Below are 113,527 nucleotides of genomic sequence, written 5' to 3' on the forward strand. Positions count from 1 at the left end.
TCACCGCCGCCGCGGCCCTTTTACCTGCCTCTGTCCGCGCGGTGGCCGCCCCCGCTGCCGAGACCGACTACCCGTCGGCACAGTGGGCTCCGGCGTCCGCGTCCAACTACACGGTGTCGAACCGTCCCACGGCCTACCCGCTCGACTTCGTCGTCGTCCACGTCGCCCAGCAGACGTTCTCCGAGACGGTCGGCATCTTCCAGAACCCGGCCAAGCAGGTCTCCGCCCATTATGTGGTGCGGTCGGGGGACGGATTCGTGGCCCAGTGCGTGCGCGAGAAGGACGTCGCCTGGCACGCCGGCAACTGGGACTACAACACGCGCAGCATCGGCATCGAGCACGAGGGCTGGGTGGACCAGCCGGCCTACTTCACCCACGCCATGTACGAACGGTCGGCCAGGTTGACGGCGAACATCTGCGACCGCTACGGCCTGCCCAAGGACCGCGCACACATCATCGGCCACCACCAGGTGCCGGGCAGCGACCACACCGACCCCGGTGCCAACTGGGACTGGGTGCGCTACATACGTCTCGTCAATCTTCTGTGACCTCCGAAAGCCTCCGCCCGGCACCCCGGCGGCGTCGCGGTCAGCCCCCGGGAGCGAGCCCGTCCCCTCCGTCGCGCTTCCGCGTAGGGACGCTGCCCTCGGCCTCGTCCGCCCGGCCTCCGTCCGTGGCCTCCTCGGCCACCGGTGGCACCATGGCTCCGCCGCGCAGGCGTTCCAGGTCGCCGGCCCGGACCTGGACGACGAAGAGGGCGATCAGTGCGGCGATCACGGCCATGACGGCGGCGACGACGAACGCGCTCGACACGCCCGAGGTCAGCACCTGGTCGCCCCACGGACCCGGGAGTTCGCCGGTGCGGCGGAACTCCAGTTGCTGCGCCGGGGTGGCCTGCGACAGGAAGCGTGGTACCTGGTCGGATGCCTCGTTCCGGCTGGCCGTTCCGAAGACCGTGACGAGAATGGAGAGGCCGAGCGACCCGCCCACCTGCTGGGTGGCGTTGAGGACGCCGGATGCGGCACCCGCCTCCCGTGGCACCACTCCGGAGACCGCCATCAGCGTCAGCGAGACGAACTGCATGCCCATGCCGGAGCCGAAGACCAGTGTGGGGCCGAGGATGCTCCCGAGGTAGCTGCTGTGGACATCGGTCCCGGTGAGCCACGCGAGCCCCGCTGCCGCCAGGAGCGCGCCCACGACCATGAAGGGTTTGGGGCCCCACCTGGACAGCAGTTGCGAGGTGATTCCCGCACTGACTGCGATGACCGCGCTCACCGGCAGGAACGCGAGTCCGGCTCGCAGCGGGCTGAAGTCCAGCACGTTCTGCACGAAGAGAGTCAGGAAGAAGAACATCCCGAACATCGCCGCGGCAAGACTCAGCATCATTCCGTAGGCGCCTGCACGGTTGCGGTCGCGGAACATGTGCAGCGGGGTGATGGGCTGCTTCGAGCGGCGTTCGACCGCCAGGAACAGGGCGAGGAACACCACCGCCGCCAGAAAGGCCCCGATCGTCAGGCGGTCGCTCCAGCCGTCCTCGGATGCGCGGATGAAGCCGTAGACGAGCAGCACCATGCCCAGCGTGGAGGTGAGGGCCCCGAGGAGGTCGAAGTGGCCCGGGTGGCGTTCGGACTCCTTGATGTAGCGGGGCGTCGCCAGGACGATGAGCAGGCCGATGGGGACGTTGACGAAGAAGACCCACCGCCAGTCGAGCCACTCCACCAGGATGCCGCCCGCGAGCAGCCCGATCGCGCTGCCTCCGGCCGACACGGCAGCGAACACGCCGAACGCCCGGTTCCTGTCGGGGCCTTCGCGGAAGGTCGTCGTGATGAGGGAGAGGGCTGTGGGGGACGCGATGGCACCACCGACGCCCTGGAGCGCACGGGCTGCCAGCAACTGCCAGGACTCCTGGGAAAGCCCACCGAGCAGCGAGGCCAGGACGAAAAGCAGGATGCCGAAGACGAATACCCGCCGTCGCCCGAGAATATCGCCCAGCCGCCCACCGAGCAGAAGCAGTCCGCCGAACGTCAGGGTGTAGGCGTTGATCACCCAGGACAGATTCTCCGTCGAGAATCCCAGTGACGTCTGAATGTGCGGAAGAGCGATGTTGACGATGGTGATGTCGAGAACCACCATCAGCTGGCAGGAGGCGATCACGAAAAGGGCCATGCCGTTGCCGCGGCTTCGTTCCGGAGTATCGGCAATGGGCGATGGCTTCACTGGCACAGTCCCGTCATGGCTGTCGATGCTCTGCGCACCAGGAGTGAAGAGCGGCGTTCACTCATCGACGTTAGGACGAACGCAGCCGGCCCGCCAATCGATCACTGTTCGACTGCCGGGAGTCCGCTCGACCGCCTGGGGGGCCCGCGTCGGCCACGGCCGACCGGGTCGGCGCGCAGGAGGGACGGCAGCAAGTGGGAGCGCTCCCACTTCACGTGGCTCCGTCCCCCGCACGCGGCCCGAACATGAAGGGACCGAGCGTCCCACGAGGGAGCTCGGCCCCGGACTCCCTGGTCCTCAGGCTCCAGGGCGTCACCAGTAGTGCCGACGGCCTCCTACGGCGTGGCCCACGGTACCCAGTACCCACAGGACGACCCCGATCGCCAGCAGGATGATGCCGATGGTCCACAGAATGCCGACACCGGCCACCAGGCCGATGATGAGGAGGATGGCTCCGATGATGATCATGGCTGCCTCCGGTCACTCACCCTTCTCAAAACAAGCTGGGTGCACTTATGAGCATAAGCCGTGTCTCCGCAATTTCCCACATGTGACGCATACGCTCCCACCGGAACGGTCCATCATCATTGGCGCGAGCGCTCCCCGGTCGGCATAAAGGGGAGAAGGCGGGCCGTCCGAAACCGCAGAAATACCCTCCGAAAGCGCTGGAGCATCATGTCCCCCTCTGCCGTCACCCCCCGTTACACCGTCCCCGGTCTCAGTGTTGAACAGGGCGGCAAGGTCATCGCCCTGCTCAGCATGCGTCTGCACGCTCTGAACGACCTCGCACTCACGCTCAAGCACATCCACTGGAACGTGGTCGGCCCTCATTTCATCGCCGTCCACGAAATGCTCGATCCGCAGACGTCGGCGGTGAGGGAGATGGCCGACGAGGCTGCGGAGCGCATCTCGGCCCTGGGCGGCGCGCCCCAGGGGACGCCGGGCGTACTCGTCGCCGAACGCGCCTGGGAGGACTACAGCATCGGCCGCGCCGACGCGATCGCCCACCTCGGCGCTCTCGACCTGGTCTACGCCGGCCTGATCCAGTCTCACCGCCACGCGGCCGAGGAGATCGAGGACGTCGACCCCGTCACCCAGGACCTGCTGATCACCCAGCTCCGCGACCTGGAGAAGTTCCAGTGGTTCGTACGGGCCCACCTGGAGACCGGCTCCGGCCGGCTCACCACTGCCGGCACGGAACGCGAAGTGCAGGCGGCCCGGGCCGCGAAGGAGGGCGCCACGAGCGCGGAGGCTCCGCGCAAGGCGGCGAAGAAGTCCCCGGCCAAGAAGAGCGCGGCCAAGAAGACGACCGCCAAGAGGACGACCGCCAGCCGGAACCGGACCTCCCGCTGAACGACTGCCGGCTCCGGCGCGGGAGAAGAACACGACCAGCCCCCCGACTGTGCGCCCGCCGGATGATCCGGTGGGCGCACAGTCGGGGGGCACAGGCACGTGAGCCGTCAGTCGCGGGGCAGCAGACTTCCCAGCGGGCCGAGGTCGAGATTGAGGTCCTCCGGACGCACCCCGTGCTGCTCACAGAGTTCCGCCATGCGTTCGTCGAGGAGCATGAGTGTCGTCCCGATCTCGTCCACCTGGCGGTCGGTGAGGTCCCCCTGGTCGATACGGCGGATGGCCTGGCGTTCCATCAGCTGACGGAGCAGTTCCACCACCGTCAGCACCAGCGCCACGAGGTCCCTTCCCAACCGGTCGGGGTCCACGTCCAGTCGCGAGTCCGTCACAGCGGTCCTCCGTCCGCCCACGGGGCCGGTACACGCTCGTTGACCGAGGAGAGCAGGGCGTGCAGCGACAGCCGGACGAGTGGAACGTCGGCGATCGCGATCACGAGGTCTCCGCTGATCACCACCCCCGTCGCCAGTAACCGGTCCAGCAGGTCGACGAGCGGCACGCCGATGGGTCCGGCCAAGGGCTCGGGATTGTCCCAGGGCACCACGTCGGTCGACACGGGCCTACACCTCCCCGATGAAGGAGTACGGGACCCAGGGTCCCGACAGTTCGATCTCGGCCCCTGTGCTGTCGCGCAGTTCCCGGGCGAGTCGGCCGAGCTCGTGGGATCGGTGCTCCGCCACCAGGTAGGTGGCGTTGAGGACCTGGAGCCGGCTGCTCCCGGTGAGCTCGGGACCGTGGAGCCGCAGTCCGCGGACCGCCGCGGCCACGCTTCGGAACGCCGCGTCCACCGTGTCGGCGACGCGGAGCGACTCCTCGTGCCGGCGTTCGCGCCGGGCCTGCACCCCGCGCTTGCGGTCCAGGTACGCGCGTCCCGCCCCCGGGGCCGGGCGCGACCGGCCGGCCGGCGTCCCGGGCAGGGGGCGCGGTTCCTCCGCGGACGGTGTCGCCGCGTACACCTTGACACCCCACTCCGAGTGGTCGGCGGTACGCTCCAGCGCGACCCGGAACCGTGTGGTCTCGGCGATCAGTGCCTGGCGGGCCCGCTCCTCCCCGCGGTAGAGGGTGGCCAGCGGCAGGGGAACGGTGGGGCACGTGGCGGCGGCGGCCGACACGACGTGGTGGTGGGCGCGCGCGTACCGTTCCAGCTCACTGCGGTCTGACATACGGACCTGCCACGCCTCATCGGTGAAGTCGGCTGCGGGCACGGTCTGCACGATCGCTGTCAGCCTGCCGCATCGCAGTGCTCGCAGCGGCGTGCCCACCGCGAAGCCCGGCACGTCTGCGAAGAGTGCCGGGTCCGGGGCGTCGCAGACCGCGAACACGTACAGGGCGGCGTCCGAGGAATCGGGTCCCCACTCCGTCATGTGGCTCGGTTCTCCTTGCTCATCGTTCGGTCTGCGTGTCGTCCTGCTTCGACTCGAGCGCCTCGAGACGCTCACGCAGTTCACGGTTCTCGTCCTGGAGTGCGTCGCGGGCGGCGCGCGAACTCAGCGCGGGGTCCGTCTCCCACCAGTCGATGCCTGCCTTCTTGGCCGTGTCCACGGAGGCGACGAAAAGTCGGAGCCGAATGGTGAGCAGCTCGATGTCGAGAAGGTCGATCTTGATGTCGCCCGCGATGACGATGCCTTTGTCGAGGACTCGTTCGAGGATGTCGGCGAGATTGGTGTTCTGCGGCCCGGGAACGGGATAGGCCTCCCTTGCGAAGTCGAGGTCGGTCACCGCCTCCTCCGTCCGCGCCGGTTCGCCGGGGAGACGTCTTCGTCCTCGTCTTCGTCCTCGTCCTCGTCCTCTTCTTCGTCCCCGTCTTCGTCTTCGTCCTCCCACTCACCGTCCTCGTCGGCCTCCTCCTCGTCGTCTTCCGGCTCCTCTTCCTCCCCTTCCTCTTCCTCGTCGTCCTCGTCGGGCTCTTCCTCCTCCTCGTCCTCTGCGCCGGATTCCTGGTCCTCGTACTCCGAGTCGCCCTCGTCGCCCTCGTCGCCCTCGTCGTTTTCGTTCTGCGCTTCCTCTTCCTCCACGGCGTCTTCGTGCGACACGACGACTTCCCCGTCGCGGATCTCACCGCGCCAGCCCTCGGGCTCCTCGTCGGTGAGCGTGACGAACCGCTGGAAGTGTTTGAAGTCCAGCCGCATACGCCGGCCCTGGACCCGCCACAGATTGCCGGTCTTCTCGAAGAAACCGGACGGGTAGTACTCCACCACCAGAACGATCCGGGTCAGGCTCGGCGCCAGTTCGTGGAAGCTGACAGCTCCACGGGTGGAGCCCTTGGCTCCCTCAGAGGTCCACACGATGCGGTCGTCCGGCACCTGCTCCTGCACCGTCGCCTTGAAGCTGCGTGAGGACGGACCGATCTTCACCTTCCAGTCACTCGACATCTCGTCGCTCTTCGAGACGTCGTGCACGCCCTTCGCGAAGCTGCTGAACTTGTCGTACTGCGTCCAGTGGTCGTACGCGGTACGCAGGGGCACTCCCACATCGAGGACCTCGATGATGTTCATGGATTTGCCGCCGCTGGACTTGCGCTTGCCCTTTCCCCCACCGCCGCCGAACGCGTCCTTGGCCTTGTCCACGACGTTGTCCTTGACGCTCTTGGCCTTCCCCGCCACCATCGCCTTCACGGGCGAGTCGCCCTGGAGGACGCGAGAGCCGATGTCCGGCAGTGAGCCCCCGTTCTCGGCGATGTCGGAGAGCTGTCCCGTGACTCCCGACAGTTTGTCTCCGGCCTTTTCCGCGAACTTTCCAGCCTGGGCCCCGAGATAGTTGGTGAGCTCCTCGCGGAGGCGGTCCATGCCCGATTCCTTGGCCTCGGGCCCGTCCTTGTCCGTCCTGGCCATGGCTGCCTACCTCTGCCGTGCGCCGCGCCGGGGCGCGGAGCGCTTCGATGACGTCGTCTTCTTGGCTGCCGACTTCTTGGCCGGCGCCGACTTCTTGGCCGGAGACGGCTTCTTGGCAGGCGCCTTCCGTGCCGCGGACTTCTTGCTCGGCGCCGACTTCTCAGCGGCTGCCTTCTTGGCCGGTGCCGCCTTCTTCGCAGCGGACTTCTTGGCCGGTGCGGCCTTCTTGGCCGGTGGCTTCCTGGCGGGTGCCGCCTTCTTGGCCGCAGCCTTCTTCGCGGGAGCCTTCTTCGCGGGAGCCTTCTTCGCGGGAGCCTTTCTGGCCGGAGTCTTCTTCCCAGCCGGCTTCTTCGCAGGAGCCGGCTCGGGCTCGTGCTCGTCCTCGTCGTCCTCCTCCTCTTCCGGCTCTTCCTCCTCCGGCTCCTCCTCGTCCTCCGGTTCGTCCTCGTCCTCGTCCTCGTCCTCGTCCTCCTCCTCTTCCGGCTCCTCCTCGTCCGGTTCCTCCTCGTCCGGTTCCTCCTCGTCCGGTTCCTCCTCGTCCGGTTCCTCCTCCTCGTCCTCCGGTTCGCCTTCGTCCTCGTCGTACTCCTCGTCCGGCTGGTCCTCTTCGTACTCCTCGTCGAACTGCTCGTCCTCGTCCTCGTCCTTGCCGCCGCGTTCGCCCAGTCGTGCTGTGCGGTCGCTGATGGCATCGGCGAGGGAGCTCATGCCCCGGTCCGCCGCCGCGGTGAGGGCCTTCCGGCCGGATTCGAGGACCTCGCCCTTCAGCTGGTCCTGCAGCTCCGCGAACTGCGGCATCTCACCGAGCCTGCGCATGCCTTCGGCAGCGAGCTGGCGTGGCTCCAGGCCGAAGCGCCTGCCCGCCAGATAGGTCGCGACGGACAGGGCCAAGCGACCCTTCCTCGAACGGCCGAGTACGTAGCCGCCCACCACAGCGGCTGCGAGCGTCACCTTTGTCTGGTCTTCCATGAGTGAGTCACCTTCGATGGTTCGGCGCGGTGCGGACCCGTCCGGCGTGCAGCCGGTCGAGCAGTTCCTCCTCTTCCCGTTCGAACTCCTCCAGGCTGATGTTGCCGTCCTCGAGTTCCTGGTTCAGCGCAGCCAGCTGCGCCCGGATCACATGGGGGTCGTGCAGCTCCCTGTCGGCCGCTTCGTTCACCTTCTCCGCCACCCAGATCACACCGCGTACCGGTGCGAGAGGCAGCAGGAGCAGACCGCTGAACAGACCCATGTCAGAGCCCCGCTGCCGGTTTCCGGGCGGCTCGCGAGGAGACGAAGCTGTAGCAGGGCAGCGGCCCGGCGACGCGGAGCTCCACGTGGTCGCGGTGGGCGGTGGCGAACCGCTCCGCCGCCGCCCGGAAGTCATCGCTGTCGCCGCGGTCCACGAGGAAGGACACGTTGAGCGCGCATCCGTGGACCTCGGGCCCGGTGGCCACCGCACGGGCCATGGGGGTCAGCGTGCGAAGGATCTTCTTCCCCGCGTCGGCCGCCCGGCGTGACAGGGCGGTGGCCACGGCCTCGCCGAGCCGCACGCTCGCCTCGTACCCGGGTCGTCGGCGCACTTCCTCGCGCAGTCGTCGTACCGTCTTCTCCTCGGCGACGACGACCGCGAGAGAGTCCTGAGCCGGGAGCGCCTTGAGGTTGATCTCCACCCCCCGGGACAGGTGCCGCAGGGTGGCGAGGTGGTCGTCCTTCGCCCCGGCCAGCTGCGAGCGCACCGCGTCCTCGTCCGGGGCGACCATGCCGAAGCGCATGGGCAGCACCGGGCCGCGGTCCGTGAGACGCAGCAGCAGGTCCTGGTGGGCCAACAGGTCGCGTCGCCTCGCCCGGAGCTGCGGTGGCGCGTCACTCACGACGGCGGTCACCGGGCCCTGTGCGAGCAGCCGCAGCGCCGCCGGGGGGGCGCCCACACCGGTTGCGTCCGACGGGAGCGGCTCCCCCGTCGGGATGACCGCGTAGACGTACACTCCGCCCGCTGCCACTGCTCACGCCTCCACGCGGCGGCGCTTGTTCGCGCCGTCGCGTGCCGGGGCCCGGCGTTTCCTGGGCCGCTCCTGCGGCTCCTCCTCCTGCTCGTCGTACTCGTCCTCGCCGCCCCCCACCGCCTTGCGCACGGTGTCGCCGACGGAGTCGGCGGCCCTGCGCACCTTGCGCTTGCCGATCGACTTGGCGGCGCGTCCCCCGAGAAGTTCGGGGATGGTGGTGCTACCCGAGTCCCGCTCCAGGTCGAGCCGGTTGCACGCCTCCGCGAAGCGCAGGTAGGTGTCCACACTCGCGATGACGATGCGCGCGTCTATCTTGAGGATCTCGATGCCGACCAGGGAGACCCTGACGAACACGTCGATGACCATGCCCCGGTCGAGGATGAGTTCCAGGACGTCGTAGAGGGTGCCGGCACGGGGCGGGCACGGCGCGACTTCGTCGGCGTACGTGGTCGTGGTCATGGAGCGTCCTTCCGTGTGGGGGGGAACAACGGGTCACTCGTCGGCGGCACCCCGCCGATAACGGCGGACCCTGCTGTACTCCATGAGTGCGCCCCGGTCGTCGAGCTGCACCTCGTAGGAGGCCATCAGGCTCGTGGTGTCCGGGATGCGAGGTACTTCGAGTACGTCCACGACGACGCACCATCCGTCGTCGTTCCGCCGCACGGCCGACACGCCCTCCGCCGGGTGGCAGATCAGGCGTTCGAGGCTCTCGCAGGCAGCGCGGGCGGCGTGCTCGGGGCCTCGTGCTGACGAGGTGCGGGGGGCTGCCGTCTTCGTGGACCGATCGGCATGCGCGCGACGATTCTCTGCCATGGAATCAAGTCTGATCACAATCTCCGGCGGCGCATCCGGAGCGGCCGGGCCGGCGCCGAGTGCCCCGCTCCCGGCCGGGCCGGCGCGGAGCGACCCGCTCACCCCTTCGGCGTTCCGGCAGGACGCCGGGTGCGGGACGCGTGCACAGTCGTAGTCATGAGCGGAAACGGTGGCGTGGGAGCACGCGATGACGAGCACGAGCGCCCGCCCGGGGTCACGGACACCACGGTCGAGGCACTCGGGGCGCTGTCCGAGGCGCTGGAGACGGTGGAGCGGGCCAGGGGCCAGCTGTACGGTTTCCACCAGCTGACCGGGGGCGCGGACCTGACTCTGGACAGGGCGGTGGAACTGCTCCGGACGGCCGGCCACGCGGCTCATGCCGACCTGGTGGAGCGGGAGATCCTCGGGCGGAACGTCCTCCCGGGCTGTTGGACCTTTCAGGTGATCGAGGCGTACGACGACACCTACTACCGGCCGTTCGCCGAGGTCGAGAAGCGGGTGCGGCAAGAACTCGTGGGTGGGCGCCAGCACCTGTACGAGGCGGAGATGAAGCAGGCCCGCCGCACGCACGGGCATCCCCAGCACACCGATCGGCCCTGACGTGGAGCCGGTCACCGCACTGCGGCGGATCGCCTTTCTGCTGGAGCGCTCCCAAGCGGCCACCTACCGGGTGAAGGCGTTCCGTACGGCTGCCGAGGCTGTCGCGGCCATGGACGGACAGGAGCTGACGGACCGGGTGACGCGCGGAACACTGGAAACCGTGCGCGGCATCGGCCCCAAGACGGCCCAGGTGATCCGGGAGTCACTGTCCGGGGACACTCCCCGATACCTCGAACGGCTCGAGGAAGAGGGCTCGGCGCCCCTGGCGACACAGGGTGAATCACTTCGCGCGGCGCTTCGCGGTGACTGCCATGTCCACTCGGACTGGTCCGACGGCGGCAGCGGCATCGAGGAGATGGGACGCACGGCCGCGGAGCTGGGCCACGAGTGGGCGGTACTCACCGACCACTCCCCCCGGCTCACCGTGGCCAACGGTCTGTCGCCCGAGCGGCTCAGGCGGCAACTGGACGTCGTCGCGGAGCTCAACCGGAGCTGGGCGCCCTTCCGTCTCCTCACCGGCATCGAGTGCGACATCCTGGCCGACGGCTCCCTCGACCAGGAACCCGAACTGCTCGAGCGCCTCGACCTGGTCGTCGTCTCGGTCCACTCGAAGCTGCGCATGGACGCGAAGGCGATGACGGCGCGGATGATCGCGGCCGTACGCAATCCGCACGCGGACGTCCTGGGTCACTGCACAGGACGTCTCCTCTCCGGACGCACACGGCCGCAGTCGGCGTTCGACGCCGATCAGGTGTTCGCCGCGTGCGCGGAGGCGGGGACGGCGGTGGAGATCAACTGCCGGCCGGAACGGCTCGACCCCCCGCGCGACCTGCTCAGGCAGGCGGTGGCGGCGGGGGTCCTGTTCTCGATCGACACCGACGCGCACGCTCCGGGCCAGTTGGACTGGCAGGCGTACGGCTGTGCGCGGGCCGAGGAGTGCCGGGTACCCGCCGAGCGGGTCGTCACCACCTGGACGGAGCGGCGGCTGCTGGACTGGACGGGGCGCAGGACGCACCGGTAGGCGGGGAAGCGGCGACGCTCACTCGGCCTTGGCGGTGGGAGGGCCCGCGTGCGGCGCCGCGACGCGGACCGCGATAAGGGCGACGTCGTCCGTGCCGGCTGCGGCGAGTCCGCCGAGCAGCTCGTCGCAGAACGTTTCCAGGGGTTCGCGGGCCAGGGCCGCCGCGCGGTGTCGTAGACGGTCCAGCCCACGGTCCAGGACTTCGTCACGGCGTTCGACGAGGCCGTCGGTGTACAGCAGCACGGTCGAACTCGCCGGGAGCACGTCCGTGGCGTCCGGGCGGTGTTCGTCCGGATCCACACCCAGCATCATGCTGCGGCCACCCTCCAGGAAGCGCGTTTCGCCCTCCCGGGTCACCAGCAGCGGTGGCGGGTGCCCCGCCACCGCGTAGTGCAGCTGCCACGGGTCGGTGACCGTGAGCTTCTCGACCAAGGCGTAGATGCAGGTGAGTGTCTGGTGCGGGTAGAGGATGCCGGTGGCGGCGTCCAGCCGCGCAAGGATCTTGCCGGGCGGCTCCTTCCGGTCGCAGGCGATGCCCCGCAGCATGTTGCGCATCTGGCTCATGGTGACCGCGGATCGCAGGTCGTGGCCCGCCACGTCACCGATGATGAGCGCCGTGGCTCCTTCGGCCAGCACGAACGCGTCGTACCAGTCGCCACCGACCTGGGCCGTCGCCACGGCCGACTGGTAGCGGGCCGCGATCTGGAGCGGGCCCCCGGCCGGCAGGTCGGGCAGGAGCGAGCGCTGGAGCCGCTCGGCGGTGTGCTGGGCGTCGTGGTGGAGGCGTGAGTTGTCGACGGCCAGGGCGACCCGGTGGGCGAGGTCCTCCACCAGGGCGATGACGTCCTTGTCGAGCGCGGCCTCCCGCGTGGTCCGTACGAGTGTGATGACGCCCAGGGTGTGACGCCGCGCCCGCAGTGGGGCGATGACCGCCGTGTCGGCGGCCGTCCGGCCGAAGATCTCGAGTTCCCGGGCGTGCAGGAGGTCGCCGGCGCGGTGGGGCGGGAGGAATTCCGTCAGGAGTACGGGACCGTTCCCGTGCAGGGCCCGTGCCGTCGCGGCGGCGGATCCCGCCGTCGGGGGGAGCAGCCCCTCGTGGAGCAGCCCGGCGGGCATCCGGTCGGCGTCACGGTGCTGGACGGCGACGCGGCGCAGTCGTCCGTCATGGTCCAGCAGGTCGACGGCGCACCAGTCGGCGAGCCCGGGGACGAGCGTGCGGCACAGGCGGCGGAGTCCGGCCTCCTCGTCCAGGGTGCTGCCCAGTGCCTCGGCGGCGTTGATCAGCAGGGTCAGCCGGTCCAGGGCGTGCTGGACCTCCTGATCGACCTCGTAGTCCGCCTCCGCGGGCTCGCCGTCCCGGTTGCTCCGGTCAGCGCACATCCTGGCTCCTTGCGCCGGAGTACCTCGGCGTCCGGCGGGACAGCCGTACCCGCCTGTGTCGATTGTCTGCCAGGCCCGGCTGCCCGGCACGCCCGGACGAGGCCCGCCGACGTGCACGAGCTCCGGCCCGCGCCCCGGCGTAGAGTCGATGAGGATCACCGGTGTGACTTCGCCGCATCACGGGGCAGGAGGGATCCATGTTCGATCAACGCACTGGACCTTCTCTGCCGCGGACCCGAGGTGTGCTCTCCGCGGGTGTGGTCCGATATCTGCGCGGCGAGGGCACGCTGCCGGATCCCGGCGCGGCCCTGGACGCCGATCCGTACGGTGACGATCTGCACCTGGCCCTCTACGTCTGCTACGAGCTGCACTACCAGGGGTTCGCCGGTGTCCGGCCGGAGCTCGAGTGGGACCCGGCGCTGCTCGCGCTGCGCGGGGCGCTCGAGGACCGATTCCTGACGGCCCTGCGACGGGACGCCACCGGTGAGGCCGATCTGGACGAGGCGCTGGCCGGCCTGTTGGTGGAGCCGGTCCACGGAACCGGCCTCTCCTGGTTCCTGCAGGACAGGGGGGAGCTGCGGCACCTGCGCGACTACGCCGTACAGCGTTCCCTGTACCACCTCAAGGAGGCCGACCCCCATGCCTGGGTGCTTCCGCGGCTGCGGGGGCGGGCCAAGGCGGGGATGGCCGCGATCGAGTACGACGAGTTCGGAGCGGGCCGCGCGGACCGCGTCCACGCACAGTTGTTCGCCGATCTCATGACGGACCTGGGTCTCGACACCACCTACGGCCGCTATCTGGACGAGGGCCACGCCGAGATGCTGGCCCTCGTGAACCAGATGTCGCTGTTCGGGCTGCACCGGCGCCTGCGCGGTGCGCTCGTGGGACACTTCGCCGCCGTCGAGATCACCTCGTCCCCCGCCTCACGACGCCTGGCCCACGCCATGGAGCGTACGGGCGCGGGCCGCGCCGCGGAGTTCTTCTACACGGAACACGTCGAGGCGGACGCCGTCCACGAGCAGGTGGTCCGCCGCGAGGTGATCGGCGGGCTGCTGGACGACGAGCCGCACCTGGCCGCCGACATCGCCTTCGGGATCACCGCGACCTCCTGGCTGGAGGACCGGCTCGGGGACCGTCTGCTGGCGGCATGGCAGGACTGAGCCCGGCTCGTCCCACTTGCTCGTGGTCACATCGAGTGACGCCAGAGGTGGTGGCCGGGGCCTACCCGGCGGAGTCTTTTAAACAGACGTGTGTTCGCACCCGTTCGCAAGGGAGTCGTAGATGTCCACAGAAATGACCGAGGACGCCCGTCCCGCTCGCCCTATCGTGACGCTTCCCGGCGTGTACGCGCCGCAGCACGACACACGCCTTCTCATGGCGGCCCTGGACAAGGAGCGGATCGGCCCCGGCACCGACGTCCTGGACCTCGGCACAGGCAGTGGCGCCCTCGCCCTGCACGCGGCGCAGCTGGGTGCCCGGGTGACGGCCGTGGACATCTCCTGGCGGGCGGTGCTGACCGCTCGCCTGAACGCGCTGCTGCGCCGCCGGCACATCACCGTGCAGCGGAGCGACCTGCTGTCGTCGCTCCCCGGCCGCTCCTACGACCTGGTGATCTGCAACCCGCCCTATGTGCCGTCGCCCCTCGGCCGGATTCCGGGGCACGGAGCCGCCCGGGCCTGGGACGCCGGACGTGACGGGCGCGCGATCCTCGATCGTCTGTGCGAGACGGCTCCGGCCGCGCTACGTCCGGGCGGCCGCCTTCTGATCGTGCACTCGGGCCTGTGCAACAGCGACGTGACCCTGCGCCGCCTGTCCGACGCCGGCCTGCACGCCGGCGTCGTCGACCGCGCGTTCGTGCCGCTGGGGCCCGTGCTGAGATCGCGGTTGCACTGGCTGAGGGACAGGGGCCTGCTGAAGGCGGGCGACATGCTGGAGGAACTGGTGGTCATCCGTGCCGAACACCCCTGAACGCCCCCGCAGGATCTCCGTCGAGGACCAGGGCCCCATGCTCGTCGAGGGGCCCGTGGAAGTCACGTGCGCCGACGGCAGCGTGGCCGTCTCCGACCGGTTCGTCGTCGCCGTCTGCACGTGCCGTCGCAGCCGGATGTATCCGTGGTGCGACACCAGCCACCGCCGTCGGGTCAAGCGCGAGGAGAACACGGAGGCCGAGGACGGCCCGGCCTCCTGACGCTCCCGCGCGGAGCCCTTTCAGCCCTCGGCCGCCGGCTCCGCGGTGCCCGTGGCCCCGCGGAGCCGGCGGGCCGCCGCCCGCAGCCGGGGATGGCGCTCGTGCACCTCCGCCGACCTGCGGTCGAGCTCCTCGGCCAGTCGTTCCGTGCGCTTGTCGATGTCCAGTTCGTCGAGGATCCGGTCGACCTCCGCGAGCAGGGCTCCGTGCAGCTGCCACTGCCGTGGGTGCTCCTGGACGTCCTCGAGCAGCAGGTTCGCCACGTGGTCACGCGTGGCCCTGCTGCGTTCGAGCGCGTCGGCGAGCCGCTCCTCGGCCTCCTCCCCGCTGGCTGCGATCGGCGTGGTGATCATCACGGCGAAGCCCTCGATGGCATCGGACATGTGACCGAACAACTCTCTGAGGCAGACGGCCACGTCCTCAGGGAAGAGCGACTCGTCGGTGCGCGCCTTCGCCAGGTCCGTCACCGTGCGCGTCAGTACGCGCAGCACGACGGCGCAGATCTCCAGTGTGTCGAGTCCTGTCCGCAGGACGACGCGGTAAAGAAGTCCGTGTCTGACCCTCGGGTTGAGCATCAGGCTTTCCTCGGCCTGCCGCAGCGAGGCGTCGACCTCGACGATGTCGTGGTCCAGCCGCCGTGCCTCGTGCAGGCGTGCGGCGGCCTGCGGTACGGGGTGATTGCCGCCGACCTCGTCGCCCAGCGCCCTGAACATGTCGCCCATCCGCTCTCCCAGACCGCTGATGGAGACACCCGCCGACTGCACCCACACGGGCGGCGCGAACAGGAGGTTGAACAGCAGTCCGACGCCGGCACCGATCAGGGTCTCCAGCACCCGCTCCCAGGCGGTGTTGGCGACCTGTGAGACTCCGAGGACCAGCATCGCGCTGATCGCCACCTCCACCACGAACTCGTTCACCCGGACCAGTCGTCCGATGAGCAGCGAAGTGAAGATCGTCAGCCCGAGACTCCACCAGCTGAGGCCCACCAGGGAGCTGAAGCCGCTGGCGATCAGGACCCCCACGACGACGGCGTTGACCCGTCGGATGCCCGTGGTGAGCGTCGCGTAGAGGGTCACCTGGACCACCAGCAACGCCGTGAGCGGAGCGGTCAGGGGGGCGGGATGAGGGGCCGGCAGGACGAACTGGGCGACCGCGAAGGCGATGACCGCAGCCGCTGTCGACCGCAGCACCTGCGCAGCGGCCGGCTCGGTGCTGCGCCGGACGAGTTTGATGACGGGTGCGGGCGCGGATACTCCAGGCATTCTTTGACGGTGCCCCGAACAGTGCGCTCGCAACGCTTTCGACACGCAAACTCCGTACGGATGTATGGGTGCCACGATCGAGCACGTGCCGGGAGGGCCGGACGGAGGGATGGTGGAGGTATGGCTATCTCACTGACACCCCCGACCGAGACTCCCCCCGCGGAGGGGTCCACCAGCGAAGCGCACATGGAGCGCCCGGACGGTGGGATCTGGGAGCATCCCGTGTTCTGGGCGGTCCTGGTGCTGCTCGGTTCGGCGGTCGTCGCCGGATACTTCATCGCCCGGATCTTCGGCTTCGCATGAGTGACCGGGAAACGCTCGGCACGTTGCTGGAGCAGCATGGCACCACGTACGCGGAGGAGGCGGGTATCCGGCTGCGCGACACCCCGCAGCCCCTGTATCAGCTCCTGGTGCTGAGCCACCTGCTGAGCGCCCGGATCCGGGCGTCGGTGGCGGTGGCCGCGGCGAAGGCACTGTTCGCACACGGGATGCGCACTGCGCGCCGGATGGCCGACGCGACGTGGCAGCAGCGGGTGGACGCGCTGGGCGAGGGCGGGTACCGCCGCTACGACGAGCGGACGGCGACCCAGCTGGGGCAGGGCGCGGAGCTGCTGCTCGACGCGTACGGCGGCGACCTGCGCCGCCTCCGCCGGGAGGCCGACGGGGACGTGGACGCGCTCCGCGCCGGACTCCGCCGCTTTCCCGGGATGGGCCCGATGGGCGCCGACATCTTCCTGCGCGAGGTGCAGGCCGTGTGGTCCGAGGTCGCGCCCCGTCTCGACCCGAAGGCGCTGCAGGGCGCGGACCGGCTCGGCCTGCCCACCTCACCGGAGAGGCTGACGGAACTCGCGGACGGCCATGACCCTGCCGTCCTCGCCGCGGCGCTGGTGCGCGCGGCACTGCACAAGGGGTGAGCCCGGGGCCGCGGAAGGGTGCGACCTGCGGTCAGCGCTGCGGTCGTCTGCCACCCGGCTTGACGGAACGGCCCTCCACGAGCGCCCGCCGGATCCCGGCGGCCGCGGCCCTCGCGTGCTCCGTCGTCGCCGTGCGGTCCGCGACCGAGGTGACGAAGCGGTGTGTGGGGCGCAGGCAGTGGCCGCAGGGGGTGTCGGACGTGAGCAGGTAGCCGTCCTCGCACTGGGGCTGCGTGCAGGTGCCCGGTCCCACCAGTGCCTCGGCGATCTCCTGGGGTGCCCAGCGGCGCCGGCCCTCCTCGTCCTTCTCGTGGAGGGCGTGGGACCAGCGGACGTTCCATCGGCGTTCGAGGCGTTCCAGCAGCTGGTCGGGCGTACGCCGGGCGAGCTCCCGGTGGATCAGATCGTGGACCGTACGCGGCATGCGGTGGCCGAGCGCCTGGAGGAGGGGCTGGGGCAGGGCCTGCAGGACGTAGTTGACCGGGTCCCCGGCCGCTCGCTCCCGCCACCTGCGGCAGGCGCACGGCCCCTGGGCGGGCAGCGGCCCGCGGCAGCGGCCGCACACGCCACGGCAATCGGCGCACAGCCCGTCGTCGAGTCCGTCCAGGTGGGGCGCGGGGGCCCGGCCGCAGTCGCGGCAGCAGGCGGCGCAGGGCCCGCAGAGACGTTCGTCGCCCAGCTTCGTCGTCCACCGGCGTTGCTGACAGCGGCAGCAGAGCGCGTTGTTGCAGTACTCGTGGTGGGCGGCTCCCGACTGCCGGCCGGGTGGCGGGAATGACATCGCTGCGTTCTCCAGGTGCGGGGCGAGGAACGGTCGGGTCCCGGCCGTGTCGGCGAAGCGCGTGCGCGGGTCCGCGGACGACGGTATCGCCCCTCACGGGTCGCGTGCGGCGCTCCGCCACGATCGCAGCCATTGTCCCGCACCTGGAGGGTGCGTGGGTTCAGGGCCTGAGGCCGCTCACCACATCAGCGGTGGCGGTGATCCCCTCATGGATGCTCGGCGCCATGCTCGTACTCGCCAGCAGGAAGCCGAGGAGGGCGCAGACGATGGCGTGCGAGAGCTTGAGTCCGCCGTTGCGCAGGAAGATCACTGCGAGGACCAGCAGAAGCAGCACCAATGAGATCGAAATGGCCATGGCCAACCTCCTCCGCCGCGCCTGGATTGCGGCTTTCGGCCGTCAGTGTGGCGCAGTGGAGGAGCCGTTCGGCGGACCGGCGGGTCCGCCGAACGGGTGTTGACGCACGGTAGTCGCAGGCGCCCGCCCGAGGAGGCGGTCAGAACGCGCCGCGGCCGTCCCGGTCGCGGCGACGGAGAAAGGCCTCCAGCCCCGCCAGGTCGTCGGTGTTCAGGTGGTCGACACCTGCGGCGAGGAGCTCGGCCCACACGGCGTCCCGCTCCGGTCCGGCCGTGTCGGGGGTGCCCCAGAAGCGGACACGCCGGCCCTCCCGGTGGGCCGCCGTCACCAGGGCGCGCAGCCGGTCCCTCTCCGCGGCGGGGAAGGGGCCCGTACCCAGCCAGCCGAAGCTCTGCGTCCAGTTGCCGCTGATGAGGGGGGCGAAGGAGGCGGGCGCGGCTGCGCCCAGGTCCTCGAGCCTGCCGTCGTAGAAGGCGTACCGCACGGGCTGGGCCTCCATCGGGACGCGGGCGGCGCGGTCACCCGAGATGACGGGGGTGACCGCCCCCGTGTGGACTCTGCCGTTGACGGAGCGGGTCAGGATGTGGCGGTACCGCAGGAGCACCCGGTCGAGCGCGAGGTAGGCGGCGGCGCCGTCGGCCTTGATGTCGATCAGCAGTTGCAGGGGCGTGCGGTACCCGGCATGGACGGGACCGTGGTTGGCCCGGGTCCGGGCCAGCAGCGGGTCGAGGTAGAGCGAGGTGAGGGTGCGGGAGGGGTCGAGACCTGCGGGCTCATGGGCCACGAGCAGTTCGCCGTCCACGAGGAAGACGTCCGCCTCGACGCTGGTGAACCCGTGCGCGAGCGCGTCGTGGAGGGGGCGCGGGTGCAGGTAGTCGTTGTGGGCGTGGGCACGTGCCAGGGGGCGCGGACCGCGTGGGCGGGCAGGCGCCGCGGTGGCGGCCTGGGCGGGGACGAAGGCACCCGCGGCGGCGGTGGCCAGGGCGGTGGTGACGACTCTGCGACGGGTCAGGTGTGCCATGGAGTCTCCCTGAAGCGGTCGGGCGGAGCGGGCGGCGGACGCGACGAGTATGGGGCCCCGCAGGAGCCGAAAGGCAGGTACCTGCCAAGAGTTGGGGTCGCCGTCGTCCACGCGTCGGCTGCGCCGCGCCTGCCGTTCTCCGGGCACGGCGGAGCGGGGGCCCACGTCCTCGTGTGCCCCCGCTCCGGTGTGTGCGCTACGGGGCCGGAAGCTCCACCAGCTCTGCGACGGCCTCGCGGTGGCGTCCCGCCGTGCCGTACGCGATCGAGTCGGCCTTGGCCCGCTTGAGGTAGAGGTGTGCGGGGTGCTCCCAGGTCATGCCGATCCCACCGTGCAGCTGGACGCACTCCTCCGCCGCGTGCACCGCGACCTTCGAGCAGTAGGCCTGCGCCACGGCCACCGCGAGCGGTGTGTCGGGGCTCCCGGACGCCAGCGCGTCGGCGGCGTTGCGGGCGGCGGCGCGCGCGGAGACGACCTCCAGCCAGAGCTGTGCCATCCGGTGCTTGAGCGCCTGGAAGGAGCCGATCGGGCGGTTGAACTGATGGCGTTCCCGGGTGTGCCTGACGGTCTCGGTCAGACACCATTCGGCGAGGCCGAGCTGCTCGGAGGCGAGCAGTCCCGCACCGGCCAGCAGCCCCTTCGACACGGCCTCGGCGGCCGGACCCGGCTCCGCCAGCAGGGTTCCGGCGGCGCCGGTCAGGGTGACGCCGGCGAGAGGGCGGGTCAGGTCGAGCGGGACCAAGGGCTGTACGGCGACGCCCTCCCCCGTGGTCTCGACCGCGAACAGGCCCTCCTCGGTCGGCACCAGCAGCACATCGGCCGCCGCCGCCTCGGCGACACCCGTGACGGTCCGCTCGAGCGTGCCCGTCATCGCGGCGGCCGCGTCGGCGGCGGACATGGCGAACGGCAGGGCGAGGACGGCGACCTTACGGCCCGCCGCCAGGTCCCCGAGGAGCTCACCGACCGGGCCGTCGTGCGCGCCGAGCGCGAGCAGGACCTCGGTGGCGACGACCGAACTCGTCAGGTACGGGGCGGGCGCGGCGCTCCGGCCGAGCTCCTCCAGGACCACCGCGGCCTCGCGGTGGGTGGCTCCCTGACCACCGAGCTTCTCGGGTACCAGCAGACCTGCCGCTCCGATCCCGGTGGCGAGCGATTCCCAGAGCCGTGGGTCGTACGGCGTGCCGGACTCGAGGCCGGCGATCACCGTCGGCGCGTCGGCCCGGTGGGCGAGCAGCGAGCGCACGGCCGACCGCAGGTCCTCCTCGGCCTCCGAGTACAGCAGGTCGGGTGTACGGCCGGGCTCGGTCCGTGCGGATTCGGTCCGTGCGGATTCGCTTCGTGCGGTCATCGGGCAAGATCCTTCCAGGCGACGTCCTTGTCGTTGCGCGGTTCGACGGGCAGGCCCAGGACGCGCTCGGCGACGATGTTGAGCAGGACCTCGCTCGTGCCGCCCTCGATGGAGTTGCCCTTGGAGCGCAGATAGCGGTACCCGGCGTCGCGTCCGGTGAAATCGACGAGCTCGGGACGGCGCATGGTCCAGTCGTCGTACAGCAGCCCTTCGTCGCCGAGGAGTTCGACCTCGAGGCCGCTGATCTCCTGGTTGAGGCGCGCGAAGGCCAGCTTCATGCCGGAGCCTTCGGGGCCCGGCTGCCCGGCGACCAGTTGCTGGCGCAGCCGCTCACCCGTGAGCCGGGCGACCTCTGCCTCGACCCACAGGGTCACCAGCCGCTGGTGGAGATCGTGGGTGCGTAGTTCGGGGCGCTCCCGCCAGGTCCTGGCGACGGTCCCGATCATGCCTCCCTCGCGGGGGATGCGGGCGCCTCCGATGGAGACGCGCTCGTTCATCAGGGTGGTCCGGGCGACCTTCCAGCCGTCGCCGACAGGACCGAGCCGCCGGCTGTCGGGGATGCGTACGCCGGTGAGGAAGACCTCGTTGAACTCGGCCTCACCGGTGATCTGGCGCAGCGGTCGCACCTCGACACCGGGGTCGGTCATGTCGCAGATGAAGTAGCTGATGCCGCGGTGCTTGGGGACGTCCGGGTCGGTGCGGGCGATCAGGATCGCCCAGCGGGCGACATGGGCACTGGAGGTCCATACCTTCTGCCCGTCGACCACCCACTCGTCGCCGTCCCGCACGGCACGCGTGCCGAGTGCGGCCAGGTCGGAGCCGGCGCCTGGCTCGCTGAAGAGCTGGCACCAGACCTCCTCGCCGACCCACAGCGGGCGCAGGAAGCGCTGCTTCTGCTCGTCGGTGCCGTAGTCGAGGATGGTGGGCGCGGCCATCCCGAGACCGATGCCGATGCGGCGCGGGTCGTTGTCGGGGGCCTGGGCTGCCGTCAGCTCGGCGTCGACGACGGCCTGCAGCGAACGTGATGCGCCGAGTCCGCCGAGCCCTGCGGGGTAGTGCACCCAGGCCAGTCCCGCGTCGAAGCGCGCCTTGAGGAAGTCGGTGCGGTCGGTTGCGGCCGGCGGGTGGGCGGCCAGCAGCTCCTGGGTGCGGCGGCGGATCCCGGCCGCGTCGATGGCGGTGCTCATCGGGTGCCTCCCGTCGGCAGGACGACGATACGGCCGGTGCTGGTGCCGTCGGCGACCCGCTGGACGGCGCGCGCGGCATCGGCCATGGGGACGCGCTCGCTCACCAGTGGCCTGACGATTCCCTGCTCGGCGAGCGCGGTGAGTTCGTCGTGGCAGGCGCGGACGGCGGCCGGGTCCTTGGTGTTGTACAGGCCCCAGTGGAGTCCGAGGATCGCGTAGTTCTTCACCAGGGCGTGGTTGAGGGCCGGGGCCGGGATGCTGCCGCTCGCGAAGCCCACGACGACGACGCGGCCCTCGAAGGCGATGCACTTCACGGACTTGGCGTACGCGTCACCGCCGACGGGGTCGTAGACGACGTCGGCGCCCCGTCCTCCCGTGGCCTCCTTGACCGCAGCGACGATGTCCTCGCTCCGCCGGTCGATGACCAGGTCACAACCCAGCTCGCGGGCGACCGCAGCCTTCTCCGGTCCGCCGGCCACCCCGATGACGGTGGCTCCCGCCGCCTTGCCGAGCTGGACGGCCGCGCTGCCGACCCCGCCCGCCGCGGCGTGGACCAGCAGTGTCTCGCCCGCCCGCAGGTGCGCGCGCCGGTGAAGCCCGAACCAGCCGGTCTGGTAGCCGATGTGCAGGGCTGCCGCCTCGGCGTCGTCCAGGGCGTCGGGGGCGGGGAGCAGGGAGGCCTCGTCGGCGACGACGTACTCGGCGAGGCCGCCGTCGGGCAGGGCGGGGGTGGCGAGCACCCGGCGCCGCCCGTCCTCCGTCTCACCGCAGATCTCCACACCGGGAGTGAAGGGCAGCGGGGGCCTCACCTGGTACTGGCCACGGCAGAGCAGGGCGTCGGGGAAGTTGATGTTCGCCGCGCGCACCTTCAGCAGCACCTGCCCGTCGCCGGGCGTCGGCCGGTCCGTCTCCTCGAGCTCCATCACCTCGCTCGGCTCACCGTTCCGGTGCACTCGCCATGCCTGCATGAAGGGCCTCCACAACACTGTCGGCATTACCACTGCTCCGCCGCATACTAAGCGGTCGCTTGCCCGTCTGGGAACACCTCGGGCGCGGCGGACCGAAGCCCTTCACGCCCGCTTCGGCTTCGCCCTCACGTGCATCCGCTCCCCCTGGGGCCCGAAAAGGCTGAGGAACTCCACCGGGTCGTCGCCCACGGGCCCGAACCAGTGCGGCAGCCGGGTGTCGAACTCCGCCGCCTCGCCGGGGGCCAGGACCAGGTCGTGCTCGGCGAGCAGGAGCCGCAGCTTCCCGGAGAGCACGTACAGCCACTCGTACCCCTCGTGGGTGCGCTGCTCAGGCACCTCGTCGCAGGGGGCCTCCTGCACGACCTTGTACGCCTGGAGCCCGCCCGGCCGGCCGGTGAGCGGCAGGGAGGTCTTCCTGCCGTGCACGATCGGCTTCGCCCTGACCCGGGGATCGCCGACGGGCGGCGCCCCGACGAGGTCGTCGAGCGGCACCTCGTGGGCCCGGGCGATGGGGAGCAGCAGCTCCAGGCTGGGCCGTCTGCCGCCCGACTCCAGCCGGGACAGGGTGGAGACGGAGATTCCGGTCGCCTCGGAGAGCGCCGAGAGGGTCACGCCCCGGTCCTTGCGCAGCCGCCGCAGCCGGGGGCCGACTCCGCTGAGCACGGCGTCGAGTTCGGGTTCGTCCTGATGTTGTTCCTTCATACGCCCATTGCAGAATCGGCAAACCTGTTTGTCAATCCGGAACGGCGGCGGATCCGCGGAACGCACGGCGGTAGGCATGCGGGCTGGTGCCCGAGGTCGTGCCCGGCGTTCTCCTCAGCGGGCGAAGACCTCGAAGGCGACGGCCGGACGGCCCCCGAACCGCTCGGCGAGGGCGCCGGTGGCGCCGGTCAGGAAGGTGCGGCAGTACGTCTCGGGGTCCTCGTCCGTCAGGACCTCGATGTAGGTGCGGTGCGCCAGCAGCGACCGGACTGACCGTTCGAGCCCCGGGGTCGCGTCGACCGCGTGGGTGGGCCGGTCGGTGCCGGCCACCGCGACCCACCGCACCCCGTCCCACGGTTCCAGTCCCTGCTCGGTCAGCTCCGGGAAGATCCAGCGGTTGCCCGCGTCGCCCGCGGCGTCCAGGGCCGCCCGGCCGACGGCACGGTGGTCGGGGGTGTTCCAGGCCACCCCGCCCCAGGTGTCGCGGTGGTTGAGGGTGACGAGGAGCTCGGGCCGGTGGCGGCGGATGGCGGCCGCGATGTCGCGGCGGAGCCCCGGGCCGTACTCGATCACACCGTCGCGGTGGTCCAGGAACTCCACCGTCCGGACGCCGACGACCGCGGCGCTCTCGCGTTGTTCACGCTCCCGCAGCGGGGCGCAGTCCTCGGGGGCGACCGTGTCGATGCCGGCTTCGCCGCGGCTCGCCAGGAGGTAGGTGACCTCGCGTCCCTCGTCCGTCCAGGCGGCGACGGCCGCGGCGCATCCGTATTCGAGGTCGTCCGGGTGGGCGACGACCGCCAGCGCCCTTCGCCAGTCGGCGGGCATGGGTTCGAGCTGCTCTGTCATAACGGCCAGGCTATCCAGGGGACAGCGCCGAATACGTGCATCCCGTAGGCGGATCGGGGCAGAGAGAGTGACGTCGGTGCAGGAACAGGGGCGGATCAGGCCCTTCGCCCCACACCGGGCCTGATACCCCCTGGGGTATTCTTGCCGGCTGGAGCAGGCACGACACGGTCCCGCTCCCGCCGCGTTCCGGCGAAGTTCCGGCGAACGAAAGGAAACCCGCTCGTGCCCAGCCCCGCTTCTCTCTCCCCCGCCCAGGCCGCAGCCCGCCTGGCGGAGTTCACCGTCATCGATGTGCGGGCCCCCGGCGAGTACGCCTCGGGACACGTGCCCGGCGCCCTGAACGTCCCGCTCGACCGGCTCGCCGAGGCCGTGCCGGCGCTGAAGGCCGCCTCGGCCCGCGGCTCGCTGTTGGTGGTGTGCGCCTCCGGCGTCCGCTCCACCCGGGCCTGCGAGATCCTCGCCGATGCCGACATCGACGCCGCCACCCTCTCCGGCGGCACCTCCGCGTGGGAGAGCGACGGGCACGGTCTGGACCGGCCGGAGGGCGGCCCGGCCGCCTGGCCGATGGAACGCCAGGTGCGGCTCGCCGCCGGTTCGCTGGTGGTCGCCGGTCTGCTGGTGGGCAGGCGCTTCCCGGCGGCCCGCTGGCTGACCGCGGGCATCGGTGCAGGTCTGGTCTACTCCGCGGTGACCAACACCTGCGGCATGGCGTCCGCCCTGTCCAGGCTCCCGTACAACGCGCCTCGCACCGGCGCCGGCCTGGACGCCACCCTGGACGCCCTCCAGCGCTGACCCACCGCCGCCTCCGGGGCCTGCCGTCAGGATCGCGCCGGGCCGCGGGCCGGGCGCGGGCGTCGCGGGCCGGGCGGGACTGCGCGCAGGCGGTCTAGCGGTCGCACTCGCCCCGGACGAGGGCGAGCAGCCGGTCCAGTACGCGGGGCCCGCCCGCTCGCAGTCCGTCGTGCTCGAACTCGCTCGTCACCCACGTGCGCAGGCCGCGGATCGAGGCGGCGGTGCGTAGCGCATGGGCGGTGTCGACGTACATGTCGTCGTGGTAGACGGCCGCCGCCACCGGTACCTCGTTGGCCGCGAGCCGCTCCGTGTCGTACAGGACGGGCCAGTCGGTGCGGGCGGCGAGGAGTTCGGCGGTCTCGCGCAGCGGGCGCAGCGCGGGGTCGACGTCGAAGTGCCACGGGTGGATGCTCTCGCCGGTGAACATCACAGGACCGTGGCCCGCCGCGACGTCGTCGAACCGTGGGAACTCGGCGCGCACGCGCTCGGCGGCCCAGGCCGTGGGCCGCGCGCCCTGCCCGTAGATCGCCTCGTGCATCAGGGCGTACAGCGGGTGGCCCGCGAAGGACGTGGCCGTGCGCATGGCCTCCTGGAAGGTGTCGGACAGTTCGGCGCCGTGCGGACCGGTGACGAACGCGCTCTCGAGCATGTGGTGCAGCTGGTGGCTGCCGTTGCCGGTGCCCAGCAGGATCCCGAGCGACTGGAAACCCTCGGGTGTCAGACGGTGCCCGGCGCTTTCGGGACGGTGCTCGGCGAGGTACGTGGCGATCGCGCGGGCGCGGGCGACGTCCTGCGGGTAACGGGCGTAGTGCGCGGCGACCTTCCGCCCGATGCGCGGGTACGCGGCCCGGTAGACCTCGTCCGCGTGTGCGTCCAGGGACGGCAGCCCACCGGTGATCAGGACCGTTTCGAGCCCTTCGGGAGCCGCCGACAGGTACCGGACCGCACAGAAACCGCCGAAGGACTGCCCGAGGACGGTCCAGGGCGCGCCGCCGGTGAGCTGCGGGCGGATCAGCTCGCAGTCACGGACGATGGCGTCGGACCGGAAGTGGGCCAGGTAATCCGCCTGCTCGCGCGGCCCGCCGCGCAGCGGCAGGGTCTGCCGGTTGGCCGGGGTGGAGAGACCGGTGCCGCGCTGGTCGAGGAGCAGCACACGGAACTCCCGCACCGCGCGCCCCAGCCAGGCCTCCGTGCCGATGAAGCGCCGGGCGCCGAAGCCGGGCCCGCCCTCCAGATAGAGGAGCCACGGCAGGTCCTCGTCCACCTTCGCGCTCGCGACAGCTTCCCGGCCGAAGATCTCGATCTTCTCCCCGTCCGGATCGGCGTGGTCGAGGGGGACCGTGAACCGACGGTCGGTGAGGACGAGGCCGGGGTGGCGAAAGGTGTTCAAGGGTGCTCCTGCTTCCGGTGTTTCCCGGACAGTTCAGCACACGGGCCGTTACCCGGTCGGTCCCGGTCCGTGTGCACCCTGCCCCGGCGGCTCCTAGCGTGCACTCATGATCCGGTTCGAAGAGGTCGGCAAGGTCTACCCGGACGGTACGACCGCGGTGGACGGGCTGTCCTTCGAGGTGGGCGAGGGCGAGCTGGTCACGCTCGTCGGGCCGTCCGGCTGCGGGAAGACGACCACGATGATGATGGTCAACCGGCTGATCGAGCCGACGTCGGGCCGGATCCTGCTGGACGGTGAGGACATCTCCGCCGTCGACCCGGTCGAGCTCCGCCGCAGGATCGGCTACGTGATCCAGCAGGTCGGCCTCTTCCCCCACCGGACCGTGCTGGACAACGCCGCGACCGTCCCCGCCCTCCTCGGCTGGAAGCGCGCCAGGGCGCGGGAGAGGGCGGCCGAGCTGCTGGACCTGGTGGGGCTCGACCCGAGGACGTACGGCTCCCGCTACCCCGCCCAGCTCTCCGGCGGCCAGCGCCAGCGCGTGGGGGTGGCCCGCGCCCTGGCGGCCGACCCGCCGGTGCTCCTGATGGACGAGCCGTTCGGGGCGGTGGACCCGGTGATGCGCGAGCGCCTGCAGGACGAGTTCCTCAAGCTGCAGGCGACGGTCAGGAAGACCGTCCTGCTGGTGACGCACGACCTCGAGGAGGCGGTGCGCATGGGCGACAGGATCGCGGTCTACGGCGAGGGGCGCATCGAGCAGTACGACACCCCGGGCGCGGTTCTCGGCACACCGGCGACGCCGTACGTGGCGCATTTCGTGGGTGCCGACCGGGGCCTCAAGCGGCTCTCGGTCACGGCGGTCGAACCCGACGACCTGGAGGAGCCGCCGATCGCGCGCATCGACGAGCCGGCGCACACGGCCGCCGCCCGGCTCGGCGCCCTGGGCGCGCGGTGGGCGGTCGTGCTGAACGGGGAGGGCGAGCTGCACGGCTGGGTGGCGGCGGACGCGTTGCGGATCGCCGGGGAGCACGGCGTCGTCGGCGAACTCGCCCGGCGCATGGACGCCTGGGTCCCCGTCGGCTCCCCGTTGAAACAGGCGTTCAGTGAGATGTTGCAGCACGACGCCGGGTGGGTGGCCGTCCTGGACGGTACGCGGTTCCTCGGCGTCCTGACCCCCGCGAAGCTGCATGAGGCACTGCGGCGGTCGGTGGACGCGGACTCGCAGGGGATCGGGCGGGACGAGGTGCGGTTCGACTCGATCGCGGACGCCTAGGAGGCGTGGCCGCGACGTCTCGCGGCGCACCGGGTCCCAAGATGCCCGCGTTTGCCATTAGCCCGCGCATGCAATTATTGTCGGCGCAGGTAAACACCGTACGCAGAGAGTGCGGCGCCGCGTCCCCGTCACTGCCCACAGGCCGAGCATCCCGGTGGCCCCGAGATGCGCCGCGAGGACGGCGGGACCGGCCACCCGTGCGGGCGGTGGCCGGCCGGAGATGTCCGCAGGGGTGTCCGCGCAACTCTTCACAGTCAGGAAAGGCACATCATGTCCACGGTTCCCACCGTCACCCTCAACAACGGCGTCACGATCCCCCAGCTCGGCTTCGGCGTCTTCCAGATCCCCGACGACGAGACGACCACGGCGGTGACCGACGCGCTCGACGCCGGCTACCGGTCCATCGACACCGCCGCCGTGTACGGCAACGAGGCCGGCGTGGGCCGCGCGCTGGCCGCCTCCGGCCTTCCGCGTGGTGACCTGTTCGTCACCACGAAGGTGTGGAACAGCGATCAGGGATACGACGCCACGCTCGGCGCCTTCGACGCGAGCCTGGCCGAGCTCGGTCTCGACCACGTGGACCTCTACCTCATCCACTGGCCCACCCCGGCCCACGACCTCTACCCCGAGACGTGGCGCGCACTGGAGAAGCTGGCGGCCGAGGGCCGGATCCGGGCGGCCGGAGTCTCCAACTTCCAGCCGGCCCACCTGCGCCGCCTGATCGACGAGAGCTCCCTCGTCCCGGCGGTCAACCAGATCGAGCTGCACCCCGGCCTCCAGCAGACCGAGCTGCGCGCCCTGCACGCCGAGCACGGCATCGTCACCGAGGCCTGGAGCCCTCTCGCCCAGGGTGCGCTGCTCGACGACGACGTACTGGTCTCGATCGCCGGGCGCCACGGGAAGTCGCCGGCCCAGGTCGTGCTGCGCTGGCACCTCCAGCTGGGCAACGTCGTGATCCCCAAGTCGGTCACGCCCGCCCGTATCCGGCAGAACATCGACGTCTTCGACTTCGATCTCTCGGACGCCGACATGGACGCGATCGCCGGCCTGGACCGGGGCATGCGCACGGGCCCGGACCCCGAAACCCTCAACTGACCCGCCCTCAGCCGATCAGGCCCGCGGGAGACCGCACACGGTGTGCCCGGGCACGCCGAGTGCGCCGGCCTCCCACGCGGCCTCCCCGACGTCCGAAGCCACCTCGGCGCGCTCCGCACGCGGTCCCCCGGCCCGGCACGATGCTCGGTCAGGAGCGTGGGCCGGCCTGCCGCCCGGTGCGGGGCGGTCATGGCTTCGAGGACGGCGAGGGCGACGCGGGGGTCGTGGCGGAGCGTGCCGGCGCGTCCGGCTCCCGGACCGGGGGCCTCTGCGCGCAGGGGTACCACTGGCGGTGGTAGGCCCGGATGCCTTCACGGAGCCGTCGGTATCGGTATGAGGCGGTGGCGCCGAACTGCTCAACCCAGGGTGCCCCTCCGGAGGGACGGCCTGCGAGGTGAGCTGTCCGCCGACCCAGTCGGTCTCCTCGTCCGAGGACGACCGTGCGACCGGCCCAGCAGGCGGCGAGGTCGGGGGCCGGCTGCCGAACGGGGCGAGCGGCGTGTCGCGCGGGCAGTCGATCCAGCTCGTCGGCCGGTGCGTGGCGGCCGGCGAAGTCGGAGCCGTCGGCGAGGCGGACCTGGTTCAGGGCGGCGGGACGGGCCGCCCCGCGCCACCCGCACTCGACCCGGTGAAGGGCACCAGGTCGTAGCCGCGCTCCGCCGCTTCTCGCCGGTGAGCACCAGCGGGACGGTTGCCTGCGAGACCCCGGCGAGCCGTGCGACCACGGCCTGGGGCGGAGGCGGAGGGCCCGTACGGCCGGCCGGCGCGGGTGAACGACCGGGCCCGACACGCGTGCCGGTCTCTTCGACCCCTGCTCCCTCAGCGCTTCGATGCGCATGACCGCATGCGCATCGACGAGGAGCGTGGGTGCCGTACGCGGGGGTCAAGGGGCTTGAGACGACTTCTTGACTAGTGGGCCGACCGCCGTACGGTATGACCATTCACCTGACCTGATGACAGAAGGCGGTTCTCATGTCCCTGTTCGATCTGCCACTGGACGAACTGCACTCCTACCGCAGCCGGTCGGTGGAGCCGGAGGATTTCGACGCCTTCTGGTCGGCCACCCTCGACGAAGCGAGGACGCACGACCTGGACGCCCGGTTCGAACTGCTCGCCGGCACCGGCCTCTCCACGGTCGACGTGTACGACGTGACGTTCGCCGGCTTCGGCGGTCACCCGGTCAAGGGCTGGCTCGTCATTCCGGCGGGCACCGACCGGCCGCTGCCGCTGGTGGTGGAGTTCCTCGGCTACGGCGGCGGTCGCGGCCTGCCGCACTCCTACCTGCTCTGGGCCTCGGCAGGGATGGCCCACTTCGTGATGGACACCCGGGGCCAGGGAAGCGGCTGGGCGCCGGGCGACACCGCCGATCCCGTGGGCAGCGGGCCGGCGTTCAACGGGTTCATGACCCGGGGCATAGAGGATCCGTACGCGTACTACTACCGCCGGCTGATCACCGACGCGGTACGCGCGGTGGAGGCGGCCCGCTCGCACCCGCTGACGGACGCGGCGCGCACCGCCGCGATCGGCGTGAGCCAGGGCGGTGGCCTCACCGTCGCCGTCGGGGGGCTGATACCCGATCTGGCGGCCATCGCCCCGGACGTGCCGTTCCTCTGCGACTTCCCCCGGGCGACGAGGCTGACCGACCGGCTCCCGTACCGGGAGATCGGCAACTACCTCAAGACGCACCGGAACCGCGCGGAGCGGGCGCAGGCGACCCTGGCCTACTTCGACGGGGTGCACTTCGCAGCCCGCGGACGGGCGCCCGCGATGTTCTCGGTGGCGCTGGAGGACCAGACCTGCCCGCCCTCCACGGTCTTCGCCGCGTACAACGCGTACGCGCACCCGGAGAAGGAGATCGAGGTCTACGAATTCAACGACCACGAGGGCGGCGGCCCCTTCCAGCAGGCGGTGCAACTGGCCAGGCTGCCGCGGCTGCTCAAGGCCTGACGGCCGGGACGCACGGCACACCCCCCTTGACCGGCCCGAGGTGCGGAGCCTAGGTTTCCCGGGAGAAAGCGCTTACTGCCCGGTGAGCCGTCCACCCCTGAGGGAGTGTTTGCCACGCCCAGCCATCCTTCGTACCGGCCCGTGCGGGTCGCCGTGGTCGGCACGGGTGCGATCGCGCGCGGCAGTCACCTGCCCGCGCTGACCGCACTCGGCGCCGAGCAGCCGCTGGAGATCGTCGCCGCGGTCGACGTCGACAGGGCGTCGGCCGAGGCGTTCTGCGCGGAAGCCGGCACCGCCCGCCCGTACACCGACCTCGACCGGATGCTCGCCGAGGAACGTCCCGACCTGGTCACCCTCGCCACCCCGCCCCGGTACCACCGCGACCAGACCGTGGCCGCGCTGCGCGCCGGGGCCTGGGTGTGGTGCGAGAAGCCGCCCTGCCCGTCACTGGAGGACTTCGACGCGATCGAGGCGGCGGAGGGCACCGGTGCCGGTGGACCGTATGCGGCGATCGTGTTCCAGCACCGCTTCGGTTCCGGTCCCCGGCACGTCGGGGAACTGCTGGCCGCCCAGGCCCTGGGCCGTCCGCTGGTGGCTCACTGCCAGACCACGTGGTACCGGGACGAGGAGTACTACGCCGTCCCGTGGCGCGGGCGTTGGAGCAGCGAGGGCGGTGGCCCCGCGATGGGGCACGGCATCCACCAGATGGACCTGCTGCTCGACCTGCTCGGCCCGTGGGCGGAGATCCGCGCGATGGCGGGGCGGCTCGTGCACGACGTCGAGACGGAGGACGTCTCCACCGCTCTCGTCCGCTTCCGGAACGGAACGATGGCGACGGTCGTGAACAGTGTGCTCAGCCCGGACCAGGTGAGCCGCATCCGGATCGACTGCGAGCGCGCCACGGTCGAGCTCACCCATCTGTACGGGCACCGCAACGCGGACTGGCGGATCACCCCGGCCCCCGGCGTCCCCGCCGAAGAGGCAGCCGGCTGGCTCGACTTCGGGCCGGACGAGCCCAGCTCCCACGAGGCGCAGCTGCGTGGCCTCCTGGAGGACCTCCGGGCCGGACGCCGGCCACGCAGCAGCGGCACCGACGGCCGCAAGAGCCTCGAACTGGTCGCGGCGCTCTACAAGGCCGCGTTCCGTGGGACCACCGTGCGGGCCGGGGAGATCGGCCCCGGCGATCCGTTCTACGGCTCCCTGCACGGCGACTCCCCCGGCTGGGCCCCCGGTCCCCTGGGCCGGGCCGTGGAGGTCACGGCGTGACGCGGGCCGTGGAACTCGTCCACCGGCACGGCGACCACCTCTCCGTAACCGTGGCGGGCAGCGGTATCGAGCTGATGCGCTACGTCTACCGGGCCGAGGACGCGTGGGAGGCCCCGAAGCCGTACATCCATCCCCTGCGCACGCTGTCCGGGCGCGTGGTGACCGGATACCGACCCCACGACCACCGCTGGCACAAGGGGCTGCAGATGACCGCCTCGCACCTGTCGGGCCAGAACCTGTGGGGCGGCAACACCTATGTGCGCGGGGAGGGATATCTCGCCCTGCCGGAGCGCGTGGGCTCCATGGCCCACATCGGCTTCGACGAGGTGTCGGTGCACGAGGGCGGGGCCCGCTTCACCGAGCGGCTCACCTGGCATCCGCACGGCGGCGGGCTCTGGGCCGACGAGACCCGCCGCATCGAGGTGCACGACGTCGACGAGACGGCCGGCAGCTGGGCGCTGACCTGGGAGTCCTCGATCACCAACCGGCGTGGCGAACCGCTGCGCTTCGGCAGCCCCACGACGGCCGGCCGCGACGACGCCGGATACACCGGCCTGTTCTGGCGGGGGCCGCGCGCCTTCCGGGACGGGCGGATCCTCGCACCACGGGGGCAGGGGCCGGAGCTGATGGGCCGGCAGGCGCAGTGGCTGGCGTACACCGGCGAGCACGACGGGGCCGACGGACACGCCACGCTCGTCTTCGTCCACGCCCCGGGCAACGACCACACGGGCGAGGGCGGCGCGCATCCCTCGCACTGGTTCGTCCGCAACTCGCCGTTCGCCGCCGTCGCTCCGTCGTTCGCCTTCCACGAGGAACTGGTCCTGGACCCGGGCGCGACGCTGACGCGCCGGTACCAGGTGCTGGTCGCCGACGGCTCCTGGGACCGCGGACGGATCGCCGGCCGGGTCGCCGCCCTGTCGTGGTAAGGGCTCAGCCCCGCGAGATGAGCTTCCTGGATTCCAGGTAGGCGCGGGCGACGTCCTCGGGAAGCCGGCGCCAGCTGTCGACCTGCTCGTTCATCCGGGCCAGGTCGGCCGTGGTCAGTACGGTGTTCAGCCGCCCCAGTGCGTCGCGCACCCCGGCGCTGCCGGCCCGGGCCCGGTTGACGACCGGGACCAGGTGGTCGGCGTTCTGCAGGTGCTCGTCGTCCGCCTAGAAACCGGCCGTGATGATCCGGCCGAGTCCGCCGCCGCCGACCAGCGCGGCCAGGGTGGCGGTGGCCACGAGCTGGACGGCGGCGACGCGTGCCCCGGTGAGGACGAGCGGGAGTGCCAGGGGCAGTTCGACCTGCCACAGCATCTGCGCCCCGGTCATGCCCATCCCCCGGGCCGCCCGGACGACGTCGGGGTCGACCTCGCGCATCCCCACGTAGGCGTTGGTGAGGAGCGGAGGGACGGAGAAGAGGACCAGCGCGATGACGGTCGGACCCTGCCCGAACCCGCCGACGGGGCTGAGCAGCAGGAGGACCAGGACGGCGAAGGTGGGAACGGCCCGGCCGATGTCGGAGATGTTGACGGCGAGGGCGCCGCCCTTGCCGAGGTGGCCGAGCACGAGGGCGACCGGCAGGGCCACGACGCAGCTGATCAGGAGGCAGGCGACGGTGAGGAACAGGTGCTCGCCGAGCCTGATCCCGATGCCGTCGGGCCCCGGCCAGTGGGCGGATGTGGTCAGCCAGGACCAGGCCTCCGCGACTGTGTTCACGTGGCCCTCCTGGTCCAGGGCGTCGCCAGGCGTTGTACCGCGAGAAGCAGCAGGTCCGCGGCGACCGCGATGATGACGCAGAGCACGGAGGCCGTGAGCACCTGGGCCTTGAAGTAGGTGTTCATGCCGGAGTGGATGAGGTTGCCCAGCCCGCCGAAACCGACGATGGCTCCGATGGTCACCAGGGAGACCGCCGATACGGTGGCGATGCGCAGCCCCGCCATCGCGGCGGGCAGGGCGAGTGGGAGCTCCACGGCCAGGAGCATGCGCAGGGGGCCGTATCCCATGCCACGCGCGGCCTGACGGGTCTCCTCGGGTACGGCACGCAGTCCCGCGAGGATGTTGCGGACCAGGAGGGTCAGCGAATAGAGGACGAGTCCGGCGATCACGAGTCCGGCCGACAGCCCGTACACCGGCAGCAGCAGCGAGAACATGGCCAGTGAGGGGATGGTGTACAGGACGGTGGTCAGACCCAGGACGGGCCCGGTGGCCCAGCGGCGGTGGCGGGCGGCGAGGGCGAGGGGCAGGGCGACCAGGAGCCCGAGCAGGACGGAGACGGCGGTCAGCTGGAGGTGCTGGAGCGTGGCGTCCCAGAGGATCTCGCGCCGGCTGGTGAGGTAGGCGCCGCAGACCCATTCGTTGCATGCGAGGCAGTCGTCGGGGGGCGCGGTCACCCGTCCATTGGAGCCGTGGGGCGGGGTGACCGCGCACCGTGTTCGACTGTTCGGACTACCGGCCCGGTGCGGGGGTGAGGACGAACACCGGGATCTCCCGGTCGGTCTTGGCCTGGTAGTCGGCGTAGTCGGGGAACGCCTCGACGGCACGGCCCCACCACACGGCCTTCTCCTCCCCGGTGACCTCACGGGCGACCATGTCCTGGCGTACGGTGCCGTCCCGCAGTTCCACGTGGGGGTCGGCCAGCACGTTGTGGTACCAGACGGGGTGCTTGGGGGCGCCGCCGAGGGAGGCGACCACGGCGTACTCGCCCTCGTGCTCGACCCGCATGAGGGGGGTCTTGCGGAGCTTGCCGCTCCTGGCACCGCGCGTGGTCAGGAGGATGACGGGCAGACCCCGCAGTGTCGTCCCCTGGGTGCCGCCGGAGCTCTCGATGAGCTCGACCTGCTCGCGGACCCATGGTGTCGGGCTCGGCTCGTACTCGCCCTCGATCGGCATGACACCTGTCCTTTCGTCGGAGTTCTCGGGTTACCTGCCGGAGTGACGAGGCTCGGCGGTGAGGATCGGTGACGCGGTTCGGTGATCGTGTCCCGCGTTCCGGGTCCCGCCCTGTCTCGCGTTCCGGGTCCTGCCTGGTCGGCGTTCGGGGTCCTGCTGTCCGGACGTCCTTCCGCCTCACCTACCCCATCATGGCCTCGTCATCGACCACACGTGCGCAGGGCGCCCGAGATGCGCTGCTCGCACCGGATCGTCTCGCAGAATGAGACACCGTCTCGTATAGCGAGAATTCCCTGTCCGCTTTCGGCGTCACTCGACCCCGGGAACCGGCCCTGTTCAGGGGCTGATGTGCATCATTTTCCGAAATGTGACCTTGCCCCGTTCCAGGTTCGCCCTGACGTAGGGCATACCGTGGGGGCTGCGGAGTAAGCCATGCCTTACTCCGCAGCACTCTGCCCGTGCTCGTCCGCCCAAAGGAACAACACTCCATGACACGCCCTGTCCGCGTCGCCATCGTCGGAGCCGGTCCCGCCGGAATCTACGCGGCGGATGCGCTGCTCAAGTCCGAGGCCGCTCAGGACCCGGGTGTCTCGATCGACCTGTTCGAGCGCATGCCCGCCCCCTTCGGTCTGATCCGCTACGGGGTGGCTCCGGACCACCCGCGGATCAAGGGCATAGTCAAGGCGCTGCACCAGGTCCTGGACAAGCCGCAACTGCGGCTGTTCGGCAACGTCGACTACCCCCGCGACATCGGCCTGGACGATCTGCGGTCGTTCTACGACGCCGTGATCTTCTCCACCGGTGCCGACGCCGACCGCGCGCTCGACATACCCGGGATCGACCTGGACGGCTCCTACGGTGCGGCCGACTTCGTCGCCTGGTACGACGGGCACCCCGAGGTGCCGCGCACCTGGCCGCTGGAGGCCGAGAAGGTCGCCGTGCTCGGCGTGGGCAACGTGGCCCTGGACGTGGCCCGCATGCTGGCCAAGACGGCGGACGAACTGCTCCCGACCGAGATCCCGGCGAACGTCTACGAAGGGCTCAAGGCGAACAAGGCGCTCGAGGTGCACGTCTTCGGACGGCGCGGCCCGGCGCAGGCCAAGTTCAGCCCGATGGAGCTGCGCGAGCTGGACCACTCGCCGAACATCGAGGTCATCGTCAACCCCGAGGACATCGACTACGACGACGGGTCGATCGCGACCCGTCGGGAGAACAAGCAGGCCAACATGGTCGCCTCCACGCTGGAGAACTGGGCGATCCGGGATGTGGGCGACCGCCCGCACAAGCTGTTCCTGCACTTCTTCGAGTCCCCGGTGGAGGTCATCGGCGAGGACGGCCGCGTCGCCGGCCTGCGCACGGAGCGGACCGAGCTGGACGGCACGGGCAACGTCAGGGGCACGGGCCGGTTCACGGACTGGGACGTGCAGAGCGTCTACCGCGCGGTCGGCTATTACTCGGAGGAGCTCCCCAAGCTTCCCTTCGACGTCGTCTCCGGCACCGTCCCGCACGCCGCGGGACGCGTCCTGTCCGGCGAGGAGCCGATGGCCTCGGTCTACGTCACCGGGTGGATCAAGCGCGGTCCGATCGGCCTGATCGGACACACCAAGGGCGATGCCAACGAGACGGTGGCCTGCCTGCTGGAGGACCACGCGGCCGGCCGGCTGCCCGCCCCCGCCGAACCCGGTCCGGACGCGGTCGTCGACTTCCTCCAGCAGCGAGGTGTCCGGTACACCACCCGCGAGGGCTGGCACCGCCTGGACGCCCACGAGCAGGCCCTCGGTGCGGAGCAGGGCCGCGAGCGGGTCAAGGTCGTCGAGCGGGCGGCCATGCTGGACGCGTCCGGAGCCTGAGTCCGAGGCGCGTGCCCCCGCGGCTCCTCCCGTCGGAGGCGCGGGGGCACGCCGCTGCCCCGGACGGGCGACGCCGCCGGCCGCCGTAGACTCGGCGGATGGCGAAGTATTTCGACGTACACCCCGAGAACCCCCAGCGGCGCACCATCAGCAACGTGGCCGACAGCATCCGGTCCGGCGCGCTCGTCGCGTATCCGACGGACTCCTGTTACGCCCTGGGCTGCCGGGTGGGCAGCCGCGACGGCATCGACCGGATCAGGTCGATCCGCGATCTCGACGATCGCCACCACTTCACCCTGATGTGCGAGAACTTCGCGCAACTGGGTCAGCTCGTGCAGATCGACAACGACGTCTTCCGTGCGATCAAGGCGGCGACGCCCGGCAGTTACACCTTCATCCTCCCGGCCACCAAAGAGGTGCCGAGGCAGTTGCTGCACCCGAAGAAGAAGACCGTCGGCGTCAGGATCCCCGACCACGCCGTGACACAGGCGCTGCTCGCCGAGCTCGGTGAACCGCTGCTCTCCAGCACGCTCCTGCTCCCTGACGAGGAGGAGCCGTTGACGCAGGGGTGGGAGATCAAGGAACGCCTCGACCACGTGGTGGACGTCGTGCTCGACTCCGGCGACTGCGGCACCCGGCCGACCACGGTCATCGACTTCTCCGGTGGCGAGCTGGAGATCGTGCGCCGGGGGGCGGGCGACACCGCCCGGTTCGAGTAGCCGTCGCCCCGGCCCGGCCACTCCGCACTCCGGGCGGGCCCGCTGATGCGCCCACCCCCAAGGGCCTGGTTCGGTGGAGGTGTCCTCTCCGCACGGCCCGAAGGAGTGATCATGAGCGACCCGGACGACGACCCCCACGGTGACGCCCAGCAGATGCGCGACAAGGCGAAGGACCTCGAGAACACGGCGGAACACACCGCCGACCCCGAGGAACGCCGGCGTCTGGAGGACCAGGCCCGTCGGCTCGAGGCGCAGAGCGAGCAGGCCAGCGGCATGGCGAGCGGTGACATCTACCCCTGGAGGTAGCCGCGCCCCTTCCCCGGAGCGGGCACGGCGGGGCAGGTGTCCCGTCGTGTGCGGTTGCCGTCCTGCGCCCGGAGTGTTATGACCGGAACTGAGGCGAATCCGTGGAGCACGCGGAGGGCGGGGTGCGGTCTCCCCTCCCCCACCCCGCCCTCCGCTCCGCTCCGCTCCGAGAAGGGGGCCCGGTGACGTACATGAGATGGCAGGCGTTTCTGGAGGCGGTCCAGGAACGGGGCGCGTATCCCTCGACCGTGGACGCGGAGCGCGCGTCCCGCGTGGTCCTGGCGCTGCTCGGGGCGCACGTGGTCGGCGAGGAGCGCAACGAACTGGCGGCCCGGCTGCCCGAGACCTTCGCCCTGATCCTCCTCAATCCGCTGCAGGCCGCGGAACCACTCACGCCCGAACGGTTCGTACGTGCGACGGCCGCCTGGATCGAGGGCGCGAGCGAGCGTACGGCGGCCTGGGACACCGGTGCCGTGCTGAGCGTGGTGGCCGAGGCCGCGGGCGAGGACCTGCTGGAGCGCCTCCTGCTGCAGCTCCCGCCGGGGTACGACCTGCTGTTCGGCCATCCGGGCGGCGACTCGGCGGGCGCTCCCCGGTGATCTGTACTCAGACGAGGTGCGCGATCCGTGCGAGCCGTTCCATGGAGTCCACCAGCGCCTCGCGGTCGTGGGTACTCGTCGTGACCAGCACCTCGTCCGCCCCGGTGTCCTCGAGGACCAGGCCCAGTCCTTCGGCGACCTCCTCCTCCGTACCGGCGAGGTGGCCGGCCAAGGCGTTGTCGAACAGCCCTCGTTCCTTCTGTGTCATCGTCAGCTCCTCGATCCGCTCGGCCGGTGCGAGCGGCGGGAAGGCGCCGTGGCTGCGCGCGTACGCCATGGACCATGCCTCGGGGAGCAGGAGCCGCCGGGCGTCCTGCGCCGTGGCGGCGACCGCGACCGTGCCCGCGACGATCACGTACGGTTCCCCGGCCCACGCGGACGGGCGGAACCCGTCGCGGTAGCGGTCGACGGCCCGCACCAGCTTCTCCCGGTCGCGCAGGTCGCCCACGACGAGCGGCAGACCGGCCTCCGCGGCGACGGCGGCCCCCTCCCCGGTCGCCAGGACGTAGGGCGGGATGGACAGCCCTTCGGCAGGCCGTGCGTGTACCTGCGGGTAGGCCCCCTGGCTGCCGTCCAGCCAGCCGAGGAGTTCCGCCAGCTGCCCGGCGAAGGCGTCGGCGTCCTCCCGGTCCCTGCCCAGCGCGCGGCGGATCCCGTCGGTGAAACCGACCGAACGCCCCACTCCCATGTCGATGCGGCCGGGGAAGAGGGAAGCGAGCACCCCGAACTGTTCGGCCACGACGAAGGGCCGGTGGTTGGGAAGCATCACCCCGCCGGTTCCCACCCGGATCGTGGAGGTCGCGGCCGCGACGGCGGCGGCCAGCACGGTCGGCGCGGACCCGGCGACTCCGGGCACGCTGTGGTGTTCGGACACCCAGAAGCGGTGGTACCCCAGTGCCTCGGCCGTGATCGCGAGCCGGACGGTGTCCCGCAGTGCCTGCGGGCCGTCGTGGCCCTCGCGCGTGCGGGAGCGGTCGAGGAAGGAGAAGCGGGTGGATGCGACGAGAGAGCTCACGCAGGATTCAACGTCTTGGGCCCGCTCCGATTCCCGGTCGTCCGGATGTCCGACGGGGGGTGCGCCCCCGGAGGCCGCGTGGGACCGGCGCCCACCAAGGCACGCCCATGGGCCGGTCGAGGAGGCCGTGCGCCGGCTGCTGTTCCCCTGACCGCCGGGCGTGTCCCTGGGCCGAGTGGACGCGGGCGGTCGCCCGTTCCGGAGACGAGCGGTCGGATGGGGGGCAGCACTGCCGTCCTGCGGAATGTGTGTATGCCGGTCGCCGGGGCGGATACCCGCCCCGGCGACCGGCAGGGCGGTCCGGCCACCCCCGACCGGGCCATCGAGAGAGGAAGCCAGCATGGGACACGGCGGAAACGTCATCAGCGAACTCACTGCGGACCACCGCGAGGTGGACTCCCTGTTCGCCCGGATCGAGGAGCAGCCGGCCGGCCACGAGCGGCGCCGCGAACTCGCGGACGAACTGACGGTGGAGCTGGTGCGGCACTCGGTCGCCGAGGAGCAGTACCTCTACCCCGCGGTCCGCCGGTACGTGGACGACGGGGACGACATGGCGGACAAGGAGCTCGAGGATCACGCCGCCGTCGAACGGCTGCTCAAGGACCTGGAAGGCCGCGACCCCGGCGACGCGACGTTCGACGCCCTGATCGAGAAACTGAAGCACGAGGTCACCGAGCACGTCCGGGACGAGGAGGACCGGCTCTTCCCCCTCCTCGCCGCGGCCTGCTCCCCCGAGGCGCTGAACGAACTGGGCGACAAGATCCGCAAGGCGAAGAAGACGGCACCGACCCGCCCCCACCCGTCCGCCCCTGACACGCCGCCCGCCGACAAGATCCTCGCCCCGGGTGCCGGCCTGGTGGACCGTGCCCGGGATCTGGTCACCGGCCGGAAGCACTGACGCGGCAGGCCCGGCTCGGGCCGCCGCGGTCGCGGCGGCCCGAGCCGGGCCACTCCCCCGACGCGAGCGGGGGCTCACCACGGCCGGTGCCACCGGCGGGGTGTCAGCCGTCCCGGCCCGGTGTGGCCGGGACGGCCTTACGTGCGGCCGGCAGCCCTTACCTGTGGCCGGGGGCCACCGGGCTCACAGAGCTTCGCGGGGAACCTTCTCGTTCCACGTGCGGGAGAACACCCGCCGGTCGCCCTCGTATCCGTCCAGGGTCGCCGACACGGTGAAATCCTCCTTGTCCGAGGTGAGGACGGTGCGGGTCTCGACGCGGACGTCCCAGCCCTCGCGCCGGAATTTCATGGTCCAGGCCGACTCACCGCTCACCGACCCGAAGTCGTCCGCCACGCAGGTGTAGCGCTCGCAGGCCCGCAGTCCGACCTCGATCCCGTTCTCCTCGTAGCGGTTGAGGCCGCGGTCCTTCACGATGTCCAGCGCCGAACGGTAGTGGATCAGGTCCCGCGAGACCTCCCAGCGCTCCTCGGATTCGGACAACCGTGTGACGGCCGGCGGCTCGCAGCCCTCGGGCTCGCCGAAGGGGCTCGGGGGCAGGTTGTCGGGTTCGTCCGCGGGACGGACCGGCAGATGGAGCGCGCAGCCCTCCTCGTACACGGTGAGCAGTACGGGCTCCGGCGCGGGCCAGGCCAGCGGCCAGTAGGAGGTGGAGAGCGACAGCCGGATGCGGTGGCCCGGCGGGAACGCCTGGGCGACGCCGTTGAGCTGGAGCGTCGCCCGGTAGCGCCGGCCCGGTTCCAGCCGCTCGGACGTCTCCTTGCCGTCCCTGCAGGTCAGGTTGAGCACCCCGTACGTCACGCGGGTGGCCCGCCCGTCCGGCGCGACGTCGGAGAGCCGGGCGGCCACCTGGGCGACCGGCCGGGAGCTCGACACCTCGAGCTCGACGCTGGGCGCACCGAGGATCTCCATCCGTTCGGTGAGCGGCGGGGTGTCGAAGACGAGCGACCCGCCGTCCTCCTCGCGCTGGTCGTAGGGCAGGTCGGGCGGCGCGTTGTAGGAGGCCCACTTGCCGGCGAACTGTCCTACGGACAAGGGGGACTGCACGGTGTGCACCCGGGCGGGCGGCATCTGTGCGGGCTCCTGTCCCGTGTGCGGGCCGGGAGGGAGGACCACCGTACGGTCGCGCAGCGGGTGGGCCACCTGCCTCACGTGAGGTGAGGGCCAGGCGGGCTCGCCGACCCAGCGGCCGGGCCGTTCCTCGTACGAGGTGGACGGCGGCACGCTCTCCTGCATCCAGGCGCTCAGCATCGGGCCGTCCATGATCCCGTTGTCCACGCCCTTGAGCCAGTGGTCCCACCACCGGACGACTTCCTGCAGATAGCCGATGGCCGGTCCCGGCTCACCGAGGTGCGGCAGCTTGTGAGACCAGGGCCCGATCAGCCCCTTGCGGGGCACGTCGACGTTGCCCAGCAGCCTGGTCACCGCGTTGGAGTACCCGTCGGCCCAGCCGCTGGAGGCGAGAACGGGGCAGCGCAGCGCCTGGTAGTCCTCGCAGAGGGAGGCGTGCTGCCAGTAGGCGTCGCGGTGCTGGTGGCGCAGCCACTCCAGGACCCACGGACGGGTGCCCTCCAGCCGCTCCTGCCACATGGGCCGCCAGCGGTCGCCGACCAGGGCCGGGTCGGGCGGGCAGGTGGCGTAGGCGAACATGGTCCCGGCCTCGGCCAGGTTGTCGGAGAGCATCGCGCCCCCCATGTAGTGCATGTCGTCGGCGTAGCGGTCGTCGGTGAAGGACGCGATGGCGATGGCCCGGAGCCCGGGCGGCTGCCGTGCCGCGACCTGCAGAGCGGCGAAAGCTCCCCATGAGATGCCCATCATCCCGGTGTTCCCGTCGCACCAGGGCTGGTCGGCGAGCCAGGCGAGGACCTCTTCCGCGTCGCGCTGTTCCTGCTCGAGGTACTCGTCCCGCAGCACGCCCTCGGACTCCCCCGTGCCCCGGATGTCGACGCGCACACACGCGTACCCGTGGCCGGCGATGTAGGGGTGGTGGATGGCGTCGCGGGCGGAGGTGAGGTCGTTCTTCCGGTACGGGATGTACTCCAGGACGGCGGGCACCGGGTCCTGGTCGGACGCGGTGGGACGCCAGATCCGGGCGGAGAGCCGGACCCCGTCGGACATGGGGATGGTGACGTGGTTCTCTTCCTTCGTCACGTACGGCAGTTGGTTCACGTAGCGCATACCGGTGTGGTGCTCCTTCCGGCCGATTGCGTTCAGGCCGACTTCCGGTCGCGTCCGCCCGGGGCGGTGTCGTCGAAGGTGAGGCCGAGGGCCGCCACGCACCGGTCGAACTTGCGGCGCAGGTCCTGTTCGTCGTCCCCGCCCGTGAAGATGTGGGCCACTTCGTAGCTGTAGCTGTCCTGGCCGGACAGGGAGGACAGCTTCTGCCCCTCCTCGGGCACGACGTCGATCCGGACCCCGGGTATCTCACGCTCGATCGCGGCGATCTCCTCCGGGCCGGGCACCTGGTGCACCGCGCCGTCGCCGAACCAGCGGTAGTACCACTTGGCCGCCATGCGGTAGTCGCCCCGGCCGCCCTTCACCCTGGGGTCCTGGCCGAGCGCGAGACTGATCATGCGGTGGTGGTTGGCGACTCCGTCGACGTACTCGAACAGTTCGGCGTGGGACTGGGAGTGCCGCGGGTTGATCTCCAGCAGCTTCACGTCCCCGGTGGACGGGTCGTAGAAGTACTCGATGCTGAAGGTCGCCTCGTCCATGCCGATCCGGCGCATGGTCCGCTTACTGGTTTCGTGGAGCCGCGCGACCACGGGCGGCGGCAGGGTACTGGGGTACTGATGGCGAAGGAAACAGGGCGAGTCGGGGTAGTTGATCGAGTCGAGGACCCCGTAGACGGTGACCTCGCCGTCGTGCACGTAGCCCTCGACGGCTACCTGGATGCCGTTCATGGCCTCTTCGGCCAGACAGACCTGCCCGCCGACGTCGGCCATCTCCGGGGGCAAGTCTAGGCGGTCGAGGATGGCGTCGAAGGGCCTGCCCACCCGTGCGATCCCGGCGCGGATCTCGTCCACCGCGGCCCGGAACTCCGTCATGTCCGATACACCGAAGGCCAGTTCGGAGGAGTAGGACAGGGCCGGCTTGAGCCACATCGGGAAGCGGACGCCCTCGGGCGGCTGCGGATCGTCGCTGTCGAGGTCCACCCGGCCGAAGCGCGGATAGTCGTCGATGACCTTCTGCTGCTCCAGCCGGCTCCAGTACTTGTGCTCACACTTGACGACCGACTCCAGGCTCGTGGTGCGTGTGCCGTACTCCTGTCCGAGGATCGGGACGAGGGTGCTGACCGGGAAGTCCCAGTAGCCGACGATCGCGTCGATGCTGCCGTCGTGGGCGTCGAGCACACTGCGCGCACGGTCCGCCAGGTCGGCGACCGACACCTCGCCCTCCTGCAGTTCCTCGATGCTCAGAAGAGGGTGGAACCGGTAGGACTCTGCTCCTGGCACGTTCTGCAGGGTCGGCAGGTTCGCCTCGTCGAGTCCGAGGACGAAAATGTTCTTCTTCTCCATGAAATGTGGGCCTTTCGGATCGGGGCCGTCATGCCCCCGCCGGGTGCCCGCGACTGCTGCTCGCGGCCACCCGGCCGTCGAGCTGTCAGGCGGTGAGCGTCACCGCACCGGGATCTGTCGTCTCTCCCGTCAGCACCCCACCCTTGAGTCCCTCGCCCGCGAGCGCCTCGTCGAGGTAGCGCTCGGCCACGGCCAGCGCGTCCTCGATGTTCCGGGTACCGGTGGAGACGCACAGCGTGTAGCTGATGTCCTCCAGTCCGCCGGCCGACTCGGAGCTCTCGCTGAGCGCCGCGTACCGTTCGACGAGTCCGCGGAGGATCGTGGGGTGAGGCATCAGCACGGTGGTTCCTTCCTTCGCATCGGGGTGTCATGCCTCCGGATGCCCGGCTTTCGCACGGCCATGCGTGCGACATCGGGCCCCGCTCCGCTCAGAGCCAGGCGATCTCCGTGGACGCCAGGTAGGCGAGCCCCCGCTCCTCCCAGAACCGCCCGTGGTGGGCGAGACGGGTGCGGTGGTCCTCCCATTCCGCCGCCCGGCCCGTCCACGCGATGTCCGCGACGGAGGCCAGGCGGGGCAGCAGCAGGGTGGTCATGTCGTCGAACCCCTCGACCGACTCGCCGAAGACGGTGGCCTCGATCCCGGCGATCCGGGCGTCGGGGATCGCGTGGGACGACGGATTCCATGCCGCGGTGTGCCGGATGTCACGCGGGCGGTAGGAGCCGAATCCCAGGCGGGCCGCGTCCTCGGCACGGCCGGACGGGACGACGCCGGGTGCGTAGGGGCGGTCCAGGTAGAGGTGGGACTGCGGGGAGAGGAGGAGGCGTCCGCCGCCGTCGAGCACCCGGGTCACGTCATGACCTGTGGGGGCGAAGAACGCCTTGAGGGCCCTGATGAACTCCATGGTGTGGCCGAGGGCCAGGAGTTCGGGCCTCGCGTCGAGCTCGTCCTGGGTGTCGGGCAGGTCCATCATCGGTACGTCCACCCAGAACTGGGCGATGTCGTCCGGGGTGATTCCGGCGCGGGCGGACTCCTGCCACCCCAGCGGACGCTTCCCCGCCTCCCTCACCAGCGAGCGCAGTTCACGGACGGCGAGGGCGAAACTGTCCGCCGTCATACCCAGCGCCTCGTCCCCGCCGATGTGCACGAAGGGTGCGTCGGTCAGCCGGCAGACGTCGGCGAGGATCGCGGCGACCACCTCCCGCGTCACCGGGTCGGCGAGGTCGAGCGGCGGGACGAACGGGAAGCGGCCGGCGAGCCCGGGCGGTACGGGGGCCGCGGGCAGTTCCGGCAGCGCCTCGCGCAGGGCGGCGCAGTGCCCGGGGAGATCGACCTCGGGGATGACGGTCACGAAGCGCTCGGCGGCGTACCGCTGCAGCGCACGGTAGTCCTCGACGGTGTAGTGGGCCCGTGGCGTGCCGTCCTGTGCCGGTGACGTCAGTCCGGGCAGGGAGGGCACCTCGATGCGCCAGCCCTCGTTGTCCGTCAGGTGCAGGTGCAGCACGTTGAGTTTGTACAGCGCTGCCAGGTCCACGACCCGGCGGAGCTCTTCCGGAGTGAGATGACCGCGGGCCGGGTCGACCATGAGCCCGCGCCAGGCGTAGTGCGGGGCGTCGGTCAGCTGCCCGCAGGGGATCCGGGCGCCGGATGCGGTGAGCAGTTGCACGGCCGTCGTCGCGGCCCGGAACACTCCCTCGGGCGTGGCGGCACGGCAGCTCATGCCCTGCCGGTCCACCGTGAGGCGGTACGACTCGTCCACCGGCACGGCCCCGCCGCGCGGGCAGACCCCGGCCGGGGTGCGGTGAGGGCCGGGCGAGGTGTCGTCGAGAGCGAGCGTGAGGGTGGCGACGGCCGGGTCCGGGGCGTCACCTGGGTTGCCACCGGGACCGGGCGTTACCAGCCGGGCGCCCAGGTGCGGTCGCAACAGCTCGCCCACGGTCCGGGCTACGCCGGTCAGTCCGCTGTCGGCGGCGTGGATGCGCCAGTGCCCGGATACTGCGAGGTCGCCACCGGCCGTGACGGTGCCCGCGCTCGCGGGACGCGGAATGACGGCGTTCATGGTCTCCTCCACCGAGCTGGATCCGTGGCCCCGGCTCCCCGCCCGGGTGCCCACCGGGGCGCCGGCACCCGGCACCCGGGCCGGCGCCGCCCGCCGGGCCCTGGGGGGGGCGTCGAACTGTCGCCTCTTCCTGCGGAGCCGGGTTCACCTGTACGCTAACACGAAAACCGATCAATGAACGCTTTTCACGGAGCGAGCGGTCCGCGGTTCGCCGGCCCCACTCCGCGTCGGAAGGAGCTCCCGCATGACGCCCTCGACCGGGCCCGGTCTCGCACTGCCTGAAGGCTTCCTCATGGGAGCCTCCACCTCCGCCCATCAGATCGAGGGGAACAACGTCTCCAGCGACTGGTGGGCCATCGAGAACCGGCCGGGCACCTTCGTCGCCGAGCGGAGCGGGGACGCGGCCGACAGCTTCCACCGCTGGCCCGAGGACATGGACCTGTTGAGCGGACTCGGTTTCAACGCCTACCGCTTCGGGATCGAATGGGCCCGCATCGAACCGGAGCGCGGAAGGGTCTCGCGTGCGGCTGTCGAGCACTACCGGGCCATGGTGCTCGGGGCCCTGGAACGCGGTCTGACCCCGGTGGTGACGTTGCATCACTTCACCTCGCCCCGGTGGTTCAGCGAACTCGGCGGCTGGACGTCACCCGAGTCGGCCGAGCTGTTCGCGCGGTATGCGTCCACCGCCCTGGAGGTGCTCGGAGCCGGCGTCCGGCACGTGGCGACCATCAACGAGCCGAACATGATCGCGCTGATGCACAGCATCGTCCGCCGGACGGCCCGGCAGACGGCGGACGCCTCGGACGGACCGAAGGCCGGCCCGGAGCACACGGGCGCTGCCGCTCTCGACCCGGCGACGGCGGAGCCGGACGCGGAGGTCGGCCAGGCGCTGATCCGGGCCCACCGGGCAGCCTTCGCCGTCCTGAAGGCGGGCGACCCGGAACTGCAGGTCGGCTGGACGGTCGCCAACCAGGTCCACCAGGCCGAGCCGGGTGCGGAGGAGGTCGCCGCCGCATACGCCTGGCCGCGCGAGGACGTCTTCCTGGAGGCCGCCCGGGAGGACGACTGGATCGGCGTACAGGCGTACACCCGGCACCGGATCGGCCGTGAGGGGCCGATTCCCGTGCCGCGGGGCGCCGCCACGACGCTGACCGGCTGGGAGATCTACCCGGAGGCGCTCGGCGAGGCGGTGCGGCACACGGCCGAGGTGGTCGGGCCGCACGTCCCCGTACTGGTCACCGAGAACGGCATCGCCACCGCCGACGACGAGCAGCGCATCGGCTACGTCACCGCCGCGCTGGCAGGCCTCGCCGCCGCCATGCGGGACGGCATCGACGTGCGCGGCTACCTGCACTGGAGCGCACTGGACAACTACGAGTGGGGCTCCTACCGGCCCACCTTCGGGCTGATCGCGGTCGATCCCGACACCTTCGCGCGTACGCCCAAGCCCTCGGCCCGCTGGCTGGGCGCCATGGCCAGGGCCGGACGCATCCCCGACGGGACGCCGACGGCCGTGACGGGCGACGCCCGGTGCGCGGGTTAGGCTGCCGGGCATGGCGAAACGGGGCCCGTACGAAAAGGGCGAGGCGAAGCGTGCCGAGATTCTGCACGCGGCACTGCAGATCTTCGCGGCCGAGGGATACCGGGGCACGTCGCTGCGCAAGGTGGCGGCGAAGTGCGATCTCAGCCTGCCCGGCCTGATGCACTACTTCGACTCCAAGGAGGACCTGCTCACCCAGGTCCTGCGTGTGCGCGACGAGACCGCCCGGGCACGGCAGGTGGAGCGCACGAGTCCGGAGAGCTACCGGGAGATCATCCGGGAGAGCACCCGGACCCCGGGGCTGGTGGAGCTCTTCGTCTCCATGGCCGCGGCGGCCAGCGACCCGGGGCACCCTGCGCACCAGCATTTCGCGGAGCGCTATCCGGAGCTGCGTGAGCGTGTCGCCGCCTTCCTGCAGCAGCGTATGGACGAAGGACGGATGACCACGGTCGTGCCGGCGGACCGGCTGGCGGTCCTGCTGCTGGCGGTGGCCGACGGCATCCAGTTGCAGTGGCTGATCGACCGGTCGATGGACATGGAGCAGCCGATCGAGGACATCATGCGGCTGCTCGACACCCGTGCGGGCTCAGAGGGTTGAGGAAGCCGGCGGCCTTCCGCCCGTGACGGTCCGGAGGCACGGCGGCAGGACCTGTCCCGTCCTGCCGCTGTGCTGCGCCTCCCCGCCGGTGTGCGTGACGGCTGCCGGCCACCGCGAGAACGCCCATACGGCGTACGGTCGTTGCGGTCGCTGCGTGGACGGTCACCGGCGTGCGGCCCCCGTGGCCCGCCCGGTCCTCAGTCCCGGGCGGGAAGACCTGCCGCCTCCCTGACCGCCGCGGTCCACCCGGCCCAGCGTGGGTCGGGCCCCGCTGCGGGGTTCCAGGTCATCGCGGTACAGACGTAGCCGACCGCGATCCCGCTCTCCGGATGCGCCATGCCGAGGCGGCCACCGGCACCCGCGTGTCCGAACGACCCCTCCCCCAGCAGGGGCAGACCCGGGCGGGGCAGTTCGAAGCCGAGTCCGAAGCGGGACCGGTGCGGGCCGCCGATCCGGTCGAGCGGTGCGGGTGGCATCAGGTGGTCTGTCTGCGGGGTGCGCGCGCGGTCGACCGTGCGCGGGGACAGCAGCCGCACGCCGTCGACCTGCCCGACGAGCGCCGCGTACAGCCGGGACAGCGAGCGGGCGTCGCCGATCGCGCCCGCTGCCGGGAACTCGACCGCCCTGCCCTCACGGGTCCCGAACGCGTCGGTGCACGCCGCCAGTTCGGCGGCCGACGCCCGGAGCGCGAGGGCGAGCCGGCCGTCCGGCACGAGACCGAGACCACCGACGAACGCCGCGACCTGGTGCGGCGTGGGCGGGGGCAGGACCGAGAACTGGGGTACGAACCGGTGTTCCTCGGCCTGCGGCAGCCCGATCCAGAGCCCGAGTCCCAGGGGCCCGGCCACCTCGTGGGCGAACAGCTGCCCCACGCTCCTCCCCGAGACCCGGCGGATGACTTCCCCGGCGAGATGGCCGTACGTGAGGGCGTGATAGAGCACCGCCGAACCCGGTTCCCACACGGGGGGCATCGCGGCGAGCGTGCGCACACGCGCTCCGTGGTCGAGCAGTTCGGGCAGCCCGACGCCCTCGGCACCGTCGCCGAACGCCGGGAGCCCCGCGCGGTGGGTGAGCAGGTCACTCACCGTGGTGCGGGCCTTGCCCGCCGCCGCGAACTCGGGCCAGTACCGGGCCACGGGGGCGTCGAGATCGAGGGCTCCGCGTTCGCTCAGCAGGTGCGCGCAGACGGCGACCAGCCCCTTCGACACCGACATCAACACGGTCACCGCGTCAGGGCCGAACGGCCGCCCGCCTGCCGTCCCGGTGCCGGCGGACCACAGGTCCACCACCAGCCGGCCCCGGTGGTGAACAGCCAGTTGGGAAGCTCCGGGATCGTCGGCACGGCCTCGCGCGAAGGCGTCCCGTACGGCCTCCCAGCCGGGCCGCACGCTCCCCTCCACCCGTGCGGCCCCGGGCTGCGGCACCGCTTCGGCCCCCGGTGGCCTCATCTCATTCCCCCTGCCCGCTCGGATCGGGGAGGGATGCGGCGACCAGGTCGGCAAGCTCCCCCAGCGCGTCGGGCCGTACGGGACTCTGCGGGAACGCGGCGATCACCTCGAGGGGCATCCCGACGAGGAACCGCCGTACCGCCGGGTCATCCATGGCGCCCGGTCCGGCGCCCTCGGGCCTGGCCCGGCGGAACCGTTCCATCAGGAGCGGGCCGCCGACCGGGTGCCGCAGCCACTCGGCGAGCGTGCTGCGCCCGTCCAGCGCGACGCGCGAAGGGTCTCCCTGGACGGTCAGCTCGGACGACTGCCTGATGTCACGCGAGGACGAACCCGCCTCGATCCGGTACACGCCACCCTCGACGCGGCGGGCGCCTTCCCGTTCGCTGTAGTACGCGAGATCGTCCCGCGTCAGTTCCACCACGACCTCGCGGCTCTCGCCGGGCGCGAGGGAGACCGATGCGAAGCCGCGGAGCTCGCGGGGCGGCCGGGTGACCTCCGACTCGGCCGGACCACTGGAGTACACCTGTACGACCTCGCGTCCGGCGCGCGATCCCGTGTTGGTGACGGTCACCGTCACGTCGAGCACGGCACCGTCCGCCCGCTGTTCGACCCGCAGCGCGGAGTGGGCGAACGTGGTGTACGAGAGCCCATGGCCGAACGGGAAGGCCACCTCGCAGTCGCGCGCGTCGTATCCGCGATAGCCGACGAAGACGCCTTCGCCGTACCGTACCCGCCCCTCCTCGCCGGGGAAGGAGAGGTGGCTCGGCGCGTCCTGGAGCCGCAGCGGAAGTGTCTCGGCCAGCTTCCCCGACGGGTTGACCACCCCGAAAAGGATCCGGGCGAGAGCGCCGCCTCCGGCCTGCCCGAGCAGCCAGCCCTCGATCAGGGTGGGCACGGCCTCGTGCCAAGGGGCGGTTCGCACCACCCCGCCGTTGGAGAGGACGACGACGACCCGGGGGTTCGCCGCCACGACCCGCTCGAGCAGGCGGAGCTGAGCGGCCGGGAGGTCGATGTGCGCCCGGTCGAAGCCCTCGGACTCCTCCTCTGCGGGCAGGCCCAGGAACAGCACGGCGACGTCGCTCGACGAGGCCAGCCGTACGGCCTCCTCCACGAGGTCGTCCTCCGTCCGGTCCTGCGGCGGTAGGGCACCGGGGAGCGCGTATCCGGCGGCGAAGCCGATGCGTGCCCCGTCGGCGAGTTCGCGCAGGCGGTCCAGCGGCGTGTCCAGGCGGGTGGGGGTGACCTGGGAGCTGCCCGCGCCCTGGTAGCGGGGGGTGCGGGCCAGTTCTCCGAGGACGGCCACGCTTCCGGAGGTGGGGTCGAGCGGCAGCAGACCGCCGTCGTTCTTGAGGAGCACGGGGCACCGGTCGGCGGCTTCGCCGGCGAGTCGGTGGTGCTCGTCGGCGTCGGCTTCACCCCCCGTGGCGCCGTTCACGCGCCGGGCGAAGCGGACGAGCCGTTCCACGGCGAGGTCGAGCACGGACTCGTCGAGGTCGCCGCGGGTGACCGCGTCCTCGATCTCGCGGTCCGTGCGCCCCCCGGTGCCGGGCATCTGGAGATCGAGTCCGGCCCGCAGGGCCGCGACCCGGTTCCGGACGGCTCCCCAGTCGGACATGACGATGCCGTCGAACCCCCACTCGGTACGCAGGATGTCGGTGAGCAGCCTGGTGTTCTCGGAAAGGGTGACGCCGTTGACCGCGTTGTAGGAGGACATCACGGACCAGGGGCGGTCGCGGCGGACGATGCGTTCGAAGGCCCGCAGATAGATCTCGCGCAGGGGACGTTCGTCGATGTCCGCGCTGACGCGCATCCGGTCGGTCTCCTGGTTGTTGGCGGCGAAGTGCTTGAGGGCCGCGCCGACGCCCGCCTCCTGGAGTCCGCGCACCATCGCACCGCCCAGCTCCGCGGAGAGGAGTGGGTCCTCGGAGAAGTACTCGAAGTTGCGCCCGCACAGCGGTGACCGCTTGATGTTGATGCCCGGCCCCAGCACCACGCGTACGCCGTGGGCACGCGCCTCGGCGGCGAGTGCGCCCGCGACACGGTGAGCCAGTTCCGGGTCCCAGCTGCTGCCGAGGGCGACGGCCGGCGGGAAGCAGGTGGCGGGTGTGGCGCTGCGCAGATCGACCTGGCCGCCGTCGCCGGTCTCCTTCGGCAGCCGCAGGCCGTGCGGGCCGTCGGACATGGTGACGGCGGGAACGTCCGCGGAGTCCACGGCGGAGGTGACGAAGTCACCGGCGCCACTGGTCAGCGCCGCCTTCTCGGTGAGGGTGAGCCGGGGTGCGACCGGTGCGTCGGGGTGCCTCTGCTGTGTCATACGCGTACCTATCGGAGTCTCGTGCGGAGAGTGAGGGGCGTGCGGCGGGGCGCCCGCCGGTCGTCACCGGTGTGCCGGCGACGGGACGTCAGGCGCGGACGAGCTCGCCGACGGCGGCGCGATCCAAAACCGTACGTTGATCGGTTTTTACTGTCAAGAGCGCACACAGACCCCGTACCCACCGGTAAGAAGCGGGCGGCGCCCGTCGATTCACCTGCGCGCAATCCCTTGACGGCTAGAAACCGATCAACGTACGGTTTTCGCGCTCGAGCAGCGCCGCTCCGGGACCCGCTTCACCGTCCCGCGCCGCGCCTCCTTTCCGCTCACCGAGGAATGAGGAACGGTCATGCCCCCATCCAGCAAGCCGTCCACGCCGGACCGCACCACCTCCGTCCCGGTCCGCCGGGCGGTACGCGCCGCGGCCGCCCTGGCGGCCGTCGCCGCCGTGACGGCCGGAGCCACCGACGCCTCCGCGGCGCCCACGCCGGAGCCGCGTGCCGACGCGGTGCGGTATGTGGCGCTCGGCGACTCCTTCAGCTCGGGCCTCGGCATCCCCGAGCAGACCGACGCGGTCTGCGGACGCTCCTCCCGCAGTTACCCGGCCCTGGTGGCGGGCACGGTGGGGGCGGCCTCGTTCACCGACGCGACCTGCGCGGGAGCCGCGACGGCCAACATGACGGGCAGTCAGGAGACAGTTCCGCCACAGCTCGACGCGCTGCGCGCGGACACCACGCTGGTCAGCCTCGGCGTCGGCGGCAACGACCTCGACCTCGTCGGCACCATCACCCGCTGCGTCGTCCTCGGATATCTGGTACCGCACGGCTCCCCCTGCAAAGCGAGCTTCACCCTGTTCGGCACGGACGAGATCGGCTCCCGCATCAACACGACGGCACCCAAGATCGACGCCGTACTGCGGGAGATCCGCACCCGGTCGCCCAAGGCGCGGGTCGTCGTCATGGGTTATCCGGCGCTCTTCCCGGACGACGGCACGGCGTGCCGGGAGACCGTGGCCCTCGCCGACGGCGACTTCCCCTGGATGCGGGACAAGGAGAAGCAGCTCAACACGATGCTTGCCCAGCAGGCAACCGCCCGCGGCGCCACCTACGTCGACGTCTACGGGCCGTCGGTCGGGCACGACGTCTGCGCGCCGGCGGGGGTGCGCTGGATCGAACCCGAGGAGACCGCCGAAGCGGCGGGGTTCCACCCCAACGCGGCAGGGCACCGGAGCATGGCCGATGCGGTCCTCGCGTCGCTCACCCGCTGACCGGCCCGGGGGCGCCACCGGTTCCGAGTCCCAGCCGGGACAGGAAGTCGCGCACCAGGTCCTCCATCGCGACGGCTTCCGGCTCGAGCAGCCACTGTGTCTGCAGACCGTCCATCAGTGCGAGCAACTGCCGTGCGACGACTTCGGGATCGGCCGCGACCGGCGACCGTACCTCGGCCTGGAGGGCGCGTACGAGCACCGTCAGCTCCTCCCGGAGGATGCGGTAGCGCTCCTTGAAGTAGTGATGCCCCGGGTGGGCCGGGTCGGTCGCCTCGGCGGACAGCTTCGTATAGAGGGACACGAGGCCGGGAGTCCGCCCGTTGCGGGCGATCAGTCCCACGACCCTCTCCAGCCGTTCGGCGGGGCCCGCCTCCGGGGTGCCGGGCGAGACGATGCCGGGGAAGGTTTCCTGCGCGTCCGTCCGGTCGCGCCGGCCGAGGACCTCGATGAGCAGCGACTCCTTGCCCGGGAAGTGGTGCAGCAGCCCGGCGTGGGTCAGCCCGGCGTGCGCGGCGATGTCGCGCAGCGAGACGGCGTTGAAGCCGGAGCGGGAGAACAGCTCGGTCGCGGAGTCGAGGATGCGGGCGCGTGTGCGCTCGCCCTTCGACGGGCGCGGCTCCTCGTGTCGTTCGCTCAACTCGGCGGCCTCCTGCCGTCGGCGGGTCACCTCCCGCCGTACGGCGGGTTACCGGCGCCCCGATGGGGGTGGTGAGGCAGCACGCTACGGCCACCCGCCGGCGCGCGTCGTCCCGGGCCGGGCCGCGGGCCCCCGCCCGGCCTCCCTTACCGGTCGGTAGATCGCGTACAGAAAAACCTACCAAGTGGTTAATTCCGCGGGTAGGCTCACCGCCAATCTCGGCCGGGACGACGCTCCCGGCCCTCAGACGGAGCAGATGTCATGAGTAGATCCACTCGTACCGGGGCGGTGGCCGCCTGTCTGGCGGCCTCCCTCGTCCTCGCGGGCTGCGCCGGTTCCGGCACCGCGGACTCCGGCTCCTCGCGCCTGAACATCGCGACCCTGACGTTCCCCCAGAGCCTCGATCCCGCGCAGGCGGTCGGCAGCGCCCTGCCGTTCTTCCAGGCCTCGTACGACACACTGATCAAGCGGGAGCCGGACGGCACGTTCACTCCCATGCTCGCCACCGCCTGGACGTACGACGCCGGCCGGACCGCACTCGCCCTCACCCTGCGCAAGGACGTGAAGTTCGCCGACGGCACCGCCTTCGACGCGGCCGCGGTGAAGGCGAACATGGAGCGCTTCGGGAAGGGCGGCGGCGCGGACGCGAAGTGGCTCGCGGACCTGAAGTCGGTGAAGGTGGTCGACTCCGCACACGTGACACTCGAACTGAAACAGCCCAACCCTGCCATGCTGTTCTACCTGAGCGACGCGGCCGGGCTGATGGCGAACCCGGCGGCGTTCGCGAAGGCCGACAGCCTCAAGACGAGCCCCGACGGCACCGGCCCCTACCGGCTGGACAAGGCGAGCACGACCATCGGCACCAAGTGGGTCTACGAGCGCAACCCGGACTACTGGGGTGAGCCGCTGCCGTACGAGGACCTCTCGATCAGCTTCTTCGACAACGAGACGGCGATCGTCAACGGGCTCAAGACCGGGCAGGTCGACGCGGCCCTCCTCCAGACCGCGGACCAGCAGATCAGCATCGAGTCCGACCCCCGGATGAAGACCACGAAGCAGGAGTTCGACTTCCAGGGACTGCTCTTGTTCGACCGCGCCGGACAGCTCACCCCCGCCCTGAAGGACGCGCGGGTCCGCCGGGCACTGAACCTCGCGATCGACCGGAAGACCATGCTCACCACCATCCGCCAGAGCCGCGGCCAGGTCACCGACCAGGTCTTCGGCCCCGACACCCAGGGCTACGACAAGGCACTGGACACGTACTACGCGCACGACCCGGCCGCGGCGAAGGCCCTTCTCGGGGAGGCCGGCTACGCCAAGGGCTTCACGCTGAAGCTCCCGCGCATCAGCGCGATCGTCAACGACGCCCTCGCCGCGTCGCTCGCGGCCGACTTCAAGGCCGTCGGGGTCACGCTGGTCTGGGACGACCTCGACGGCGGTTCGGCCGTCCAGAAGGTGTTCACCGACCGGGCCTACTCCGGCATGGTCATGAACATGGGCCAGTCGTCGAACGACTGGGTGGTGGTCGACGAGCTGGTCACGCCGGGCGCCTTCAACATGTTCGGCACCACCGACGCCACCGTGCGGGAGCTGATCCCGGCCATCCAGACGGGTGAGGGCGCGCAGGCCGGGGCGGCCGCCCACGCACTCAACGAACACCTGGTGAAGGAGGGCTGGTTCGTGCCCTTCTACCGGATGACGTACCTGCACGTCTCGGACGGCACGGTGGAGATCACCCCGCAGTCGGGTATGGCCGTCCCCTCGCTGTACAACTACGCCCCCGCCAAGTGAGGCCTCGACGGGCCGGGTCCGTGCACCGCGACGCGGCCCGGCTCCGTCGGCCGGTTCACGGATACCGAGTGCCATGCTGAACTTCATCGCCCGCAGGACCGCGTCGGGGGTCCTCCTCCTGGCCGTCATCTCCTTCCTCTCCTATGTGCTGCTGTCCGTCCCGGACGTGGACGTCGGCCGGCAACTCCTCGGCCAGGGCGCCGACCAGGCCGCCGTGCACGCCAAGAACGCCTCCCTCGGCCTGGACCGGCCGGTCCTCGCCCAGTACACGGACTGGCTGTCCCACGCCGTACGCGGCGACCTCGGCACCTCCTGGTTCACCAGCGAGGACGTGGGCGCCGCGGTCGCCGGGAGGCTGCCGGTCACCGCGAGCCTGATGCTCGGCGTCACTCTCGTCACCACCGCGCTGTCCTTCCTCCTCGGCGTCTGGGCGGGGGTGCGGCGCGGCGCCGTGGACCGCTTCGTGCAGGTCCTGGGAGTCGTCGGCTACGCGCTCCCCGGTTTCCTGGTGACCCTGGTCATCGTGCTGGTCTTCGCGGTCCGCCTGCGGTGGTTCCCGGCCATCGGGTACACCGCCTTCACCGAGTCGCCGAGCGGCTGGCTGTCCACCATCACCCTGCCGGTCCTGTCGCTGTCGGTGGCGTCCGTGGCCGGCGTCTCCCAGCAGGTACGCGGCGCGGTGATCGACGTGCTGCGGCAGGACTACATCCGCACGCTGCGGGCCCGGGGGCTGCCCATGTCACGGATCGTGTTCCGGCACGTCCTGCGCAACGCCTCGGCGCCCGCCCTCTCCGTCCTCGGCATGCAGTTCGTGGGCCTGCTCGGCGGGGCCGTCCTGGTCGAGCAGATCTTCGGGCTCCCCGGAATCGGCAGCATGACCGTCTCCTACACCGCCCGCGGCGACATCCCCGTGATCATGGCGCTCGTCATGCTCACCGTGGTCGGTGTCGTCCTGATCAATCTCCTGGTCGACGTCATGATCGGCTGGCTCAACCCGAAGGCGAGGGTCGCGTGAGCGAGAACCTCCCGGCCGGCGCGCCGGCCCCGCTGCGCGCGCCGCGCCCCGGCCCGCCGGCCGGCCCGGCCGGTGGCACGGGCACCACGGCCACCCGGCGTGGCGGTGTCCTGCGGCGGCTCGTGCGCAATCCGCTCGGAGCGTGCTCCGCCGCCGTACTGGTCCTCCTGGTCCTCGCGGTGGCGCTGGCTCCCCTCCTCGCGCCGCAGGCCCCCGACGCCTCGTCACTCGGTGACGCCTTCGCCGCTCCGGACGGGGCCCACCCGATGGGCATGGACTCCGCGGGACGGGACATCCTCTCCCGCATCCTGTACGGCGGGCGCAACACCCTCGGCGGCGCACTGATCGCCCTCGGCATCGCGCTGGTCCTCGGCGTCCCCACGGGCCTGTACGCGGGCTACTACGGGGGCCGGTTCGACTCCGTCGCCAACTGGGCGGTCAATCTCGTCATGGCGCTGCCCGCGATGGTCGTGCTCCTGGCCTCGCGCGCCATCCTCGGCCCCGACGTCCGGGTCCTGATGGTCGTGCTGGGCGTCCTGGCCTCGCCCAGCTTCTTCCGGCTCGTGCGCGGCATCGTCGCCAACGTCCGCGGGGAACTGTACGTCGACGCGGCGAAGGTCTCCGGGCTCTCCGACACCCGCATCGTCGCCCGGCACATCCTCGTCGTGGTCCGCGGGCCCGTCGTCATCCAGGTGGCGCTCGTCGCCGGGATCGCCATCGGCCTCCAGGCGGGCCTGGAGTTCCTCGGCGTCGGCAGCGGGTCGGCGGCGACCTGGGGTGCGATGCTCAACGAAGCCTTCCAGAACATCCAGCGGGCACCACTGCTCATGCTGTGGCCCGGGCTCGCCCTGGGGCTGACCAACGGCGCCCTGGTCCTGCTCGCGGGCGCACTGCGAGACGGCCTCGAAGACCGCGGCGGCCCGGCCGGCCCGCCCCGTCCGTCCCGTCGACGGCGCACCGGGGCGGTCCCGGCCACCGCCCACTCCCCCGGCGACCCGGCCGCACTCCTCTCGGTGCGCGGCCTCACCGTCGCCTACGCCCGGCCGGACGGCTCGGACAAGCAGGTCGTCCACGGGGTGGACCTCGACGTACAGGCCGGGGAGATCGTCGGGCTCGTCGGCGAGTCCGGCTCGGGCAAGACCCAGACAGCCTTCGCCGTACTCGGCATCCTGCCGGGCGGCGGACGGGTCAGCGGCGGCAGCATCACCATCAGGGGCCGGGAAGTGGTCGGCCTGCCCGAACGTGCTCACCGCGCGCTGCGAGGGCGGACCGTGGCCTACGTACCGCAGGAACCCATGAGCAATCTGGATCCCTCCTTCACGATCGGCAGCCAGCTCATGGAGCCCTTGCGCCACGGTGGTCTCTCGCGCCGGGAGGCGGCCCGGCGCGCCGTGGATCTGCTGCGGCTGGTGGAGATCCCGGAACCGGAACGGACGATGCGGCGCTTTCCCCACGAGATCTCGGGCGGCATGGCCCAACGCGTCCTGATCGCCGGGGCGATGTCGTGCGATCCGGAGCTCCTCATCGCCGACGAGCCGACCACCGCACTCGATGTCGTCGTCCAGGCCGAGATCCTGGACCTGTTGCGCCGGCTGCAGAAGGAGCGCGGGCTCGGCGTACTCCTGGTCACCCATGATCTCGGAGTCGTCGCCGACCTCTGCGACCGCGTCGCCGTGATGGACACCGGCCGGATCGTGGAGTCGGGACCCGCCGAGCAGGTCCTGAGCTCTCCCGCGGATCCCTACACCACAGCCCTGCTCGACGCGGGTCTGGACGGGGCTTCGCCCCGGGCCCCGTGGCAGCCCCGAGAGGCGAGGAGCACGACCGCATGAGCGGCACCATCGAAACCATCGCCCCCGACGGCGCCCTGCTCAGCGTCCGGGACCTGTGCGTCTCCTTCCCCGGCAAGGGCCGTGCCCCGCGGACCGAGGTGCTGAAGGGTGTGGCGCTCGACATCCGCCCGGGCGAGACGCTCGGCCTGGTCGGCGAGTCGGGCTCCGGCAAGACCACCATCGGCCGCGCCGTACTGGGGCTGACCCCCGTCGGTTCGGGCACCATCACCTTCGACGGTGAGCGCATCGAGCGGGCCGGCCGGGCCCGCCGCCGTGCGTTGAGCCGGGACATCCAGGTGATCTTCCAGGATCCGTACACCTCGCTGAACCCGTCGCTCACCGTCGGCGACACCCTCGCCGAACCGCTGCTCGGCCACGGCATCGGCCGGAGCGAGGCGCGTGCCCGGGTCGCGGATCTGCTCGACCGCGTCCGCCTCCCCGCCGACGCGGCGTCACGGCTGCCGCGCGAGTTCTCCGGCGGTCAGCGCCAACGCGTCGCCATCGCCCGCGCGCTGGCCCTGCGTCCCCGGCTGATCATCTGCGACGAGCCCGTCTCGGCACTCGATCCGACCACCCGGCGGACCGTGCTGGATCTGCTGCTGGAGATCCAGGAGGAGACGGGGGTCGCCTACCTCTTCGTCACGCACGACCTCTCGGTCGTCCGGTTCATGAGCCACCGGGTGGCGGTGATCCGCCGGGGCGGCATCGTCGAATGCGGTGACACCGCCACGGTCACGGCCGAACCCCGCCATCCGTACACCCGAGCGCTGATGCTCTCCGCGCCCGTGGCGGACGTCCACGAGCAGCGCCGCCGCAGGGAGACGGCACGGAACCCGCAGGAGCGCGCGGCCGGGTCGTGACCGCGCGGCGGCCCGTCCTCCATTCGACCCGCTGCGGTGGTGGGGCCCCGGCGGTGGCGGGAGCATGAGGCCTGGAGACCGTCTACGGGAAGGCCGCCTGCGGCCCCGCCGGGGGCCCGGGCAGCCAGCCTTCTCGCGTTCCGGAGTCCCGACTCCCCCGGCGGAGCGGCCCGGCACCCCGGAGTCCGGGACGGTCCCCACCGCATCACGAGCGGACTCAGGGGTACGAGGCAGACCTCAGCCGCGAACCCGGGACAGCGAGAAGGAGCAGTTGGCTGTGACAGACGTAGCGAGCCAAGGACCCGACCACGAGGACGACCGTCCGGTACTGACGAACCGGCAAGGTCACTCCGTCTACGACAACCAGAACCAGCGCACCGTGGGGGCGCGGGGGCCGGCCACCCTGGAGAACTACCAGTTCCTGGAGAAGATCAGCCACTTCGACCGGGAGCGCATCCCCGAGCGCGTCGTCCACGCGCGGGGCGTGACGACGTACGGCTACTTCGAGGCGTACGGCAAGTGGGGCGACGAGCCCATCTCGCGCTACACGCGTGCCAAGCTGTTCCAGGAAGCGGGCAAGCGCACCGACGTGGCGGTCCGGTTCTCCACCGTGATCGGCGGCCGTGACTCCTCCGAGGCGGCCAGGGACCCGCGCGGTTTCGCCGTGAAGTTCTACACCGAGGACGGCAACTGGGACCTCGTGGGCAACAACCTGGGCGTCTTCTTCATCCGGGACGCGATCAAGTTCCCCGACGTCATCCACGCGCTCAAGCCCGACCCGGTCTCGCACGAGCAGAAGCCGGCCAGGATCTTCGACTTCATGTCGCAGACCCCCGAGAGCATGCACATGCTCGTGAATCTCTTCAGCCCGCGCGGCATCCCCGCCGACTACCGACACATGCAGGGCTTCGGCGTCAACACGTACAAGTGGGTGAACGCCGAGGGCGAGTCCGTGCTGGTGAAGTACCACTGGCTCCCCAAGCAGGGCGTGCGCAGCATGACCGCCGAGGACGCGGCGAACGTCCAGGCCCAGGAACTGGGCCACGCGACCAAGGACCTGTACGAGGCCATCGGGCGCGGGGACCACCCCGAGTGGGAGCTGGTCGTCCAGATGATGTCCGACGGGGACCACCCCGAGCTGGACTTCGACCCGCTGGACGACACGAAGACCTGGCCGGAGCAGGACTTCCCGCCGAAGCCGGTGGGCCGGATGGTGCTGAACCGGGTTCCGGACAACTACTTCGCGGAGAACGAGCAGGTTTCCTTCGGCACCGGCGTGCTGGTCGACGGACTGGACTTCTCCGACGACAAGATGCTGGTCGGGCGGACCTTCTCCTACAGCGACACCCAGCGCTACCGGGTCGGCCCGAACTATCTGCAACTCCCCGTCAACCGGGCCAAGAACGCGCACGTGGCCACCAATCAGCGCGACGGGCTGATGGCGTACGACAACGGTCACCACGGTGCGAACCCGGAGGTGAACTACGAGCCGTCGATCACGGGCGGGCTCCGCGAGGGGGAGTACCCGACGCACGACGAGCAGGGCCCCGAGATCCGCGGCCGGCTCACGCGTAAACGCATCCCCCTGACGAACGACTACCTGCAGGCGGGCCAGCGGTACCTGCTCCTGGAGGACTGGGAGCGGGACGATCTGGTGACGAACTTCGTCACCATGCTCTCCCAGTGCGACCGGCCGGTGCAGGAGCGGATGGTCTGGCACTTCCTCCTCGTCGAGAACGAGCTGGGGCTGCGGGTCGGCGAAGGGCTGGGCATCACCCCCCAGGACGTCTCGGGGCTGCAGCCCCTGGCGAGCCAGGACCTGTCGGACGACGACCGCAAGCGCCTCGCCAACCTCGGCAAGAACCCGCCGCGTGACGTCGAGGGACTGACGATGACGCACTGCGTGCCCGACGAGCGGCACGTCGTCAGCCGCTGAGCCCACGGGAGGTGGCTGTGCGCCTGTTGCTGACGTCGGACACTCACGTGCCCAAGCGGGCCAGGGAACTTCCCGTGCCTCTCCTGGCGGAGATGGACGCGGCCGATGTCGTCATCCACGCGGGCGACTGGGTGGACGAGGCGACCCTGGACCTGTTCGAGAGCCGCGCGCGGCGCCTCGTCGGTGTGTCCGGCAACAACGACGGGCCGGAACTGCGAGCCCGGCTGGACGAGGTGGCGTACGTGGAGTGCGGAGGACTCCGCTTCGGTGTCGTGCACGAGACGGGCGCGTCGCAGGGCCGGGAGCGACGCTGTGCGGACCGCTTCCCCGATCTCGACGTGCTGGTGTTCGGCCACAGCCACATCCCGTGGGACTCGGTCGCCCCCGGCGGACTGCGGCTCCTCAACCCGGGCTCACCGACCGACAGGCGGCGACAGCCGCACTGCACCTACATGACCGTGGGGGTGGGGGGCGGGCGGCTCGTCGACGTACGGCTGCACCGCCTCCCGCCTCGCACCTGACGGCCGGGGACGGCATGCGGGACGGGCCGGTGGATCACTCCGCCGGCCCGTCCCGTCCGTGTGGGGGGCGCAGCCCCCTTCCCGCCCGCCGGGGTCAGTGGCCGCCGGTGAGTTCTCCGCTGAGTGTGCCGTGGATACGGGCGCTGGGGCCGTTGAGGCCGGTGATCTCGACGGTCTTGCCGCGTTGCGCGTACTTGCTCCCGATCGCGTCCAGGGCGGCCACGGACGAGGCGTCCCAGACGTGGGCGCGGGACAGGTCGATGACGATCCTGTCCGGGTCGCCCGCGTAGTCGAACCGGCCGACGAGGTCGTTGGAGGAGGCGAAGAACAGTTCGCCTGTGACGCGGTACACGACGGTCGTGGCGTCGGGGTCGACGACGGAGGTGACGTCGGCGAGGTGCGCGACGCGCTTGGCGAAGATGATCATCGCGGTGACCGAACCGGCGACGACACCGATGGCGAGATTGTGCGTGGCGACGACGCAGGCGACGGTGACCACCATGACGGTGGTCTCTCCCGTCGGCATCCGCCTCAGCGTCCTGGGAGCGATGGAGTGCCAGTCGAAGGTCGCGAACGACACCATGACCATGACGGCCACCAGCGCGGCCATGGGGATGTCGGAGACGACGGGCCCGAAGGCGATGCACAGCACCATCAGGAAGGAACCGGCGAGGAAGGTCGACAGACGCGTCCGCGCACCGGAGACCTTCACGTTGATCATCGTCTGGCCGATCATGGCGCAGCCGCCCATGCCGCCGAAGAAGCCGGTGACGATGTTGGCGATGCCCTGGCCTATGGACTCGCGGGTCTTGTCGGAGTGGGTGTCGGTGATGTCGTCGACCAGCTTCGCCGTCATCAGCGACTCCATCAGGCCGACCAGCGCCATGGCGAAGGCGTACGGCGCGACGGTCGTCAGCGTGTCGAGGGTGTAAGGGACGTCGGGCAGGCCCGGTACGGGCAGGGAGGAGGGGAGCTCACCCTTGTCCCCCACGGTGGGTACCGCGATCCCGGCCGCGACGGTGATGACGGTGAGGACGACGATGGAGACGAGCGGCGCCGGCACCACCTTGGTCATCTTCGGGAAGAGCACCATCAGCACGAGGCCGGCGACGATCAGCGGGTAGACGGGCCACGGCACGTCCCGCATCTCGGGGACCTGTGCCATGAAGATGAGAACGGCGAGCGCGTTGACGAAGCCGACCATCACCGAGCGGGGGATGAACCTCATCAGCTTCGCGACCCCGAGCGCGCCGAGCACGACCTGGAAGACACCGGCCAGGATGACCGCGGCGATCAGGTGGCCGAGGCCGTGCTCCCGGTTCAGCGGCGCGATCACGAGGGCGACGGCACCTGTGGCCGCGGAGATCATCCCCCGGCGGCCGCCCACCACCGAGATCACCACGGCCATGGTGAAGGAGGCGAACAGGCCGATCGCGGGGTCGACCCCGGCGATGATCGAGAACGAGATCGCCTCGGGGATCAGCGCCAGCGCGACGACCAGGCCGCCCAGCACCTCGGTGCGCCACACCTTCGGATCCCTCACCCAGTCGGGGCGCAGGCCGCGCAGACGCGCGACGGGGGACATCACGGAAGAAGTCAAGGAAGCGGGTACCTGTCGTACTCGGGCGACGCTCCCCGGACGGCCTGCGGGCCGGGCGTGCGGGAACGGAGCGGGCGGAACGGAGCGGGCCTCGTGGGCGCGGCCTGCGGGCGGGGCCTGGCGTGCCGGACCTCACGGGCCGGCTGTTGCGGCGAGCGGCCAGGCGCTGCTCGCCCGGTGGCTCACATCCGGGGCCGAGGCATCACGGTGGGCAGGCGGCGGCGCGGGGCGTCAAGGGCTCGCGCACGCTGTCTCCTGCGAGAATCGGGTGTTCGCCGGAGGGCTGTCGGCTCCGGCACGGATGCGGTGCGGCCTGCGGGCCCGTCACCACGCCAGTAACTCTACCCTAACGTTAGGGTAGAGATGAGCGTCGCCGCGATCGCGGCAGCGCCGTTCGACCGATGGGGCAGGACAACGGGCGTGGACGACAAGCACATGCAGATCGGTGAGGTCGCCGCGCGGACGGAGCTGTCCCTGCGCACCATCCGCCATTACGAGGAGATCGGCCTCGTCGTCCCTTCCGCCCGCTCACAGGGCGGGTTCCGCCTCTACACCGAGAGCGACGTCGCCCGGCTGATGGTCGTCCGCCGCATGAAACCGCTCGGCTTCACCCTGGAACAGATGGGCGACCTGCTGGACGCCACCGATCACCTCGACGCGTTGGACGAGACCTCGCACGCCGGTGAGCGAGAGCCGTTCCTCGGACGCGTGAAGAGCTACGAGCAGGCCGCGGCCGACAAGATCGAGGAGCTGCGGGTCCAGCTGGCGCGCGCCGAGGAGTTCGCCGCCACGCTCCGCAGCCGCCTGGAGCCGAAGGCGCCCGCGGCGCGGCCGGCGAAGGAGCCCGCCGCGCTGCCGTGACGCCCCTCCGCCCGCCGCCGCGCAGAGCTCGCCGGTAGCGCCGAACGGGCGCCGCACCGGCCGGGCGGAGTGTCGCGCCACCGTGGGAGGCCCGGCCTGCCCGCGGACTCGAAGACCCCCGCCCGCTCGCCGGCTCTCGTCGTCGGACTGATCTCCGTGCCCTCCTGGCTGGTCCGGCCCGTGACCGGAGTGGCCCCTTCGACGAGCAGCGGCCACGCAGGTGGAGGCGCCCGTCAGCTGGGCGGGTCACCTGGCGTCGCGCGACTTGTGAAACCGAGTCGTACGCTGCGGAACCGGCGGCCCGGGCTGCTCGCCGTCGCCTCCATGGCGGTCTTCTCCGTGTTCCTGTGCCGGCCGTGTTTTTGTGGCGGCCGTGTTTCTGTGCCGGCCGAGTTTCTGTGCCGGCCGAGTTTCTGTGCCGGCCGAGTTTCTGTGCCGGCCGAGTTTCTGTGCCGGCGAGGATCACCCGGGTCGAAACCTGCCGGCACCGCGCCCGACGAGGCCGGCGTCGAGGGCCGGCCGACCGGCCGCCGGGAGGGCGTGCGGCCGGCCGGAGTCGTCCGCGCTCAGCTCGCGCCGAGGTCCGAGCTGAGCCAGCGTTGTGGCCGCATGTGGACGACCACCTGCTCGCCGTGTTCCTTCCAGGCGAAATCGACGTAGCTCTCGACCTTCTCCGCGGGGAGGTAGCGCGCCGAGATCTCGACCAGCTGTTCACGGGTGGCAGGGCGGGTCGCGATGACGGGGCCCTCGACCGAGACATAGCGGATGGTGGGCGTCAGGCGGTCGGCCATCAGCGTGAAGCGGCCCGCTTCGGCGATCAGCGTTCCTTTGCGGGAGTTGCGCCCCGTCAGGATCCAGATGTCGCCGCCCGGTTCGTACTGGTACCAGATCGGCACACTGAGCGGAGCCCGTCCCTCCTGCGCCGAGTCCACAGCGAGTGCTGCGACATGCGGCTCGGCGAGAAACCGTTCACGCTCTTCGCGCGTCAGTGCCACGGAGACTCCTTCATGGGATTGCTTTGATGTGTTTCATCCGTATTGTCCATGCCGACCTGTGCGTGGGCCGTGCGTTCCGGCCACGCATGATCCGTTCGGCGCGCCGCGCCGGCCTCCGGACATGCGGATCGCACGTACGAAGGCCGAAGCCGGACCAGCGGTGTCCGCTCGCCTACCAGCCGGCCTTCGCCGTGTCGTACGCCTGGCGGCAAGTGGCGTTGGTCCCCTCGACGGAGAGCCTCTGCATGGAGTTCTGCCAGACCGACTTGGCCACCCTCTCCAGCCCCCGGGTCGCGGCAGGGATGTTCGGCGCGTACTTCTTGATCGTCCCGAGGGCCGACTTGGCGAACTTGTTGCACACCAGGCCGGTGGTGTTCTGGTACCGGGTGTCGAGGTCGTTGCCCACGGCCGCGCCGTTCGTGGTGGCCCAGCCGTTCCACGCCGCGCACGCGGCCTCGGTGAACTCCGCCTGGTCGGCCTCGCTCAGCACCGCGACCTCGTCCAGCATCGTGCTCTGGACCCTGTCCGGGACGGTGAAGTACTGGACGGGGAACTTGCCGAGGGTCCCGAGCAGCGCCTCCTGACAGGCAGGGGGCAACGGGGCGGCCTGCGCGAACGAAGGCGTGGCCAGGGCGGCGGCGGACACGACGGCCGCGCTGAGAACGGTGCGCCGGACGGTACGGAAGAGAGTCATGACGGCTTGGTGCTCCTTATGAGAGAGGTGGGGGATGTGAGGGTGGGAAAGTCGGACAGGGAGGGCAGGTCCGCGCCGGGGCGAACGGCAGCCCGGCTACGGGCCGTCCACGGGGTCCGGCCGCAGATCGTCCACCGCCCGCTCCCACAGGGCCGGCAGCCGCTCCGCCAAGGGCAGGGCCCGGTCGGTCACGAAGGACACCTCGGCCCAGGTGCCGAAGAACGACAGGCCCACCCCGAAGAGGTGGCCCGGGAAGACCAGGGGCAGCAGGGCCGTACCCGTCACCTGCGTGGCACCGAGTACGCCTTCTTCGGACAGCGGCATGGACGTGGCCAGGATGTCGGTCACGCGCCGCGACATCACTTTGCGCAGATACCACTCGGTCGGACGGTCGGGCATGAATCTGACCAGGTCCTGGATGCCCTGACGCCACGGCTCGCTCCGCAGCTTCGCCGTCGTCGCCATGACGCGTTCCAGCCGCTGCCGGGGTGAGTGGCCGCCCGCGGAACCCCCGGGCCCCGGAACCGGGTCCACGGGCAGGTTCACCGGCAGAGCGAAGCAGCGGTTCCCCCAGGTCTGTTCCTCGTCCTGGCGGCGGGCGTCGACGGGCACCAGCGCGGACACCCGCGGCAGCGGTACGCCGGACTCCACCGACCAGGCACTCAACGCCCCCGCGAGTGCGGCGAGATGGACGTCATGCGCCGATCCGCCTGCCGTCGCACCGATGTGCCGGAGATCGGCCAGCGGCGTCCGCCCCCGCCACAGCCGCCTCTCACCCGTGGGTACGAAGGGGGCGGCCTGGCTCCCGCCGCGGCCGACGAGGGCGTCGTACCCGAACTTGGCGGCCAGGCCTAGCGCCCGCCCGGCCCTCCGTGGCATGTCGGCGCGACGACCGACCCGGAGCACCGGGCGGGCGGAGGGCTCGCCCCCGCCCAGCAGGGCGCGGAAGACGACCGCCGCGGCCGAGCCGTCCTGGCAGGCGTGCCGGAAGCGGTAACACACGGCGTACTCGTCGGGCGCGTGGCCGTGGACGAGCCAGATCCCCCAGTGTGTGCCGGGAGGCAGCGGCGTGTTGAGCGCCGTGTCCATGGCCGGCTCCCACTCCGCGGGGCCGTCCGCCACCGCCTCGTGCACGTGCCGGTCGACGTCGAAGTCCGCGTCCTGCTGCCACCTGGAGCGCCGCGTACGCCCCTCCACCCGGCTCGCGAGCATGGGCAGTCCGGGCAGGCTCATGCCCACATAGGCGCGGAGGTCCGCCAGCTTCGGCGGCGGACCGCTCAGGTACGCGACTCCGCCGGTGTCCCAGCGGACGTCGGGATGGGTCCGCTCCAGGCTCAGGAACGCGCGGTCGATGGCGTGGGTCCGGTGACGGGGGGACGGAACGGACTGAACGGTCACGGTCATGGAGGCTCCAGTTCGCGCCGGCGGACACAGGAAGGCCGGCCCCGCACGCTGTGCGGGGCCGAGTCGTCAGCACGGCTTGCACCGCTTTATATCGGGTGGCCGCCCGCACGGAGGCCCGGCCGCACGCACCCGACCTTCCCGGCCCGTGCCGTCACACCGGCCGTCGCGCCGTGTCCTGCCTGCCGATCACGCCTCCCAGCCCTCGTGAGCCGGTTCCTCCACCCCCGCACACGAAGTCACTCGAAGTGATGACGGGAAGCCAGGCGGGCACACCTGTTCCGGCGTACCCCTCGCACGTACGCCATCGCTCCGCCACCCCGGATCCTGGGGGCCGCACCGTGTGTGACCTCCCGTTTCCGGCCCGGGTGACCAGTACTCCGATCAGGTGAGCCGACCGAACCGTGGCTCCGGTTCCCCTCACCTTCTGCCAGTGTTCTTCGCATCACTGCGTGTAGCCGCACCCCCTCGATCCCTGGAGTCCTGGACGTGCACGTTGCCCTCACCGGCGCCACCGGCTTCCTCGGGCTCCGCCTCCTGCGCCGGCTTCTCACCGATCACGAGTCGTTGACGCTGCTGGCCCATGCGCGTTCGGGCGACGCGCTGCAACGCGTCACCCGGTTCTTCGAGCTGTCCGGCGCTCCCCGGGCGCTGGTCGGGGAACTCCCGCGCAGGTTGAGGGTGGTGGAGATCGACCTGGGACGACCGCGGTTGGGGTTGTCGGTGGCCGAGTTCCGCGAGCTGGCCGACGGACTCGACGCGATCTGGCACAGCGCGGGCAGCATCAATCTGGAGGACGACATCGGGCGGCTGCGCCAGGTCAACGTCGACGGCACCCGGCACGTGCTCGGGCTCGCAGCGGCCGGACCGAGGAAGCCGGTGGTCCACCACGTGAGCACCGCCTTCGTGGCCGGTGCGCGGCGCGACGGCGTGGTGTACGAGGACGAACTGGACGACACCCACGGCTTCGAGAACACCTACGAGCGCTCCAAGTACGAGGCGGAGGTGCTGATCCACGCGTGGTCCCGGGCGCACGGCCGTCCGGTCGTGGTGCTGCGGCCGAGCATCCTGGTCACGGACCTGCCGCCGCACCCGGATCTGCCCCCGCACCCCCTCCAGGTCATCGAGCGGATCCTGCGGGACTCGCTGCGCGCCGTCGGCCTCGACGACCACGGGCTTCCCGGGCCCCGCCGTCCGGTCGTCCGGCTTGCCGGAGATCCCCGCGGCCGTCTCAACCTCATGCCGGTGGAGGAAGCCGCCGCCGTCATGGTGCGGTTGGCCACCAGGCCCCCCTCCGGGGGAGTCGACACGTACAACGTCGTCCACGACCACGACGTCCCTGTGCCGGCCGTCGTCACGCTCCTGGAGCGGCTCGCGCCCCTCACCCTCGACGTCGTGGCCGGGAAGCCCGCCGACGCGTCGGCGCTGGAAGCCCTCCTGGACTTCTATCCGGGCTTCACGGCCTATCTCAGTCACCGTCGCCGCTACGACGACACCCGTGTCCGGACCCTGTTCGGGCCGTCGCCGGGCAGGACCAGGGTCGACCTGGACTACCTGTGGTCCGGGTTGCACCGGAGACAGGCATCGACGGGCTGACCGACGGACGTCCGGCACACCCACACCCCGGGATCCCACCCGCGTCCGCGCTCCGGGCGTTCCGCCACGTCTGACTCCCCTCGCGGACGCGGACGCGCTCCCGCCCCCACGCACTCGCACACACGCACACCCCGCTGGAGCCCACTCTTGTCCGTCCTCGCCGCTTCCGATCCCGTCGTCGTGTCCCCGCCGGTCTTCTCAGCCGAGGGGATCGCCGCCCACGCCCGGCGGATCAGGGACCACGTGCACATCGTCACCGACCCGGCCGGCCGGGATGTGGGCCTCGCCATCGGCCCCCCGCCCCCCGGCACCGTGCTCGGGACGCTGCCCCCGCTGTATCCCGAGTGGCTCGGCGGACGCGCCTTCTGCGAGGCGCACGGTGTGCGTTTTCCCTACGTCGCGGGTGAGATGGCGAACGGCATCGCCACCACCCGGATGGTGACCGCGATGGCCCGGGCGGAGATGCTCGGGTTCTTCGGCGCCGGTGGCCTCGGACACGACGAGGTCGAGCGGGCCGTGCGCGTCCTGGCCGCCGAACTGGCGGACGTCCCGAACTGGGGTGTGAACCTCATCCACTCACCGGCCGAACCCGCCCTGGAGTTCCGCGTCGCCGAGCTGTTGCTGCGGTACGGGGTCCCCCGCATCTCCGTCTCGGCGTTCATGGAGCTGACGCCGGCCGTCGTGCTGTGCGCGGCACGGGGGCTGCGCCGGGGTGCCGACGGCGGCGTTCTCCGGCGCACCCATCTGCTCGCGAAGGTGTCCCGCCCGGAGGTGGCCGAGAGGTTCCTCTCCCCCGCACCGCCCGACCTGCTGCGTCTGCTCGTGGACCGGGGCGAACTGACGCAGGAGGAGGCGGACCTGGCCGGACGAGTCCCCGTGGCCGAGGACATCACGGTGGAATCCGACAGCGGCGGCCACACCGACAACCGCCCGCTCGCCGCGCTGCTGCCGCGGATCGTCCTCCTGCGCGACGAACTCGCCCGGCGGTTCCGCCACCCCCGGACCGTCAGGATCGGCGCGGCCGGCGGGCTTGGCACACCGGACGCGGTGGCCGCCGCCTTCGCGCTCGGAGCCTCGTACGTGGTCACCGGGTCGGTGAACCAGGCCGCCGTGGAGGCGGGCCTGTCGGACGAGGCCAAGGCGATGCTCTCCGAGGCCGACATCGCCGACGTGACGATGGCGCCGGCGGCCGACATGTTCGAGCTGGGAGTCAAGCTGCAGGTCCTGGCACGGGGGACGATGTTCGCCCAGCGGGCCGCCCGGCTCCACGCGGCGTACCGGGAACACGACTCGCTGGAGGAGCTTGCGCCGGCGCTGCGCGCCACGATCGAGCGGGACGTGCTGAGTGCCCCGATCGACGACGTCTGGCAGCGCACACGGGAGTTCTGGCGCGAGCGCGACCCGTCGGAGGTCGCTCGCGCGGAGAGCGACCCCAAGCACCGGATGGCGCTGGTCTTCCGCTGGTACCTCGGGAACTCCAGCAGGTGGGCGATCACCGGCGACCCGGCCCGGCGCACCGACTACCAGATCTGGTGCGGACCGGCGATGGGCGCCTTCAACCGGTGGACGGCGGGCACCTTCCTGGCCGAACCGGCGAACCGGTCCGTGGTGCAGATCGCGCTCAACCTCCTCGAGGGCGCCGCCGTCCTGACCCGCGCCCATCAACTGCGGACCTACGGCGTGCCGTTGCCGGCGTCGGCACTCACCTATACACCGTGCAGGCTCGCATGACCGGGCCCGGCGCACCCGGCGCCCCGGCAGCAACCGTTCGACGACAAGGAGAACCCGTGTCCGCCTTCCGCCACCAGGTACCCATCGCCGTGGTCGGCATCGGCGCGCTGGTGCCCGGCGCGACGGACGCGGCCGGCTACTGGCGGACCGTGGTCGCCGGCCGGGACCTGATCACCGACGTCCCCGCTTCGCGCTGGCTCGTGGAGGACTACTACGACCCGGACCCCGCCGCCCCGGACAAGACGTACGCCCGCCGGGGGGCGTTCCTCCCGGAGGTCGACTTCGATCCCCTGGCCTACGGCGTGCCGCCCACCAGCCTGCCGTCCACGGACACCGCCCAGCTGCTCGCCCTGATGGTCGCCGACCAGGTGCTCGCCGACGCCGGCGGGCTGTCGCGGGTGAACCGGGACCGGGTCGGCGTCATCCTCGGCGCGGCGGCGCTGGAGCTGCTGTCACACATGAACGAGCGCATCCAGCGTCCGGTGTGGCTCAAGGCGCTGCGGGAGAGCGGAATCCCCGAAGCCGAGGCGCAGGACGTGTGCGACCGCATCGCGGAGCACTACACACCGTGGAAGGAGTCGAGCTTCCCCGGATTGCTGGGCAATGTCATCGCCGGCCGCATCGCCAACCGGTTCGATCTGCACGGCACCAACCACACCACCGACGCGGCCTGCGCCAGCTCCTTGGCGGCGCTGTCCACGGCGGTCGGCGAACTGGCGCTGGGCAGGTCCGACCTGGTGATCAGCGGCGGAGTCGACACCGGGAACGACATCGGCATGTTCCTGTGCTTCTCCAAGACGCCCGCCCTGTCCCCCAGCGGCGACTGCCGGCCGTTCTCCGAGGCGGCCGACGGCACCATGCTCGGCGAAGCCGTCGTCATGTACGCCCTCAAACGGCTGGCGGACGCCGAACGCGACGGCGACCGGATCCACGCGGTGATCCGCGGGATCGGCACCTCCTCGGACGGCAGGAGCACTGCCATCTACGCGCCCCTGCCCGACGGCCAGGCCCGGGCGCTTCGCCGCGCCTACGAGGAGGCCGGCTACGGTCCGGAGACCGTCGAGCTGGTCGAGGCCCACGGCACCGGGACCAAGGCCGGGGACGAAGCCGAACTGAGCGCGCTGAGCGCGGTGTTCGGCGAGTCGGACCGTACGGACCGGCAGTGGTGCGCGATCGGCTCCGTCAAGTCGCAGATCGGCCACACCAAGTGCACCGCCGGTGCGGCAGGGCTGCTCAAGGCAGTCATGTCCCTGCACCACAAGGTGCTGCCCCCGACCATCAAGGTCGACCGGCCGAACCCTGCCACCACAGCTCCGGACAGCCCGTTCTACGTCAACACCCGGACCCGTCCGTGGGTACGCCCGTCCGGCCATCCCCGCCGGGCGTCGGTGTCCAGCTTCGGTTTCGGGGGCAGCAACTTCCACGTCACGCTCGAGGAGTACGTGCCCTCGGGCTCGCCGGGCCGTGAGGCGTGGCGAACCCGCTCCGCCCCGACCGAACTCGTGCTGTTCAGTGCCTCCTCGCCGTCCTCGCTGGCCACCGAGGCCATCCGCGGTGACCTGCCGCTCGCCGCGATCGCCAGGGAGAGCCACAGCACGTTCTCGCCCACGGACCGGGTGCGGCTGGCGGTCGTCGCGTCCGACACCGAGGAACTGCGCGACAAGCTCGTCCAGGCCACCGCCCTGATCAGCCGGCGGCCGGACACGGCGTTCTCGACACCGACCGGGATCCAGTACGCCGCCGGGGCACCCGCGCCCGGCCGGATCGGCTTCCTCTTCCCCGGCCAGGGCGCGCAGTACGTCGGCATGGGCGCCGATCTGGCCATGCTGTCGCCGGCCGCCCAGGGCGTCTGGGACAGGCTGGGTGGTTCGGGGCCCGAGGGCAGTCCTCTGCACCGGTCGGTCTTCCCCCCGCCCGCCTTCACCGACGAGGAGCGTGCCGCCCAGGGCTCCCGGCTGGCCGCCACCGAGTGGGCGCAGCCCGCGCTCGCGGTGCACAGCCTCGCGCTGCTCGAGGTGTTGCGGGGTCTCGGCCTGCGGCCGGACTGCGTGGCCGGCCACAGCTTCGGGGAACTGGTGGCCCTGCACTGCGCCGGCGTCCTGGACGCGGAATCCCTGGTCGTACTGGCCCGCCGCCGCGGCGAGTTGATGCGCGACGCGGCACGCACTCCCGGGGCCATGCTGGCCGTCGGGGCCGGCCCCGAGCAGGTCGCGGCGGTGCTCGCCGACGTCGGGTGCGGTGACGTCTGGCCGGCCAACCACAACTCCCCCCGGCAGGTGGTGCTCTCCGGCACCACCGAGGCGATCGTCGTGATGGAGAGGGCGTTCGCGGCCGAAGGCGTCAGCACGCAGCGGCTGAACGCCTCGGCCGCCTTCCACAGTCCGCTGGTCGCCCCGGCCGGTGAGCCGCTCGCCGAGTTCCTGCGCGGCATCGCGCTCGCCGAGCCCCGGTTCGACGTGTACGGCAACGCGGACGCGGCGCCGTACCCGTCCGGGCACGACGAGGTGCGCCGCAGGCTGGCCTCCCATGTGAGCTCACCGGTGCTGTTCCACGAGCAGATCGAGGCGATGTACGCCGCCGGGGTCCGGACCTTCGTCGAGGTGGGCGCGGGCACCACTCTGAGCGGCCTGGTGGGGCAGATCCTCGGCGGGCGTGACCACGTGGCCGTCCCCCTGGACCGGCCGGGCCGGTCAGGGGTCAGCAGTCTGCACACCGCGCTCGGCCACCTCGCCGTACGCGGCGTCCCGCTCGATCACACCCACCTCTGGGCGCCCTACGGGCCGCCCGGAACACCAGCGAAGGAGACCAAGCCCAGGATGACCGTGAAGATCAGCGGTTCCAACTACGGTCAGCCCTATCCGCCTGCCGGTGGGGCCGCGGCGCTGCCGGCGCCGAATCTCCCGGCCGCCACGCGCGCGCCCGCCCCGCCGGACGCACCGGAGGCGGCCGGACCTCCGCGGGAGCCCTCGCCCGCGTCCGGGGCCCCGGTGTACCAGGCCCTCCCGTCCGCGCCGGTTCCCGCTGCCCCTTCCCACCCCGCACCCTCACCCGAGCCGGCATCCGCCGCGCCTGCCGACTGGTACGCCATGGTCGAGGGTGTGCAGCGGCAGACCGCGGAGGCCCACGCGGCCTGTCAGCGCATGCTGATCGACAGCCACATGGCCTTCCTGCGGATGACGGAGACGACCTTCGCCGCGATGCTGGGAGGACAGAGCCCTCACGGTGTCCTCGACACCGCCTTCGCCGAGTCCCCGTCCCAAGACGCCGGCCTGCCGCCCCGTCCGCTGCCACGGCCCACCTCGCCCGCACGCACGCACGCGCCCGCGCCGCCGGCCCCGCCGGCAGCCGTACCGGTCGTAATTCCCGGGCCTGCCGCACCCGTTGCGCAACCCGCCCACTGGCCTTCCGCCGCAGCGTCGGGCGTCGCGGACACGCCGCCGGGCGCCGTGGACGCGCCGGCGGTCGGCCACCCCGTCGCCACCACCGCGGCGTCGGCCGGCCCGGCCGACGTCGCGACGACGACAGCGGCGGCTCGCCCGGCCGCCACGGTGACGGCGACGGCAGCCACCCCTTCCGCACTGTCGACGCAGGAACTCGAGGAGCTTCTCCTCTCCGTGGTGGCCCGGCTCACCGGTTATCCGTCGGGCATGCTCACCATGGACATGGAGCTGGAGGCGGACCTGGGGGTCGACTCGATCAAGCGCGTCGAAATCCTTTCCGCCGTGCGGCAGCGGGTGGGCGACGTGCCCACCGGGGACATCGCCCAGCTCGGCAAGCTGCGCACACTGCGAGAGATCGTCGAATCTCTCGCCCCGGACCTCGGACCCGCCTCTGCCGGTCATCCGGTACCGGCCTCCGAAGCCGCGGCCCCCGGTCGTGCGGCGGCCACCGTCCCGGAGATTCCGGCCATGCGTCATGAGCCGCCCCCACGCGGGGTGCCGACCAGGCTGGTGTCGCGTGCGGTGCGTGCGCCCGCGTCCGGCCTGGCGATGGCGGCCCTCGGGGACGGGCCGCTCGTGGTGACCGGCGAACGCTCCGGTGACCCGGGCGGGGCCGCACTCGCCGGACTCGTCGCCCGGAAGCTGACCGAGCACGGCCTCGACGCCACCGCCGCGGCGGACGTTCCGCAGGACGCGCACGGCGTGGTGCACCTCGGCGGGCTCGCCGGGGACGGCTCGCCGGACGATGCGCGGGAGGTCCACCGGTCCGCGTTCCGCACGGCACGTGCGGTCGCGGCGCGGATGGCCACGCAGGGCGGGCTGTTCGTGACCGTCCAGGACACCGGCGGCGACTTCGGGCTCGACTCCCGCCGCCCGGGCCGGGCGTGGCTCGGCGGTATCGCCGGCCTGGCCAGGACCGCCGCGAAGGAGTGGCCTTGTGCTTCGGTCAAGGCGATCGACTGCGAGGTCGGCGGGCGCGGCCTCGAAGCGGTCGCCGAGGCCATCGTGCGGGAACTGCTCGAGGGCGGACCGGAACCGGAGGTCGGTCTGCGGGCGGACGGTATCCGCACCACCCTCGAGACGGTCCCTGCGCCGCTGACACCCGGCGGGAAGGGGCGCAAGCAACGCGTCACCCCGGAGTCCGTGATCGTGGCCACCGGTGGGGCGCGCGGAGTGACCGCGGCCGCGCTGCTGGACCTGGCCGCGAAACACCGCCCCCGCATCGCGCTTCTCGGCCGGACCGAACCGGCGGAGGAACCTGCCTGGCTGGCGGAGGCCACCGACGAGCCCACACTCACCCGCCTGCTCGCCAAGCACTCCACCGGCGGCGGGGATGGTCCCTCGCCCGCCGGGATCACCCGGCGCGCCCGGGAGATCCTGGCCGCCCGTGAGGTGCGGGCCACGCTGGCGGATCTGCGGGCCGCGGGGTCCGAGGTCCGGTACCTCGCGGTCGACGCGAGGGACGGCGATGCGGTCGCGACCGCGCTGCGCGACGTGCGCGAGACATGGGGCCCGGTCACCGGCATCGTGCACGGCGCCGGCGTACTGGCCGACGCGCGGATCGCCGACAAGACCGACGAACAGTTCGACCAGGTGATGTCCACCAAGGTGGACGGTCTGCGCGCACTGCTGGCCGCGACGGCGGACGACCCGCTCGACGTGATCTGCCTGTTCTCCTCGGTGAGCGCCGTGTTCGGCAATGCGGGGCAGAGTGACTACGCCATGGCCAACGAGGTGCTCAACCAGGTGGCGTCCGCCGAACAGTCCCGCCGCCCCGGCTGCCTGGTGCGCTCGGTCGCCTGGGGCCCGTGGCACGGCGGAATGGTCACACCGGCACTGGCCGGGCACTTCGGCCGGTCCGGCATCGCGCTCATCCCCCTGCGGCAGGGCGCCGCGTCCTTCTCGGCCGAACTGGACGGCCCGGCCGACGAGCCGCGCGTCGTCATCGCGGCCGATGGAGCTGCGGCCGCGATGGAGCCCGCCGGGACTCCGCGCCCTGCCCAGGTGCGGATCTGCGGGGACAGCCACCCCGAGCTGGCCGACCACGAAGTCGCCGGCACTCCTGTGCTGCCCGTGGCGATGGTCCTGAACTGGTTCACCGGGGCGGCCTCGGCCTGGCGGCCGGGCACCGGCCGGCTGGTCCTGCGCGACCTCCGGGTGTACCGGAAGCTCGTCCTGCCACGGCTCGCCGACGAAGGCCACCGGCTCACCGTGCACGGGTGCCGTGCCACGGTCGGGGCGCCCTCGGCCCTGGAGGCGGAACTGCGGGACGAGGACGGGACCCCGCACTTCCGGGCCGCCCTCGACTTCGAGGCCGCGGACTCCGACCCGGCCGGCTGGGACTCCCCGGCCGGGCTGGAGCCGGCGGCCCGCCCGGAGGTCTACGACGGCCACGTCCTCTTCCACGGGCCCCGGTTCCAGGCGATCCGCACCCTGCACGGGGTCTCCGGACAAGGAGCGGAGGCATCCGTGGCGGGGCTGCGCGCCCTGGGCTGGGCCGAGGGCCCGTGGCCGCTCGACCCGGCCGCCGTGGACGGCGCTCTGCAACTCGCCGTCCTCTGGGCGGAGCACGTACTCGGTGACGCGACACTGCCGATGGCAGTGGCGGAGTGCAGGGTGCACCGGCGCGGTCCGGCACAGGACACGGTCCGGTGCGTGGTTCGGGCACGGCGGGCGCACGAGACGGGGGCCCGGTGCGACGTCGCGCTGATCGACCCCGACGGGTGCCTGCGTGTGGAGCTGCTCGGCGTGGAACTCGTGCGCCGTCCCTCCTGAGCCGGACCGGCCCCCCGCCTCTCCTCCGGCGACCTGGCCACCCGTCACCTGTAACCGCACGCGGCGGCGCACACGCCCGCCTCATGAAGTGAGACCTGCATGGGATTCGAACCGATCGCCGTCGTCGGCCGGGGCTGCGTGCTGCCCGACGCCCTGGACCCGGACACGTTCTGGGACAACGTCGCAGCGGGCCGGGACAGCCTGACGGCGGTGCCCGAGGGCCGGTGGAGGTTGCCGCACCGGTGGGCCATGGGGTCGGTGGACGACCATCTGGACCGTACATGGACCGATGTCGGGGGGTACGTACGCGACTTCGAGTCCGTCTTCGATCCGAGCTCTTTCCGGATCCCGCCCGAAGACGTCATGGCACTGGATCCCCTCTTCCGGTGGGTGCTGTACGGCGCCCGGCAGGCACTCGCGGAAGCCGGGCACGAGGGGCCGCTGCCGCGTGCGGGCCTGGTGCTGGGCAATCTGTCCCTGCCCACGACCGCGGGTGTGGCCTTCGCCGAACACGTATGGCTGTCCGCCCAGCGCCCCTCCCTGCGCGAGGCCCTCCTGACGGGTGAACGCCGGTCCCGGCCCGACGCGCGCAACCGCTTCTCGTCCGGGCTCCCCGCCCAGCTCGCGGCTCGTGCGCTCGGACTCGGCGCGGGTGCCTGGGCGCTCGACGCCGCCTGTGCCTCCTCGCTGTACGCGATCAAGATGGCGTGCGACCGCCTGCACGACGGCGGCGCGGACCTGATGCTGGCCGGAGCGGTCAACCGGGTCGACAACCTCTACCTGCACGTGGGGTTCTGCGGTCTGTCCGCGGTGAGCCGCACCGGCCGCAGCCGTCCCTTCGCCCGGGACGCCGACGGGTTGATGCATGGTGAGGGCGCGGGCTTCGTCGCCCTGATGCGCCTGCCCGACGCCCTGTCCGCCGGCCTGCCCGTGCTCGGGGTGATCCGCGGCATCGGGCTGTCCAACGACGGGCGCGGCGGCGGTCTGCTCAGCCCGGCCGAGGAGGGACAGGTGCGGGCGATGGGCCTGGCGTACGCGTCCGCGGGCATCGCGCCGCGGACCGTGTCGCTCGTCGAGTGCCACGCCACGGGAACTCCGGTCGGGGACGCCGTGGAGGCTCGCGCCATGGCCCGGGTCTACGCGCGGGGCGACGACGTGCCCATCGGTTCGGCGAAGTCCAACGTGGGGCACCTGCTCGCCACGGCGGGCGTGGCCGGACTCCTGAAGGTGCTCGGTGCGATGCGTTCGGGCATCCGGCCGGCGACGCTCGGCGCCGAGGACCCCCTGGCGGAACTGCGCGGCACACCGCTCAGGGTGCTCACCGCACCGGAGCCGTGGTCGGGGCCGCGCAGGGCGGCCCTGAGCGCCTTCGGCTTCGGCGGGACGAACGCCCATCTGATCGTGGACGCCCACGACGGCGGTCACGTGCCGGCCGTCCGCACGGTTCAGCGTGTGGACCCGGCCGCCCGGGTGGCGGACACCTCGACGCGGGCGTCCTGCGTTCCGCCCTCCCCCAGGGAGCCCGAGCCCTCGTCCCCCACCGGCTCCGACGGCCCGGTGCGCCGCACTTCGCCGGTGGCGATCGTCGCCCTGGGTGCCAGGGTCGGCGGCGGGGCGGACACCGAGGACTTCCGCCGCGCGGTGCTCGCCGGCGAGCGGCGTGGTCCCGCCACGGAGATCGGCGTGGATCTGACGGACCTGTGCTTCCCACCACTGACGCTGCGGCAGACCGTGCCCCACCAGCTCCTCGCGTTCGAAGCGGCCCGCGAGGCCGTACGCGGCCTGTCGCTGCCCCGCGAGCGGACCATGGTGGTCATCGGGATGGGTGTCGATCCCGACGTGGCCCGCACCGGTGTCCGCCTGCGGCTCCCGCACTGGCTGGAGCAGGCCGGGGCGGGCGCCGGACCCGAGTTGCTCGCCGCCGCCCGGGACGCCTTTGTGTCGCCCATGACCGCGGAGCGTGTGGTCGGCAGCCTGCCCAACCTCGTGGCGAGCCGGATCAGCACACAACTCGACCTTGCGGGGCCCGCCTTCGCGGTGTCGGCGGAGGAGGCCTCCGGTCTGGTGGCGCTGGATGTCGCGGCCAGGGCGATCAGGGCGGGCGAGGCCGATGCCGCGCTCGTCGGCGCGACCGATCTGTCGTGCGAGCCGGTGCAGCAGGCCGCTCTGCGTGAACTCGGCCACGAGACCGAGCCGGGTGACGCCGCCGTGATCCTGGTCCTCAAGCCGCTCGACGCCGCCCGCAGGGACGGTGACACCGTGATCGCCCTGCTCGACGAGGAGCCGGCCGACGCCCCCGACATGGTCATCGGTGACGGCGCCGACGCCGTGTTCGACCCGGCGTCGCTCTTCGGCCGCGCCCACGCGGCCCAGGGGCTGGTATCCGTCGCAGTCGCGGCGACCGCTCTCCAGCACCGCGCGGTGCCGCGGCAGGGCGAGCTCGCGGAGACCGGCGCCCTGCCGCGCACCGCGGCGGCCGTCGTGACGCCGCTGGGAGGCCCCGCGGCCGGCGTCCGGCTGCGGGCAGGTGACGCCCGGCCCTGGCTGAGCGGGCCGGCTCCGCGGCTGCTCGTCTTCTCGGGGCGCGACCGCGACGGGGTACTGGCCGCGATGAAGTCGGGGGTGCAGTCCCCGGACGGGCCGGCGCGGCTGGCGCTCGTGGTCGAGGACGACGCCGGGCTTCCTGCCCGTGAGGAGGCCGCCCGCCGCTGGCTCTCGGAAGGCGGGGTGCGGCCCGCCGACGTGCGCTACCGGGACGAGCCGGTGCGGGGGCGGACCGCGTTCGTGTACACCAACGGCTCGGCCACCTACCCGGGCATGGGCCGCGAACTGATGCTCGCGCTGCCCTCGCTCGGCGACAGCATCAGGGCGAAGCACGGGACCGTCGCCGCGTGGGCGGCTCCGGGCCCGGCTCGGGGGGTGCTGGACCAGATCTGGGGCGCCGCGGGGCTCGCCACGGCTCATACGGTGCTCACCCGGGAGGTGCTCGGCCTGCGGCCGGACGCCGCCATCGGCTACTCCTCCGGGGAGTCGGCCGCGCTGGTCGCCCTGGGAGCATGGCCGGACGCCGCGGGGCTGTACGAGGCCGCCTGCACCAGCGGTCTGTTCACCACGGAGCTCACCGGTGAGCTCCGGGCGGTACGACGCGTGTGGGAGCGCCTGGGTGTACGGGGCTCCCGCTGGTCGACCCACCTCGTCACCGCGCCCCTCGACAGGATCCGCAGGGAACTCGCGGACGAGGTGGCCGTCCACCTGATGGCGGTGAACGCTCCCGGCATCTGCGTCATCGGCGGTGAGTCCCGGGCGTGCGCGGCCGTCGTGGCCCGGCTCGGTGCCGCCCACGCCATCGCCATCGACTACGACATGGCCGCCCACGCGCCGGAGCTGGCCGATGTCCGGGAGAGGTGGCGCGCGGCCCATCACCGGCCCACCAGGGCGGTGCCCGGCGTCCGGTTCTACAGCGGGGCCACCCGGCAGTCGTACGAGCCGACGTCGGAGCGCGCCGCCGAGGCCCTCACCGCGCAGGGCATGGGCATGATCGACTTCGCCGGTACGGTCGAACAGGCCTGGGCCGACGGCATCCGCATCTTCGTCGAGCACGGGCCGCGCAAGCTGTGCACCGGCTGGATCGGGCGGGTGCTCGGCGACCGGGAGCACGTGTCCGTCGCCCTGGACGCTCCGCAGGGCGCAGGAGTCCGGCAACTCTGTCTCGCCGTGGCCGAACTCGTCGTCGCCGGGGTGCCCGTGCGTGCTGACGAACTCTTCGGCCGCCTAAGGTCCGCCGCCGTACCGGTCCCCGGACCCGCCCCCGCCGTCACGGTGGCCGTCCCCGGTGCTCCTCGCCTGCCGTCGTCCCTGGAGACATCCGCCGTGGTCATGCCCAGGGCACCCCGGCTGACGCCTGTTCCGGACCTGGAGGACGTCCGGCCCGAGGCCGCCGACATCCCCGGTATGCGCTCCCCCGGTGTCGTGGCGCGGCAGCCGCAGCCGCAGCCGGATCAGCGGGCGTGGCCGACGAGCGTCGGAGAGCTGGTGGCCGCGCAGAGCCGCCGGGTGACCGCACTGCACCTGGACATCACGGCGCGGCACGCCGAGGCCCATCAGCGGTTCCTGCGGATCTCTGCCGAAGCGGTCACCGCTGCGGCACGCGTCGGCGCAGTACGTCGGCCACCCGCGCCCCCGGTGCGTGTGCCCGGCCCCGCGTCACCGTCCTCGGCCCCGTCCGCCCCTGGCACGGCCGGACCACCTCCGGCCGCATCGCCGGCCCCGCGTGTGCCCGTGCCTCTCTCGCGGCCGGAACCGGCGCCGGGGTCGCCGAAGGATGCGCTGCCGGGGCCGAAGTTCGACCGCGCCCAGCTCGAGCACCTTGCCTCCCGGGAGATCTCGGCGGTGTTCGGCCCGCGGTTCGCCCCACAGGACGCGTACGCCGTGCAGACCCGGATGCCCGCACCGCCGATGCTGTTCACCGACCGTGTCCTCGGCATCGACGCGGAGCCGGCCGCGCTCGCCGAACCGGGGCCGGTGCGTACCTCGGGAACGATCTGGACGGAAACGGACGTCCGCGCCGACAGCTGGTTCCTGGATGCCACCGGCCGCATGCCCACCGCGCTGATGATCGAGGCGGGCCAAGCGGACCTGCTCCTGCTCAGCTGGCTCGGTATCGACCTCGTCACCCGGGGCGAACGCGCCTACCGGCTGCTCGGCTGCGAGTTGACGTACCACGGCAGCCCGCCCGGGGCCGGGGAGACACTGCGCTACGAGATCCACGTCGACGGCCACGCCGAACACGGCGGCGTCCGGCTGTCCTTCTTCCACTACGACTGCTACGCGGGCGGTGAACTCAAACTCAGCGTCCGCGAGGGCCGGGCCGGGTTCTTCACCCCGGCGGAACTCGACGGCAGCGGCGGTGTGTGCTGGGACCCCGCCGACTGCCCGCCCGACGACGCGCTGCCGCTCGATCCGCCCGCCGTGCGCTGCGAGCTGGACGCCTTCACCGCACCACGCGTGCGGGCCCTGGCGGAGGGGCGGCCCGCGGACTGCTTCGGCCCCGGCTGGGAGACGACCGCCGCCCACGTACGCTCGCCCGGCATCGACGACGGCCGGCTGCGGATGCTGCACGAGGTCACCACGTTCGACCCGGCCGGCGGCCCCTGGGGCCGCGGCTACCTGCGCGCCGAGGCTCCCGTCTCACCGGACGACTGGTTCTTCCCGGGGCACTTCAAGAACGACCCCTGCATGCCAGGCACCCTGATGCTCCAGGGTGGCCTCCAGGCGATGGCGTTCTACCTGGTGGCGATGGGCTTCACGGTCGACAGGGACGGCTGGCGCTTCGAACCCGTCGACGACGCGCCCTGCTCGGCGAGTTGCCGGGGCCAGGCGACCCCGGACAGTCGCCGGATCGTCTACGAGGTGTTCGTGCGCGAGGTCTCGGCCGGACCGTTGCCGACGCTGTACGCCGACGTGCTGGGCACCGTCGACGGGGTCAAGGCGTTCCTCGGACGGAACGCGTCGCTGCGCCTGGTCCCCGACTGGCCGCTGTCGCACTGGCGCCGGCTCGGCCCGCCCGCCGTCCGGAGCAGCGGTGTGCCGGTGCCGCTCGCCGCACTCGGCGGACTGGCCGGGTACCGGGAGACCGGGACGGTGGCGACGGTGGACGGGTTCTCTTTCGACTACGCCTCGTTGCTGGCGTGCGCGTGGGGCAGGCCGAGCGAGGCGTTCGGTGCGGCGTACGAGCCCTTCGACGGCACCCGCAGGGTCGCGCGCCTGCCCGGTCCCCCTTACCACTTCATGAGCCGCATCGCCGAGGTGGAGGGGCCGCAGGGGGGCATGCGGGAGGGCAGCGTCGTCGTCGCCGAGTACGACGTACCCGGCGCCGCCTGGTACTTCGAGCAGAACAACGGTGGTGCGATGCCGTTCGCGGTCCTCATGGAGATCGCGCTGCAGCCGTGCGGGTGGTTGGCCTCCTACGCGGGCAGTGCTCTGACCACCGGCACCGACCTGCTGTTCCGCAATCTCGACGGCACGGGTACCGTCACCGGCGAGGTCACCCCCGCCACCCGGACCGTACGCACCCACGCCACGCTGAGCCGTGTCTCGCGCGTCGGAGACATGATCATCCAGTCGTTCGAGGTCCGGTGCACGGCTGACGGCGAACCGCTCTTCGAATTGTCCACGGTGTTCGGCTTCTTCCCACCCTCGTCCTTCGACGACCAGGCCGGACTCCCGGTCACGGACGAGGCCCTGGCCGGCCTCGAGGCTCCCTGCGACCGCAGCGTCGATCTCACCACTCGGTGCGCGCCTCACCGCGAAGGCCCGTCGGGCCTCCCCGGACCCATGCTGCTGATGCTCGACCGGGTCACGGGATACTGGCCGGACGGCGGCAGCGCCGGGCTCGGCCGACTGCGGTCGGAGAAGGACGTGGACGCGGGCGAGTGGTTCTTCAAAGCACACTTCTTCCAGGATCCGGTGCAGCCCGGCTCGCTGGGCATCGAGGCCATGTGCCAACTGCTCCAGTACTACATGCTCGAACGCGGCATGACCGCCGGTGTCCCGCATCCGCGGTTCGCGCCGGTGCTGCCGGGGCGGGCGATGACCTGGAGGTACAGGGGGCAGATCACGCCGGCCAACCGGCTGATCAGGGTGGTGCTGGACGTCCTGGAGGCGGGCACGGACGCGCGGGGCCCCTACGCCATGGCGGAGGCATCGCTCTGGGGCGACGACACCTGCATCTACCGCGTGAGCGGTCTGGGCGTGCGCGTGGTGCCCGGTGACGGCACCGCGCCTTCCGCCGGCACGTACCGCGCCCACGACACCGTTCCGCGGGCACGGCGTCTGCCCTGATCCGGCACCCACCGGCCGGGGCCCGGCCGGTGGGTGCCGACGGGCGCCGCGGCGACGGGACCCACTGTGCCGGCCGGTGCATGGCGCGGCACCGGCCGGGCAGCCAGGCTGCCCATCGGAGAGGCGGTAGCCTGCCGGCATGCGCGACGACACGCCTGACGGGACGCGCCGTGTCCAACTGAGCCGGACCTTCGACGAGGACGCGGAGTTGTACGACCGGGCGCGTCCCGGATATCCACGGGCCCTGTTCGACGACCTCGCCGAACTGGCCGGTACCGGACCGGGCTGCCGGGTCCTCGAGGTGGGGGCGGGCACCGGCAAGGCGACCGTGCCGCTCGCCGAGCGGGGTTGCCGGATCGTCGCCGTCGAACTGGGGGCGGACATGGCCGCCGTCGCCCGTCGCAACCTGGCCGGCTTCGGGGGGGGTGGAGGTCGTGACGGCGGACTTCGAGACCTGGGCACTGCCGAAGGAGCCGTTCGACGTCGTCCTGTCGGCGACCGCGTTCCACTGGATCGATCCTGCGGTGCGGATGGTCAGGGCAGCCGACGCGCTGAGGCCCGACGGCGCTCTCGCCGTGGTCGCCACGCAGCATGTGGCGGGTGGCAGCGAGGAGTTCTTCGTCGAGGTCCAGGCCTGTTACGAGCGCTTCGATCCGGCCACCCCGGCGGGGCTGCGGCTACCTGCCGCCGAAGACGTCGACACCTCGGAGCACGCGGACGAGGCCGCACGCAGCGGCCGGTACGGCCCGGTCGCCTTCCGGCGTCACACGTGGGAACTGACGTACACCACGGCGGAGTACCTGGACGTACTGCGGACCTACTCCGGCCACCGGGCGCTGCCACCGGAGGCCCAGGAGGGACTGCTGGGGTGCATCGCCGGGCTGATCGACGGGCGGCACGGCGGCCGGGTGACCAAGCGGTATCTCACCGAGCTACGGGTGTCCCGCACGACATGAAAGCCTAGGGTGCTCGCTTTTGCGGCACTGAAGCGCAGATCAGCTTGCATATGCGAGGCAAGACGCCTAGCTTGCTCGCATGCAGTTCTACACGATCGGCCAGGCGGCACGGCTGCTGGGCGTGAGCCCGGACACGGCACGCCGATGGGCGGACGCGGGCAAGGTCGCCACTCGTCGTGACGAGAGTGGGCGCCGCCTCATCGACGGCAGGGATCTGGCCGCCTTCTCGGTCGAGATCGCCGGAACCGCCGGGGCCGCCGCAGAGGGCGAAGCCCCCTACACCTCCGCGCGCAACGCCTTTCCGGGCATCGTCACCGCCGTGAAGCTGGGCGACGTCGCGGCCCAGGTGGAGATTCAGGCGGGGCCTCACCGGCTGGTGTCACTGCTCACGCGTGAGGCCGTGGAGGAACTGGCGCTGGAGGTCGGTATGGAGGCCACCGCCCGCGTCAAGTCGACCAACGTGCACATCGACCGCACCTGACTCGCCGACTGCCGCCCGGCACACGGCACCTTCGCCGCCGGCCCCGCGCCCCGCTCACTCTCTCGACGCACAACGGCCGTCCACGCGGATGACGTCGATGCCACCGGTGTGCTCGAGCCGCAGCGATCCGGAGTAAGGACATCGGGGGCCACCCGGTCGAGGGAAGCGCCCTCGATGCTCGCGGCGGGCAGGGACGGGAGCCAGTTCGAAGTCCAGGTCGATCTCCGCCCGGGAAAGCAGGACGTGATGGCCGTCCGCGCCCGTCGCCGCGAGCAGGAACCTGAGCCGGTCCGTGCGCCGGGCGCGGTCGAAGCCGGGGCCGGCGGCGTCCAGGACGTCGTGCGGCAAAGCCCCCTGAAGCGGTGGTGCCGGACACTGCCGGTGGCACGGTCGACGCCGGTCCGGGCCAGGTGCCGGGCCCGGGCGAACAGGTCGCACACCCACAGCCGGGCAGGGCGTGCCAGGTCGCCGGTCAGGCCGAGCTCTGCCACCGGGCTCGGCGGCGTTCATGGGCCGGATCACGGGCTGCTACCTCCCGCGGGGGCACGCCCGGACGGCAGATCCGTACAAACGCACATGCCTACCTCATCCGTTCCTGGCCCGGCTCATGCGATGCGACAAGTGACTATCCCCTGGAATCTGCGGCAGTATGATCAGCACATGCCCACCTACCGGATCGTGCCGGCGGCCGCTTGATGAGTGTCCTTGCCGACGCAGTGGGGCCCCGGGCCGGCCGGCGGGCCACCGCACGCCGTTCGTGACGGGCCGGGCCGCCGGAGTCCGGCCGTAAGACGTACGAGACTCGTAGTCGGCTCCTGTGAAGAGCCAGAGGGAGTGGACCCGTGATGACCCGTTCCGCCCGCCGGATCCTGCAGACGGCCGGTGCGGGCGCAGCCGCACTGCTGGCGTTGAGTGCCTGCTCCTCCTCCGGCGACTCCTCGTCCACGTCGGACCCGTCGGTCTCCACGGACGCGGCGAAGAAGCTCTCCGGCACGGTGACCGTCTTCGCCGCCGCTTCACTCAAGGAGAGCTTCACGGCACTGGGCAGGGACTTCGAGAGGGCTCACCCCGGCACGAAGGTCACCTTCAGTTTCGGTGGCAGCGACACCCTTGCCGCCGGCATCACCGGTGGGGCCCCGGCCGACGTCTTCGCCGCCGCCAGCCCCAAGACGATGGCCGTCGTCACGGACGCGGGTGACGTGTCGGGCGCGCCCGCCACCTTCGCGCGCAACCAGTTGGAGATCGCCACTCTGCCCGGCAACCCCGACTCCGTCACCTCCCTCGAAGACCTCACCCGGTCCGGTCTCAAGGTCGTGCTCTGCGACACGTCGGTGCCCTGCGGTGCCGCGGCGCAGAAGGCCCTCGACGCCGCGAAGCTGGAGCTCACCCCCGTCTCCTACGAGCAGGACGTCAAAAGCGCCCTGACGAAGGTGGTACTGAAGGAGGCCGACGCGTCCGTCGTCTACAGGACCGATGTGTTGGCCGCGGGTGACAAGGTGGCGGGTGTGGAATTCCCCGAATCGGCCGAAGCCGTCAACGACTACCCGATCGCTCTCCTCAAGGACGCGCCCAACGTCGAAGCGGCCAAGGGGTTCATCGCCTTCGTGCACTCCTCCGAGGGTCGGAAGGTCCTGACCGGGGCCGGATTCATCGAGCCGTGAGCGAGCTGAACGAGTCCGGCGCCGCGGCCGGGACCCTCACGGGTGGCGGCAGGCCGCGGCGCCGGCGTGTCCGGGCGGGTGGGCGGAGCGGGGTGCCGCTGCCGCTTCTGCTGCCCGCCGTCGCGGGCCTCGTGTTCCTGCTGCTGCCGCTGGTCGCCCTTCTCGTACGAACCCCATGGCGCAGCCTTCCCGAACAGCTGACCAGCCCGGAGGTGTGGGACGCCCTCCGGTTGTCCCTGGTCTGCGCGACCGCGGCCACCGCTGTGAGCCTGGTTCTGGGAGTGCCTCTGGCGTGGCTTCTCGCACGGGCCGACTTCCCCGGGCGTGGTTTCGTGCGGGCCCTGGTGACCCTTCCGCTGGTCCTGCCCCCGGTGGTGGGCGGTGTGGCGCTGCTGCTGGCCCTCGGCCGCAACGGGGTCGTCGGGCAGTGGCTCGACTCGTGGTTCGGGGTCACCCTGCCGTTCACCACCGCGGGCGTCGTGATCGCGGAGGCGTTCGTGGCGATGCCGTTCCTCGTCATCAGCGTGGAGGGCACGTTGCGCGCGGCGGACCCGCGATTCGAGGAGGCGGCCATGACCCTGGGCGCCTCCCGCTTCACCGCGTTCCGCCGGGTCACCTTGCCGCTGATCATGCCCGGCATCGCCGCGGGTGCCGTCCTGGCATGGGCCCGCGCGCTCGGCGAGTTCGGCGCGACGATCACGTTCGCGGGCAACTTCCCGGGCCGCACCCAGACCATGCCGCTGGCCGTCTACCTCGCCCTCCAGGACGACCCGGCCGCCGCCGTCGCGCTGAGTCTCGTCCTGCTCGCCGTGTCCATCGCGGTGCTCGCGGGTCTGCGGGACCGTTGGATGACGGTGTCATGACCCGAGCCGCGTCCCCCACGGTCCCCGCCGGACCGTCCGACCACTGGATGACCGCCCCATGACCCACATCGGCCACGAAGCCGGCACCGGCCCCGCCCGTGGTGAGGGCGTGGACGCCCGTCTCGTCGTGGACCGCGGTGACTTCCGCCTCGACGTGGCGCTGACCGTCGCCCCGGGTGACGTCGTCGCCCTGCTCGGGCCGAACGGGGCAGGCAAGACCACGGCCTTGCGCGCCCTCGCCGGACTCTCCCCGCTCACCGGCGGGCATCTGCGCCTGGACGGCGCGGCGTTGGACGGGACACCGCCCGAGGCCCGCCCGGTCGGCGTCGTCTTCCAGGACTATCTCCTCTTCCCTCATCTGACCGCCCTCGACAACGTCGCTTTCGGCCCCCGCTGCCAGGGCGCGTCCAAGGCCGAGGCCCGCGCACAGGCCGCGCGGTGGCTGGACAGGATGGGTCTCGCGGAGCACGCGGGCGCCAAGCCGCGGCGGCTCTCCGGCGGCCAGGCACAGCGCGTCGCCCTCGCCCGCGCGTTGGCGACGCACCCCAGGCTGCTGCTCCTCGACGAGCCGCTCGCCGCGCTCGACGCCCGCACCCGCCTCGAGGTGCGCACCCAGCTCCGCCGCCATCTGGCCGATTTCGAGGCGGTGGCCGTGCTGGTCACGCACGACCCGCTGGACGCGATGGTGCTGGCCGACCGGCTCGTCGTCATCGAGCACGGCCGGGTCGTGCAGGAGGGCACGCCCTCCGACATCGCCCGCCGTCCGCGTACGGACTACATCGCCCAGCTGGTCGGCCTGAATCTATACAGGGGGCAGGCCGAGGGCCACGCGGTGCAGCTGGAGGCCGGGCCCGTGATCACCACCACCGAAGACCTCACCGGTCCCACCTTCGTCGCGTTCCCTCCGAGCGCCGTCACCCTGTACCGCGACCGCCCCACCGGCACCAGTGCCCGCAACCTGTGGCACTGCGAGGTATCAGGACTCGAGACGCACGGCGACCAGATCCGCGCCGCCCTCGTCGGTGCCCTTCCTCTCGTCGCCGACCTGACGACCGTCGCCGCAGCCGAACTCGACCTCCATCCCGGCGCACCTGTCTGGGCCGCGGTCAAGGCCGCGCAGACGCACGCGTATCCCGCCTGACCGGCGTCCGCCCCCGATGCGACGAGGTCGGGGCCATGGTTCCGCCACCCGGCCGGCGAACCCGGCGGCATCGCCCGGATCGTCGGCTTCGCGGAGACCTTCCTCGGCGGCCGGCCGCCTACGCGCCCGTCCTGCCCTCCACGATCGCCTGGAGGGCAGGACCGTAGTACCCGGCCACCGTCTCGGCGTCGGCGGATGCCAGGGGTTCGAGAAGGAGGATGTAGCGCATCAGGGCGAGTCCGATGAGCTGGGTCGCGATGAGGCTCGACCGGAGATCCTTGTCCTCGCCGGTGATCACCTCACTCAGCGCGTCGGCGAGGAGGCCGCTCGCGGTGTCCCGCAGGCGAGCGGCGGCGACGCGGTGGATGGCCGCCGATCGGATCATGGTCATCAGAGCCGGCCGCGCCGACACGTCGTCCCACACGGAGATGTGGGCCCTGACCATGCGTACCCCCACACCTTCGGTGCCTCCACGCGCCGCGGCCGAGATGGCCTCGTGGATCTTCCCCGGCAACTCCAGTGCCTGGAGGAACAGGTTCTCCTTCGTCTTGTAGAAGTGGTGCACGAGTGCCTGGTCCACTCCCGCCGTCTCCGCGATGCGCCGCAGGCTCGTGGCGTCGAAGCCACGCTCGGCGAAGCACCTGCGAGCGGCCGCCAGGATGGCCTCCCGCGTCCGGGTCTCACCGGGACGACGGCCTCCCGCGTGCTTCTCCGCCCCCTCGGCCGGCTCCACGGCGCGCACGCCGCCCCCGTCGCTCATGTCGGTCGCTTCGCTCATTGCCCCATCATGCCTTCCCCCCCCCACAACTCCTCGGACGACGAACTCCGCACTCAATGAACTCAGCACTCGATGAACTCATCAGAAGGTGAACTCAGCAATCGATGAGTTATATAGTGAAGCCGTCGGATGCCGTCCGCATCCGGCGCCCCGCACCCACGTCCGGCACATCACTGCGGCGCAGGGCTCCTGTCGCTCCTCACGCCGTCGGCTGCCCGCACCCTTCCCTCCGGGCCGCGGTACGTACGACGAGAAACGGATCTCATGCCCTCCGACGCCACCGAAGCCACCACGGTCCAGGACGCGGCCACCACCGCCCCTGCCGCACCGCCCCACGACCGCCGCGGGCAACTCATACGGCTCCTCGCCGTCGTCATCGGCCTGACGGCGGCGATCACCTTGATGCTGTGCGCCTTCGGCCTCCCGTCCGCGAACGGCGGCCCCCACCACGTACCGCTGGGGGTCACCGGGCCGCGGTCCGCCGTCGAACCGCTCCGGGACCAGCTCCCCGACGACGCGTGGGACGTCACCGTCTACTCCGGCCCCGAGGCGTTGACCCGCGCCGTCGAGGACCGGGATGCCATGGGCGGCCTCGCCATCGGACCCGACGGGGTCACCGTCCATACGGCGACGGCCGGCGGCCAACAGGTCACCGGCGCCATCACCGGGTTGGGTGACGCCCTCGCTGAGCGTCAGCACCTCCCGGTCACCGTCCGCGACGTGGTGCCCCTTCCCGAGGACGACCCCCGAGGGGCGGGACTCGCCTCGGCGGCGCTGCCCATGGTCTTCGGCGGCATCCTGCCCGCCGTCGTCCTGCTGCAGCTCTTCCCGGGCCACGCGGGGTTGCGCCTCCGGCTCGCCGGGGTGCTCGCCTTCGTCCTGGCCGCCGGAGCGGCGGTCACCGCCGTCCTCCAGTTCGGGATCGGCACGCTGGACGGCAACTTCTGGATCACGAGCCTTGGTCTGGGACTGGGCATGGCAGCGCTCGCGGTCCCGTTCCTGGGCCTCGAGTCACTCTTCGGCTACGCCGGGCTCGGCGCCGGCTCCGCGGTGATGATGTTCCTCGGCAATCCCCTCTCGGGGCTCGCCACAGGGCCGCACTGGCTGCCCGACGGCTGGTCCACGCTCGGCCAGCTCCTGCCTCCCGGCGCCTCGGGCAGCCTGCTCCGCGCCAGTGCCCTCTTCGACGGCAAGGGAGCGGCCGACCCGCTCCTCGTCCTCATCGTGTGGGTCGTGGCCGGACTGACTCTGATGCTGGTCGCCGACCGGCGCCACAAGGGCAGGGCGGCCCTTCCTCGGTAGACCGTCGGGTCGCAGGAAACCGGGCCCCGGCCGACGCACCGGGTCCTCGCGGACGGACCACCGACCAGGACCCGGTGGGGCGACCACGCGACTCCCGGACCGTGCCGCCCGGCTCCGCGTGCCGCTCCTGCCAGGGTCGACCGGTGTTCGGCCGGGTCGCGGGTCCCGGCGCCGCGCCTGCGCGGATCGCGGGGTCGCGCACCGCCGCCACGACGTACATCGGGCACGCAGGTCACGCGGACGCCACGGCATGCCTGGCCGAGGCCGGCCGATATTCCTTACCGTCGTGCCCGCGAAGGGCGCAGACTCGTCCCATGAGTGACATGGGGGCGTTCCGGGAGGCGGTGACCGCGTGGGCGGCCGGCGGCCCGGGCGACGCAGCACGGGAACTGGCCGCGCGACTGCCCGTCCGGGCAGCCGTCCTGCTCGAAGGCCCGAGCGACCTCGCCGCGGTCGACGCACTGGCCACGAGCCGGGGCCGAGACCTGGCCTCCGAAGGCGTCTGCGTCCTGCCGATGGGCGGTGCCATGAGCATCGGGCGCTTCGCTCCCCTCCTCGGCCCGTACGGCCTGGACCTCCTCCTCACGGGACTCTGCGACGAGGCGGAGCGTCCCTTCTACGCCCGCGGCCTGGAGCGGGCAGGTGTGGAACGGCAGCAGTTCTTCGTCTGCGCGGCGGATCTGGAGGACGAGCTCATCCGCGCACTGGGCGTACCACGGGTGGAGGAACTGGTCCGCCAAGAGGGTGACCTGCGCGCCCTGCAGACGTTCCTGCGCCAGCCCGCACAACAGGGCCGCGCCTCGCAGCAGCAGTTGCGGCGCTTCCTCGGCACCAAGAAGGGACGCAAGATCCACTACGGCCGCGCCCTCGTCGAGGCCCTCGACCCCGGCAACGTTCCCTCCCCGCTCGACGACCTGCTCGCCGGCCTCTGACCGCGGGGCGACGCAGGCTTCGGCGGACGGCCCGGGCGGACCGACCCCGCGCCGAGCCGTCGCAGGGGGCGAGAGCCGTGCATCCTCCGCACGACGTGCTCCCTGACGCGTCTTCGGGCGGTGTTCCGTTTCGCGGTCGGCCGCCTGCAGCGTGAACAGAGCCCTCGACGACGCAGCGCTGCCGGTCCCCCTCGCAGAGGGGCGTGAGGGACGGCCGTGGCGAGCGCCCGAGCGCTCGGTCCACGCCGGTCCACCAGGCTGTCGCTCGGCGGCAGGTGCACAGCCTCCCCCGCGGCGGCGCGGCTCACTCAGCGAACCCTGCCCCGCGGCTTCAGGGCCACCGGCGGCAGTTCGGGGGCGGGCAGGCGGCCCCCCTCGTAGCCGTGCACCTGGCCGAACCGTGCGCTGGTCATCCAGTCCGCACGTGCCTGCGCGATCTCCTGGTGCGAGCGCCCCACGAAGTTCCACCACATGACGATCTCCTCCTCGAACGGCTCGCCGCCGAGCAGCATCAGGCCCGCGTCCGAGCCGGCCCGCAGCGGCAGCTCGGTCCGGCCGCAGCCGAGGTAGAGCATGGATCCGGGGAGCACGGGAACGCCGTCGACCTCCGCCTCACCGGACATCGCCAGCACCGCGTACTCGAAGTCGGCATCGAGGGGCAGCCGGGCCTCGGCGCCGCGGGTCAGGGCCAGGTCGGCTCCGACGATGGGGGTGTAGGCGGTGCCGGGCGACCTGGCGCCGTCGAGTTCACCGAGGATGACGGTGGCCTCGAGGCCGGGCGCCGTGACCCTGGGCAGGTCGGTGTGGTGCTGGAAGTGCGGTTCGACGTTCCGGTGGGAGTCGGGCAGGGCCACCCAGAGCTGGGCGCCGTGCAGGAGCCTGGCGTGCGGCTTCGGGCTCTCCTCGGAGTGGCTGATGGCCCGGCCCGAGGTCATCAGGCCCAGCTCCCGCGGCCGGATCGTCCGGAGGCTGCCCAGGCTGTCCCGGTGCAGGACCTCGCCGTCGTGGAGCCAGCTGACCGTCTGCAGGCCCATGTGCGGATGCGGCGGCACCTGCATTCCGGGCTCGTCCGCGATGTCGTCCGGCCCGTAGTGGTCCACGAAGGCCCAGGCACCGACCATGCGGCGCCCCAGGTTGGGCAGCAGCCGGCGGACCTCGGTGGACTCGCCGAGCTGGACGCGGCGGGGTGCGAGGAGTTCACGCACCGGTTCGGCGACGACGAAGCCCCGGCCACCACAGACGGAGAGCGCGGCCTGGCGATCGAGATTGCTCATGGCCCTCAACCTATTCCCGTGCGGGCGTGGAGCGATGACCTCCACGCCGAATATTTAGTGGAATATTAAACTACACCGCCCGGTTGACAGGTCTGCCGGACGTTAACGAGGAGGAGAAGTGAGCGAGACCTACTACGAGTTCGGTACCCCTGCCGACCGCTGGGACCGGGCCCAGCTGTTCTTCGAGGCGAAGGAGTACCTGACCGCGGCCCGCATCCTCGGCGGGTTGGTCGAGGAGGTTCCGGAGCAGGTCGCACCGCGTCTGCTTCTGGCGCGGGCCTATTACCACTCGGCGCGACTCGCGAAGGCGGAGAAGGAACTGCGCGAGGTGCTGAAGCGCAATCCGGTCGAGGACTATGCCCAGCTGATGCTCGGGCGCACCCTCGAGCGCCAGGGCAGGAACGCGGAGGCGGCTCCGTATCTGCGGATCGCCGCCGCCCTGACCGGCACTTTCGGCCCGGACGGAATTCCGCCGGGGCAGTCCGCCGGTCAGCAGGGAGGGCCGGGGCAGTCCGCCGGCTGACAGAGGAGGGAGGGTGGGGGGCCTGCCCCCACCCTCCCTTCCACTCACCACGGCCGCCGCGCCCCGCCCCTGTCCCGCATACGGAACCGGTCCGGCCGCCCGCCCGTTGGCGCCGCTTCCGCCGCGCGGAGCCCGGACCCCCTTGCGGCTCGGCGACACATCTAGACGATGCCACCGTTGGCCCGTAGCACCTGGCCGTTGACCCAGCGGGCCGGACCGGCGAGGAAGGAAACGACCTCGGCGATGTCCTGCGGCTCGCCGAGCCTCTCGAGCGGCGGCTGGGCCGCCATCTTCGCGATGGACTCCTCGTCCTTGCCGTCCAGGAACAGCGCAGTGGCGGTCGGTCCGGGCGCGACGGCGTTGACCGTGATGTCCCGGCTCCGCAACTCCCGGGCAAGGATCAGCGTCATCGCCTCCACGGCTCCCTTGGTGGCCGCGTAGGCGCTGTAGCCGGGCAGGGAGAGCCCCAGCACCGAACTCGAGAAGTTGATGATCGCTCCCCCGTCACGCAGACGGCGGGCCGCCTGCTGATCGACGACGAACGTGCCCCGGACATTGGTGCGGTGCATGCGGTCGAAGGCCTCGAGCTCGAGGTCGGCCAAGGGCGCGAGGGTCATCACCCCAGCGGCGTGGACGACCACGTCGACGCCTCCGAACGCCTCCTCGGCCGCGTCGAAGAGCGCGGCCACGGCCGCCTCGTCGGCGACGTCCGCACGACAGGCGATGGCCTCCCCGCCCGCGGCGGTGATGGCATCCACCGCCGCTGCCGCCTCGACCTCGTTACCCGCGTAATTGATCACGACCGCGCACCCGTCCGCCGCCAGCCGTTCGGCGCTCGTGCGCCCGATCCCGCGTGAGCCTCCGGTGACGAGAGCGACCTTGCGCGTCGCGGTGGTGCGCTGCTCACTCATGGCGTTCCTCCTGGGCAGAAAGGTCCCGGTTGCCTCCGTGGACCGGCAGAGACAACGCTAACATCAACCCGTTAGCAATGCTAATACGACACGCGAGACACTGCTCGGCACCCGGCTCGCCGGCGAAACCCGGGTGCGCGCTCCAGACCCCAGGTGGTATTCCGGCTGCCATGGATGACCTCACGACCGACCGGCTGATCCTGCACCCGCTGACAGCCGCCGAAGCCACGGCCGTGGAACACGGCACCGCGGAGGGCCCCCCGGCCGGAGCGCGATGGGCGCCGGGCTATCCGAGCGCCGGCGACCGGGCCGCCGCCCGCCGGTTCCTGGAGACCTGCGCAGGCCCCGGCGACTCCCAGCCGTTCGGGCCCTACGAGATACGCCGCCGCGCGGACGGGGTCACGATCGGTGGTGTCGGCTTCCATGGCAGGCCGGACGCCGCCGGCCAGGTCACCGTGGGGTACGGTCTGGTCCGCTCGGCGCGGGGAAGCGGATTCGCCTCCGAGGCCCTGCGGGCCCTGCTGGCCTTCGCACGCTCGCAAGGGGTCCTCGCGGTGAACGGCGACGCCGATCTCGACAACATCGGGTCGCACCGCGTGATGGTGTCGGCCGGGATGCAGGTGGTCGCCGTGGATCACCGGCTGAAGCACTACCGCGTCGAGTGGAGCCCGGCCACGCACCGTCCGTGACCCGGCGCGACCCGGCAGGCGAGCGGGCGCGACCCGGCGGGCAGCCCGGGCGCGACCTGCGGGCAGACCGGAGGTGAACCGGCGCGGGCATGGGGCCGCCCGCCGCACGGACGGCCTCGACGCGGCACGCGCGCACCACGGACGAGCGGGACCCGCCGGGCAGCCGGCGGGTCCCGCTCGTCCACGGATGCGGCACCCGGTCCGCGACCGTCAGTGCGCGACTCCCGCTCCGACTCCGGCCCCGCGCGGGGCCGCCTGGCCAGCCGCACCCGCTCCCACCAGCAACCGCTCCGTCAGGTAGCCGAAGGCGAGGCCGAAAGTGGTCCAGAGCGTCACCTGGACGGCGAGGGTGGACAGCCTGAACTGCCACAGCAGGCCGGCCGGGAAGTCCGCACCGACCTCGTCGAACGAGGGCAGGAAGGCGTAGGCCAGCCCGATCGCCAGCACGTAGCCCGCGCCGGCGGAGACGGCCGCGTTCCAGTTACCGAGCCGCTGTGCGAGGCGTCTGCCCGCGAGGACGGCCGCCACCGCCAGCAGCACGCTGAGCGCGATCATCAGGAAGAACAACCCGGTGCGCTGCCCGATCGTGTCGGGATCACCGACGGCAGGCGGGTTCGCCGGGTACTTGAGGAACGGCACGACGTAGACCGTGAGCAGGGCCGCTCCGGCGATCAGTGCGGCCGTGGCCCTGGGACCGAAGGCTCCGATCCGGCCCAGGGCGTAACAGAAGACCAGTGCGGCGATGCCGCCGATCGCGACGCCGAAGACGAGGATGCCGGTGGCGAGCCCGCCGGTGGCCTGCATCGTGCGGCTGACGAGTTCTTCGCCGTGTTCGTGCGTGTGGGTGTGGGCGTGTGACTCCTCCAGCGCAATGGCGGCGTCCAGCCGGGACTCGCCGAGGAAGTAGGCCACGGCAAGGGCGAGCACGCCGGCCAGGAGGCCGGCGAACATGCCGCGGATGAGCAGCGCTCGGACCGATACGGAGTTCATGAGACGTTCCCCTGGATCTCCGGTTCTCAGTGGCAGGGGAAGCCGAGAAGGTGACGGCCGTCGTGGACCCATTCGTGCACGGCCTCGCCCGAGATGACCGCGGTGGCGCCCTGTTCCGCGCCGACGAAGTACAGCAGGACGAGCATGAGGACGCCGAAGAAGACCGCCCAAGGAGCGATGGCCTTCAGCGAGATGGGGGTGATGACGGGTGCGACGGTGGTGGGGGCGGCTGACTGAGCCATGGCAGAACCTCCTGCGGGAACACGCGTCCCTGTCGTGGTGCCTGAGACGAAGGAGCCGGGTCTGACTTCCCGCAGTGATACGGGTACACAGTGGCGCGACCGTGCCGGATTCTCACCGGGCTTCCGTCACACCTTCGTCGTGGTTGCCGTGACCATACCGCCTGCGGCTCCACCCCCGCCATGGTGCGTGGGCGGCGAGAGCCCGCGATGCGGCCTGTGGTCCCATGGGCGGCAGGGTCCGGTCCGTGGAGCGACGGGGCCGGCCCGTGGGACGACAGGGCTGTGGGGCCTCTGTTCAGGGAGAGGAGCCGGAGGGTGACGGTTCGGGTGATGTTGATCGCACCGGCCATGAACGCCGCTGTGCGGGAGGCGCGTTTCGCGCATGACGCCCCTCTGGACGAGGCCGGTGCGCGAGGGGCGGCGGCCGCCGCCGCAGCCGGCGACGTGCCTGACGCCGACCGGTACGCACACGGCCCCTCCGAGCCGTGCCGGCGGACCGCCGAAGCCCTGGGCCTCACCTCCCGTACGGAACTCCGGCTCGCGGACTGGGACATGGGCCGCTGGAAAGGGCGACGGCTGTCGGAGGTCGGGGCCGCCGAGCCCGAAGCGGTGTCCGCCTGGCTGGCCGATCCCTCCGCCGCTCCCCACGGAGGGGAGTCGCTGCTGGACCTGATCGCCCGCGTGGGTGGATTCCTCGAAGCCGCAACCGCCCGGGCGGTGGGCGCATCGGGGCCGCAGGCCCGTGCCGGGGACCGGGTGGTGGCCGTCGTCGAGTCCGCGGTGGTGCGCGCCGCGCTCGTCCACGCACTGGCACTTCCGCCGACGGCGTTCTGGCGACTGGACGTCGCACCGCTGAGCCTCACCGAGCTCAGCGGGCGGTCCGGGCGGTGGAATCTGCGCTGCGGCCGGCCTCTCGGCTGACGCCGGCCACGCACCGCCGCGTCAGGCGGCCGGAAGCGCGACCGCGGTCACGGCGAAGCCGTCGTCGACCAGCCATCTTCCCTGGAACGACTTCGGCATCCCGGGTGCGGTGCGCATCAGTTCGGCCGTGAAGGAGCCTTGGGCGGCGGTCTCCGGGTCCCGGTGGAAGGTGATGTCCGCCTCGAGGAAGTCGAGTTCGATCAAGGTGAGCGGGAACCACACCTTGAAGACGCTCTCCTTGGCGCAGAACAGCAGTCGGTCCCAGTGGGGCGTCGTCCCACTGCCCGCCGGGTACGTCCGCTCCCTCTCCGAGGGCAGAGATATCACGTCCCACACGCCGGGCGGGAGCGGCTCGTTCGGCTCGGCGTCGATGCCCAGCCCGCGCACGTCGGACGCCCGGGCCAGCACCGCGGCACGGTAACCGTCGCAGTGCGTCATGCTGCCGACGAACCCCTCGGGCCACAGCGGCATTCCGCGCCGGCCGCGCAGCACCGGGCGCGGGGGCAGTCCGAGAGCCGTCATGGCCCGCCGCGCACAGCCGCGTACCGCGGCGAATTCGTGTCTGCGCTTGGCCACACTGGTGGCGACGAGTTGCGCCTCCTCCGGGTAGAGGGTCCCCTCGGGGGCGTCGGTCTCGTACGTGTCCGCGCACGCCACGTACGCGGGGAACAGTCGTTCGATCACAGGGTTTCACCCGCCGGGGCCGGGGCCCGCACTGCGTCGGACCGCTCTCCGTCGTACGGAAGGATCTGCCGCAGCAGCCCGCGCGGGTGGCCCCTCTTCCGCCATTCCCTGGGATAGCCGATCGAGACCTCTTCGAAGCGCACGCCGTCGTACCACGTCGTGCGCGGGATGTGCAGATGTCCGTAGACGACGGCTGCCACGTTGAAGCGGCGGTGCCAGTCGGCGGTGAGCTCCGTACCGCACCACTGGGCGAACTCCGGGTACCACATGACGGAAGTGGGTTCACGCAGCAGCGGCCAGTGGCCGGCGAGGACGAGCGGGATGTCCGGATCGTGTGCGGCCAGCCGCTGTTCGGTCTGCGCCACCCGTGCCCGGCACCAGTCGTCCCGGGTCGGGTACGGGTCCGGGTGCAGCAGGTACTCGTCGGTGCAGACGACGCCCGCCTCGTGCGCGCGGGCGAGTGACTCCTCCTTGGTCAGCGTCCCGGGAACGCGGAACGTGTAGTCGTACAGCAGGAACAGGGGTGCTACGGCGACGGGCCCGTCCGCCCCGTTCCACAGGGGGTAGGGGTCCTCGGGCGTCGTCACACCCAGCTGCGCGCACACCTGGACGAGGTGCTCGTACCGCGCCTGGCCGCGCAGCTGCACCGGATCCCTTTCCACCGTCCACAGTTCGTGGTTGCCGGGGGTCCACACCACGTGCGCGAAGCGCCCGGCCAGCAGTTCCAGCGCCCGCTCGACCTCTTCCGCCTGCTCCGCAACGTCCCCTGCGACGATGAGCCAGTCCTCGTCGGACGACGGGTGCAGGCTGTCGGCCAGGGGACGGTTGTCGGCGATTCCGACGTGGAGGTCGCTCACGGCAAGAAGCCGGCCCCGCCCCTCCGGCGGACGAGGGACGGAGCCGCTCTGTGATCGCATTGTTCGAATCTACCGTCTCAGCGGGCTGCGCCAGGGCGGTTCCGGACGGCGGGTCCCGCCGGTTGTTCGGCATTTCGGCGGAGTACCCCCTTGGGGGCGGGTCCGCGACGCGGGAGTCAGGAAGAGGAGGCAGGCTGCCGGAGGACGACGACCTCGCGTGGCGGCAGGACGAGCGTCTCCCCCGAGGCCGTGGCCGGTCCGATGAGCACGTCCCCGGTCACAGCGGGCAGGGGTACCGGCTCCTCACTGCGGTTGACGAGGAACAGGTAGCGGCTGACGGCATCGCGTCGCACGACCAGCTCCACCGATCCGCGTGCGCCTTCCGGCAGTTCACTGGTCACTCCGGAGGGGGCCAGCAGTTCGGGAAGCAGTTCGGTGAGGCCTGCGGCGCCCAGACGGGTGGAGACGTACGCCGCCGAGCCCCGGCCCGTGGTGCGGCGCGTGACCGCCGGGCGTGCGGCGTAGGTGCCGGTGCGGTAGCGGGCGAGCACGTCGACGTCCCTGCCGGAGACGGTGATCCGGTCGGTCCACAGGCTGCCGGTCGTGGCGTTGTCGAGGTCGACCGTGACCCCGTCGAGAAGCGGGCCGAACTCCTCGATGCGGATACCGAGCAGCTCGCTCAGGGCGCCGGGGTAGCCACCGAGCCAGACGTGGTCGTTCTCGTCCACGACACCGGAGAAGTACGTGGTGACCAGGTGCCCACCGCCTTCGGCGTACTGGGTGAGCTCCTTGGCGAGGGTCTGCCCCACCACGTGCAGGACCGGCGCGATCACGACGTCGTACGCGGCCAGGCCGGTGCGGTGGGCGGGCACGATGTCGGCGCGGACGCCGAGCCGGTGGAGTGCCGTGTACCAGTCCAGAGCCTCCTGCCGGTAGTCGAGCCGGGACGTCGGGTGGGAGTCGTGCTCGCTCGTCCACCACGATTCCCAGTCGAACAGGATGGCCACCCGGGCCGGCTCCCGCTCGGCTCCGGCGACCGGCGCGAGGGCCTCGAGTGTCCGGCCCAGCTCCACGACGGAGCGGAAGAGATCACTGTCGGCTCCGGCATGCGGCACCATCGCCGAGTGGTACTTCTCGGCGCCGGCCGCCGACTGGCGCCACTGGAAGAAGCAGACCGCGTCGGCACCGTGTGCCACGTGCAGCAGCGAGTCGCGCGCCAGCTCGCCCGGCTGCTTGGGGAGGTTGACCGGCTGCCAGTTCACCGCTCCGGTGGAGTGCTCCATCAGGAACCAGGGACGGTGACCGGCGATGCCGCTCGTCAGGTTGGCGGAGAAGGACAGTTCGTCACGGTCCTGCGGACCGGGCTGGACGTAGTGGTCGTTGGAGACGAAGTCGATCTCCCCCGCCCAGTCCGGGTAGTTCATCCCCTTCGTGGAGCCCATCACCATGAAGTTGGTCGTGACGGGGACGCCCGGAGTCAGTTCGCGCAGCACCTCACGCTCGGCACGCACGTGCTCCTTGAGCGCGTCCGACGAGAACCGTTTGAAGTCGAGCTGCTGTGTCGGGTTGGGGTGCGAGGCGGCCTGGCGCGGGGGCAGGATCTGATCCCAGTCGCTGTACCGCTGGGACCAGAACGCGGTCCCCCAGGCGTGGTTGAGGTCGCTGAGCGTGGCGTAGCGGTGGCGCAGCCAGGTCCTGAACGCACGGGCGGCGTCGTCGGAGTAGTCGTAGACGTTGTGGCAGCCCAGCTCGTTGTTGACGTGCCAGGCCACGAGTGCCGGGTGCGCGGCGTAGCGTGTCGCCAGCGCGCGTACGAGTCGCAGCGCGTGGGTGCGGAAGACCGGCGAAGTGGGTCGCCAGTGCTGCCGCGCCCCCGGCCACACCGTCTCACCGGCCGCGGTCACGGGGAGGATCTCCGGGTGGGCGGTGGTGAGCCAGGGCGGCGGGGACGCTGTCGCTGTTGCCAGGTCGACACCGATGCCGCCTCTGTGGAGCAGGTCCATGACCTCGTCGAGCCAGCCGAAGTCCCAGGTGTCCCGAGTCGGTTGGAGCAGCGCCCAGGAGAAGATCCCCAGCGAGACGATGTTGACTCCGGCCTCCCGCATCAGCCGGACGTCCTCCTCCCACACCTCCCGAGACCACTGCTCGGGGTTGTAGTCGGCGCCGTACACCAGCCGGCGGGCGCCGTCGCCGCCCGCCGCGTACGGGAAACGGGGGGTGAGGGGGGAGGTCATGCGGGTCCTTCCGATGGTGCGAACGGGATGGCTCAGGGCTACTTCCGGACGGTGAAGCCTTGCTCCGTGCCGTACTTGACGGTCGCGTCCTGCCACGCCTGGAGGCCCTGGGACAGGGGTGTGCCGGAGACGTACGCCTTACCGACGGTGTCGTTGAAGACCGAGTTGGCGTACACCTGGTACGGCAGGTAGCTCCAGTCGGTGGAGGTGTTCTTCGCGGACTCGGCGAAGATCTTGTTGGCCTTCTGGCCACCGAAGTAGGGGAACTCGGTGTTCTGGAACGCCTCGGAGTTCAGGTCCTTCGTCGTGGCGGGGAAGGCGCCGTTCTTGATGCGGGTCTGCACGCCGGGGCCGGAGTTCGCGTATTCGACGAAGGCGTAGGCGAGTGCCTTGTTCTTGCCGAGTTCGGGTAGTGCGAGCGAGCTGCCGCCGTTCTCCGCGCCGGCGTTCTCGCCCTCGGCCCACTGCGGCAGCGGGGCCGCGCGCCAGTCTCCGGCCGCGTCCTTCACGCCCGAGGCGAAGTTGGCGGGCATCCAGGCGCCTATGGGGAGCGTGGCGATGGTGCCGTCGCCGAGCCCCTTGTACCAGTCGTCGCTCCAGCCGGCGACGGGTGCGAGGAGCTTCTCGTCGATGAGCTTCTGCCAGGTCTCGGTGTACTTCTTGGCACCGGCGTCGGCGAAGTCGATGCCGACCGTGGTCCCGTCGACCTTGTACGGGTGCGAGCCTGCCTGCCACAGGAGGGTCGTGGTCAGGCCCGCGTCACCGATGTCGCTGGTGATGTACGCCTTCGGATCGGCCTTGTGCAGCTTGCGGGCGGCCTCCACGTACTCGTCCCACGTGGTCGGCACGGCGATCCTGTGCGCGTCGAAGACCTTTTTGTTGTAGAAGAGCGCCATCGGTCCGGAGTCCATGGGCAGCCCGTAGACACCGTCGCCGGACCGCACGGCGTTCCACGGGCCGGGCGAGTAGGAGCCGGCGAGCTTGTCCGCGCCGTACGGCGCGAGGTCGGTGACGGACTTCGTCAGCGCGTACTGGCTGAGCGCGTAGTACTCGACCTGTGCGACGTCAGGGACGCCCTTCTTCGCCGAGATCGCGTTCTGGAGCGCCTTGTACTCGTCGTTGTTCGTGCCCGCGTTGACCAGCTTGACGTCGACCTTCGGGTACTTCTTCTCGAAGTCCGCGGCGACCTGCTCCAGGGTGGGCTCCCACGCCCACACCGTCACGGTGCCGCCCTCTTTCAGCGCCGTCCGGATGTCGGCCGGCGAGACCTGCTCCTCGGCGGAGTCCCCGTCGGAGCCGCCGCAGGCGGTCGCTCCCAGAGCCAGGGCACAGACGAGACCGAGGCCGCGCAGCAGGCGGGGTGTGTGCTTGGGCATGGCGATGCTTCCCTCTTCGTGGTTACGGGGATCTGCGGGATCTGCGGATTCGGCGACGGGCGCTCACCGGATCGACGGGTAGGCGCTCATTCCTTGACGCTTCCGGCGGAGAGACCGGACTGCCAGTACTTCTGGAGCAGCAGGAAGGCGGCGATGAGCGGCACGACGGTGAGCAGCGAGCCGGTGAGGACGAGGTTGAAGACGGCCTCGCCGCCGGCCGTGGCGGCCTGCTTGTTCCAGGAGTCGAGGCCGAGGGTCAGCGGGTACCAGTCGGGGTCCTTGAGCATGATCAGCGGCAGGAAGTAGTTGTTCCAGGTCGCGACCATCGTGAACAGCAGGACCGTGACGGTGCCGGGGGCGAGGAGGGGCAGGGCGACCTGGAAGAAGGTGCGCAGCTCGCTCGCGCCGTCGATGCGGGCTGCCTCCATCAGCTCGGTGGGAATGGCTTCGGTGGCGAAGACCCACATCAGGTACAGGCCGAAGGGTGAGATCAGGGACGGGATGATGACCGCCCACGGGGTGTCGGTGAGACCCATCTTGCTGAACATGAGGAAGGTCGGGACCGCGAGCGCCGTACCGGGTACGGCGACTGCGCCGATGACGACGGCGAAGACGGCGCGCTTGCCGGGGAAGTCGAACTTGGCGAGCGCGTACCCACCCAGGACCGCGAGGAAGGTGGCGCCACCGGCTCCGGCCACCACGTACAGCAGGGTGTTGAGGAGCCAGCGGACGAACACGCCGTCGTGGTACGTGAACGTCCGGCTGATGTTCTCCCACAGGGCGAAGTCCCCGTCGAACCACAGCCCGAACGACCGGGCGAGCCCCGCCTGGGTCTTGGTGGCGCTGATCACCAGCCACAGCAGGGGGACGAGGCTGTACAGCAGGACCACGCCGGTGACGAGCGTGAGCAGGACGCTCCGTCGGGGGCGGCCGGGCGTGCGGCGCCCGCGCGTCGGCCTCAGGCGGGGTGCGCTGCCCGGCCCACCCGCTTTCGGTACGGCGGGCCGGGAGGCGGTGGTGCTGCTCATCGGGTTCAGGCTCCCTTGCGCATGCCGCGCAGCTGGACGACGTAGGCGACGACCATGGTGATCACGCCCATGACGATGGCGACCGTCGCGGAGTAGTTGTGCTGCTGGCCGGAGAACGACAGCGAGTAGGTGTAGAGGTTCGGCGTGTAGTCGGTGGTGATCGCGTTGGGCGCGAGTTTCTGCAGGATGGCGGGTTCGTTGAAGAGCTGGAAGCTGCCGATGATCGAGAAGATGGTGGCGATGACGAGGGCGCCGCGGATGGCCGGGAGTTTGATCGCCGAGATGACGCGCCACTGGCCCGCGCCGTCGATCTCCGCGGCCTCGTAGAGCGAGTGCGGGACGACGCGCAGCGCGGAGTAGAAGATGAGCATGTTGTAACCGACGAACTCCCACGTCACGATGTTGCCGATCGACGCCAGGACCAGGTCGGAGGAGAGCGGGTCCGGCAGCCCTGCGCCGAACGCGTCGTTGATGTCGCCGACCAGGCCGAAGCGGGTGCCGTACATGAAGCCCCACATCAGGGAGGCGACGACGGCGGGCACCGCGTACGGCAGGAAGATCGAGATCCGGAAGAAGTGCTTGCCGTAGAGGCGGCCGCTGTCGAGGGCGAGCGCCACCAGGAGGGCGATGCCCAGCATGATCGGCACCTGGACGGCGAGGAAGAGGCCGACCCGCGCGACACCGTCCCAGAAGCGGCTGTCCTGCAGCGCCTGTTGGTAGTTCTCGATCCCGACGAACCGGGTGCCGCCGATGAGCTGGGTCCGGAACAGGCTCAGGTGGACCGAGTAGGCCAGCGGCGCCAGGAACACCAGGGCGAAGACGAGCACGAAGGGGCCGATGAAGCCCCACCCCGTCCACGAGCGGCGCTCCCGGCGTACTCGCGGTTCGTCCGGGCGCCGGCCTGCGGCCGCCGCCGGTAGAAGCGTCGTCATCTGGCGTTCCTCGCTCGTCCGCAGCCGAACCGGCTTGGTTGATCGCTCACACGTCCGGTACCGCCCGAACGGGGCACCCCGGCTTCCGGGGGCGTTATGTTTACGTAAACATGCGATGCCGAGATGTCTACACTGCGGCAAGATGGCGGTCAAGAGTCACTCGTGAAGCGCAGCGGCTGATGAGGGAGACGGTGGAAGAAGCAGCGGACAGCACCCCGGCACGAGGGACGCCGCCGCCCGGACCGGCCCCCGCACGACGGGCCGGACGGCGTAGGCAGACCGTGTCGATGGCAGACGTCGCCCACCTCGCCGGCGTCTCCTCACAGACTGTCTCCCGCGTCTCGAACGGCTTTGCAGGCGTGAACGAAGGTACGCGCCAGCAGGTGCTAGCTGTCATGAAGGAACTCGGTTACCGCCCCAACAGCGCGGCCCGCGCCCTGAAGCGCGGAGAGTTCCGCACCATCGGCGTCATCACGTTCACGCTCTCCACGACGGGGAACGTGCGGACGCTGGAGGCGATCGCCACCTCCGCCGCACAGGAGGGCTACGCGGTCACGCTGCTGCCCGTCGCGGTCCCCACGCAGGACGAGGTGCGCGGCGCCTTCTCACGCCTCGGCGAGCTCGCCGTCGACGCCGCCATCGTCATCATGGAGACCCATCTCCTCGACGCGGCCCGTCTCTCGCTGCCACCGCACGTGAAGGTCGTCGTGGCGGACTCGGACGCCGGGGACCGTTACACGGTCGTCGACACCGACCAGGCAGGGGGCACGCGGGACGCCGTACAGCATCTCCTCGGCCTCGGACACCGCACGGTGTGGCATCTGGCCGGGCCCGAGGAGTCGTACGCCGCCCAGCGCCGGGCCGACGCCTGGCGGGCGGCGCTCACGGAGGCGGGCCGGGTGCCTCCTCCGCTCGTCCGCGGTGACTGGTCGGCGGAGTCGGGCTACCGCTGCGGACTGCGTCTGGCCGGACAGCCGGACTGCACCGCGATCTTCGCCGCGAACGACCAGATGGCGCTCGGCCTGCTGCGCGCCCTCCACGAACGCGGCCGCGCCGTCCCCGGCGACGTCTCCGTCATCGGATTCGACGACATCCCCGAGTCCGCCTCCTTCCTGCCGCCGCTGACCACCGTGCACCAGGACTTCGCCGAAGTGGGACGGCGCTGCGTGGAAGGGGTTCTGCGGCAGGTGCGGCAGAGCGGGGCGGACTGCGGAACCACGCTGGTGCCGACACGGCTCGTGGCGCGGCAGAGCACAGCCCCGCCACGGCAGTTGCGATAGCGACGCCTGGGCGGTGCAGCCGCCGTCTGCCTGACGATCCTGGCATCCGCCGGGACGCGCCCCGCTCCGGCACGTCTCCCACCGACCTGCTGCCGTCACCCGGATCGCCGGCACGGCGGTGTCGGGCACGCTCACCCGGACGACGTCACAAGGGGGCGCAGGACCGGTGTATCGGCCGCATCGCTCTCGGCACCGGCCTCACGGTACTGCCGGACCGCACGGTCGCCCGACAGCACGGTGCCCGACAGCACGATCCGAGGGCCCGCCGCGACGCGCGCCCGCGCTGTCCGGCCCCGCGCCACATTCGCCGCCGGCAAAGTGCGTTTGAAAGTGGCCAGGCGGTAAAGACGATGTCTTGACACCGGCTTTATACGAAGAGGTAGGAGACGCATCATGGGCATCATCGCCTGGATTTTCATCGGACTGCTCGCGGGCATCATTGCGAAGGCGCTCATGCCGGGCAAGGACCCCGGTGGCATCATCATCACGATGCTCATCGGTATCGCGGGCGGTCTCCTCGGGGGCTGGCTCGGCAAGGTCATCTTCGGCGTCGACTCCATCGACGGCTTCTTCGACCTCTCCACATGGATCGCGGCCATCGTCGGCTCCGTCATACTCCTCGCCCTTTACCGTCTGGTCACCGGCAACCGCCGCTCCCACCGCCACGCCTGATCCGGCGCTGCGCGGAACACACAGCGAAACGGCTTCTCTTCCCCGCGGAGAGGAGCCGTTTCGCTGTCCGCACCCACGCCTACTCGACCGCCGGAATCACCACCGGTCGCCCGGCACGGGCCGGCTCGTACTCCCGCGGTGAGGCGCGCCGGCTGTGGACTCCGCGGTGTGGTGCATGGCTTACGGCGTTGTGCGCGATTGAGGTCGGGCGTCCGTAGCGGAGGATGGCCCTATGCATGCTCTTTTCGATCAACCAGAAGTCCGTCGGGTCTCGCGAGGCGAGTACCCCTTGTGGGACGAGGCTCTCGTGGTCGTCAACCAGGACTTGGCCGTGACTCTTCCTGAGCAGGGACCTCTGCAACTGCTTGCCCAGCCTTCCTACGAGGCGGGCGAGCCGGAGTACGTCTACGTTGCCCTGGCCAACGGCGAGTGGCACGGCAGTCATCTGTACCCGAAGACGGCAGAAGACTCTGCTCATGCCTTGGCGATCGTCGCCGACGCCGCGCAGGAAACCGTCGCTGAGCGTCTGTGGCAGGCGTGGCCCCTGTGTGTCGAACACAACCTGGGCGTGCATACGCGCGACGTGGAGGGGCTGCTCTCCTGGTGGTGCGCCGGGAGGCGGTCGGGGGACGGGCCGGGCCACATCTGGGCGGCCGTGGGCGCGCTCGACACCTTGTGAGCGCCGTGACGTGAAGGGGGCTGCCGGTTGGATGTTGATGTGACGCAATACGTTGGCCGCACGGTCTTGTCCCATCCCGTTTCCACCGGCCTTCAGCCCCGTCGACTCGGTGCGCTGGTCGGCGAGTTGGCTCATGCGTGGACGGCCTCTGAGGAGGGCCGACTTCACAACCGCAGGGGTCGCGGCCGTCTGCGGGCAGCCGGGGCCGAACCATCGGTCGGTTTTCACCGACCGGATCATCGTCACCCTGGTCGTCCTGCGGTTACAGCTTCCTCATGCAGCTCTGGTTGTGCTCTACGGCGTGGACCGCTCCACGATCACTCGCGCCGTCCATGAGATCCGTCCGCTGTTGGCTGCCCGGGGCTTCGCTGTGCCAGGACGGCTCGACCTGCGGGTTCGCGGCACGGACCGCCGTCCTGGGAGAAAGCTCGGTTACGGGCCGCTCAACGCGCCACGGCCGCAGCTGTTCAAGCGGCTCGCCGTCCCACCGGGAAGCGACCTCGCACGCTCGCTCCGGGCGTGCCGACGGCCTGACGGGCCGGCCCCGGCGCTCGTGGCGGAGCCGGCCCACGACCCGGTCACCGGCCACGGCCACCGCTACGCCGAGCGGCTGCAGGAGGCCGGGACGCCCACGCGGCCGGCCGCGTACCCCGGGGCGGTGCACGTGTCCTCGGCATGCCGGGCAGGCGCATCAGGCCGAAGCAGCGCGGGCGGAGGTTTCGAGTCCCTCCTGCTCTCCTTCACCGCATCGGCCGATGTCCTCGGACGGCGAAGGCGTCCGGTCCGAAAGGGAGTGGCCCCGACGGCGCCGGGGAATTCCCGGGGAGCTCAGTTCGGCGGAGCCAAGGAGCAGTGATCGGCCGGCGGCCGATGCCGGAGAAGTGTGCCACCGCAGCAGCACACTTCTCCGGCATCGGCCGCCGGCCGGCTCCTTCCGGGCGAACTGTCCTCCCTCATGCGTTCGCGTGGGAGCACCGGGCGTCCTCGACCTGCCTCGGCACCCGCATACGCCGCATGAGGTCGCGCGTCACGCGCCGATCGAGCGTGGTGCGCCACACGACTCCCGGGTGCCGGGCGCGCAGATGGGAGAGCGCTCTGGTTCCCAGCCCGCTGTGATGGAACTGCTTCTCGATCAGCACATCGGTGATGACCCCCTGGGCGCAGGAGGGGCAGAGCCGGAAGTCCACGTGGCCGACCACCTTGCGCACGTGCACCATGAGCAGGCACTGGGTGTCTCCGGTCCCCCGCCCCGGCGCCTGCACCAGCTCGACCTCGCGGTAGGCGAGCAGGCGCCGGTGCCAGGCGCCTTTGCGGCGTCTGCGCAGTCGGTGGCGCCCCCGGCCACCGTGATGCCCGGGGGCTTCCGTGTCGTGCGCCCCACGAAGGGGCGCACTGCCGAGCGTGTGTGTCACGGGTTGTACGTGGCTTCCCTGCATGACTCGCGCCTGCCCCGCCTGCGGCAGCCGATGCGTCCGGTCGGCGCCGGACACGAGGTCGCCGCCCTCACCGTCCGGGTCCAGGGCCGGGCGCGTCACTGGCCGGGCGCGTCACTGCCCGGGGCCGGGGTCCGGGTGAACGGGAGCGGTGATGCCCGCCCTCGCGGCCTCCAGTTGGGCGGCGAACGCGATGCCGAGGAACAGGACGATGCCGGTCAGGTTGGCCCAGAGCAGCAGCGCCACGAAAGCGGTCAACGGCCCGTAGACGGCACCGAACGACCCGCTCCTGGCCACGTAGAAGGCGAGCAGCCAGGTGGCCGCGACCCACAGGACCAGGTGCACGGCGGATCCGAAGGCCAGCCACGTGTATCCGGGCTGCACACGCCGGGGTGACCAGCGGAAGATCACGGCTGAGGCCAGGCCGGCGCAGACCGTCCCGGCGGGGATTTCGAGGGCACCCCACCAGCGGAGCCAGGACCGCGACCAGCCGAGTGCCTCCACCACCGACTCCCCGACGGCTTGGCCTGCGACCATCACGAGGAACCCGAGCATCAGCGGCAGTCCTGCGGCGAGGGCCAGCAGCAGACTGCGACCGTACTTGGCGAGGAAGGGGCGGTCGCGCTCGATGCCGTAGATGCGGTTGCAACCCCGTTCGATCTGGCCCATCGCCGAGGCGAGGTTGAGCAGGGCGAAGCCGAGGCCCAACCACATCGCGATCGCCCCCGCGGGCGTGGACCCCGCGCTGTGGCGGGTGTCCCGCAACGCTCCCTGCACGAGTTCCACGCTGGCACCGGGCGCGATCCGTCCCAGCGTCAGCTCGATGACGCGGGCGATGCTCTCGGTGTGCACCGTGGTCGCCACGCCCACCAGCGCGATGACGAAGGGCACCATGCCCACGACCACCTGGAAACCGAGGGACCTGGCATAGCTGAACCCATCGGCGTACCGGAACCGCGCGAAGGCGTCGAGAAACAGTTTGCGCCCTCCGTAATGCCGCAGCGCGCTGAGAGCTTCGTCCCCCGACAGTTCCTCTCCGATCATGTCCCGCGTCTGCGGTACATGGACGACTGTCCCCATGCCACCTCTCCTCCGGCTGTCGGCTCTGCCGTCTCCGACCGTCCGCACAGTAGTTCGTGGACCGAAGTCCCCATGGACCGGACCTCCACTTCCGCCTGATCCGTCCTCGGTAGGTGACGTCCGTGCCCCCTGGCCGAGCAGGGCCACGGCGAGTCCCCGTGGACCCACCGCCGCGTCCGTGGCCGACGGCGCAGGACCCGTCCACCGATCAGGGCTCCTACCCAGTCTCTTTGTCCCGCTACTAGAGAAAGTTATGGCCCAGTACGTCAAAGGGGTATCTGGCCGGGGCAGAAGCCACTACCTTCCTGACCTGAACCGGACGACACGGACCGGGTGCCCTCTCCTCCCCCCTGCGGGCACCCGTCTCCCCCGGCGCGACGGCGCGCGCCTGTGCTCCACCCCGACCCCGTCACCACACGGAGGATTCGCGTGCACAGGAGACCCACCCGACCCCTCGCAGCGCTCGTCTGCATCCTGCTCGCCGCCGCGGGCGCCCTCACGGCTCAGCAGTTACCGGCCGAAGCCGCACCCGCGGCGGCCGACGTGTTCCAGCAGGTCACCTTGGCCAAGGGGGTGGCCGAGACCGGTGAGCCGATGACGCTCGCCGTCCTGCCCGACAGGTCCGTCCTGCACACCTCGCGGGACGGCACCCTCCGTCTCACGGACGCCGCCGGTACCACCGGGGTCGCCGGCAAGCTGGACGTCTACTCGCACGACGAGGAAGGCCTCCAGGGCGTCGGAGTGGACCCGGGCTTCGCCACCAACCGCTTCGTCTACCTCTACTACGCACCGAAGCTCTCGACTCCCGCCCAAGACGCCCCCGCGAACGGTTCGGCAGCGGACTTCGCGCCGTTCGACGGCGTCAACCGGCTCTCGCGGTTCGTCCTCAGGACCGACGGCACGCTGGACACCGCGAGCGAGAAGAAGGTCCTCGACGTCCCCGCGAGCCGGGGCCTGTGCTGCCACGTGGGCGGCGACATCGACTTCGACGGCCAGGGCAACCTCTACCTCTCCACCGGGGACGACAGCAACCCCTTCGCCTCCGACGGCTACTCCCCCCTCGACGAGCGGTCCGACCGCAACCCCGCCTACGACGCCCAGCGTTCGGCGGGCAACACCAACGACCTGCGCGGCAAGGTACTGCGCATCAAGGTGAACGCGGCGGGCGGCTACTCCATCCCGTCGGGGAACCTGTTCGCGCCAGGAACCGCGAAGACCAGGCCGGAGATCTACGCCATGGGCTTCCGCAACCCCTTCCGGATGACCGTCGACAAGCCCACCGGCATCGTCTACCTCGGTGACTACGGCCCCGACGCCGGTACCGCGAACGCCTCCAGGGGACCCGCGGGCCAGGTCGAGTTCAACCGGATCACCAAGGCCGGCAACTACGGCTGGCCCTACTGCACCGGCAAGAACAGCGCCTACGTCGACTACGACTTCGCCACCTCGACGTCCGGGGCCGCCTTCTCCTGCGCCGCCCCCAGGAACACCTCGCCGAACAACACGGGCCTGACCGACCTGCCCCCGGCCCAGCCCGCCTGGATCCCGTACGACGGCGGCTCCGTACCCGAGTTCGGCAGCGGCTCGGAGTCGCCCATGGGCGGTCCCGTCTACCGCTACGACGCGGCATCGACCTCCACGGTGAAGTTCCCCGCGAGCTTCGACGGTGACTTCTTCGCCGGCGAGTTCGGCCGCAAGTGGATCAAACGCATCGAGCAGGGGACCGACGGAACCGTACAGTCGATCAACGCCTTCCCCTGGCAGGGCACCCAGATCATGGACATGACCTTCGGTCCGGACGGGGCGTTGTACGTCCTCGACTACGGCACCGGTTACTTCAACGGCGACGCCAACAGTGCGCTCTACCGCATCGAGAACGTCAGCGGAGGGCGCGCACCACTCGCGAAAGCCACGGCCGACCGGACCTCGGGCAAGGCGCCGCTCGCGGTCCAGTTCTCCTCGGCCGGCAGTTACGACCCCGACGGTGACCCCCTCCGGTACGCCTGGAAGTTCGGCGACGGCACGACCTCAACGGCGGCCGACCCCTCGCACACCTACACCGCCAACGGCCGTTACACCGCGGACCTGACGCTCTCCGACGGAACCGGGAACACCGCGACCGCGTCGGTCGTCGTCACCGTCGGCAACACCGCCCCCACCGTGAGCCTGGAACTCCCGGCCGACGGCGCCATCATCGACCCGGGTACCTCCGTTCCCTTCAAGGTGACGGTCACCGACCCCGAGGACGGCACGATCGACTGCTCCAAGGTCAAGGTCACCTTCATCGTGGGCCACGACAGCCACGGCCACCCGCAGACCTCAGCCACCGGCTGCTCCGGCACCGTGCAGACCATCGCCGACGGCGAACACGACCCCAACGCGAACATCTTCGGCGTCTGGGACGCCGAGTACACCGACAAGGGGGCGAACGGCCAGCCCGCCCTGACCACCCACGACCAGAACATCAGCCAGGGCAGCAAGCGCCAGGCCGAACACTACGGCGACTCCGCCGGCGTCACGATCATGGACAAGGCGGCGGCGAACGGCGGGAGGACGGTCGGGGCCATCGACAACGGTGACTGGATCTCCTTCAAGCCGTACATCCTCGCCGACGCCACATCACTGACCGCCCGCATCTCCTCGGGCGGCGTCGGAGGCACCCTGGAAGTACGGGCCGGCTCCCCCACCGGCACCCTGCTCGGATCGGCGGCCGTGCCCATCACAGGCAGCTGGGAGACCTTCCAGAACGTGTCCGCGAACCTCACCAACCGCCCTGCGGGCACCACCACCCTCTATCTCGTCTTCAAGGGTGGCAGCGGATCCCTCTTCGACCTCGACGACTTCACGCTGAGCAGTGCGGGAACGCCCGCCCGGAGCGGCCGGATCACGGGCATCGGCGGCAAGTGCGTCGACGTCGCGAGCGGGGCGAGCGCGGACGGCACGCAGATCCAGCTGTGGACGTGCAACCAGTCGGCGGCCCAGACATGGACGGCCGGCACCGACAGCACGCTGCGCGCACTGGGCAAGTGCATGGACATCAGCGGCGGCGGCACGACCGACGGCACCAAGATCCAGCTCTACGGCTGCAACAACACCGCGGCCCAGAAATGGGTGCCGCAAGCCGACGGCACCCTGAAGAACCCCCAGTCCGGCAAGTGCCTCGACGCCGCCGGCGTGTCCTCCGCCGACGGCACCAAGCTCCACCTGTGGACCTGCCTCGCCGCCGACAACCAGAAGTGGATCCTGCCATGAGCGGACGACTCGTACGCCTCGCCACCTGGGCGGTCTGCGGCCTGCTCGGCGCCGCCGCCCTGCCCGCGGCCGTCTCCACGGCTGCCGGACCCCCACCCGGTCCGTCCACGCGCCCGGCGGCAACGGCCGCCGACCCCGCGTACGACGTTCTGGTCTTCTCCAAGACCGCCGGCTTCCGCCACTCCTCCATCGACGAAGGCATCACCGCCCTGCGCGAGCTGGGCGCCTCCGGCAACTTCACCGTCACCGCGACCGAGGACGCGGCCGCCTTCACCCCGGCCAACCTGGCCGGCTACGAGAGCGTCGTCTTCCTCTCCACCACCGGCGACGTCCTGAACGCCTCCCAGCAGACCGCGTTCGAGGGCTACATGGCGGCGGGCGGCGGCTACGTCGGCATCCACGCGGCGGCCGACACCGAATACGACTGGAGCTGGTACGCGGGCCTGGCCGGCGCCCTGTTCCAGTCGCACCCGGCGATCCAGCCGGCCAGGGTGAAGGTGGAGGACCGCGCCCACGACGCCACCGCCCACCTCGGCCCGGTCTGGCAACGGACCGACGAGTGGTACAACTACCGGACCAACCCGCGCGCCACCGCGCATGTCCTGGCCTCGCTCGACGAGTCCAGCTACAGCGGCGGCTCCATGGGCGGCGACCACCCCATCGCGTGGTGCAAGGACTACCAGGGCGGCCGTGCCTTCTACACCGGTGGCGGCCACACGGAGGAGTCCTACGCCGACCCGGCCTTCCGCCGTCATCTGCTCGGCGGCATCCGCTGGTCGGCCGGCGCGACCGAGGCCGACTGCCGCCCGGAGACCGGCTACACCACGCTGTTCGGGACCTCGGGGACGAGCGGCTGGAAGCAGGCCGGACCGGGCTCCTTCGCGGACGCGGACTCCACCCTCACCTCACGCGGCGGCCTCGGCATGCTGTGGTACCAGGCCAAGGAGTACACGTCCTACTCGCTGAAGCTCGACTGGCGGCAGGCCGGTGACGACAACTCCGGTGTCTTCGTGGGCTTCCCGGCCTCCGAAGACCCGTGGTCGGCCGTCGACAACGGCTACGAGATCCAGATCGACGCAACGGACGCCCCGGACCGCACCACGGGTTCCGTGTACGGTTTCCGGTCCGCCGACCTGGAGGCCCGCGACAGGGCCCTGAACCCTCCTGGCGAGTGGAACACCTACGAGA

At 71.4% G+C, this 113,527-nt stretch carries 100 protein-coding genes and 4 pseudogenes (2 of these 104 only partly in view); 50 read left to right on the plus strand and 54 right to left on the minus strand.

All coding sequences use genetic code 11. The features are described 5' to 3' along the window. On the plus strand, positions 1-548 hold the 3' portion of the coding sequence (locus QFZ58_RS03940) for an N-acetylmuramoyl-L-alanine amidase (RefSeq protein ID WP_307123484.1). 34 nt of this gene lie to the left of the window's left edge; the window shows 548 of its 582 coding nt (coding positions 35-582); the start codon falls outside the window, past its left edge; it ends in the stop codon at positions 546-548. 40 nt (positions 549-588) lie between these two features. Here the strand turns inward: QFZ58_RS03940 and QFZ58_RS03945 are convergent, their stop codons facing one another. Beyond that, positions 589-2,166, minus strand: coding sequence for an MFS transporter (locus tag QFZ58_RS03945; protein ID WP_307123485.1), 1,578 nt, complete (start codon positions 2,164-2,166; stop codon positions 589-591). Positions 2,167-2,529: 363 nt separating this feature from the next. Further along, complete coding sequence (locus QFZ58_RS03950; RefSeq protein WP_307123486.1) at positions 2,530-2,685, minus strand: DUF6131 family protein; 156 nt, start codon at positions 2,683-2,685, stop codon at positions 2,530-2,532. 207 nt (positions 2,686-2,892) lie between these two features. On the opposite strand from QFZ58_RS03950, the gene QFZ58_RS03955 reads away from it, so the two are divergent. Further along, positions 2,893-3,570, plus strand: a complete 678-nt coding sequence (locus tag QFZ58_RS03955) for a Dps family protein (RefSeq protein ID WP_307123487.1) — start codon at positions 2,893-2,895, stop codon at positions 3,568-3,570. Positions 3,571-3,677: 107 nt separating this feature from the next. Here the strand turns inward: QFZ58_RS03955 and QFZ58_RS03960 are convergent, their stop codons facing one another. From QFZ58_RS03960 to QFZ58_RS04005, 10 genes are read right to left on the minus strand one after another with little or no spacing between them, the layout of a single operon-like run. Beyond that, complete coding sequence (locus QFZ58_RS03960; RefSeq protein ID WP_307123488.1) at positions 3,678-3,956, minus strand: gas vesicle protein K; 279 nt, start codon at positions 3,954-3,956, stop codon at positions 3,678-3,680. Continuing rightward, positions 3,953-4,180, minus strand: coding sequence for a gas vesicle protein (locus QFZ58_RS03965; protein WP_307123489.1), 228 nt, complete (start codon positions 4,178-4,180; stop codon positions 3,953-3,955). Before QFZ58_RS03965 ends, QFZ58_RS03960 begins: the two co-directional genes overlap by 4 nt. A 4-nt stretch (positions 4,181-4,184) precedes the next feature. After that, positions 4,185-4,988 carry a GvpL/GvpF family gas vesicle protein gene (locus QFZ58_RS03970; RefSeq protein ID WP_307123490.1) on the minus strand — a complete coding sequence of 268 codons (804 nt, stop codon included), beginning with the start codon at positions 4,986-4,988 and terminating at the stop codon, positions 4,185-4,187. Between the two features lie 19 nt (positions 4,989-5,007). Further along, entirely contained in the window at positions 5,008-5,343 is a 336-nt protein-coding gene (locus tag QFZ58_RS03975) for a gas vesicle protein (RefSeq protein WP_307123491.1), read from the minus strand. Beyond that, the gene (locus QFZ58_RS03980; RefSeq protein ID WP_307123492.1) at positions 5,340-6,455 is read right to left on the minus strand and encodes an SRPBCC family protein; all 1,116 of its coding nucleotides are present in this window, start codon (positions 6,453-6,455) and stop codon (positions 5,340-5,342) included. Before QFZ58_RS03980 ends, QFZ58_RS03975 begins: the two co-directional genes overlap by 4 nt. 6 nt (positions 6,456-6,461) lie before the next feature. Next, positions 6,462-7,424 carry a histone protein gene (locus QFZ58_RS03985; RefSeq protein ID WP_307123493.1) on the minus strand — a complete coding sequence of 321 codons (963 nt, stop codon included), beginning with the start codon at positions 7,422-7,424 and terminating at the stop codon, positions 6,462-6,464. Between the two features lie 7 nt (positions 7,425-7,431). Beyond that, positions 7,432-7,686: a gas vesicle protein GvpG gene (locus QFZ58_RS03990; RefSeq protein ID WP_307123494.1), complete on the minus strand. Its 255-nt coding sequence runs from the start codon at positions 7,684-7,686 to the stop codon at positions 7,432-7,434. A 1-nt stretch (position 7,687) separates the two neighbouring features. Continuing rightward, positions 7,688-8,437 (minus strand): GvpL/GvpF family gas vesicle protein, encoded by a 750-nt coding sequence (locus tag QFZ58_RS03995; RefSeq protein ID WP_307123495.1) that lies wholly within the window; start codon positions 8,435-8,437, stop codon positions 7,688-7,690. A 3-nt stretch (positions 8,438-8,440) separates the two neighbouring features. Then, positions 8,441-8,899 carry a gas vesicle protein GvpJ gene (gene gvpJ, locus QFZ58_RS04000; protein WP_307123496.1) on the minus strand — a complete coding sequence of 153 codons (459 nt, stop codon included), beginning with the start codon at positions 8,897-8,899 and terminating at the stop codon, positions 8,441-8,443. A 33-nt stretch (positions 8,900-8,932) separates the two neighbouring features. Next, positions 8,933-9,253 (minus strand): gas vesicle protein, encoded by a 321-nt coding sequence (locus QFZ58_RS04005; RefSeq protein WP_307123497.1) that lies wholly within the window; start codon positions 9,251-9,253, stop codon positions 8,933-8,935. Between the two features lie 156 nt (positions 9,254-9,409). Here QFZ58_RS04005 and QFZ58_RS04010 point away from each other — a divergent pair, with 156 nt between their 5' ends. Then, positions 9,410-9,853, plus strand: a complete 444-nt coding sequence (locus QFZ58_RS04010; RefSeq protein WP_307123498.1) for a hypothetical protein — start codon at positions 9,410-9,412, stop codon at positions 9,851-9,853. Position 9,854: 1 nt separating this feature from the next. Then, positions 9,855-10,874: a PHP domain-containing protein gene (locus tag QFZ58_RS04015; RefSeq protein WP_307123499.1), complete on the plus strand. Its 1,020-nt coding sequence runs from the start codon at positions 9,855-9,857 to the stop codon at positions 10,872-10,874. A gap of 18 nt (positions 10,875-10,892) precedes the next feature. Here QFZ58_RS04015 and QFZ58_RS04020 read toward each other — a convergent pair whose 3' ends face one another. Next, entirely contained in the window at positions 10,893-12,254 is a 1,362-nt protein-coding gene (locus QFZ58_RS04020; protein ID WP_307123500.1) for a PP2C family protein-serine/threonine phosphatase, read from the minus strand. Between the two features lie 197 nt (positions 12,255-12,451). Here QFZ58_RS04020 and QFZ58_RS04025 point away from each other — a divergent pair, with 197 nt between their 5' ends. The 3 genes from QFZ58_RS04025 (at position 12,452) to QFZ58_RS04035 (ending at position 14,442) form a co-directional block, all read left to right on the plus strand. Further along, the gene (locus QFZ58_RS04025; RefSeq protein WP_307123501.1) at positions 12,452-13,414 is read left to right on the plus strand and encodes an iron-containing redox enzyme family protein; all 963 of its coding nucleotides are present in this window, start codon (positions 12,452-12,454) and stop codon (positions 13,412-13,414) included. 121 nt (positions 13,415-13,535) lie between these two features. Further along, positions 13,536-14,222 carry a HemK2/MTQ2 family protein methyltransferase gene (locus QFZ58_RS04030; RefSeq protein ID WP_307123502.1) on the plus strand — a complete coding sequence of 229 codons (687 nt, stop codon included), beginning with the start codon at positions 13,536-13,538 and terminating at the stop codon, positions 14,220-14,222. Continuing rightward, positions 14,206-14,442 (plus strand): CDGSH iron-sulfur domain-containing protein, encoded by a 237-nt coding sequence (locus QFZ58_RS04035; protein ID WP_307123503.1) that lies wholly within the window; start codon positions 14,206-14,208, stop codon positions 14,440-14,442. The genes QFZ58_RS04030 and QFZ58_RS04035 overlap by 17 nt, the downstream gene beginning before the upstream one ends. 20 nt (positions 14,443-14,462) lie before the next feature. Here QFZ58_RS04035 and QFZ58_RS04040 read toward each other — a convergent pair whose 3' ends face one another. Beyond that, on the minus strand, positions 14,463-15,704 hold the full coding sequence (locus QFZ58_RS04040; protein WP_307123504.1) for an aromatic acid exporter family protein: 1,242 nt from the start codon (positions 15,702-15,704) through the stop codon (positions 14,463-14,465). A 120-nt stretch (positions 15,705-15,824) separates the two neighbouring features. Between QFZ58_RS04040 and QFZ58_RS04045 the strand changes: the two genes are divergently transcribed. Both QFZ58_RS04045 and QFZ58_RS04050 read left to right on the plus strand, forming a co-directional pair. After that, on the plus strand, positions 15,825-16,007 hold the full coding sequence (locus QFZ58_RS04045) for a DUF6480 family protein (protein WP_373428516.1): 183 nt from the start codon (positions 15,825-15,827) through the stop codon (positions 16,005-16,007). After that, positions 16,004-16,618 (plus strand): endonuclease, encoded by a 615-nt coding sequence (locus QFZ58_RS04050; protein ID WP_307123506.1) that lies wholly within the window; start codon positions 16,004-16,006, stop codon positions 16,616-16,618. The genes QFZ58_RS04045 and QFZ58_RS04050 overlap by 4 nt, the downstream gene beginning before the upstream one ends. Before the next feature lie 31 nt (positions 16,619-16,649). On the opposite strand, the gene QFZ58_RS04055 is transcribed toward QFZ58_RS04050, so the two are convergent. From QFZ58_RS04055 to QFZ58_RS04090, 8 genes are all read right to left on the minus strand, one after another. Further along, entirely contained in the window at positions 16,650-17,399 is a 750-nt protein-coding gene (locus QFZ58_RS04055; RefSeq protein WP_307123507.1) for a hypothetical protein, read from the minus strand. Between the two features lie 160 nt (positions 17,400-17,559). Next, complete coding sequence (locus tag QFZ58_RS04060) at positions 17,560-17,754, minus strand: hypothetical protein (RefSeq protein ID WP_307123508.1); 195 nt, start codon at positions 17,752-17,754, stop codon at positions 17,560-17,562. Between the two features lie 139 nt (positions 17,755-17,893). Beyond that, positions 17,894-18,775, minus strand: coding sequence for a phosphatidylinositol-specific phospholipase C/glycerophosphodiester phosphodiesterase family protein (locus QFZ58_RS04065; protein ID WP_307123509.1), 882 nt, complete (start codon positions 18,773-18,775; stop codon positions 17,894-17,896). 196 nt (positions 18,776-18,971) lie between these two features. Further along, on the minus strand, positions 18,972-20,123 hold the full coding sequence (locus QFZ58_RS04070) for an acyl-CoA dehydrogenase family protein (RefSeq protein ID WP_307123510.1): 1,152 nt from the start codon (positions 20,121-20,123) through the stop codon (positions 18,972-18,974). Next, positions 20,120-21,310, minus strand: coding sequence for an acyl-CoA dehydrogenase family protein (locus QFZ58_RS04075; protein ID WP_307123511.1), 1,191 nt, complete (start codon positions 21,308-21,310; stop codon positions 20,120-20,122). Before QFZ58_RS04075 ends, QFZ58_RS04070 begins: the two co-directional genes overlap by 4 nt. Then, positions 21,307-22,278 carry an NADPH:quinone oxidoreductase family protein gene (locus tag QFZ58_RS04080; RefSeq protein ID WP_307123512.1) on the minus strand — a complete coding sequence of 324 codons (972 nt, stop codon included), beginning with the start codon at positions 22,276-22,278 and terminating at the stop codon, positions 21,307-21,309. The genes QFZ58_RS04075 and QFZ58_RS04080 overlap by 4 nt, the downstream gene beginning before the upstream one ends. Before the next feature lie 102 nt (positions 22,279-22,380). Continuing rightward, the gene (locus QFZ58_RS04085) at positions 22,381-22,980 is read right to left on the minus strand and encodes a helix-turn-helix domain-containing protein (protein WP_307123513.1); all 600 of its coding nucleotides are present in this window, start codon (positions 22,978-22,980) and stop codon (positions 22,381-22,383) included. 114 nt (positions 22,981-23,094) lie between these two features. Beyond that, positions 23,095-23,826 carry a PIG-L deacetylase family protein gene (locus QFZ58_RS04090; protein WP_307123514.1) on the minus strand — a complete coding sequence of 244 codons (732 nt, stop codon included), beginning with the start codon at positions 23,824-23,826 and terminating at the stop codon, positions 23,095-23,097. 222 nt (positions 23,827-24,048) lie between these two features. Here QFZ58_RS04090 and QFZ58_RS04095 point away from each other — a divergent pair, with 222 nt between their 5' ends. Then, positions 24,049-24,618, plus strand: a complete 570-nt coding sequence (locus QFZ58_RS04095) for a rhodanese-like domain-containing protein (protein WP_307123515.1) — start codon at positions 24,049-24,051, stop codon at positions 24,616-24,618. Between the two features lie 94 nt (positions 24,619-24,712). Here the strand turns inward: QFZ58_RS04095 and QFZ58_RS04100 are convergent, their stop codons facing one another. Continuing rightward, positions 24,713-26,008 (minus strand): alpha/beta fold hydrolase, encoded by a 1,296-nt coding sequence (locus tag QFZ58_RS04100; RefSeq protein WP_307123516.1) that lies wholly within the window; start codon positions 26,006-26,008, stop codon positions 24,713-24,715. Positions 26,009-26,114: 106 nt separating this feature from the next. Here QFZ58_RS04100 and QFZ58_RS04105 point away from each other — a divergent pair, with 106 nt between their 5' ends. Both QFZ58_RS04105 and QFZ58_RS04110 read left to right on the plus strand, forming a co-directional pair. Beyond that, entirely contained in the window at positions 26,115-27,278 is a 1,164-nt protein-coding gene (locus QFZ58_RS04105) for an ABC transporter ATP-binding protein (protein WP_307123517.1), read from the plus strand. Positions 27,279-27,548: 270 nt separating this feature from the next. After that, positions 27,549-28,373, plus strand: a complete 825-nt coding sequence (locus tag QFZ58_RS04110; RefSeq protein WP_307123518.1) for an aldo/keto reductase — start codon at positions 27,549-27,551, stop codon at positions 28,371-28,373. 137 nt (positions 28,374-28,510) lie between these two features. On the opposite strand, the pseudogene QFZ58_RS04115 reads toward QFZ58_RS04110, so the two are convergent. Next, positions 28,511-28,896 (minus strand): annotated as a pseudogene (locus tag QFZ58_RS04115) (FAD-dependent oxidoreductase); the annotation flags it as partial. A 449-nt stretch (positions 28,897-29,345) separates the two neighbouring features. Here QFZ58_RS04115 and QFZ58_RS04125 point away from each other — a divergent pair. The 3 genes from QFZ58_RS04125 to QFZ58_RS04135 all read left to right on the plus strand — a co-directional run bounded on the left by QFZ58_RS04125 (position 29,346) and on the right by QFZ58_RS04135 (position 32,512). Next, positions 29,346-30,320, plus strand: coding sequence for an acetylxylan esterase (locus QFZ58_RS04125; protein ID WP_307123519.1), 975 nt, complete (start codon positions 29,346-29,348; stop codon positions 30,318-30,320). A gap of 105 nt (positions 30,321-30,425) precedes the next feature. Beyond that, complete coding sequence (locus QFZ58_RS04130; RefSeq protein WP_307123520.1) at positions 30,426-31,586, plus strand: Gfo/Idh/MocA family protein; 1,161 nt, start codon at positions 30,426-30,428, stop codon at positions 31,584-31,586. Beyond that, positions 31,583-32,512: a PmoA family protein gene (locus tag QFZ58_RS04135; RefSeq protein ID WP_307123521.1), complete on the plus strand. Its 930-nt coding sequence runs from the start codon at positions 31,583-31,585 to the stop codon at positions 32,510-32,512. The genes QFZ58_RS04130 and QFZ58_RS04135 overlap by 4 nt, the downstream gene beginning before the upstream one ends. A 4-nt stretch (positions 32,513-32,516) precedes the next feature. Here QFZ58_RS04135 and QFZ58_RS04140 read toward each other — a convergent pair. The 4 genes and pseudogenes from QFZ58_RS04140 to QFZ58_RS04155 all read right to left on the minus strand — a co-directional run. After that, a pseudogene (locus QFZ58_RS04140) lies at positions 32,517-32,738 on the minus strand (glycine betaine ABC transporter substrate-binding protein); the annotation flags it as partial. Positions 32,739-32,741: 3 nt separating this feature from the next. Then, a pseudogene (locus tag QFZ58_RS04145) lies at positions 32,742-33,287 on the minus strand (ABC transporter permease); the annotation flags it as partial. Further along, entirely contained in the window at positions 33,284-33,961 is a 678-nt protein-coding gene (locus tag QFZ58_RS04150) for an ABC transporter permease (protein WP_307123522.1), read from the minus strand. The pseudogene QFZ58_RS04145 and the gene QFZ58_RS04150, both read right to left, overlap by 4 nt. A gap of 55 nt (positions 33,962-34,016) precedes the next feature. Next, a complete protein-coding gene (locus QFZ58_RS04155) occupies positions 34,017-34,460 on the minus strand; it encodes a nitroreductase family deazaflavin-dependent oxidoreductase (protein ID WP_307123523.1) in 444 nt (147 codons plus the stop codon). Between the two features lie 488 nt (positions 34,461-34,948). Between QFZ58_RS04155 and QFZ58_RS04160 the strand changes: the two genes are divergently transcribed. From QFZ58_RS04160 to QFZ58_RS04175, 4 genes are all read left to right on the plus strand, one after another. Then, entirely contained in the window at positions 34,949-36,310 is a 1,362-nt protein-coding gene (locus QFZ58_RS04160; protein ID WP_307123524.1) for an FAD-dependent oxidoreductase, read from the plus strand. 98 nt (positions 36,311-36,408) lie between these two features. Further along, the gene (locus QFZ58_RS04165) at positions 36,409-37,029 is read left to right on the plus strand and encodes an L-threonylcarbamoyladenylate synthase (RefSeq protein ID WP_307123525.1); all 621 of its coding nucleotides are present in this window, start codon (positions 36,409-36,411) and stop codon (positions 37,027-37,029) included. Positions 37,030-37,140: 111 nt separating this feature from the next. After that, positions 37,141-37,335 carry a DUF6381 family protein gene (locus QFZ58_RS04170; RefSeq protein WP_307123526.1) on the plus strand — a complete coding sequence of 65 codons (195 nt, stop codon included), beginning with the start codon at positions 37,141-37,143 and terminating at the stop codon, positions 37,333-37,335. Between the two features lie 191 nt (positions 37,336-37,526). After that, positions 37,527-37,934, plus strand: coding sequence for a DUF2267 domain-containing protein (locus QFZ58_RS04175; RefSeq protein WP_307128763.1), 408 nt, complete (start codon positions 37,527-37,529; stop codon positions 37,932-37,934). A 7-nt stretch (positions 37,935-37,941) separates the two neighbouring features. Here the strand turns inward: QFZ58_RS04175 and QFZ58_RS04180 are convergent, their stop codons facing one another. Next, a complete protein-coding gene (locus QFZ58_RS04180) occupies positions 37,942-38,949 on the minus strand; it encodes an MsnO8 family LLM class oxidoreductase (protein WP_307123527.1) in 1,008 nt (335 codons plus the stop codon). A gap of 340 nt (positions 38,950-39,289) precedes the next feature. On the opposite strand from QFZ58_RS04180, the gene QFZ58_RS04185 reads away from it, so the two are divergent. Continuing rightward, positions 39,290-39,847 (plus strand): hemerythrin domain-containing protein, encoded by a 558-nt coding sequence (locus tag QFZ58_RS04185; protein WP_307123528.1) that lies wholly within the window; start codon positions 39,290-39,292, stop codon positions 39,845-39,847. Between the two features lie 183 nt (positions 39,848-40,030). On the opposite strand, the gene QFZ58_RS04190 is transcribed toward QFZ58_RS04185, so the two are convergent. From QFZ58_RS04190 to QFZ58_RS04205, 4 genes are all read right to left on the minus strand, one after another. Further along, on the minus strand, positions 40,031-42,082 hold the full coding sequence (locus QFZ58_RS04190) for a CocE/NonD family hydrolase (RefSeq protein WP_307123529.1): 2,052 nt from the start codon (positions 42,080-42,082) through the stop codon (positions 40,031-40,033). Between the two features lie 32 nt (positions 42,083-42,114). Then, positions 42,115-43,422: an acetyl-CoA carboxylase biotin carboxylase subunit family protein gene (locus QFZ58_RS04195; protein WP_307123530.1), complete on the minus strand. Its 1,308-nt coding sequence runs from the start codon at positions 43,420-43,422 to the stop codon at positions 42,115-42,117. 85 nt (positions 43,423-43,507) lie between these two features. Continuing rightward, positions 43,508-43,756, minus strand: coding sequence for a DUF5133 domain-containing protein (locus QFZ58_RS04200; RefSeq protein ID WP_307123531.1), 249 nt, complete (start codon positions 43,754-43,756; stop codon positions 43,508-43,510). A gap of 94 nt (positions 43,757-43,850) precedes the next feature. After that, positions 43,851-45,479, minus strand: a complete 1,629-nt coding sequence (locus QFZ58_RS04205; RefSeq protein WP_307123532.1) for a family 20 glycosylhydrolase — start codon at positions 45,477-45,479, stop codon at positions 43,851-43,853. 244 nt (positions 45,480-45,723) lie between these two features. On the opposite strand from QFZ58_RS04205, the gene QFZ58_RS04210 reads away from it, so the two are divergent. After that, positions 45,724-47,022: a glycoside hydrolase family 1 protein gene (locus tag QFZ58_RS04210; protein WP_307123533.1), complete on the plus strand. Its 1,299-nt coding sequence runs from the start codon at positions 45,724-45,726 to the stop codon at positions 47,020-47,022. Positions 47,023-47,032: 10 nt separating this feature from the next. Then, positions 47,033-47,617 carry a TetR/AcrR family transcriptional regulator gene (locus QFZ58_RS04215; RefSeq protein WP_307123534.1) on the plus strand — a complete coding sequence of 195 codons (585 nt, stop codon included), beginning with the start codon at positions 47,033-47,035 and terminating at the stop codon, positions 47,615-47,617. A 197-nt stretch (positions 47,618-47,814) separates the two neighbouring features. Here the strand turns inward: QFZ58_RS04215 and QFZ58_RS04220 are convergent, their stop codons facing one another. After that, the gene (locus QFZ58_RS04220; protein WP_307123535.1) at positions 47,815-49,065 is read right to left on the minus strand and encodes a serine hydrolase; all 1,251 of its coding nucleotides are present in this window, start codon (positions 49,063-49,065) and stop codon (positions 47,815-47,817) included. A gap of 1 nt (position 49,066) precedes the next feature. Beyond that, on the minus strand, positions 49,067-51,379 hold the full coding sequence (locus QFZ58_RS04225; protein ID WP_307123536.1) for a glycoside hydrolase family 3 C-terminal domain-containing protein: 2,313 nt from the start codon (positions 51,377-51,379) through the stop codon (positions 49,067-49,069). A 346-nt stretch (positions 51,380-51,725) separates the two neighbouring features. On the opposite strand from QFZ58_RS04225, the gene QFZ58_RS04230 reads away from it, so the two are divergent. Then, on the plus strand, positions 51,726-52,643 hold the full coding sequence (locus QFZ58_RS04230) for an SGNH/GDSL hydrolase family protein (RefSeq protein ID WP_307123537.1): 918 nt from the start codon (positions 51,726-51,728) through the stop codon (positions 52,641-52,643). On the opposite strand, the gene QFZ58_RS04235 is transcribed toward QFZ58_RS04230, so the two are convergent. Next, positions 52,633-53,280: a TetR/AcrR family transcriptional regulator gene (locus tag QFZ58_RS04235; protein WP_307123538.1), complete on the minus strand. Its 648-nt coding sequence runs from the start codon at positions 53,278-53,280 to the stop codon at positions 52,633-52,635. The two genes, QFZ58_RS04230 and QFZ58_RS04235, sit on opposite strands and share 11 nt — an antisense overlap. Before the next feature lie 261 nt (positions 53,281-53,541). Here QFZ58_RS04235 and QFZ58_RS04240 point away from each other — a divergent pair, with 261 nt between their 5' ends. The 6 genes from QFZ58_RS04240 (at position 53,542) to QFZ58_RS04265 (ending at position 61,235) form a co-directional block, all read left to right on the plus strand. Beyond that, positions 53,542-55,071: an ABC transporter substrate-binding protein gene (locus QFZ58_RS04240; protein ID WP_307123539.1), complete on the plus strand. Its 1,530-nt coding sequence runs from the start codon at positions 53,542-53,544 to the stop codon at positions 55,069-55,071. Positions 55,072-55,144: 73 nt separating this feature from the next. Next, a complete protein-coding gene (locus QFZ58_RS04245) occupies positions 55,145-56,086 on the plus strand; it encodes an ABC transporter permease (protein ID WP_307123540.1) in 942 nt (313 codons plus the stop codon). Further along, positions 56,083-57,918 (plus strand): dipeptide/oligopeptide/nickel ABC transporter permease/ATP-binding protein, encoded by a 1,836-nt coding sequence (locus QFZ58_RS04250; RefSeq protein WP_373428517.1) that lies wholly within the window; start codon positions 56,083-56,085, stop codon positions 57,916-57,918. Before QFZ58_RS04245 ends, QFZ58_RS04250 begins: the two co-directional genes overlap by 4 nt. Then, entirely contained in the window at positions 57,915-58,778 is an 864-nt protein-coding gene (locus QFZ58_RS04255; RefSeq protein WP_307123541.1) for an ABC transporter ATP-binding protein, read from the plus strand. The genes QFZ58_RS04250 and QFZ58_RS04255 overlap by 4 nt, the downstream gene beginning before the upstream one ends. A gap of 277 nt (positions 58,779-59,055) precedes the next feature. After that, the gene (locus QFZ58_RS04260) at positions 59,056-60,714 is read left to right on the plus strand and encodes a catalase (protein ID WP_307123542.1); all 1,659 of its coding nucleotides are present in this window, start codon (positions 59,056-59,058) and stop codon (positions 60,712-60,714) included. A gap of 17 nt (positions 60,715-60,731) precedes the next feature. Continuing rightward, positions 60,732-61,235 carry a metallophosphoesterase gene (locus QFZ58_RS04265; RefSeq protein WP_307123543.1) on the plus strand — a complete coding sequence of 168 codons (504 nt, stop codon included), beginning with the start codon at positions 60,732-60,734 and terminating at the stop codon, positions 61,233-61,235. A 94-nt stretch (positions 61,236-61,329) separates the two neighbouring features. On the opposite strand, the gene QFZ58_RS04270 is transcribed toward QFZ58_RS04265, so the two are convergent. Continuing rightward, positions 61,330-62,820, minus strand: coding sequence for a SulP family inorganic anion transporter (locus tag QFZ58_RS04270; RefSeq protein ID WP_307128765.1), 1,491 nt, complete (start codon positions 62,818-62,820; stop codon positions 61,330-61,332). A gap of 378 nt (positions 62,821-63,198) precedes the next feature. Between QFZ58_RS04270 and QFZ58_RS04275 the strand changes: the two genes are divergently transcribed. Next, on the plus strand, positions 63,199-63,696 hold the full coding sequence (locus QFZ58_RS04275; protein ID WP_307123544.1) for a MerR family transcriptional regulator: 498 nt from the start codon (positions 63,199-63,201) through the stop codon (positions 63,694-63,696). Between the two features lie 566 nt (positions 63,697-64,262). Here the strand turns inward: QFZ58_RS04275 and QFZ58_RS04280 are convergent. From QFZ58_RS04280 to QFZ58_RS04290, 3 genes are all read right to left on the minus strand, one after another. Beyond that, on the minus strand, positions 64,263-64,691 hold the full coding sequence (locus QFZ58_RS04280; RefSeq protein WP_307123545.1) for a pyridoxamine 5'-phosphate oxidase family protein: 429 nt from the start codon (positions 64,689-64,691) through the stop codon (positions 64,263-64,265). Between the two features lie 172 nt (positions 64,692-64,863). Then, the gene (locus QFZ58_RS04285) at positions 64,864-65,385 is read right to left on the minus strand and encodes a hypothetical protein (protein WP_307123546.1); all 522 of its coding nucleotides are present in this window, start codon (positions 65,383-65,385) and stop codon (positions 64,864-64,866) included. A gap of 96 nt (positions 65,386-65,481) precedes the next feature. Continuing rightward, the gene (locus QFZ58_RS04290) at positions 65,482-66,789 is read right to left on the minus strand and encodes a wax ester/triacylglycerol synthase domain-containing protein (RefSeq protein ID WP_307123547.1); all 1,308 of its coding nucleotides are present in this window, start codon (positions 66,787-66,789) and stop codon (positions 65,482-65,484) included. Positions 66,790-67,275: 486 nt separating this feature from the next. On the opposite strand from QFZ58_RS04290, the gene QFZ58_RS04295 reads away from it, so the two are divergent. The 6 genes and pseudogenes from QFZ58_RS04295 (at position 67,276) to QFZ58_RS04320 (ending at position 84,605) form a co-directional block, all read left to right on the plus strand. Next, on the plus strand, positions 67,276-68,382 hold the full coding sequence (locus QFZ58_RS04295; RefSeq protein ID WP_307123548.1) for an SDR family oxidoreductase: 1,107 nt from the start codon (positions 67,276-67,278) through the stop codon (positions 68,380-68,382). A gap of 147 nt (positions 68,383-68,529) precedes the next feature. Beyond that, positions 68,530-70,113, plus strand: coding sequence for a PfaD family polyunsaturated fatty acid/polyketide biosynthesis protein (locus QFZ58_RS04300; RefSeq protein WP_307123549.1), 1,584 nt, complete (start codon positions 68,530-68,532; stop codon positions 70,111-70,113). Continuing rightward, on the plus strand, positions 70,110-76,328 hold the full coding sequence (locus tag QFZ58_RS04305; protein WP_307123550.1) for an SDR family NAD(P)-dependent oxidoreductase: 6,219 nt from the start codon (positions 70,110-70,112) through the stop codon (positions 76,326-76,328). The genes QFZ58_RS04300 and QFZ58_RS04305 overlap by 4 nt, the downstream gene beginning before the upstream one ends. A 99-nt stretch (positions 76,329-76,427) precedes the next feature. Beyond that, a complete protein-coding gene (locus QFZ58_RS04310) occupies positions 76,428-83,168 on the plus strand; it encodes a polyketide synthase (RefSeq protein ID WP_307123551.1) in 6,741 nt (2,246 codons plus the stop codon). A gap of 139 nt (positions 83,169-83,307) precedes the next feature. Further along, positions 83,308-84,124, plus strand: a pseudogene (locus QFZ58_RS04315) (class I SAM-dependent methyltransferase). A 79-nt stretch (positions 84,125-84,203) separates the two neighbouring features. Then, positions 84,204-84,605, plus strand: coding sequence for a molybdopterin-binding protein (locus QFZ58_RS04320; protein ID WP_307123552.1), 402 nt, complete (start codon positions 84,204-84,206; stop codon positions 84,603-84,605). A gap of 54 nt (positions 84,606-84,659) precedes the next feature. Here the strand turns inward: QFZ58_RS04320 and QFZ58_RS04325 are convergent, their stop codons facing one another. Then, a complete protein-coding gene (locus QFZ58_RS04325) occupies positions 84,660-84,953 on the minus strand; it encodes a hypothetical protein (protein WP_307123553.1) in 294 nt (97 codons plus the stop codon). 497 nt (positions 84,954-85,450) lie between these two features. On the opposite strand from QFZ58_RS04325, the gene modA reads away from it, so the two are divergent. Genes modA through QFZ58_RS04340 form a run of 3 tightly spaced genes read left to right on the plus strand, consistent with a single transcriptional unit; the run spans position 85,451 to position 88,270 of the window. Then, a complete protein-coding gene (gene modA, locus QFZ58_RS04330) occupies positions 85,451-86,266 on the plus strand; it encodes a molybdate ABC transporter substrate-binding protein (RefSeq protein ID WP_307123554.1) in 816 nt (271 codons plus the stop codon). Next, complete coding sequence (locus QFZ58_RS04335; protein ID WP_307123555.1) at positions 86,263-87,129, plus strand: ABC transporter permease; 867 nt, start codon at positions 86,263-86,265, stop codon at positions 87,127-87,129. Before modA ends, QFZ58_RS04335 begins: the two co-directional genes overlap by 4 nt. Before the next feature lie 58 nt (positions 87,130-87,187). Continuing rightward, a complete protein-coding gene (locus QFZ58_RS04340) occupies positions 87,188-88,270 on the plus strand; it encodes an ABC transporter ATP-binding protein (RefSeq protein ID WP_307123556.1) in 1,083 nt (360 codons plus the stop codon). 118 nt (positions 88,271-88,388) lie between these two features. Here the strand turns inward: QFZ58_RS04340 and QFZ58_RS04345 are convergent, their stop codons facing one another. Next, positions 88,389-89,048 carry a TetR family transcriptional regulator gene (locus QFZ58_RS04345; protein ID WP_373428518.1) on the minus strand — a complete coding sequence of 220 codons (660 nt, stop codon included), beginning with the start codon at positions 89,046-89,048 and terminating at the stop codon, positions 88,389-88,391. Positions 89,049-89,312: 264 nt separating this feature from the next. Here QFZ58_RS04345 and QFZ58_RS04350 point away from each other — a divergent pair, with 264 nt between their 5' ends. Next, positions 89,313-90,350, plus strand: coding sequence for a hypothetical protein (locus tag QFZ58_RS04350; RefSeq protein WP_307123557.1), 1,038 nt, complete (start codon positions 89,313-89,315; stop codon positions 90,348-90,350). A gap of 314 nt (positions 90,351-90,664) precedes the next feature. Next, the gene (locus QFZ58_RS04355) at positions 90,665-91,282 is read left to right on the plus strand and encodes a TOPRIM nucleotidyl transferase/hydrolase domain-containing protein (protein WP_307123558.1); all 618 of its coding nucleotides are present in this window, start codon (positions 90,665-90,667) and stop codon (positions 91,280-91,282) included. Between the two features lie 308 nt (positions 91,283-91,590). Here the strand turns inward: QFZ58_RS04355 and QFZ58_RS04360 are convergent, their stop codons facing one another. Further along, on the minus strand, positions 91,591-92,556 hold the full coding sequence (locus QFZ58_RS04360) for a pirin family protein (RefSeq protein WP_307123559.1): 966 nt from the start codon (positions 92,554-92,556) through the stop codon (positions 91,591-91,593). Positions 92,557-92,674: 118 nt separating this feature from the next. Here QFZ58_RS04360 and QFZ58_RS04365 point away from each other — a divergent pair, with 118 nt between their 5' ends. Next, on the plus strand, positions 92,675-93,079 hold the full coding sequence (locus QFZ58_RS04365; RefSeq protein ID WP_307123560.1) for a M48 family metallopeptidase: 405 nt from the start codon (positions 92,675-92,677) through the stop codon (positions 93,077-93,079). A gap of 161 nt (positions 93,080-93,240) precedes the next feature. Here QFZ58_RS04365 and QFZ58_RS04370 read toward each other — a convergent pair whose 3' ends face one another. Continuing rightward, positions 93,241-93,990: an SDR family oxidoreductase gene (locus QFZ58_RS04370; RefSeq protein ID WP_307123561.1), complete on the minus strand. Its 750-nt coding sequence runs from the start codon at positions 93,988-93,990 to the stop codon at positions 93,241-93,243. A gap of 170 nt (positions 93,991-94,160) precedes the next feature. Here QFZ58_RS04370 and QFZ58_RS04375 point away from each other — a divergent pair, with 170 nt between their 5' ends. Beyond that, the gene (locus QFZ58_RS04375; protein ID WP_307123562.1) at positions 94,161-94,679 is read left to right on the plus strand and encodes a GNAT family N-acetyltransferase; all 519 of its coding nucleotides are present in this window, start codon (positions 94,161-94,163) and stop codon (positions 94,677-94,679) included. A 210-nt stretch (positions 94,680-94,889) separates the two neighbouring features. Here the strand turns inward: QFZ58_RS04375 and QFZ58_RS04380 are convergent, their stop codons facing one another. Then, positions 94,890-95,669, minus strand: a complete 780-nt coding sequence (locus QFZ58_RS04380) for a CbtA family protein (RefSeq protein ID WP_307123563.1) — start codon at positions 95,667-95,669, stop codon at positions 94,890-94,892. A gap of 26 nt (positions 95,670-95,695) precedes the next feature. Continuing rightward, the gene (locus QFZ58_RS04385) at positions 95,696-95,911 is read right to left on the minus strand and encodes a CbtB-domain containing protein (protein ID WP_307123564.1); all 216 of its coding nucleotides are present in this window, start codon (positions 95,909-95,911) and stop codon (positions 95,696-95,698) included. 330 nt (positions 95,912-96,241) lie between these two features. Between QFZ58_RS04385 and QFZ58_RS04390 the strand changes: the two genes are divergently transcribed. Beyond that, the gene (locus QFZ58_RS04390) at positions 96,242-96,832 is read left to right on the plus strand and encodes a histidine phosphatase family protein (RefSeq protein WP_307123565.1); all 591 of its coding nucleotides are present in this window, start codon (positions 96,242-96,244) and stop codon (positions 96,830-96,832) included. Positions 96,833-96,853: 21 nt separating this feature from the next. Here the strand turns inward: QFZ58_RS04390 and QFZ58_RS04395 are convergent, their stop codons facing one another. The 6 genes from QFZ58_RS04395 to QFZ58_RS04420 form a co-directional block, all read right to left on the minus strand. Beyond that, the gene (locus tag QFZ58_RS04395; protein WP_307123566.1) at positions 96,854-97,516 is read right to left on the minus strand and encodes a 4'-phosphopantetheinyl transferase; all 663 of its coding nucleotides are present in this window, start codon (positions 97,514-97,516) and stop codon (positions 96,854-96,856) included. Then, positions 97,513-98,433, minus strand: a complete 921-nt coding sequence (locus QFZ58_RS04400) for a metallophosphoesterase (RefSeq protein WP_307123567.1) — start codon at positions 98,431-98,433, stop codon at positions 97,513-97,515. The genes QFZ58_RS04395 and QFZ58_RS04400 overlap by 4 nt, the downstream gene beginning before the upstream one ends. A 116-nt stretch (positions 98,434-98,549) precedes the next feature. After that, entirely contained in the window at positions 98,550-100,607 is a 2,058-nt protein-coding gene (locus tag QFZ58_RS04405) for a beta-galactosidase (RefSeq protein WP_307123568.1), read from the minus strand. Between the two features lie 38 nt (positions 100,608-100,645). Beyond that, positions 100,646-101,983, minus strand: a complete 1,338-nt coding sequence (locus tag QFZ58_RS04410) for an ABC transporter substrate-binding protein (protein ID WP_307123569.1) — start codon at positions 101,981-101,983, stop codon at positions 100,646-100,648. Positions 101,984-102,069: 86 nt separating this feature from the next. After that, positions 102,070-103,011 (minus strand): carbohydrate ABC transporter permease, encoded by a 942-nt coding sequence (locus QFZ58_RS04415; RefSeq protein ID WP_307123570.1) that lies wholly within the window; start codon positions 103,009-103,011, stop codon positions 102,070-102,072. A 5-nt stretch (positions 103,012-103,016) separates the two neighbouring features. After that, positions 103,017-103,943: a carbohydrate ABC transporter permease gene (locus QFZ58_RS04420; protein WP_307123571.1), complete on the minus strand. Its 927-nt coding sequence runs from the start codon at positions 103,941-103,943 to the stop codon at positions 103,017-103,019. A 287-nt stretch (positions 103,944-104,230) separates the two neighbouring features. Here QFZ58_RS04420 and QFZ58_RS04425 point away from each other — a divergent pair, with 287 nt between their 5' ends. From QFZ58_RS04425 to QFZ58_RS04440, 4 genes are all read left to right on the plus strand, one after another. Continuing rightward, positions 104,231-105,223 carry a LacI family DNA-binding transcriptional regulator gene (locus tag QFZ58_RS04425; RefSeq protein ID WP_307123572.1) on the plus strand — a complete coding sequence of 331 codons (993 nt, stop codon included), beginning with the start codon at positions 104,231-104,233 and terminating at the stop codon, positions 105,221-105,223. A gap of 393 nt (positions 105,224-105,616) precedes the next feature. Then, entirely contained in the window at positions 105,617-105,895 is a 279-nt protein-coding gene (locus QFZ58_RS04430; protein ID WP_307123573.1) for a GlsB/YeaQ/YmgE family stress response membrane protein, read from the plus strand. Positions 105,896-106,202: 307 nt separating this feature from the next. Beyond that, positions 106,203-106,574, plus strand: coding sequence for a hypothetical protein (locus tag QFZ58_RS04435; RefSeq protein ID WP_307123574.1), 372 nt, complete (start codon positions 106,203-106,205; stop codon positions 106,572-106,574). Positions 106,575-106,707: 133 nt separating this feature from the next. Then, the gene (locus QFZ58_RS04440; RefSeq protein ID WP_307123575.1) at positions 106,708-107,430 is read left to right on the plus strand and encodes a transposase family protein; all 723 of its coding nucleotides are present in this window, start codon (positions 106,708-106,710) and stop codon (positions 107,428-107,430) included. A 97-nt stretch (positions 107,431-107,527) separates the two neighbouring features. On the opposite strand, the gene QFZ58_RS04445 is transcribed toward QFZ58_RS04440, so the two are convergent. Both QFZ58_RS04445 and QFZ58_RS04450 read right to left on the minus strand, forming a co-directional pair. Next, complete coding sequence (locus QFZ58_RS04445) at positions 107,528-107,986, minus strand: hypothetical protein (protein ID WP_307123576.1); 459 nt, start codon at positions 107,984-107,986, stop codon at positions 107,528-107,530. Between the two features lie 135 nt (positions 107,987-108,121). Further along, complete coding sequence (locus QFZ58_RS04450; protein ID WP_307123577.1) at positions 108,122-109,087, minus strand: YihY/virulence factor BrkB family protein; 966 nt, start codon at positions 109,085-109,087, stop codon at positions 108,122-108,124. Between the two features lie 429 nt (positions 109,088-109,516). Here QFZ58_RS04450 and QFZ58_RS04455 point away from each other — a divergent pair, with 429 nt between their 5' ends. Both QFZ58_RS04455 and QFZ58_RS04460 read left to right on the plus strand, forming a co-directional pair. Continuing rightward, entirely contained in the window at positions 109,517-112,339 is a 2,823-nt protein-coding gene (locus QFZ58_RS04455) for a PQQ-dependent sugar dehydrogenase (protein ID WP_307123578.1), read from the plus strand. Continuing rightward, positions 112,336-113,527, plus strand: partial view of a ThuA domain-containing protein gene (locus tag QFZ58_RS04460; RefSeq protein WP_307123579.1) — the 5' portion only. The gene runs 566 nt beyond the window's last position; only the first 1,192 of its 1,758 coding nucleotides appear in the window; the start codon lies at positions 112,336-112,338; its stop codon lies beyond the right edge, outside the window. The genes QFZ58_RS04455 and QFZ58_RS04460 overlap by 4 nt, the downstream gene beginning before the upstream one ends.

This window comes from Streptomyces sp. B1I3, assembly GCF_030816615.1.
In the GTDB taxonomy this organism is placed as follows: Bacteria; Actinomycetota; Actinomycetes; order Streptomycetales; family Streptomycetaceae; genus Streptomyces.

Coding starts and splice junctions, on each gene's coding strand:
- QFZ58_RS03945 (WP_307123485.1), bottom strand. CDS start 2,166: ATGGCCCTTTTCGTGATCGCCTCCTGCCAGCTGATGGTGGTTCTCGAC.
- QFZ58_RS03950 (WP_307123486.1), bottom strand. CDS start 2,685: ATGATCATCATCGGAGCCATCCTCCTCATCATCGGCCTGGTGGCCGGT.
- QFZ58_RS03955 (WP_307123487.1), top strand. CDS start 2,893: ATGTCCCCCTCTGCCGTCACCCCCCGTTACACCGTCCCCGGTCTCAGT.
- QFZ58_RS03970 (WP_307123490.1), bottom strand. CDS start 4,988: ATGACGGAGTGGGGACCCGATTCCTCGGACGCCGCCCTGTACGTGTTC.
- QFZ58_RS03980 (WP_307123492.1), bottom strand. CDS start 6,455: ATGGCCAGGACGGACAAGGACGGGCCCGAGGCCAAGGAATCGGGCATG.
- QFZ58_RS03985 (WP_307123493.1), bottom strand. CDS start 7,424: ATGGAAGACCAGACAAAGGTGACGCTCGCAGCCGCTGTGGTGGGCGGC.
- QFZ58_RS03990 (WP_307123494.1), bottom strand. CDS start 7,686: ATGGGTCTGTTCAGCGGTCTGCTCCTGCTGCCTCTCGCACCGGTACGC.
- gvpJ (WP_307123496.1), bottom strand. CDS start 8,899: ATGACCACGACCACGTACGCCGACGAAGTCGCGCCGTGCCCGCCCCGT.
- QFZ58_RS04005 (WP_307123497.1), bottom strand. CDS start 9,253: ATGGCAGAGAATCGTCGCGCGCATGCCGATCGGTCCACGAAGACGGCA.
- QFZ58_RS04010 (WP_307123498.1), top strand. CDS start 9,410: ATGAGCGGAAACGGTGGCGTGGGAGCACGCGATGACGAGCACGAGCGC.
- QFZ58_RS04020 (WP_307123500.1), bottom strand. CDS start 12,254: ATGTGCGCTGACCGGAGCAACCGGGACGGCGAGCCCGCGGAGGCGGAC.
- QFZ58_RS04025 (WP_307123501.1), top strand. CDS start 12,452: ATGTTCGATCAACGCACTGGACCTTCTCTGCCGCGGACCCGAGGTGTG.
- QFZ58_RS04030 (WP_307123502.1), top strand. CDS start 13,536: ATGTCCACAGAAATGACCGAGGACGCCCGTCCCGCTCGCCCTATCGTG.
- QFZ58_RS04040 (WP_307123504.1), bottom strand. CDS start 15,704: ATGCCTGGAGTATCCGCGCCCGCACCCGTCATCAAACTCGTCCGGCGC.
- QFZ58_RS04045 (WP_373428516.1), top strand. CDS start 15,825: ATGGCTATCTCACTGACACCCCCGACCGAGACTCCCCCCGCGGAGGGG.
- QFZ58_RS04050 (WP_307123506.1), top strand. CDS start 16,004: ATGAGTGACCGGGAAACGCTCGGCACGTTGCTGGAGCAGCATGGCACC.
- QFZ58_RS04055 (WP_307123507.1), bottom strand. CDS start 17,399: ATGTCATTCCCGCCACCCGGCCGGCAGTCGGGAGCCGCCCACCACGAG.
- QFZ58_RS04060 (WP_307123508.1), bottom strand. CDS start 17,754: ATGGCCATTTCGATCTCATTGGTGCTGCTTCTGCTGGTCCTCGCAGTG.
- QFZ58_RS04065 (WP_307123509.1), bottom strand. CDS start 18,775: ATGGCACACCTGACCCGTCGCAGAGTCGTCACCACCGCCCTGGCCACC.
- QFZ58_RS04070 (WP_307123510.1), bottom strand. CDS start 20,123: ATGACCGCACGAAGCGAATCCGCACGGACCGAATCCGCACGGACCGAG.
- QFZ58_RS04075 (WP_307123511.1), bottom strand. CDS start 21,310: ATGAGCACCGCCATCGACGCGGCCGGGATCCGCCGCCGCACCCAGGAG.
- QFZ58_RS04080 (WP_307123512.1), bottom strand. CDS start 22,278: ATGCAGGCATGGCGAGTGCACCGGAACGGTGAGCCGAGCGAGGTGATG.
- QFZ58_RS04085 (WP_307123513.1), bottom strand. CDS start 22,980: ATGAAGGAACAACATCAGGACGAACCCGAACTCGACGCCGTGCTCAGC.
- QFZ58_RS04090 (WP_307123514.1), bottom strand. CDS start 23,826: ATGACAGAGCAGCTCGAACCCATGCCCGCCGACTGGCGAAGGGCGCTG.
- QFZ58_RS04105 (WP_307123517.1), top strand. CDS start 26,115: ATGATCCGGTTCGAAGAGGTCGGCAAGGTCTACCCGGACGGTACGACC.
- QFZ58_RS04110 (WP_307123518.1), top strand. CDS start 27,549: ATGTCCACGGTTCCCACCGTCACCCTCAACAACGGCGTCACGATCCCC.
- QFZ58_RS04125 (WP_307123519.1), top strand. CDS start 29,346: ATGTCCCTGTTCGATCTGCCACTGGACGAACTGCACTCCTACCGCAGC.
- QFZ58_RS04155 (WP_307123523.1), bottom strand. CDS start 34,460: ATGCCGATCGAGGGCGAGTACGAGCCGAGCCCGACACCATGGGTCCGC.
- QFZ58_RS04160 (WP_307123524.1), top strand. CDS start 34,949: ATGACACGCCCTGTCCGCGTCGCCATCGTCGGAGCCGGTCCCGCCGGA.
- QFZ58_RS04165 (WP_307123525.1), top strand. CDS start 36,409: ATGGCGAAGTATTTCGACGTACACCCCGAGAACCCCCAGCGGCGCACC.
- QFZ58_RS04170 (WP_307123526.1), top strand. CDS start 37,141: ATGAGCGACCCGGACGACGACCCCCACGGTGACGCCCAGCAGATGCGC.
- QFZ58_RS04175 (WP_307128763.1), top strand. CDS start 37,527: ATGAGATGGCAGGCGTTTCTGGAGGCGGTCCAGGAACGGGGCGCGTAT.
- QFZ58_RS04185 (WP_307123528.1), top strand. CDS start 39,290: ATGGGACACGGCGGAAACGTCATCAGCGAACTCACTGCGGACCACCGC.
- QFZ58_RS04190 (WP_307123529.1), bottom strand. CDS start 42,082: ATGCGCTACGTGAACCAACTGCCGTACGTGACGAAGGAAGAGAACCAC.
- QFZ58_RS04195 (WP_307123530.1), bottom strand. CDS start 43,422: ATGGAGAAGAAGAACATTTTCGTCCTCGGACTCGACGAGGCGAACCTG.
- QFZ58_RS04200 (WP_307123531.1), bottom strand. CDS start 43,756: ATGCCTCACCCCACGATCCTCCGCGGACTCGTCGAACGGTACGCGGCG.
- QFZ58_RS04205 (WP_307123532.1), bottom strand. CDS start 45,479: ATGAACGCCGTCATTCCGCGTCCCGCGAGCGCGGGCACCGTCACGGCC.
- QFZ58_RS04210 (WP_307123533.1), top strand. CDS start 45,724: ATGACGCCCTCGACCGGGCCCGGTCTCGCACTGCCTGAAGGCTTCCTC.
- QFZ58_RS04215 (WP_307123534.1), top strand. CDS start 47,033: ATGGCGAAACGGGGCCCGTACGAAAAGGGCGAGGCGAAGCGTGCCGAG.
- QFZ58_RS04220 (WP_307123535.1), bottom strand. CDS start 49,065: ATGAGGCCACCGGGGGCCGAAGCGGTGCCGCAGCCCGGGGCCGCACGG.
- QFZ58_RS04225 (WP_307123536.1), bottom strand. CDS start 51,379: ATGACACAGCAGAGGCACCCCGACGCACCGGTCGCACCCCGGCTCACC.
- QFZ58_RS04230 (WP_307123537.1), top strand. CDS start 51,726: ATGCCCCCATCCAGCAAGCCGTCCACGCCGGACCGCACCACCTCCGTC.
- QFZ58_RS04240 (WP_307123539.1), top strand. CDS start 53,542: ATGAGTAGATCCACTCGTACCGGGGCGGTGGCCGCCTGTCTGGCGGCC.
- QFZ58_RS04245 (WP_307123540.1), top strand. CDS start 55,145: ATGCTGAACTTCATCGCCCGCAGGACCGCGTCGGGGGTCCTCCTCCTG.
- QFZ58_RS04255 (WP_307123541.1), top strand. CDS start 57,915: ATGAGCGGCACCATCGAAACCATCGCCCCCGACGGCGCCCTGCTCAGC.
- QFZ58_RS04270 (WP_307128765.1), bottom strand. CDS start 62,820: ATGTCCCCCGTCGCGCGTCTGCGCGGCCTGCGCCCCGACTGGGTGAGG.
- QFZ58_RS04275 (WP_307123544.1), top strand. CDS start 63,199: ATGAGCGTCGCCGCGATCGCGGCAGCGCCGTTCGACCGATGGGGCAGG.
- QFZ58_RS04285 (WP_307123546.1), bottom strand. CDS start 65,385: ATGACTCTCTTCCGTACCGTCCGGCGCACCGTTCTCAGCGCGGCCGTC.
- QFZ58_RS04290 (WP_307123547.1), bottom strand. CDS start 66,789: ATGACCGTGACCGTTCAGTCCGTTCCGTCCCCCCGTCACCGGACCCAC.
- QFZ58_RS04305 (WP_307123550.1), top strand. CDS start 70,110: ATGACCGGGCCCGGCGCACCCGGCGCCCCGGCAGCAACCGTTCGACGA.
- QFZ58_RS04310 (WP_307123551.1), top strand. CDS start 76,428: ATGGGATTCGAACCGATCGCCGTCGTCGGCCGGGGCTGCGTGCTGCCC.
- QFZ58_RS04320 (WP_307123552.1), top strand. CDS start 84,204: ATGCAGTTCTACACGATCGGCCAGGCGGCACGGCTGCTGGGCGTGAGC.
- modA (WP_307123554.1), top strand. CDS start 85,451: ATGACCCGTTCCGCCCGCCGGATCCTGCAGACGGCCGGTGCGGGCGCA.
- QFZ58_RS04340 (WP_307123556.1), top strand. CDS start 87,188: ATGACCCACATCGGCCACGAAGCCGGCACCGGCCCCGCCCGTGGTGAG.
- QFZ58_RS04345 (WP_373428518.1), bottom strand. CDS start 89,048: ATGAGCGAAGCGACCGACATGAGCGACGGGGGCGGCGTGCGCGCCGTG.
- QFZ58_RS04350 (WP_307123557.1), top strand. CDS start 89,313: ATGCCCTCCGACGCCACCGAAGCCACCACGGTCCAGGACGCGGCCACC.
- QFZ58_RS04355 (WP_307123558.1), top strand. CDS start 90,665: ATGAGTGACATGGGGGCGTTCCGGGAGGCGGTGACCGCGTGGGCGGCC.
- QFZ58_RS04360 (WP_307123559.1), bottom strand. CDS start 92,556: ATGAGCAATCTCGATCGCCAGGCCGCGCTCTCCGTCTGTGGTGGCCGG.
- QFZ58_RS04370 (WP_307123561.1), bottom strand. CDS start 93,990: ATGAGTGAGCAGCGCACCACCGCGACGCGCAAGGTCGCTCTCGTCACC.
- QFZ58_RS04375 (WP_307123562.1), top strand. CDS start 94,161: ATGGATGACCTCACGACCGACCGGCTGATCCTGCACCCGCTGACAGCC.
- QFZ58_RS04380 (WP_307123563.1), bottom strand. CDS start 95,669: ATGAACTCCGTATCGGTCCGAGCGCTGCTCATCCGCGGCATGTTCGCC.
- QFZ58_RS04385 (WP_307123564.1), bottom strand. CDS start 95,911: ATGGCTCAGTCAGCCGCCCCCACCACCGTCGCACCCGTCATCACCCCC.
- QFZ58_RS04390 (WP_307123565.1), top strand. CDS start 96,242: ATGTTGATCGCACCGGCCATGAACGCCGCTGTGCGGGAGGCGCGTTTC.
- QFZ58_RS04400 (WP_307123567.1), bottom strand. CDS start 98,433: ATGCGATCACAGAGCGGCTCCGTCCCTCGTCCGCCGGAGGGGCGGGGC.
- QFZ58_RS04405 (WP_307123568.1), bottom strand. CDS start 100,607: ATGACCTCCCCCCTCACCCCCCGTTTCCCGTACGCGGCGGGCGGCGAC.
- QFZ58_RS04410 (WP_307123569.1), bottom strand. CDS start 101,983: ATGCCCAAGCACACACCCCGCCTGCTGCGCGGCCTCGGTCTCGTCTGT.
- QFZ58_RS04415 (WP_307123570.1), bottom strand. CDS start 103,011: ATGAGCAGCACCACCGCCTCCCGGCCCGCCGTACCGAAAGCGGGTGGG.
- QFZ58_RS04420 (WP_307123571.1), bottom strand. CDS start 103,943: ATGACGACGCTTCTACCGGCGGCGGCCGCAGGCCGGCGCCCGGACGAA.
- QFZ58_RS04425 (WP_307123572.1), top strand. CDS start 104,231: ATGGCAGACGTCGCCCACCTCGCCGGCGTCTCCTCACAGACTGTCTCC.
- QFZ58_RS04430 (WP_307123573.1), top strand. CDS start 105,617: ATGGGCATCATCGCCTGGATTTTCATCGGACTGCTCGCGGGCATCATT.
- QFZ58_RS04440 (WP_307123575.1), top strand. CDS start 106,708: ATGCGTGGACGGCCTCTGAGGAGGGCCGACTTCACAACCGCAGGGGTC.
- QFZ58_RS04450 (WP_307123577.1), bottom strand. CDS start 109,087: ATGGGGACAGTCGTCCATGTACCGCAGACGCGGGACATGATCGGAGAG.